Here is an 85,778-nt window from a genome sequence, read left to right on the forward strand (position 1 = left end):
CTCGCCGAGGTGTTCGGTATCCTGGCCCGGCACAAGATTTCGGTGGACCTGATTTCCACCTCCGAGATCAGCGTCTCCCTGACCCTCGACTCGGGCGCCGAGCTGCTGACCCAGGAAGTCCAGGACGAACTGGCCCGCCACTGCCACCTCAAGGTGGAGAAGGGACTGGCGCTGGTGGCGCTCATCGGCAACCGGATGAGCGAGTCCGGCGGCACCGCCACCCGCGTCTTCCAGGCCTTGGCCGACGTCAATATCCGCATGATCTGCTACGGTGCCAGCCCCCACAACTTCTGTTTCCTGGTGGCCGAGGACGTGGCCGGCCAGGTTATCGCCGACCTGCACCGGGAACTGCTGCCGGCATAAACGGCAAGCCGCGATGTGCCGACAAAAAGCAGTGCTGCGTTTCGCAGCACTGCTTTTTTCTTTGATGGACCACGCACACGCACCGCCGGCCAGGCGGCCCGGCACGGTTTCAGTTAAGCAGCCAGGCGGTCAGCAGGCCGACCAGCAGGGAGGCACCCATGACCCAGGCCACACGCCGGCCCAGGGCGGCCTCGCCCAGGGCCAGGGCCATGCCCGCCTTGACCAGGTTGTTGACCGAGGCGGCCAGCACTATGCCGAGCACGGCGGTGGCCGGCTCTATACCCGACAGGGACATCCGGGTCAGGGACAGGGTGATGGCATCCACGTCGGTCACTCCGGAGGCGATCGCCAGCAGCAAGATCCCCGCCTTGCCCAGGGCGTTTTTCAGCCATTCCCCCAGCAGCATAATCAGCAGGATAAGGCCGCCGAACAGCATGGCCGCCTTCAGGTCCAGCGGGTTCATGCTGAGCGCCGGCTGATCCACGCAGGTCAGGGTGCGGTGCCGGCGCCAAATCCAGGCGGCGGGGCCGTACAGCAGCAGTGTCATGACCACCACCGGCAGCCAGAGTCCGGCCAGCAGCACCGGGTTGATCAGGGCGCAGTACACCAGGATGCGCGGAAACATGGTGCCGCAGGCCAGCAGGATGCCGGCGGCCAGCATGGGCGACAGGACCGGCGACTGGCGCGACAGGCGGGCGTAATGCAGGGTCAGGGCGGTGGACGAGCTCAGCCCGGCAAACAGGCTGGTAAAAAAAATGCCCTTCTCGGTGCCGCCGACCCGGATGGCGAAGTAGCCGAGAAAGGAGACCGAGGCGATCAGCACCACCATCCACCAGATTTCGTAGGGGTTGATAGCGCCGCCCGGGCCCAGATCCCGGTTCGGCAGCAGGGGCAGCATCACCACCGAAATCAGCAGCAACTTGAGCCCGGCGTCCAGCTCGTGCTCCTGCAGCTTGTGGAGCAGGCCGTGGATCTCCTGCTTGTTGTCGAGAATAAAGGCGGTCATCACCGCCGCCGTGGCGGCGATGGCGGGATTTTCCAGCATGGCCAGGGCGCCAAAGCAAAAGGTCAGCACCAGCCCTATGCTGCCGGTAATGCTGTAATCCGTCTGATCCCGGCTGCGTGCCCGGTAGGCCACCAGGGTGATGGCCACTACGCCGAGCAGGCCGACCGCCAGCAGCCACTGGCCCGAATGGCGGCCGAGCAGCGCCACCAGGCCGCCCAGCAGGCCCACCAGGGTATGGGTGCGTACCCCGGCGATGCGCAGGCCGGCCCGGGTATCCCGGCTTTGCCAGCCACGCTGGATACCGATGAGGCTGCCGAGCAGCAGGGCGATTCCCAGCCGCACCAGGGTCTGGTGCCCTTCCCACAACTGTGCGGTCAACTCATTCATGGGATGGCGGCTGCCGTTGTTTCCAGTGGGCATAGCGGGCCAGGTCGGCCCGGGCCAGATCGAGCGCCAGCTTGATCACCAGGGCATCGTCCAGGTAACCGGCCAGGGGCAGGAAGTCGGGCACCACGTCCAGCGGCGACACAAAGTAGATCACCGCCCCGGTGATGGCGGCAATCACCTTCCAGGGCACCTGGCGGTAATCGCCCTTGCGATAATCGTTGAGCAGGCCGAGCATCAGCTTCAGCTCCTGCCACCACTCGCTCAGGGAGGCCGGCGGTCGCTCGCCGAACGCAGCCATTTTATGCTCGCCGCGGCGGGCGGCCTGCTCCAGCCCCGCCGGGTCCACCTGTTCCGCATCGGCCAGGAAACGCTCCCGCGCCGCCCGCCGTTGTTCATCCGTCAGCGCCATGCTCCCCTCCTTCGTTCATCCGCTACCCGCAATGCCGTAAAAGGCAGGCCGGGGGCCTTCACCAGCCGGGCCCCCAGTGACCAGGATGGACCAGGCTGGTTGGCGATACCGCATTTCATCATGACTCCTTGAGACCGGCACCGGCTCCCGCCACGGGCAGTTCGCCCCGGTCGAGCCGGGCGGCGGTGTCGTCGGTATATTTGAGCACCAGCACCAGCAGGGTGCCCAGCACCATCACGGCGCCCGCCAGCCAGAGCGCGTCCCGGTAGCCACCGGCGCCGGTCGCCAGCCAGCCGGTCAGGGCCGGCGCCCCTATCTGGGCAATGCCGTAGGCCAGGGTCAGCTTGCCCATCAGCCGGGCCGGATGGCCGGGATAGCAGCGCCCGGCCATGGTCAGCACCAGGCTGACGCAGCCGATGAAGGTGGCGCCGTACAGCGCCGCCCCCAGCAACGCCGGCAGCAGGCCGTCACTCAGGGCCGGCAGCACTATGCCGCCTATCTGCAGGGCAAAGGCCAGGGCCAGGGCGCCGAGGTAGCCGGTGCGCCGCGCCACCAGATCCCACAGCATGACCGCCGGCACGGCCGCCAGCCCCATCACCAGAAACACCCTGTGGCCCAGACCCTGCAGCCCCGGCATCTGGTCGACAATGGCCACGATAAAGGTGGCGCTGACCACATAACCGTAGCCGGCACAAAAATAGGCGGCCAGCATCATGCCCAGGAAAAAGCGCCCCGGCGGATTGTCGGCCAGGTGGCTGCCGCCGGCGGCCGGCGCCGGGGCCGGCATCCACCGCCAGGCGGGCAGGCCCAGCCCCAGCCCGAGCAGGGCCAGCCATCCCCACTGGTCGCGCCAGTCCAGGCCGAGTCCCAGCATGATCTCCGCCGCCAGGGCGGCAAAGACAATACCCAGACCAACCCCGGCAAAGTGGATACCGAGTTCGCCGCGCCGGCGGTGGCGCAACAGCCAGTTCATGATAAGTCCCGCCGCCAGCAGCATGGACGCCGCCGTGCTGAGCCCGGCCAAAAACCGCAGCAGGGCCCACAGCCACCACTGCTCGGTCAGCGCCATGGCTCCGGTGGACAACACCGCCAGCAGCAGGCCGGCCCGGTACAGGCGGAACTTGAGGGTCAGGCTGGTGAGGGAAGCAGCCACCAGGGCGCCACACAAATAGCCCAGGTAGTTGATCGCCGCCAGCCAGCCGCCACCCACCTCGTCCAGCGCCGTCTGCTGCTGCATCAGCGGCAGCAGGGGCGTATAGGCGAACCGGGCCACGCCCATGCACAGGATTTGGCTGAATACCCCGGCCAGCAGCACCCTGGCCCGGCCACCGGCCGGCATCACGGCTTGCCGCTCGCAAGGAAACCGAGCATCAGCGCCATCACCTCCCGTCCCTGGTGGGGCTGTTCCAGGGAGTCCACGGCCTGGCGGTAGTGCGCCTCGCCGAAGCGGGCCCGCCGCTGATCGAGCAGGAAGCGGGCATAATCGACGTTGAATTCCGGATGCCCCTGCACCCCCATCACCTTGTCGCCCAGGGTAAAGGCGGCGTTGGGGCAGAACGGGGATCCGGCCAGCCGCTCGGCATCGGGCGGCAGCGCCAGTACCTGATCCTGGTGGCTGACCAGCAGGCGGTAGTCGGGCAACGCCGGGCCGGGCCGCCGCCAGTGGTAGCCGTGGTTGCCGATACCCCAGCCAGCCGGGGCTCGCGCCACCCGGCCGCCGTGCATCAGCGCCAGCAACTGGTGGCCAAAGCATACCCCGGCCACCCTTTGCCCCCTCGCCAGCAACCCGGCCAGGCGTTCGCGCAGCCGGGCCAGCCAGGGGGCATCCCCAAAGGCATCGTGGCGGGCGCCGCTGATGATCCAGCCATCCAGGGCCATGTCCGGCGCCGGCAGCTCGCCGGCCGCCGCGTCGAACACCTCCAGCCGGGCGGCGGGCTCGACCTCGTGGATGCGTTCAAGAAACAGATCCGGGTAGTCCCCGCCCCGCCGGCGGAAATCCTCATCGGTATGATCGCACAGCAATAATCCGAGCTGCATCGGTCGGTTCTCCTTGTCACCGCTGCGGGCCTGGGCCTCGCAGCCAAACGGCGGGCCTGGCCTCAGGCCTCGGCCAACACCTCCACCAGGGGCCGGCAGTCCAGCCCGTGGGCCTCGGCCACCGCCGGATACACCACCTCGCCCCGGTGAACGTTCAGCCCCGCCGCCAGGTGCTCGTCCTCCTGCAGCGCCCGCCGCCAGCCCTTGTTGGCCAAAGCCTGCACAAAGGGCAGGGTGGCGTTGGTCAGGGCAAAGGTGGAAGTGCGCGCCACCGCGCCGGGCATATTGGCCACGCAGTAATGAATAATGCCGTCCACCTCGAAGGTCGGCTGCTGGTGGGTCGTGGCCCGGCTGGTTTCGAAGCAGCCGCCCTGATCGATGGCCACGTCCACCAGCACGGCACCCGCCGGCAACAGGGCGAGCATGTCGCGGGTCACCAGCCGGGGGGCCGAGGCGCCCGGCACCAGTACGGCGCCGATCACCAGGTCGGCCCGGGGCAGCTCGGCCTCGATGGCATCCCGGGTCGAATAGAGGCTTTTCAGGGCCGGGCCGTAGAGGGCGTCGAGTTCCTTCAGCCGGGGCAGGGACTTGTCGAACAGGGTCACGTCCGCCCCCATTCCCAGGGCCATGCGGGCGGCGTTGATGCCGACCACGCCACCGCCGAGGATCAGCACCCGTGCCGGGGCCACCCCGGGCACGCCGCCAAGCAGCACGCCCCGCCCGCCCTGGGCCTTCTCCAGACAATGGGCGCCGGCCTGCACCGCCATGCGCCCGGCCACCTCGCTCATGGGAGCCAGCAGCGGCAACCCGCCCTGGGCATCGGTCACCGTCTCGTAGGCGATGGCGGTGCAGCCGGAAGCCAGCAGGCCCTCGGTCTGGGGCAGGTCGGGCGCCAGGTGCAGGTAGGTGAACAACAGCTGGCCGGGCTTGAGAAGCCGGTATTCCTCCGCCTGGGGCTCCTTCACCTTGACGATCATCTCGGCCCGTTCAAACAGCTCGGCGGCCTCGGCCACCAGCTCGGCGCCGGCGGCGGCGTACTGTTCGTCGGTCAGGCCAATGGCGGCCCCGGCGCCCTGCTGGACCCGCACCCGGTGGCCGGCGGCGGTCAGCTCCTTGACCCCGCCCGGCGTCATGCCGACCCGGTATTCATGATTCTTGATTTCCTTGGGGACTGCTATATCCATATTCACCTCTGTGTGCATGCGGTTTTGTGGGGTAAAATGCGCCCCGGCAAGCCGACCGCCCTCCTCCCCGACGGGGAACCCGGGATCATCTTGCTCGCATCCTTTTCAAGATTCAATTGCAGCTAAGGAGAAATCGCCCAGATGGACATAGGCCAACGCCTCAAGGCCGTAAGGCAGCAGGCTAAACTGTCCCAGCGGGAGCTGGCCAAGCGTTCCGGCGTCACCAACGGCTTTATCTCCCAGGTCGAGAAAAACCAGGTTAGCCCCTCTATCGGCTCCCTCAAAAAGCTGCTCGACGGCCTGCCCATGTCGCTGGCCGAGTTTTTTGCCGACACTGAGGACAGCGGCCATCCCGTGGTGTACCGGGCCGACGTGCAGCCCGAACTCGGCTCGGGCAACATCAGCTACCGGCTGGTGGGCAGCGGCTTTGTGGGCCGCACCATCGGCATGATGCGTGAAACCATGGCGGTGGGCGCCGACACCGGCCCCGAGCCGCTCAGCCATGCCGGCCAGGAGTGCGGCGTGGTGATCCGGGGCCGACTGAGATTGTTCGTGGATCAGGAGCAATACGAGCTGGGCCCGGGCGACGGTTATTATTTCGACAGCACCCGGCCCCATCGCTTTGTCAGCATCGGTGAAGAGGCGCTGGAGATGATCTCCGCCAACACCCCGCCCTCGTTCTGAGCCTGGTTCAAAAGGTCGGCGGCGTGGCCGCCGACACCAGTTCGCAGCTTTCGCTGCCGAGGTTGCGAAAACGGTGGGGCTGGCGGGTATCGAAATAGTAGCCATCGCCCGCACGCAACAGGCAGCGCTGCCCACCCACGGTGACTTCAATTTCCCCGCTCAGCACCAGCCCCGCCTCCTCGGCCTCGTTGCTGAGCATCTCCGGCCCGGTATCGGCACCGGGTGGATAGCATTCCCGTTGCAGCGCCAGCCGGCGTCCGTGCAGGGGCCCCACCAGCCACATCTGTACCTCGCCGCTGTTCATGGACACCAGCTCTTCGCCACGAAAGAACACCGGCCTCAGCGGCGCCCGCTCCAGGCTGAAGAACTCCCCCATGGAGATGGGAAAGCCGTCCAGTACCCGCTTCAGGGTGGCCACCGAAGGATTGACCGCCTCCTGCTCGATCTGCGAGATCAGGCTGTTGTTGACCCCGGCGCGCTTGGCCAGCTCGCGCTGGGACAGGCCGTGGCGCTGGCGCAGCCACTTCAGTCGTTCCGCCAGTTCCATCACTTCCCTCCTCCCGTTCAGGCGGCCCGTGCCGCGGCCGCTTCCTGCGCCCGGCGCTGCTCGGCCCGGGCCATCAGCCACCAGCCGACAAAGGTCACCAGCGAGACAATCAGAATGATCAGGGTCGCCAGGGCGTTGATCTTGGGGCTGACCCCCAGGCGCACGCTGGAGAACACCACCATCGGCAGGGTGGTGGCGTTGGGCCCGGACACGAAGCTGGCGATCACCAGGTCGTCGAGGGACAGGGTAAAGGCCAGCAGCCAGCCGGCGATGATGGCCGGCGCGATGATCGGCAGGGTGATCACGAAGAACACCTTGAGCGGCCGGGCGCCCAGATCCAGGGCCGCCTCCTCCACCGAACGGTCCAGCTCGCGCAGCCGGGAGCTGACCACCACCGCCACATAGGCGGTGCAGAAGGTAACATGGGCAATCCAGATGGTGCCCATGCCCCGCTGGGCGGGCCAGCCGAACAAATCCCCCAGGGCCACGAACAGCAGCAACAGCGACAGGCCGGTGATCACCTCGGGCATCACCAGGGGTGCCGTGATCATAAAGGCAAAACCGTTCTCGCCGCGAAAGCGGCCGATGCGGGTCAGCACGAAGCCGGCCACGGTGCCCAGCACCACGGCGGCGGACGCGGCCAGAAAGGCGATGGTCAGGCTCAGGCCCACCGCCTGCATCATCATCTCGTCCCGGAACAGCTCGCCGTACCACTGGGTCGACCAGCCGGCCCACACCGTGACCAGGCGGGAACTGTTGAAGGAGTACACGATCAGGATCAGCATCGGCAGGTAAAGAAAACCGAAGCCGAGCAGCAGGATCAGGGGACGCAGCCGGGAGCGGCTGACGGGAATGCTGTTCATGGTTCAGCCCTCCATCTCTTTGCGCTGGTTGCGGTGAAACCACATGATGGGCACCATCAGCAGCAGCAGCATGATGCTGGCCACCGCCGCCGCTATCGGCCAGTCCCGGTTGTTGAAGAACTCCTGCCACAGCACCCGCCCGATCAGCAGGGTATCGGGGCCGCCGAGCAGTTCGGGGATGACAAACTCGCCCACCGCCGGGATAAACACCAGCATGGAGCCGGCAATGATGCCGCCCTTGATCAGGGGCACTATCACCGTCAGCAGGGTTTTCCAGGGCCGGGCACCCAGGTCCGCCGCCGCCTCCACCAGGGAATAGTCGAGCCGCATCAGGGCGGTATACAGGGGCAGCACCATAAACGGCAGGTAGGCGTAGACGATGCCGATATAGACGGCGGTGTTGGTGTTGAGGATCTGCAGGGGGCTGTCGATCACCCCCAGCCAGAGCAGCAGATTGTTGAGAAAGCCGTTGTTGCCGAGGATGCCCATCCAGGCGTAGACCCGGATCAGGAAGGACGTCCAGGACGGCAGTATCACCAGCATCAGCAGCACATTGCGGGTGGAAGGCCGCGAATGGACAATGGCCCAGGCCAGGGGAAAGCCGATCAGCAGGCACAGCAGGGTGGAGATGGCCGCCACCTTGAGCGACTGCAGGTAGGACTGGAGATAGAGGCTGTCGCTGAGCAGGAACAGATAATTGCTGAACGACAGCACTATGTTCAGTTGTTCGTTGGCATAGCTGATCACCTGGCTGTAGGGCGGTATCGCCAGGGCCGCCTGGGACAGGCTGATCTTGAATACGATAAGAAAGGGGATCAGGAAAAACAGCAGCAGCCAGGTATACGGCAGGGCGATAACCAGCCGCCGGCCGGCGCGCAGTCGGGCTCGGGTGTTCATGTTCAGCTCCCTAGATCAGCAGGACGGCGCAACTGTCCGCCTCCCAGCGCAAAAAGACGGTATCGCCCCAGGTGGGGGCCCCCTTGCGCTGGCGGTCCACATTGGGCAGGGTCGCCAGGATGCGCTTGCCCGAGGCCAGCCGCACATGATAGATGGACAGGCCGCCCAGGTAGGCTATCTCGTCCACCACGCCGGCCAGCCAGTTGGCCTCTTCCAGCGGTTGCACCAGGCTGAGGTGCATTTTTTCCGGGCGCACCGCTATCATCAGCGGCAGTCCCTCGGCGATGGACAGGCCGTGGTTAATCCGCAGCGGCTGCGCCAGATCCGGGCAACGCACCTCGGCGCTGTCGGTATCGTTGGCCGCCAGCACGCCGTCGAACACATTGACCGAGCCAATAAACTCGGCGCTGTAGCGGCAATTGGGATACTCGTACACATCCAGGGGATCGCCCACCTGCACCAGCCGGCCCTTGTTCATGATGGCGATGCGCCCGGCCATGGTCATGGCCTCTTCCTGGTCGTGGGTCACCATGACGCAGGTCACCCCCACCTTTTCGATGATGTTGACCAGTTCGAGCTGCATTTCTTCCCTGAGCTTCTTGTCGAGCGCCCCCATGGGCTCGTCCAGCAACAGCAGCTTGGGCCGCTTGGCCAGGCTGCGCGCCAGGGCCACCCGCTGGCGCTGGCCGCCGGAAAGCTGGTGGGGCTTGCGCCGGGCGTAATCCTCCATGTGCACCAGCCTGAGCATCTGCTCCACCCGTTCGGCGATCTCCGCCCGGGGCAGCCTGTCCTGCTTGAGGCCGAAGGCGATATTGGCCTCCACCGTCATATGGGGAAACAGGGCATAGGACTGGAACATCATATTGATGGGCCGCTCATAGGGCGGCACCTCGGCGATGTCGACGCCGTCGAGCAGGATCTCGCCCTTGCTCGGCTGCTCGAAGCCGGCCAGCATGCGCAGCAGGGTCGACTTGCCGCAACCCGAGGCCCCGAGCAGGGCGAAAATCTCGCCGCGCCGGATGCTGAGGCTGACGTCGTCCACCGCCGGCTGGCCGTCGAACAACTTGCTGATGCCGCGGATTTCGAGGAAGGGCCTGGCCTGCGCCGACGCGGCCTGGGTATCGTTTTCCGGCATGTTCACCTCCTTGCGAAACTAAGGCGGGGTGCCCGCGGGCACCCCGCAACCGTCAGCGACCGGTCTTGACCCGGGTCCAGGCCCGGGTGATCACCCGGTTGACGTTCTGGGGCAGTATCTTGGCGGTGTAGAGCTTGGCCGCCGCCTCCTCGGTGGGATAGATGCCGGTATCGTTCAGGATTTCCTCATCCACGAAGGCCTTGGCGGCGCTGTTGGCATTGGCGTAGGCCACATAGTTGGATACCCCGGCGATCACCTCGGGCTTCATCAGGTAGTCGATGAGCTTGTGGGCGTTGTCCGGGTGCTTGGCATCGCGGGGAATGGTCAGCATGTCGAACCACATCAGGGCACCTTCCTTGGGAATGCTGTAGGCCACATTGACCCCCTGATCCGCCTCGTCGGCCCGGTCCCGCGCCTGCAGGATGTCGCCGGACCAGCCCACCGCCACACAGATGTCGCCGTTGGCCAGATCGTTGATGTATTTGGAGGAATGGAAATAGGTGATATGGGGCCGCAGGCTCAGCATCAGCTCGGTGGCCGGACCGTTGTAGTCGGCGACCTCGGTACTGTTGGGATCCAGCCCCTGGTAATTGAGGGCGGCGGCGAAAATTTCGGTGGGGGCATCGAGGAAGGCGACCCCGCACTGGCTGAGTTTTTCCAGGTTTTCGGGTTTCATCACCAGGTCCCAGGAGTCCACCGGCGCCTCCGCCCCCAGCGCTTCCTTAACCTTGTCGACGTTGTAACCGATGCCGGTGGTACCCCACAGGTAGGGTACGCCGAACTTGTTGTCCGGATCCTTCTCCGCCAGCAAGGCCATGATCCTGGGATCCAGGTTGCCGTAATTGCCGAGCTTGGACTTGTCGAGTTCGAGGAAGGCACCCGCCTGGATTTGCCGGCCCATAAAGTCGCCGGTCGGCACCACCACGTCGAAACCGGTGTTGCCCGCCAGCAGCTTGGCCTCCAGCACCTCGTTGGAGTCGAACACGTCATAGGTGACCTGGATGCCGGTTTCCCGGGTAAAGTTGGCCAGGGTGTCTTCCGCGATATAGTCGGACCAGTTATAGAAGTTGACCTGGGCCGGCTCCTGGGCCTGGGCGCTCAGCGCCAGCCCCACGCCGCTGGCCAGCAGGCCCAGCCGAAAACCCTGTTGCAGTTTGTTCGCCATGGTGTTTCTCCGTCCTTGTCAGTGATTCAGTGTCTGGTAAGTCAAATCCAGCGCCCGGCGGGCCTTGTCGACCAGCTCGTCAATCTCGGCCCGGCTGATCACCAGGGGGGGCGAGATAATCATGGTATCGCCCACCGCCCGCATCACCAGTCCCAGGCCGAAGCAGTGTTCACGGCAGATCACGCCCGCCCCCCGCTCGCCCGGGAAGCGCCGGTTGTCGCTTTTGTCGGCCACCAGCTCCAGCGCCGCCACCAGGCCCAGGCCCCGGGTTTCGCCGACCAGGGGGTGGTCGGCCAGGCTGGCCCAGCGCTGCTGCAGGTAGGGACCCGTATCAGTGTGGACTCGTTCGACTATTTTTTCATCCCGCATCACCGCTATGTTGGCCAGGGCCACGGCGCAGGCCACCGGGTGGCCGGAATAGGTGAAGCCGTGGAAAAACTCGCCGCCGTCAATCAGGCCGCCGGCCACCCTTGGCCCCACCGCCACCGCCCCCAGGGGCATATAGCCCGAGGTAATGCCCTTGGCCATGCACATCAGGTCGGGCTCAAGCCCGTAGTGTTCGCAGGCAAACCAGTGCCCGGTGCGGCCGAAGCCGCAAATCACCTCGTCCACCACCAGCAGGATGTCGTACTGCCGGCAGATGCGCTGGATTTCGGGCCAGTAGCTGTCGGGCGGGATAATAACGCCGCCCGCGCCCTGGATGGGCTCGGCGATAAAGGCCGCCACCCGCTCGGGCCCCAGTTCCAGGATTTTGCGCTCAAGCTGGCGGGCCCGCTCCAGTCCGAAGGCGTGCGGATCCTGGCCCTGGCCTTCACCGAAATGGTAGGGCTGGTCGATGTGCACTATGTCGGGCAGCGGCAACCCGCCCTGGGCGTGCATCGGCTTCATGCCCCCCAGCGACGCGCCGGCCAGGGTGGAACCGTGGTAGGCATTGTGCCGGCTGATGATCACCTTGCGCTCGGGCCGGCCTTGGACGGCCCAGTAGTGGCGTACCATGCGCACCACGGTGTCGTTGCATTCCGACCCCGAGCCGGTGAAAAACACATGCTGCATGTCGCCGGGCAAAAGCCCGGCCAGGGTGGCCGCAAGCTCGGTGGCCCTGGGATGGGTGGTCTGGAAAAAGAGGTTGTAATAGGGCAGCTGGCGCAACTGGCGCTCGGCGGCCTGGATAAGTTCTTCCCGGCCATAGCCCAGGTTGACGCACCACAGCCCGGCCATGCCGTCGAGGATGCGGTTGCCGTCGGCGTCCCACAGATAGACCCCCTCGCCCCGGTCGATCACCCGGGCGCCCTTGCGGTGCAGCGCCTGGCTGTCGGTGAAGGGATGCAGATGATGGGCCGCGTCCAGCTGTTGCAGCCGACTTCCTTGTTGCTCTGGCATAACAGACTCCGTTGTTTGACTTACACGTTCAGCAGCAGGAACTCCCGCTCCCAGGCGCTGATCACCGTAAAGAAGGCCTCGTATTCCTTGCGTTTGACGGAAATAAAGGCGTTGACGAAACGCGGACCCAGGATCTGGCACAGCTCGTCGCATTGTTCCAGCTCGAGCAGGGCCTCCTCCAGGCTGCGCGCCAGGCCGAAGGGCATGTTATAGGCGCTGCCCTTGACCTGCTCGGTGGGCTTGAGCTGTTGCATCATGCCCAGGTAGCCGCAGGCCAGGCTGGCCGCCAGGGCCAGGTAGGGGTTGGCATCGGCGCCGGCAAAGCGGTTTTCGATACGCCGGTCGGCCAGCCCCGAGCGCGGCACCCGCAGGCCCACGGTGCGGTTGTCCTCGCCCCAGGCCATATTGCGCGGCGCCGAGTCGCCAAAGGCCAGCCGGCGGTAGGAATTGACGTTGGGCGCAAACAGCGCCACGGCGCTCGGGATATAACGCTGCATGCCGCCGATATAGTGCAAAAACCGCTCGCTGTGGCTGCCGTCCGGGTTGGCGAACAGGTTGTTGCCCTCGGCATCCACCAGGCTCTGGTGGATATGCATGGCGCTGCCCGGTTCGTTTTTCATCGGCTTGGCCATAAAGGTGGCGTACACATTGTGGCGCATCGCCGCCTCGCGCATGGTGCGCTTGAACAGGAACACCTGGTCCGCCAGGTCCAGGGCATCGCCATGGATGAAGTTGACCTCCATCTGGGCCGCGCCGGACTCGTGGATCAGGGTGTCCACCTCCAGCTCCTGGGCTTCGCAGTAGTCGTACATGTCCTCGAAAATGGGGTCGAATTCGTTGACCGCGTCGATGCTGAACGACTGGCGCGCCGTTTCGGGCCGGCCGTTGCGGCCGATGGGCGGCTCCAGCGGATAGTCCCAGTCCTCGTTTTTCTTGACCAGGAAGAACTCCAGCTCCGGCGCCACCACCGGCCGCCAGCCCTGCTCCTCGTAGAGCTTGAGCACCCGGCGCAGCACGCTGCGCGGGGCTATGTCCACCGGCTGGCCGGCGGCGTCGAAACAGTCGTGGATCACCTGGGCGGTGGGCTCGCTGGCCCAGGGCACCAGCCGCGGGGTATTGATGTCCGCGTGCAGCTCCATGTCCCGCTCGGTCCAGTCGATATTGTCGTCTTCCGGCCAGTCGCCGTTGACCGTCTGCAGGAAGATGTTCTCCGGCAGCCGCATGCCGCCTTCCTTCAGGAACTTGCTCGCCGGCAGTATCTTGCCGCGGGCGTTGCCGGTGAAATCCGGCAGCAGGCATTCCACTTCGGTGATGGCGTGTTGCTGCATCCACAGCCGCAGCCATTCCATATCACGCTTTTCGGGATCTTGAACACTCATAACCCAGGCTCATGGTTTGGAACACAATCGCTAGCATAGTCCATACTTGCGTAAAAATATGCTAGACATAGGAATTGATTAATCGCAAAGGAAAAGTCTGCCGGCGCAAATGTAAACGGGATCGAGATCGAATTTAACAAAATTATCCATATATTAAACACACAATTTCATGCTTACCTGACAGGGTAACGGTCGGTTCGCTCGTTTAAGGAAGAACTTATGCACAAGCCTCAGGGTGCCCGCCACCCCCATCAACCCAAAACCCCCTGGAGTGACTACCAGTCCGTCGACCTCATGCTGTGCGACATCAACGGTGTGCTCAGGGGCAAGCGTATCCAGACCAGCGCCCTGGAAAAGGCGCTGCGCGACGGCATCAGCCTGCCCGCCTCGGTATTCGCCCTCGATATCACCGGCCAGACGGTGGAGGAAACCGGGCTCGGCTTCGCCCAGGGCGACAGCGATCGCATCTGCCGGCTGCTGCCCCACACCCTGGCCCCGGTGCCCTGGCACAAAACCCCTTCCGGCCAGATCCTGATGACCATGGAAGAAAGCGACGGCAGCCCCTTCTTCGCCGATCCGCGCCATGTGCTGCAAAAGGTGACCCAGCGCCTGCTCGACAAGGGCCTGCGGCCCTGCGTGGCGGTGGAGCTGGAGTTCTACCTGGTGGATCAGAAGGAAGGCCCGGACGGCCTGCCCCAGCCGCCCATACTGCCGGGCACCGACGAACGCATGCACGACACCCAGGTCTATTCCCTGGACGACCTCGACAGCTGGGAAGACTTTCTGGTGCGGGTGGCGGAAGTATGCGAAATGCAGCAGATCCCCGCCGACAACGCGGTGGCGGAATACGCCCCGGGCCAGTTTGAAATCAACCTCACCCACCAGCACGATGCCGTCGCCGCCTGCGACCAGGCGATACTGCTCAAGCGGGCGATCAAGGCCATCGCCATCAAGGAAGGCATGTATGCCACCTTTATGGCCAAGCCCTATAACGGCCAGGCCGGATCGGGCATGCACATCCACGTCAGCCTGCTCGACGAGGCCGGCAACAATGTCTTTGCCGAGGATCACGAGCTGCTGCGCCAGGCCATTGCCGGCAACCTCAGCATGCTGCCCGAGTGCATGGCGCTGTTCGCCCCCAACGCCAACTCCTACCGCCGGCTGCAGCCGCACATGTATGTGCCGCTGCACGCCAGCTGGGGCTTCGACAACCGCACCGTGGCCCTGCGCATCCCCTCCGGCGACAAGGGCAGCACCCGGCTCGAGCATCGGGTGGCCGGCGCCGACGCCAACCCCTATCTGGTGGTCGCCGCCATTCTCGCCGCCATCGACCACGGCATCAGCGAGCAACTGCGTCCCCCCGCCCCCATCCAGGGCGACGCCAACAAGCTCGACTTGCAACTGCTGCCCTACCGCTGGCAGGATGCCCTCGATCGCTTCGCCCAGTCGCACCGGCTGTCCCAGTACCTGGGCAAGGATTTTCACCGTGCCTACCTGATCAACAAACGCCACGAGCTGGCCGAGTTCGACCAGCACGTCACCCCGCTGGAATACCAGTGGTATCAACATCTGGTTTAGCCATTTGGAGCCTTTATGCAACAGCACGCCGATTCCTACTATGCCGCCTCGGCCAACCTGGCCCTGAGCTATCCGCCGCTGGAAGAGTCTCTGGAGGTGGATGTCTGCATCGTCGGCGCCGGCATTACCGGCGCCTCGGCGGCGCTGGCCCTGGCCGAGCGCGGCTACAAGGTGGCGGTGCTGGAAGGCAGGCTGGCGGGCTGGGGCGCCTCGGGGCGCAGCGGCGGCCAGATGATCTTCGGCTACGCCTGCGATCAGGCCAAGCTCACCCGGCTGGTGGGGATGGAGGCAAGCCGGGCCCTGTGGGACATCTCCCTCGAGGCCATGACGCTGATGCGCCGGCGCATCCGGGAACACGCCATCGACTGCGATCTGGCCGACGGCCATCTGCACGCCGCGGTAAAACCGCGCCACATGACCGAGCTGGAAGGCTGGGCCCGGGAGTTGCGCCGGGACTTTGGCTACGAGCCGCTCGAGCTGTGGAGCCGGGAGCGGGTGCGCGGCCAACTGGCCAGCGATGCCTACCTGGGCGGCCTCTATGACCCCAACAGCGGCCATGTGCACCCGCTCAACTACACCCTGGGATTGGTCAGGGCCGCGGCCGGGGCCGGCGCGCGCTTTTTCGAACACAGCCCGGTCACCCGCGTCGAGCGGGGCGCCACCCCGGTGGCCCATACCCCCAGGGGAAAGGTACGCTGCCGGCACCTGCTGCTGTGCGGCAATGCCTACCTCGAGGGCATAGTCCCCGAGATAGAGCGCAAAATCATGCCGGTGGGCACCTATATCACCGCCACCGAGCCGCTCGGTGAAACGCGCGCCCGGGAGCTTATCCGCAACAACATGGCGGTGGCCGATATCAACTTCGTGCTCGACTATTTCCGCCTGAGCGCCGACCACCGGCTGCTGTTCGGCGGCCGGGTCAGCTACTCCCGGCTGGATCCCCTCAACCTGGCGGACGCCATGGGCAAGCGGCTGCGCCAGGTCTTTCCCCAGTTGCAGGGCGTGAAGCAGCAATACACCTGGGGCGGCTATGTGGGCATCACCATGAACCGGGCGCCCCACTTCGGCCGCCTCGACGGCAATGTCTATTTCGCCCAGGGCTTTTCCGGCCACGGCATCGCCCTCACCGGCATGGCCGGCACCCTGATGGCCGAGGCCATCGCCGGCTCGGCCGAGCGCTTCGATCTGTTCGGGCGCATCCCCCACCCGGATTTTCCCGGCGGCCGGCTGCTGCGCACCCCGGCCCTGGTGCTGGCCATGGCCTGGTACCGGCTGCGGGATTTGTTGTAAAAAACACCGGAATATGCTCCAGTGAAAGCAGAAACAGGGAGGCGGCTAATGGAGCAACTGGAGTTTTTTGATGTCCCCAGCCCCTGCATCGGCGTCTGCCAGGCCAACAACAAAGGCTACTGCAAGGGCTGCTTTCGCAGCCGGGAAGAGCGCTTCAACTGGCTGGCGTTCACCCCGGCCCAGCGTCGCGACGTCATCCGCCTGTGCCAGGACCGCAAGCGCCGGGTGCTGGCCGCCGCCCGCAAAAAACAACTGGAGCTAGAGCTCGAACAACAGAATATTCCGCCTCAGGATACGCTGCCGTTGTAATAGCTCTGCTCGCTTCATCCCCGCACGTTATTCACTCTCCTCTATTTATATCCCCTGGCTCTAAGCTGAGGGCACCAGCTCCAGTTCGGTGATCCGGCGTCGGAACAGGCTGACCAGGCGCTCCGCTCCCAAGTTTAGCGGTACTCCCCTGAGGGTAAGCAAGCCCAGCGCGTGAGCCGGAAATCTGGGCAGAGAATCAAAACAGGACAGTCCGCAACCGGACAGCGGATCCTCAAAAAATACCCGCGGGCCAAAGCCCACCAGATCGGTACGGCGGATCAACTCCACCATCAGCAAGGGCGAATCACAATGCACAATGCGCTGTGACAGCGACCCTCCCTGTGTATCGAGCCAGCTCACCAGCTGCTGGGCCGAACTCCCGGTGGTCAGGTTCAGCACCCAGCGGGCATCCACCATCTGTGACCAGTCGGTAGCGGCCAGTAACGGATGCCCTTCCCGCGCCACCGGCTCGGAAAAGATACGCGTCAGGGGCTCGAAGGCGATCTCGTAGGGCAGCTGTTCCGGCTCGGCCACGGCAATGGCAAAGTCTAGGTGTCCTTCCAGCAGGCCGGGCAATACCGTGGTCAGCATGCCTTCCACAAACTTCAGACTGACATCCGGAAATTCCCGCTCAAACTCGTTCAATACCGTTGGCAAGGCCGTCGAGGCAACGGCCGTGGTCACGGCAGCGGTAACCTTGAGCCCGGCGCCCCCCCGCAACCAGCGAATTTCATTGCGCGCCCTGTCCAGGGTAGACAAGGCCAGGCGTGCCCGGCTCAGCAACGTCTTGCCGGCGGGCGTAAATTCAACCCCGCGATAACTGCGGATAAGCAACTGGGTACCCAGATCGCCCTCCAGCTCCCGCAGCGCCTTGGTCAGGGCGCTCTGGCTCAGGTTAAGTGCCCTGGCTGCACCACGAATGGAGCCTTCTTCGGCCACTTTTACCAGAGCCCTTAGCTGATGATCTTTCATATCACATGATTACCAAAAGTTGTCACCAGGCAAAAATTACTGCCTTTTTTCTATCACCAACGGCTGACATTATTGCGAGCCATAGATGAAATATTGTGTCAGCCGGTGAGTATTATGACAATGAATGCGAATGATAAAGCAGCCCTCGAGCGGATGAAGGCCTGGCGCCACCAAATCCATCAGCACCCGGAGCTGGGTTTTGAAGAGTTCTCCACCAGCCGGCTGGTCGCGGCACAACTGCGGGAATGGGGCTATGAAGTGCATACCGGCATTGCCATCACTGGTGTCGTCGGAATACTGCGCTGGGGCGATGAGCCCGGCCTTCGCCTGGGCCTGCGCGCCGACATGGATGCCTTGCCCATTCAAGAGGCCACCGGCTTGCCCTGGGCCAGCCAGGTCGATGGCAAGATGCATGCCTGCGGTCATGACGGCCACACCGCCATTCTGCTGGGTGTGGCCGAAACCATGGCCCGCCGCCAGCGGGAACAAGGGCTGTCCGGCAGCGGTACCCTGACCCTGATTTTCCAACCGGCCGAGGAGCTGGGCGGCGGCGGCGGCGCCCAACGCATGCTCGAAGAAGGCCTGTTCGAGCGCTTTCCCTGCGATGCGCTTTTTGCCCTGCATAACTTTCCCGGTGTGCCCGTGGGCAAGCTCTGCTTTCGCGAAGGCGCCTTTATGGCCTCGTCAGATACCGCCAGACTGACCTTCGTCGGCAAGGGCGGTCACGGCGCCCTGCCCCAGCTGTCCCGGGATCCCACCCTGCCGGCGGCGGCCACCGTACTGGCCCTGCAAAGCATTGTTGGCCGCAATGTGGATCCCAGTCTGGTCTCGGTGATCAGCGTTGGCCGCATGCAGGCGGGCACCTCTGCCAACGTGATCCCCAACACCGCCGAGCTGGAGCTCACCATTCGCACCTTGGATCCCGGGGTGCGCGACACCCTAGAACGCCGTATTCGCACCCTGGCCCGGTCCCAGGCCGAAGCCTTCGACTGCCAGTGCAACATAGACTACCAGCGCGGCTACCCGGTGCTGATGAATGATCCGGCCATGACTCGCCTCGCGGTCGAGACCGCCCGGGAACAGTTCGGCAACGACCATGTCGAGGCACCCACCGCCCCCCTGACCGGCAGTGAAGACTGCGCCTACTTTCTGGAGCAGGTGCCCGGCTGTTACTTCCTGGTCGGTAATGGCGACAACGGCCACCAGGCCGGCGCCCGGCTGGGGCCCTGCAGCCTGCATAACCCCCATTACGACTTTAACGACGACTGTATGGAAACCGCCGCCACCTTTCTGGTGAAGCTGATCTCCCGTTATTTCGATCAGTCGGTACAGCCCTGACAATGGCGTTCAATTGCCAATGCCCTTCATTTTCAAGGAGAGACACATGAACCAGCCCCATCCCCGTGCCGGGAGCGATAACAAGGAGAGAGACATGAACCAGCCCCACCCCCGTGCCGGGAGCGATAAGAAGCAACGCAAGTGGTTTAACGAGTTTCCCGATCCCATGGTGTTAATCTTCATGGTGCTGGTCGCGGTATACCTGCTGACCTTTATCATTCCCGCTGGCGAGTTCGCCCGCGAGCTCGTGGACGGCAGAAACCGGGTGATTCCCGACTCCTTCCAGTTGCTGGCGGAAACGGCTCCGCTACATTTCTTCGATCTGTTCCTGGCCATTCCCCAGGGCATGATCAATGCCTCCCCGTTTCTGTTTATTGTGTTTATCGCCGGCGGCCTCTTTCATGTGCTGCAAAGCACGGGCGCGCTGGAAAACATGGTCGGCGTGGCCGCCAACAAGGTTGGTGCTGGCAACAGCCTGCGGAGCCGCAACCTGATCATCGTGCTGGGTACCTTTATCTATGGCTTCTTCGGGGTGGCCGTGGGTGGCGAAAACAATATCGCCCTGGTGCCGCTGGGTGTGCTGGTGGCGGCGGCCATTGGCTGCTCCCGATTGGTGGGGGTTACCATGGCCGTTGGCGGCATCGGTATCGGTTTTGCCCTGTCGCCGATCAACCCCTACACCGTGGGTGTGGCCCAGAGCATTGGCGAACTGCCACTGTTCTCAGGCTGGAGCCTGCGTCTGCTGATGGTACTGACGTCACTGGCCTTGCTGTCAGCCTATCTCTGCCTGCGCGTGGTCAAAATGGAGTTCCATGACGACCAACCGGCCGAAATGAGCAAACCGCTGCATGAATACCGGCTGTCACGCCAGGATCTGACGATTCTCGGTATTTTTTTGATCGGCCTGGCCATCCTGGTGACAGGCGTGTTCACCCGCGGCTGGTACATCAAGGAAATTACCGCCATCTTCCTGATGATGGCAATCGTGATCGGCTTTGCATCGGGCATGACTGCCAACCAACTGGTCAAGCGCATGATGGAAGGCGCGGCCTCGGTCACCTCCGGCGCCCTGGTGATTGGCCTGGCGGCCTCGATCCCGGTAATTTTGCAGGATGCCCACGTGATTGACACCATCGTCAAATCCCTGAGCGCCATCCTTGAGGGAACCCCTGTGGCTGTGGCCGCCGTGCTGACCAGCATCATTCAGGGCATCATAAATCTGTTTATTCCCAGCGGCTCGGCCCAAGCACTGATCACCATGCCGATACTGATCCCGGTGGCTGATCTGATCGGCATGAGCCGCCAGTTGATGGTCACAGCGTTCCAGATCGGCGATGGCCTGACCAACCTGTTTATTCCCACCGCGGGCGGCATTCTGGCCATGCTCGCGCTGGGGCGAGTGTCCTACGCTCAATGGCTGCCTGTCATTGTGCCCATCATGGTGCCCATCTACGTACTCTGCTGGGTCATGATGGTGGCCGCCGCCTACCTGGGCTACTGAGCAACCAGCCGGGCCGGGTTAGTCCCGGCCCAGCCATGTATTAAGCCGGCCGGCAATCAACCCGGCCGGCTTTTCTTCCATATGCAGGTGATGGCCGCCGGCAAGCACCTCAAGCTCCAATCCGGGGATCAACTCAAGCCAAGGCGCTACCCGATCCAGGCCAATGCCCTGCGTTGCCATCATCAGCCACACCGGCATGCTCAGCCGGCGCACAAAGGCGGTGATCTGCGCCTCGCACAGCCGCACCACAGAGGGCAGCACCAGTGCGCCATCGTGGCGCCACAGCCAGCCTTCAGCGGTTTGCTCCATGCCCCGGGCCAGCAACAGCCGGGCCGCTTCCCGGCTGACCGGCCAGCGGCTGTTCATGCGTGCCGTCACCGCGCTTTCAAAATCCGGATAGCAGCGTGGGCCACGGCGACGCTGGCGTTTGGCCTTTTCCAGAGCGGCGGCCAGCTGTTCCGGCAGGGTATCGGCGGCATAATCGTGAGGAACCAGACCGTCCAGCAAAAATAGCCGGCTGACCCGCTCGGGAAAGGCGCCGGCGAACAGGGTGGCCACGCTGGCCCCCATGGAATGGCCCAGCAATGCCACCTGTTTCAGCTCAAGGGCGTCCAGCAGGGCCAGCACATCGGCCACATTGTCCCAGATGTAATAGGGCTGGCCCGGCGCCTGGTGATCGGAATGGCCATGGCCGGCCAGATCCGGGGCAATCAGCCGCACACCGGGCAACCGCTGCGCCAGGGGGGTAAAGCTGGCCGCGTTGTCCAGCCAGCCGTGCAGCGCCACCAGGGGGATGCCATTCGGGTCGCCCCACTCCACCACCGCCAGCCGGCGGCCATGCACATCAATATGGAATTCTCTGGGTTTATTCATGCCAGGATTCGGGGTACTTGTAGCCTTCAAAGCGTTTGCTGGCATAGTCCTTGAACGCCTCGCTGTTATAGGCCTCAATCACGTCCTGCACAAAGGCCTTGTCCTTGTCTTCGCTGCGCACCACCACCCAGTTGATAAAATCGTAACTGCGCTCCAGAAAGAGACCTTCGCTGAACGGAATGCCACTGGAGGCGGCGTAGTTGCCGTTGATCACCGAGAAGTCCACATCCTGGCGCGAACGCGGCAACTGTGCCGCCTCCAGCGGCACCAGCCGGATGCCCTTGGGGTTTTCCGCCACATCGAACTCGCTGGCCCGCAGGGGATCTATGCCGCTCTTAAGCTTGATCCAGCCCATGTCTTCCAGCATCAGCAAGGCCCGGGCCTGGTTGGTGGGATCGTTGGGGATGGCGACGGTACTGCCCCTGGCCAGCTGCTCCAGGGCATCCAGCCGGCCGGAATAGAGTCCCATGGGTCCGGTGGGCACCTGGGTGATGGGGCTCAGCTCCAGTCCCCTGTCCTTGCTGAAGGTCTCGAGGTAGGGACGGTGCTGGAAGCAGTTCACATCCAGCGCGCCTTCCGCCAGCGCCAGGTTGGGCATGACATAATCGGTGAATTCCACCAGTTTCACGCTGTAACCCAGGGCTTCCAGCTGGGGTTTGATCGATTCGGTCACCATGTCGGCGAAATCGCCGACCGTGGTGCCGATGACGATCTCCTTTTGCTGCTGGTCCACCGCCAGCAGCGGAAACGAACACAATGACAATGCCAGCCATGGCAGGGCGCGGGAAATACGGGACATAAGCACTCCTTGTTGAATCGAATAACGCCCTCTATGGACGTTTAGACGTCCATATTATTCAAGGGGATTCAAACAGGCAATGGATTTCTCGGCTTACACGCCCCGTTCGTTGTTCCAGATGATCACGTGCAACTGGGGCAGCACCCGGGCCTCAAACCAGCCATCGGCGGTGACTCTGTCCACCAGCCAGCGCAACCGGGCGTTGAGGGCGTCGAGGTCGGTTGCCCGCTCCGGCTCGTCGGGGGTGGCCGGCGCCGGGTTGCAGGGCTGCAGGGTCAGCGGCAGTTGCGGATAGCGGGCGGCAAAATCCCGCGCCCACTGGTAGTCGGCTTCGTCGGCAATCACCAGCTTGAGGGTGACCTGGGTGTGGGCGCCGGCGGCGGCCAGACAGGCGTCGAACCGGTGCTGGCTGAAGGCCATGCCGGCGGACGGCGGCTTGGGGCTCAGGGTCAGGTGATCCAGCTCGGTAAACCAGTCCTGCACCTTGCTCCCTTGAGTTTCAATGGCAAAGGTGTAGCCCTTGGCGTGGCCGAGGGTCAGCAACTCGCCCAGGGGTTGCAGCGCCGGGTTGCCGCCGGAAAGGGTTACCAGCAGTGGCCGGCCTCCGCTCAGGCGCTCGACCTCGGCCATGATGGCTTCGGCGCTCATGGGCGCCCAATCGGCCTTGAAGCGGGGCTCTACCGCATACAGGGTGTCGCACCAACTGCAGCGAAAATCACAGCCGCCGGTGCGCACAAACACGGTGGGCACCCCGGTGAGCGCCCCTTCCCCCTGAATGGTGGGACCGAAGATTTCGCTGATGGCGATCATGGCCGGTATTCCGCCCAGGTTTTGGGGGTTTCCGACACCGCCACCGCGCTCACTTCGGGCCAGCGCTCGCAGGCCCAGTCATACAAATGACGAGCCAGGCGCTCGGCGGTGGTACATTCGTCGCCCAGCACCTCGTTGAGATGGCGGTGATCGAGCTTGTCGTCGATATAGTCCTTGAACGCCTTGAGTTCGAGGTAGTCGCGCACGAAGCCGTACTGATCCAGGGTTTCGCTTTGCAGCTCGATCACCACCACATAGTTGTGACCGTGCAGCCGGGCGCAGGGGTGCCAATCGGGCATTTGCTTGAGCTGGTGCGAGGCGGAGAAATGAAACTCTTTTTTAATGGTATACATTACTTCGCCCTCGCTACCGCATCGCGCCAGAACTGATCGTCCTGATAGGGCGTGGGATCCGCCAGGCCGGCCAGGGCCATGGCTTCGATGCGCTCCACGCAGGTGCCGCAACGGCCGCAGTGAATGTCACCGCCTTCGTAGCAGGACCAGGTCTCGGCCACCGGCACATTGAAGCGTGCCGCGTCCCGGGCAATCTCGGTCTTGTCGGCATTCACATAGGGCGCCAACAGCGCCACCTCGGCCACGCCGTCCAGCGCTTTGGCCTGCATGTCACCAAACAGGCGAATAAAGTCGGGGCGACAGTCGGGATAAATAAAGTGATCGCCACCGTGTACCGCCAGTGCGACGGTATCCAGGCCGCGGGCGGCGGCCACGCCAAAGGCGATGGTGAGCATGATGGCGTTGCGGTTGGGCACCACGGTAACCTTCATGTTTTCTTCGCTGTAGTGGCCGTGGGGCACGTCGATGTCATCGGTCAGGGCCGAGCCGGAGAGCTGACGGCCGATATGGCCGATGTCCATCACCAGGTGGGGCACACCGAGGCGCTCGGCACACAGGCGGGCGGCGTCGATTTCTTTTTTGTGGCGCTGACCGTAGTCAAAGGTCAGCAGGGCGCCGAGGGCATTGTCCGCCGCCAGCCGGTAAGCGAGCGTGACGGAGTCAAATCCGCCGGAGCAGATCAGCAGTGCTTTCATAGATTGTGTCCTTGTTTTGTCCGGGTAGGCTGCGACCGGGTAAAAAGCGATGGGCATTTTAACGCTGTGGGTGGGAAGCGCAAACAAAAAGGGCGCCGAGGCGCCCTTTGGGTATGATTCTGATCCCTCTGTCCATTCCGCAAGGGGTCGGCCAAAGGGCCAACTTCACGACACGCTTCAAGTTCATCCCTGTAACGCTCGGCAGATGCCATCCATGGCATTTGATCGGTCGTGAAGCCGTTCCCTTTAACCTCCCCCTCGAAGGCTGGCGTAACCAGAGCCTCAGTGCTTAACGTGCTCGGCCAGGTACAGCCAGGTGTCGATCACCGTGTCCGGGTTGAGGGACACGGAGTCGATGCCCTGCTCCACCAGCCAGGCGGCGAAGTCGGCGTGATCCGAGGGCCCCTGGCCGCAGATGCCCACGTACTTGCCGGCCTTGCGCGCCGCCTGGATGGCCATGGACAGCAGCGCCTTCACCGCCTCGTCCCGCTCGTCGAAGGAGCCGGCCACCAGGCCCGAGTCCCGATCCAGGCCCAGGGTAAGCTGGGTCATGTCGTTGGAGCCGATGGAGAAGCCGTCGAAGTAGGCCAGGAACTTGTCCGCCAGCAGGGCGTTGGAGGGCAGTTCGCACATCATGATCACCTTGAGCCCGTTCTCGCCGCGTTTCAAGCCGTTCTCGGCCAGGATGTCGATGACCGAGGCCGCCTCGGACAGGGTGCGCACGAAGGGGATCATGATCTCGACGTTGGTCAGACCCATGTCGCCCCGTACCCGCTTCATCGCCTCGCACTCCATGGCGAAGCAGTCGCGGAAGTCCTCGGAGATGTAGCGGGAGGCGCCGCGGAAGCCCAGCATGGGGTTTTCCTCGTCCGGCTCGTAGGCATCACCGCCCAGCAGGTTGGCGTACTCGTTGGACTTGAAGTCGGACAACCGTACGATAACCCGCTCCGGCCAGAAGGCGGCGGCCAGGGTCGAGATGCCTTCGGCCAGCTTGGCCACGAAGAACTCGCGCGGGCTGTCGTAGCCGGCAATCATCTCGTCGATCTTGAGCTTGAGCTCGGGGCTCTGGCGGTCGTACTCCAGCAGCGCCTTGGGATGCACGCCGATCATGCGGTTGATGATAAATTCGAGCCGGGCCAAGCCCACGCCCGCGTTGGGCAACTGGGCGAAGTCGAAGGCCCGGTCCGGGTTGCCCACGTTCATCATCACCTTCACCGGCGACAGGGGCATGGAGCCCACCTCCGAGGTGGCCACCTTGAACTCGAGCCGGCCGTCGTAGATAAAGCCGGTGTCGCCCTCGGCGCAGGAAACCGTCACTTCCTGGCCGTCCCGGATGCGGCTGGTGGCGTCGCCACAGCCCACCACGGCGGGAATGCCCAGCTCACGGGCGATGATGGCGGCGTGACAGGTACGGCCGCCCCGGTTGGTGACGATGGCCGCGGCCCGCTTCATGATCGGCTCCCAGTCCGGGTCGGTCATGTCGGTCACCAGCACGTCGCCGGCCTTGATCTCGTCCATCTGCTCGATGCTGTCGATGACCTTGGCCACCCCGGCACCGATCTTGTGGCCGATGGCCCGGCCCTCGGCCACCACCTGGCCCTTTTCATTGAGGGCGAAACGCTCCAGCACATTGGCGTCCTGGCGGCTGCGCACGGTTTCCGGGCGCGCCTGGACGATATAGAGCTGGCCGTCGACCCCGTCCTTGGCCCACTCGATGTCCATCGGGCGGCCGTAGTGCTGCTCGATGATCAGCGCCTGCTTGGCCAGCTCCATCACTTCCTCGTTGGTCAGCGAGAACTGGCGGCGCTCTGCCTTGCTGGTTTCCCTGATATCGACCTGCTTGCCGTGTTCCTCGGCGTTGGCGTAGATCATCTTCTGCAGCTTGGAGCCCAGGGTCTTGCGCACCACCGCCGGCCGGCCGGCCTTGAGGGTCGGTTTGTGCACGTAGAATTCGTCCGGGTTGACCGCTCCCTGCACCACCATCTCGCCCAGGCCCCAGGCGGAGGTGACGAACACCACCTGATCGAAGCCGGACTCGGTGTCCAGGGTGAACATCACGCCGGAAGCGGCGATGTCGGAGCGCACCATGCGCTGGATGCCGGCGGACAGGGCCACGCCGCGGTGGTCGTAGCCCTGGTGCACCCGGTAGGAAATGGCGCGGTCGTTGAACAGGGAGGCGAACACGTGCTTGATGGCCACCATCACCGCGTCCAGGCCGCGCACGTTGAGGAAGGTTTCCTGCTGGCCGGCGAAGGAGGCGTCGGGCATGTCCTCGGCGGTGGCGGAGGAGCGCACCGCAAAGGAGGCTTCATTGCCGGCCTGGCCGGCCAGCTCGGCGTAGGCCTGCTGGATGGCGGCTTCCAGCGCCGGCTGGAAGGGGGTGTCGATCACCCACTGGCGGATGCTGCGCCCCGCCTCGCCCAGGGCGGCGATGTTGTCCACGTCCAGCTGGTCCAGCAGGTCGTGAATGCGGGCGTTGAGCCCGCTTTGCTCCAGAAATTCGTTAAAGGCAAAGGCGGTGGTGGCAAAGCCGCCGGGCACCGACACGCCGGCGCCGGCCAGCTGGCTTATCATCTCGCCCAGGGAGGCATTCTTGCCGCCAACCCGATCCACGTCATGCATGCCGAGTTGTTGGTACCAAATCACGTATTCCTGCACTGCCACGTCTCCAAAAGTAGTTTTCGGGGTTTCCGTATTTCACCTAGTATCCGTGTGGATAAGCGGGCCCTTATAATTTTATTGGGATAGTGGGCCCACACACCGAATGATTCTACAATGGCGCCAAAAAGCAGGTAAACGTTTTACCTGGTACAAATGTTAAAAGTGAGATCTGGAGGCCCTGTGCACACGGTTTTTTATGTTTCCGATGGGACGGCGATCACAGCCGAAGTGTTCGGCCATGCGGTGCTGAGCCAGTTTCCCCTGCCCTTCGAGCAGTTCACCATCCCCTTCGTGGAAGACGAGGACAAGGCGCGGGCAGTGCAGGCCAGGATCAACGAGGCCTACCACCAGAGCGGCAAGCAGCCGCTGGTGTTCCATACCATAGTGGACGACCGTCTCAGGCACATCATCACCGCCAGCGACGCCATGTGCTACGACTTTCTCAACACCTTCGTGGCGCCCATCGAGCAGCAACTGGGGGTCAGGGCCGAGCCGCGCACCCACCGCACCCACGGCATGGAAAACAAGCAGCACTACGACGCCCGTATCGACGCGGTAAACTATGCCCTGGACAACGACGACGGGGTCAACACCAAGGAATACGACGAGGCCGACATCATACTGGTGGGCGTGTCCCGCTGCGGCAAGACCCCCACCAGCCTGTACCTGGCGCTGCAGTTCGGCATCCGGGTGGCCAATTACCCCTTTATCGACCAGGACATGGCCCGCCTGATCCTGCCCCCCGCGCTCAAGGCCAACCGCCACAAGCTGTTCGGGCTGACCATAGACGTCAACCGGCTGCAGGAGATCCGCCAGCGGCGCCGGGCCGACAGCCGCTATGCTGACATCGAGCAGTGCCGCTACGAACTCGGCCAGGTGGAAAAGCTGTTCCGCATGGAAGCCATCCCCTTTATCGATACCACCTATCACTCGGTGGAAGAGATTTCGGTCAAGATCCTGGAGCGAACCGGCATCCGCCGGCGTATTTACTGATCCCGCCCTTCCCGTGCTGTTTCCGGCACGGGCCCGCCCCAAACCCGGTACAATCCGGACACTTCCTGGTGACAGTACTCACACAAACTCTGCGATAAGCCGCACATCACTGCGTACAAATTTGAACAATATATTGATCTGATGTTTACAAAAATGTATACATTAGACCCGATGTTTAACCGGTACTTTTGACCCGACCAAGCCGTGCGAACATGAAATCCCGGTCCAGCGGATCGGACACTGTGGTGTGGCCTCCTTGCCGGATAATCCCAACAATAAAAGGCAGGACGGCGGCTGCAACTCACTTGAGCAATACCCAGGGACTTATCGCAATGAAACACAGCCAAAGCAAGTCGGTATTCGATTACTACGGCAAGCCGTCTTTCGGCAAGGCGCTGCCGCTCTCGTTCCAGCACATTCTGGCCATGATCATGGGGGCCGTGACCCCGCCGCTGATCGTGGCCGGCGTGGCCGGGGCCAACGCCCAGGAAACCATGATGCTGGTGCAGATAGCCCTGCTGTTTTCGGGCTTGTCCACCCTGCTGCAGCTTTACCCGGTCGGCCGTTTCGGCGCCGGCCTGCCCACCATCTTCGGGGTCGGCTTCGCCTATGTGCCGAGCCTGATCGCCATCGGTGCCGTCTACGGCATTCCCGGCATTCTGGGCGCGCAAATCGCCGGCGGCATCGCCATGATAGTGGTGGGCGTCTTCATCCGGCAGATCCGCCACCTGTTCCCGCCCGTGGTGGCCGGCACCGTGGTGCTGGTGATCGGCCTGTCCCTCTACGACATCGCCATCAAATACATGGCCGGCAGCGGCAACGTGGCCGCCGATGGCTTCGGCAGCGGCCAGAACTGGCTGGTGGGCCTGACCACCCTGGCGGTGGTGCTGTGCTGTTCCCAGTTCGCCCGGGGCTACCTGCGCCTGGCCGCCATCATCGTCGGCATCCTGGTGGGCTACGTCATGGCGTTTTTCTTTGGCATGGTCGACTTTACCAGCCTGCGCGAGGCGCCCTGGGTGATGATCCCGACCCCCTTCGCCATGGGCATTGAATTCCACGCCTCCGCCGTGATTTCCATGGTGGTGATCTGCATCGTCAACTCGGTACAGACCATAGGCGATCTGTCCGCCACCACGGTCGGCGGCATGAACCGGGAAATGGAAGACAGGGAACTGTCCGGCGGCCTGCTCGGCAACGGCCTGTGCACCCTGGTGGGCGCCGTGTTCGGCGGCCTGCCCACCGCCTCCTTCAGCCAGAACGTGGGCATTGTCGCCATGACCAAGGTGATCAGCCGCTATGTGCTGGGCATTGCCGCCGTTTTCCTGGTGATCGCCGGCCTGCTGCCCAAGTTTGGGGCCGTCATGACCACCATCCCCTACCCGGTGCTGGGCGGCGCCACCATTATCGTGTTCGGCATGATCACCATGACCGGCATCCAGCTCTTGGTGAAGGACGAGCTGTCGTCCCGCAACATCACCATAGTGGCGCTGTCGGTGGCCCTGGCCATGGGCCTCAATGCCGTGCCCGAGGCCATCGCCGCCCTGCCCGACACCGCCCGTATGCTGATTGGCTCGCCGGTCATCGTGGCCGCCAGCATGGCCTTTATCCTGAACATGGCCCTGCCCCGCAAATCCCTGCAGGACGAGGCCCGCGAGCGCGAGCAGATTGAGCGCGAGATGAACGGTGACGAAGCGCCCGCCACCCCTTATCAGAACCGGCAGATAAAGGCTGAAGCCGGAAACTGAAAGGGTCAGCCCAGAGGCAGGGATCTTCCCCCCGAATAGCAAAAAGCCGGTCAATGACCGGCTTTCCGTTTTATTGACGGCCGGCCCATTCCGTAACCGCCGGCCAAAAGACCCGCCCTGCCGATACCGCCCTATCCCTTCACGCCGCCGGCGGTCAGACCGCCCACCAGCCAGCGCTGGGCCAGCAAAAACACTACCGTGATGGGAATGGCAGAGAGCACGGCGGCGGCGGCGAAGTCGCCCCACAGATAGTTCTGGGGATAGAGGTACTGCTGCATGCCCACCGCCAGGGTGTAGTTCTCGACATTGCGCAGCAGCAGCGACGCCACCGGCACCTCGGTGATGGCGGCGATAAAGGAAAGGATGAACACCACCGCCAGAATGGGCACCGACAGCGGCAGCAGCACCAGCCGGAACGCCTGCCAGGGGGTGGCGCCGTCCAGGGCCGCCGCCTCCTCCAGGGAGCGGTCTATGGTCTCGAAATAGCCCTTGATGGTCCACACGTGCAGGGCGATGCCACCCAGATAGGCGAAGATCACCCCGCCGTGGGTATTGAGCCCGAGAAAGGGAACATAAAGCCCGATACGGTCGAACAGGGCATAAAGGGCCACCAGCGACAGCACCGCCGGGAACATCTGGAAGATCAGCATGCCCTTGAGCAAGCTTTCCTTGCCGCGAAAACGCAGCCGGGCAAAGGCGTAGGCGCAGGTGGTGGACAGGGCCACGATGCCGAGCGCCGAGATCACGGCGATCTTCACCGAGTTCCACAGCCACAGCAGCACCGGAAAGGGCGGCGGCGTGACGGTACCGTCCGCATGGGTGACGGCGATGCCGAGCGCCAGCTTCCAGTGTTCCAGCGAGGGATTGCTGGGAATAAGCTCGCCGGTGGCGTAGTTGCCGCTGCGAAAGGAAATGGCCACCACCACCAGCAGCGGGAACATGATGAGGGCACAGAAGGCGATGAGCCCAGCGTGGGCGGCCCATACCCGGTAACGCATCGATTTTGGTCTGACCATAGCCATGGTGTTGCTCCTTGGGTTATTTCTCGCTCAGTTCCAGCTTGCTGGCCTTGATATTGAGCACGGCCAGGGCCCCCACCAGCAGGAAGATCAGGGTGGCGATGGCGGCGGCCAGGCCGAAGTCCTGGGTGCCCGAGCCCTCGAAGGCGATGCGGTAGGTGTAGCTCACCAGCAGGTCGGTATAGCCCGCGGGGGTGGTGGTGCCTATCATGTCCGGGCGCCCGTTGGTGAGCAGCTGGATCAGGACGAAGTTGTTGAAATTGAAGGCGAAGCTGGCAATCAACAGCGGCGTGAGCGGTTTCAGCAGCAGCGGCAGAGTAATGCGCAGGAAGTTGTCCAGCGGGCCGGCGCCGTCCATGGCCGAGGCTTCGTACAAATCCTCGGGAATGGCCTTCAGCAGCCCCATGCACAATATCATCATGTAGGGATAGCCCAACCAGGTGTTGACCATGACCAGCATGGCCCTGGCCAGCAGGGGATCGGTGAACCAGTCGGGACTGATGCCGAACAGACCCGAGAGCAGCATGTTGATTTCGCCGAAGCTCTGGTTGAACAGGCCCTTGAAGATCAGGATGGAGATAAAGGCCGGCACCGCATAGGGCAGGATCAGCAGCAGCCGGTAGGTGCCCTTGCCCCGGAGCGGCTCCCATTGCACCAGGCAGGCCAGCACCATGCCCACCGCCAGGGTGAAAAACACGGTCAGCCCGGAAAACAGCACCGTCCAGATGAAGATGGAGATAAAGGGCACCTGGATGCCCTTGTCCTGGAGCACCCGGAGGAAGTTGTCCCAGCCGATCACCACGGTAAAGCCGGGGCTGACCGGCTCGCCCACGAAGTGGCCCCCCTCGTCGATGGGCTGGTAAAAACCGGTGTCGAAATTGGGCGCCAGCCGCTCTCCGCTGCGCCGGTTGAGCAGCACCAGCTCGCCTTCCGGCACATAGACGGGCTCGCTCGCGGCAAAGCGGCGCAGCGAACTCATGGTGAGCCGCTCACCGTTTGGCAGGACCACCGCCAGGGCGGACAGCGCGGCCCGGTGCTGGGTGATCACCCGGATAGGCGCCGCCTCGCCGGCCGGCGCCTCGTGGGCCGGGCTCGCGCCCAGGGGCGCCGGCGGCGGCGCCGCCAGAGTGAAAGCGTCGCTCAGGTAGGCGTCGCCGCTGTCGTCGTCGGTCAGCCACAGCCGCCATTGGCCCTCGTCCGTTTCGTACAGGGCAAAACCCAGATCCCTGCCGCTCTGAAAGCGCTGTTGTTGCAGCACCTGCTGCACCCGCTCGAGGCTGAGCTGGTTCTTGCCGCTGTAGTTGGTAAAGGCGATGCCGATGGTGCACAGCAGCGGAAACAGCACGAACAGGCCCATGCCCGCCAGCCCCGGGTAGACATAGCGCCAGGCATAGCTGCGCCGGTTGGCGAAGAGGTAGAGGCCGCTGCCCACCAGCACCAGGGTCAGCATGGCAAACAGCATCTCCCCCTGGGCGTACATCAGTATCACCAACCAGGCATTGACAAGGCCGACGCCAACGATGCACAGCCACTTCAGCCAGGCGAGCAGGGGCGGCCAGGCGGGAGATTTGAGAGGTAGGGTGGTCGTCTCTGATAACTGCATGATAACGCTCTGTCGATATGGTTGGGCGGGGCCACGACGCAAGTTGCCAGCGCCGGTATTGCCCGCCACCGGTGTGGCCGGTGGCGGGTTTTTCCTTACTTGGTGATCCGGGCGGCGGCGTCGTCGAGCGCGGCCTTCACGTCCTGTCGGCCGCTGATGGCGTTCAGGATGGCGCTGCGCTCGGCATACCAGAAGCCAGCCATTTCCGGGATGTTGGGCATGATTTCACCCTTCATGGCGTTGTCCATGGTGGCGCCGATACGGGGGTCGCTGGACAGCGCTTTCTGGTAGGAACGCAGGGCCACGGCACCCAGCGGCTTGTCGCGGTTGACCTTGTCCAGCCCCTCGTCGGTCAGCAGGTAGTTTTCCAGGAACTCCACCGCCAGTTCCTTGTTGGGGCTGGCGGCGTTGATGCCGGCGCTGAGGATGCCGGTAAACGGCTTGGAGGGGTTGCCGTTGAGGGTGGGCAGGGTGGTCACGCCGTAGTTGATGCCGGCCTTGTCGATATTGGCCCAGGCCCAGGGACCGTTGATGGTCATGGCGGTTTCGCCCTGGTTGAAGGCCGCCTCGGCGATGGCGTAGTCCACATCGGCGGAAATATGCTTGTTGTTGACTAGATCCACCAGCGTCTGCAGGCCACGCAGGGCGCCTGCGTTGTTCACGCCCACGTCCCTGGGATCGTAGCCTTCGCCGTTGAAGCGGAAGGCGTAACCGCCGTCGGCGGCGATCATCGGCCAGGTGAAGTAGGGCTCCTGCAGGTTCCACATGATGGCGGACTTGCCCCTGGCCCGCAGCTGGGTGTCGAGGGCCGGGATTTCCTCCCAACTGGCGGGGGGCTCGGCCAGCAGATCCTTGTTATAGATAAGCGACAGGGCCTCCACCGCCACCGGATAACCGATGAACTTGCCGTCGAACTTCACCGCGTCCCAGGTAAAGTCGTGCAGCTTGTTGCGGAAGGCCTGGCTGGGGTTGATCTCGGCCAGCAGGCCGGCCTGGGCATAGCCGCCGAAGCGGTCGTGGGCCCAGAAGATGATGTCGGGGCCGTCGCCGGAGGCGGCGACCTGCGGATACTTCTCTTCCAGCTTGTCCGGGTGCTCCACCCGTACCGGCACGCCGGTTTCCTGCTCGAACCACTGCCCCACCTCGGCCAGGCCATTGTAGCCCTTGTCACCGTTGATCCAGATCAGCAGCCGGCCTTCCTCGATAGCGGCCAGAGCGGAGGATGACATCATCAGGCCGGCCAAGACACCGAGGGCGACCTTACCCATTGCTTTTTCCATAGTTCCTATCCTTATCCGTGACGGGAGTTGCAAGAGCGAAAACCGTCGCATCACGGGCGGACATGACGGATTCCGGTTATCCGCATCTTCCGCCGCGAGGACGGTACCGGCATCCTCCCCCCCGCTACGCCCCCGCCCGGAAAAAGGTGAGCCGGCTCACAGCTTCCGCCGGTTATGTGACTCACCGCACAGTCGGGAGTGCCGTTATCGTTAAGCGGATCACAAAAAACGCAGCCCCCCCCTGCCCCGACCCCGACTTCCTCCCCCGGCCTGGGGGCCTCCTCCTCCCCGCTCCTCCCCCCGCAATATTTCCGTTGGTGGAGGATTTCAGCCCGCCGGCCGGCGGGCATGATGAGGCCAACGACAACCACCCCTTCGAGCCGAGCCATGTCCGACACCCGCCCCTCCAGCCTGCCCCGGAACGCGACCCTGTATCGCGTGGACAGCGCCCATTTTTTCGATGGCGATGGCGACGGCCAGGGCGATCTGGCCGGGGTATTGCGGCAACTGGACTATTTCGGCCGTTTGGGTGTGGACGGCCTGGTGCTGAGCCGGGACGATCGGCATGGCATCCCGGAGGTGCAGTGGCAGGCGTTTGCGATCCGGCTACGACAGGCCGGGCTGTCGCTCTGGCTGGCGGAAAACCGGCACTTTCGCGCCTGGCCGGAGGGCGAGGTCCTGCCCCTGTGCACCCTGGTCGATCACGGCCCCATCGGGCTGACCCACTGGCTGGAAAAGCGGGCACAGGGCGGGCAGGCAGTCTGGGCCACCGGTGGCCCGGATCTGACCCGGGTGGTCAGCCGCTGCGGCGGCGGCGATCTCAAAGTGGCCCTGCCCTACCTGGCTCTGCTGGCCTGCCTGCCCGGCCCCATCGGCCTGTGGCAGGGCGAAGAGCTGGGCCTGCCCCACGCCGCCGAACCGGGCGACACCAGGGGTAACCGCAGCCCCCTGCCCTGGGTCGAATACCCGGAGCAAAGTCCGGTCGCGCAGCAACCCATGCAGCGCCGGGTTGCCACCGAGCACAGGGCCATGGCCGTCAGCCGCCAGGAGCAGGAACCCGAGTCCCCCCTCAACCAGTGCCGCCGCCTGCTGCAATGGCGCCGCCGGCAGCCGCTGGTGGCCAACGGCCGGATCGCCGCCACCGGCCTGCACGACGGCCTGCTGTGGGTGCAACTGGCGGGCGCGCAGCCGTCACTGACCGTGGTCCTCAACCTGCTGCCCTATCGCCAGCAGCACCGGCTGGCCCCGCTCCCGAACGGCTGGCAAACGGAGCTGATCCTCGGCCAGGCCGAACTGAGCGACGACCATCAATTGAACCTTGGCGGTTTCGCCGCCGCCATCGTCACGCCCAAGGTACAGGAGTAATTCATGGCCAATGTCAGCCTGCACAAGGTGTGCAAGTCATATGGAGACGTCCATATCTCCAGGGATATCGACCTGGACATCCGCGACGGTGAATTTGTGGTGTTTGTCGGCCCCTCCGGCTGCGGCAAGTCCACCCTGCTGCGCATGATCGCCGGGCTGGAAGATATCACCTCGGGGGAACTGCAGATCGGTGAAACCCGCATGAACGAGGTGCAGCCCTCGGAGCGGGGCGTGGGCATGGTATTCCAGTCCTACGCCCTCTACCCGCACCTGTCGGTGGCCGACAACATGTCGTTCGGACTCAAGCTGGCCGGTACGCCCAAGGCAGAAATCCGGCAACGGGTCAACCACGCCGCCGAGATCCTGCAACTGGCCCACTTGCTGGAGCGCCGCCCCAAGGAACTGTCCGGCGGCCAGCGCCAGCGGGTGGCCATCGGCCGCACCCTGGTGGCGGAACCCCGGGTGTTCCTGCTCGACGAGCCGCTGTCCAACCTGGACGCCGGCCTGCGGGTGCAGATGCGCATTGAAATCGCCCGCCTGCACAAGCGGCTCAAGAGCACCATGATCTACGTCACCCACGATCAGGTAGAAGCCATGACCCTGGCCGACAAGATAGTGGTGCTGGACGCAGGCCGGGTGGCCCAGGTGGGCAGGCCGCTCGAACTCTACCACTACCCCGCCAACCGCTTCGTCGCCGGCTTTATCGGCTCGCCCAAGATGAACTTCCTGCCGGTGAAGGTGACCGCCGCCGAGGCCGGGCGAGTGGAGATAAGTACCAACGACACCCGCTTCTGGATCCCGGTGGACGGTCGCGCCGTGCAGGAGGGCGCCAATATGTCGCTCGGCATCCGTCCCGAACACCTGCTGCCCGCCGAACAGGCATCGGTCCGCCTTAGCGGCGAAGTACAGGTGGTGGAGCAACTGGGCAACGAAACCCAGATGCACGTCCGCATCCCCGCCCTCAAATGCAACCTGATTTACCGGCACAACGACGTGCAACTGGTGGAGGAAGGTCAATTGCTGGAGATAGGCATTGCGCCCGAGCGCTGCCACCTGTTCCACGAAGACGGCCGGGCCTGTCGCCGGCTGCACGTCGAGCCGGGCGTCTGACCGGGCACCGATACAACCGACCTTTTTAATCAAGCAAGGCCGACCAGGGAATGGTCCCTGCACCAGGCCAACAAGGAGAACTCAAATGAACAAATGGCGTTTACTTCCCGTTGCATCCGCCGTGGCGGCGGTCATGGCCGGCCAGGCCATGGCGGTGGAATTCCACGGCTACGCCCGTTCCGGTATCGGATGGACCAGCGGCGGCGGTGATCAAGAGTGCTTCGCCGCCACCGGTGCCGCTGCCAAGTACCGCCTCGGCAACGAGTGCGAAACCTACGCCGAACTGAAGCTGGGCCAGGAATTGTGGGCCGAGGGTGGCAAGAGCTTCTACTTCGACACCAACCTGGCCTACGCCATTTCTCAGCAGAACGACTGGGAACAGGTCGAGCCTGCCTTCCGAGAGGTCAACGTCCAGGCCCGCAACGTCTTCGACGCCCTGCCGGGCGCCACCCTGTGGGCGGGCAAGCGCTTCTATCAGCGTCATGACGTGCACATGCTCGATTTCTACTACTGGGATATCTCCGGCCCCGGCGCCGGCCTGGAAAACGTCGACCTCGGCTTCGGCAAGCTGTCGCTGGCGGTCACCCGCAACACCGAGGAAGGCGGCGCCGCCGGCTTCGGGAGCGATGACAATGCCTACAACAACGTCTTCGATATCCGCCTGGCCGGCCTGCAGACCAACCAAGACGGCAACCTGGAACTGGGCCTGGACTACGGTCGCGCCGGCACCAAACACGATGCCTCTCTGCATCCGGACGCCACCAAGGACGGCTACATGCTTACCGCCCAGCACACACAGGGCAACTTCTTCGGCGGCTTCAACAAGTTCGTGGCGCAATACGCCACCGATTCCATGACCTCCTGGAATTCAGGCCACTCACAAGGTGCCAGCACCAGCAACCACGGCAACATGCTACGCCTGATCAACCACGGTGTGGTACAGCCCGCCAGCGACTGGGAGCTGATGTACGTGGCCCTGTACCAGGATATCGATCTGGACAACAACAACGGCAGCACTTGGTACTCGGCGGGCGTGCGCCCCATGTACAAGTGGAGCAACACCATGAGCACCCTGCTCGAACTGGGCTATGACAACGTCAAGGACCAGGCCAGCGGCAAGCGCAACGATCAGATGAAATACACCCTGGCCCAGCAGTGGCAGGCCGGCGACAGCATCTGGGCCCGCCCGGCCATCCGCCTGTTCGCCACCTACGCCGACTGGAACGACAAGTGGGGGGACCGCGCCGGCACCTCGGAGGCGAACGACGGCGAAGTGACCTTCGGCGTGCAGATGGAAGCCTGGTGGTAAACCCCTTGGAGTGCGGGCGGCTCGTCCGCGCTCCCGGATTTTTTCGATCATAGGGCACCACTACAGATAGGAGGCATCATGAACAAAACGCTAGTCGCCTTGTGCCTGTTCGGCGCCGTGCTGGCCGCCCGGCCCGTGGCGGCGGCCGAGGCACCGCAGGACTTGCCGACCATCGGTCAGCAGCAGCTTGCCGCCCTGCAATGGCAGCCACTGAACCCACCGGTCACCGAAACCCTCGTGCTCGATGACGCCGGCCCCCGGCTCGACACCGGACTGGGCGAAGGGCCGGTCGCGGCCTTCACCCTGCCCGCCGACCGGGGCACCCTGGAGCTCACCCTGCACAGCCTGGTGAACGAGCACAATCAGGTCTTCGCCCCCAATGTGCTGGTGCTGGATGAACAGCTGCGGCCCGCCGCCTTCTATCCCGCCGACGCCTTTCCCTTCGCCTCCGGCCGGCTGCTGCTGGACAACCGGCTGGCAGGCAGCATCAGGTTGACGCCCATGCCGGGGCAACAACGGATCCATATACTGGTGTTCACCCGGAGCGAAGACCTGGCCCGACATACCATGATGCCCCACCCGGCCAAGGTGCATGCCCAGGCCATCGGCAACCAGCCGCCGGCCATCCCGGATGTGCGGGTGTCCCATCAGCCCCAGGGCAAGCTGCAACTGAAGGTGGCGGCCGAGCAGAAGCAGGGTGCCGTGGTCATAGGTCCGCAGCCTCTGGCGGCAACAGCAGCCAGTCCGGCCGCAGCACCCCAGCCCGAAACCGAGGCCTACTTTACCCAGGCCATCCGCGCCGCCGCCGGCCAGGGGGACATCGACAAGGCCCTGCGCCTGATGGAAGAAGCCGAGCGGCTGGGCGTCAATTCCGCCCGCCGCACCTTTGTGGAGGCGGTGAAGTAGCCGTCCTGCCTACTGACTTTCCTTGTGTTTGGGTGTGCACTGCACACCCTTTTTTCATCCATGCCGGCAGCACCACCCGCCCCAGGCACAAAAACTGTGATCGGACACGGTTAAATGGGGGCTGCGGTTGTGCTCGTTACCGCCCCGGGTAGGATGTGGGTAGAATATTCCGACCGAGCAACAGGGGAACCGAAGACCTCGCCATGCTGATCCCGTCCAAACTGAACCGGCCGTCACGGCTGCATCACACCCTGCTACGCCCGCGGCTGCTGACCCTGCTGAGCCAGGCCGAGCATTATCCGCTGATCCTGCTGCATTGCCCGGCCGGCTACGGCAAAACCACCCTGGCGGCCCAGTGGACCGACGATCACGAGCATCTGGGCTGGTATTCCCTGGACGAAAGCGACAACGATCCCCAGCGCTTCGGCCACTACCTGATCGCCGCCCTGGCCCGGGCCACCGGTCAGGCCTGCCCCAAGACCCTGGCCATGGCGGAGAAGCGCCAGTTCAGCAAGCTCAACACCCTGTTCGGGCAGCTGTTCGAGGAGCTGGCCGGCTGGCACACCCCCACCCTGCTGGTGCTGGACGACTATCACCTGCTCCGGGAGGAGCTGATCCACGACGGATTGCGCTTTTTCCTGCGCCATATGCCCGAGTCCTTCAGCCTGCTGGTGGTCTCCCGCACCCAGCCGCCGCTCGGCATCGCCAATCTGCGGGTACGGGGCCAGCTGTTCGAAATAGACAGCAGGCAGTTAGCCTTCAACCACCAGGAAACCGGCCAGTTTTTCCGGCAGCGGCTGGCCACCCCCCTGGCCGAAGCCGATTCGGCCCGGTTGTGCGACGATGTCGAAGGCTGGCCTACCGCCCTGCAACTGATCGCCCTCTCTTCCAGCCAGGGCCATCTCAAGCCCCAGCAGTCGGCCCAGCGCCTGGCCGGGCTTAACCAGGCGCATCTGCGGGATTACCTGGAGGAAGAAGTGCTGGACAGGGTGGATCCGGCCACCCGCGATTTCCTGCTGCGCTGCTCGATGCTGCGCTCGCTCAACGCCGCCCTGGCCAACCGGCTGACGGGGCGGGAAGACGGCCAACTGCTGCTGGAGAATCTGGAACGCCAGGGCCTCTTCACCCAGCGGCTGGATGCGGAAGGGGTCTGGTTTCGCTTTCACCCCTTGTTCACCCAGTTTCTGTCCCACCAACGGGAGCGGGAGCAGCCGGGCCAGGGCCTGCAACTGCACGGCCTGGCGGCCCGCGCCTGGCTGGAGCAGGCGTTTCCGGTGGAGGCGCTCTACCATTGCCTGGCCGCCAATGATCCCGCCCTCTTGCAACAGCTGCTGCTGGAGCACGGCTGGCCGCTGTTCCACAGCGGTGAACTGCAGCTGCTGGAGCACAGCCTCGACCAGTTGCCCGAAAGCCGGCTGCTGCTTTCCTCCAGTCTGGTGCTGCTGCGCGCCTGGCTGGCCCAGAGCCAGCATCGCTATCCCGAGGTGGAACTGCAGCTCGGCCGCGCCGAACAGGCGATGGCGGCCGAAGGGCTGATCCTGGCGCCCGGGGACAGGGCCGAATTCCAGGCACTGCGCGCCCAGGTAGCCATCAACGCCGGCCAGCCCCACCAGGCCCTGGCCCTGGCGGAAGAAGCCCTCGCCCAGTTGCCGGCCGATCGCAGCCACAGCCGGGTGGTGGCCACCACCGTCACCGGCGAGGTCTATCACTGCCTGGGACAGCTGACCCGGGCCCTGCCGGTCATGCAGCAATGCGAGGCCATGGCCCGCCGCTACGGCATCTACCACCAGGCCCTGTGGGCCATGCTGCAACAGAGCGAGATACTACTGGCCCAGGGCTACCTGCAGGCCGCCTTCGAAATACAGGACAGGGCCTTCGAACTGGTGCAGGAGCAGCACCTGGGCCAGGTGCCGCTGCATGAGTTTCTGCTGTATCTGCGCTCCCGGGTGCTGTGGAGCTGGCATCGCCTGGACGAGTCCGAAAGCGCCGCCCGCCGGGGGCTGGAAGTGCTGGAGGATCTCTCGCCCCAGCAGCAGCTCAAATGCAGGACCATGCTGGTGAAGATTTCCCTGGTGCGCGGCGACGTGGACAATGCCCGGGTACACCTCCAGCACTGTGAACAACTGCTGCGGGGGGGACATTTCCACATGGACTGGGTGGCCAGCGTGGATCAGACCCGGCTGCTGCTGTGGCAACTGGTGGGCGACGAGGCCGCCACCCGCCATTGGCTGGCCGAGGCCCAGGCCCCGGAAGGCGACACCAACCACTTCCAGCAAGCCCAGTGGCGCAACCTGGCCCGGGCCCATATGCTGGCCGGCAATCCCGACGCCGCTCTGGAATTGCTGCAACAGCGCAACGACACCGCCCGCCGGCTACAGTTGGTGAGCGATCTCAACCGCAACCTTATCCTGCAGGCCCACCTGCACCTGCGCCGGCACGAAACTGATGAAGCGCGCCAGTGCCTGCTGGAAGCCCTGACCCTGGCCAACCGCACCGGTTTCATCAGCCACTTTATCCTGGAGGGGGAAGCGCTGGGCCAGTTGCTGCGCCAACTGGCCGCCCAGGCCGCGCTGGACGACATGACCCGGCACCGGGCCCAACGGCTGCTGAAGGAGCTGAGCCAGCACCAGCACCGGCACCGGTCTGCCCACTTCGACGAGGCCTTCGTGGAAAAACTGCTGACCCACCCCCAGGTGCCCGAACTGGTGCGCACCAGCCCGCTGACCCAGCGGGAATGGCAGGTGCTGGGACTTATCTACGCCGGTTACAACAACGAACAGATCGCCGCCGAGCTGGACGTGGCCGCCACCACCATCAAGACCCATATCCGCAACCTCTACCAGAAGCTCGGCATCAACCACCGCCAGGAGGCGATAGCCCAGGCCAAGAGCCTGCTGGAACTGATGGGATACTGAGCACCGGGCCGTTGTCAGCCGTCTGAAGCCGATCAACGACCGACTGTCTCTTTATCCGAGGAGACCGGAGCACCGGTCTGCGTTTTTCTTACTTCAGCTTCCACAGGGTCATTTCCGCCAGGCTATGCTGGAACTTGCGACGGGTTTCACGGATCACGAAGGGAATGTCTTCCTGGCCCACCAGCTCGAAACGCCCGCCCAGTAACGCCTTAAGACCGTCCAGGGTGGTGAAGTTCTCGCCGTTGACCTTGATGCCTCCCAGCCACTTGGCCTTGGGGGTGTAGTCCTCCAGCCAGGTGTAAGGCGAGGTCAGCACCAGGCAGCCACCGGGGTTGAGCCGCTCATGCACCTGGCCGAGGAACAGGCTGGGATCGTAGAGCCGGTCAATCAGGTTGCCGCAGAAGATCAGATCGTAGCCGCCGAAACGGGCTTTCAGGTTGCAGGCATCGCCCTGCACGAACTCCACCTTGTGGGCCACCTCGGCGTAGCCCAGGGCGTGCAGGCTGGTCTCTTTAAATTCCACCAGTTCGCCCTCGGTGGGAATGGCGAAGCGGGTCTGGCCGCTTTCCTTCAACTGGAAGCCGTGCTGGATAAAGCGGGCGGAAAAGTCGATGCCATCCACCGCCCCGAAGTGCAGCGCCAGCTCGAAGCTGGCCCGGCCCACCGAGCAGCCCAGATCCAGCGCCCTGCCCTTGTCGAGCCCGGGCAGACGCGCCAGCAGGGTGCGCACACAGGCCACCGGGTAGTTGGCCACGCCGAAATATTCGGATCCGTAGTGGAACTCCAGGTACTGGGTCACCAAATCGTCGGTTTCATAGCTATTCACGGGTTCCACAGGCACCTCTGCATGGTCTGATTCAATGTAACGGAAGCCTGCATGCTGGAAAAAATGCCGGCGAAAGGCATAGCGGGAATAACGGGTGGCCTCGTTGCCGGTCGAAATCCAGGAGCCGCCCTTGATCAGGTTGTGGCGGTTATCGAAGGTGGGGGTGGAAAAGTCGTCGTAGAGCGGATGCACCTCGAAGCCGGGGAAGCCGTCGATGGGGGTTTCGGTCCACTGCCAGACGTTGCCGACAAGATCGTGGATGCCGTCCACCTCGAAACGGTCCACCGGGCAGGACGAGGCATAATGCTCCAGGTTGATGTTGCCCGGCGCCCGCGCCCAGTCCGGCTGATCCTGACTCAGCCGGCTGCGCAACAGGGTCCACTCGGCCTCGGTAGGCAGCCGCACATGGGTGCCGGTTTGGGCCGCCTTCCAGTTGCAGAAGGCCTTGGCTTCCAGGTAGTTGACCTCCACCGGCCAGTTCAGCGGCAAAGGCACTTCCTGCAGCAGGTTGCGCTGGTAGTACTCGCCCTGGCGCTCGAGCCAGAAGCGGGGCATGGTGGCCCGGCTGAAGGCGAGCCACCGGCGGCCCTCCTCGGTCCAGTATTCGGGGCTTTGGTAGCCGCCGTCCTGCACAAAGCGCAGATATTCGTCGTTGGATACCAGGTAGCGGGACACCCGGAACGGCTGCACCGTCACCGTCTTGCTGCCGTACTCGTTGTCCCAGCCGTAGCTGGCGGCCGTGGCCGGCTTGCCCAGGGTGAGGGTGTCGCCGGCCACCGCCAGCAGGACGTTTTCCGGCGCCGGGCCCGCTTCGGCGCAGGCCGCAGACCAGACCGGATGGGGCCGCAGCCAGTCGAGGGGCAGCATGCGCAAGATCACCGAGGAGGTTTCCAGGTGGATACGCTCGTGCTCTATGCCCATCAGCACTATCCAGGCCGGGGAGTCGGGGGTGATCGGCAGGCTGAGCGGCATCTCGCCGATAAAGGCATCCACCTGCTCCCGCACCCGCCGGCGGTAATCCCGGGTGTGCGCCACCGAGGGCCAGTCGTAGTGGGCGTCGTTCAGATCGTCCCAGGACATCTCGTCCACGCCGATGGCGAACATCGACTCCAGCCGCTCGTCCACCCGCCGGTCCAGGTACTTGCCCAGCACCAGTTTGTTGATAAAAAACACCGCCGTATGGCCGAAATAGAAGATAAGCGGATGGCGCAGCGGCTCCGGCCGCAGGTAATAGGCTTCGTCGCCGGCGATGCAGTCGAACAGGGACTCGTAAAGGTTGAAGGTCTGGTGAAAGTAGGCCCGGATTTCTTCCCGTTTGTGCTCTACCGAGTCCCCGGTGAGCAAGAGGGTTCTGGTGACTACCTCTGCAAGTTGTTCCATGGAAAGCTTCCTGACTGCTTGTTTTTGCTTTAAGTTACCCCGTTGCCCGGACAATGAGAAGCAAAACCCCGACTGCCTGTCTCATTCCTCCCATTGGGTGAGGGGTGCCATGGGAGCTCCGTTGGGCTTGGCCGGCCCGCCACCGGACACCGGTGGCTGAACCCAGAAGCGAAGGCTGTGCGCCGCCACCAGGTGAGATCCGCCTTCGTCCGACAGCTCGATATCCGGCCTGGCACTGTCCAGTGCCAGACGCCAGGGGGTACGACCGGGCAGACGATGATACTCGGCCCGGTCACCGCGATTGAGTTGCCACAGCACCGAGCCCAGGCTGGGTTCGGAAATCAGCAGTTGCAGGCTGCGCAGCCCCGGCTCTCGCCGCTCCACTTCTTCCATGGCTTCACCGTCTGGACGCAGCCAGTGCATATCCGGATAGGAGGTCTGGGGAGCATAACTCATGCGTTGCTGCAGCGGGATGATCCACTGCCGGCGCAAGGCGGCCAGCCGGGAGATGAAGGCGCGCTGCCGCCCCTTGGGATCCGCCCTCCAGTCGAGCCAGCCGACGACATTATCCTGATCGTAGGCATTGTCATTGCCATGCTGGCTGTGCGAGGCCAGATCCGCCCCCAGCAGATGCGGCACACCAAACGACAGCAGCAGGCAGGCCAGCAGGTTGCGCTGCAGCCGGAGAGGATCGACATCGTCCCTGTCGGCCCGGACCTGGTCTTCCTGTCCACCGGGGCCCTCCCCACCCCGGCCTCGCCCATCATAACCAACCAGATCCACCAGGGTGAGACCGTCATGGCTGCAGATGTAGTTCACGGGCAGGTGTGCCGGCCAGCGTTGCTCGCTGAACCGATCGCGCGACCCCGTCAGACAGCTGGCAAGCTCCGCCGGCGCGGTGTCATCCCCGCGCCAAAAGCCGACTATGCCGTCGCGGAAACGGTCGTTGCACTCGGCGAATTCGTCGGGAAACCGGCCCCGTTGGCGGCCATGGGGCCCCCTGTCCCAGGGCTCGGCGATCAGCTTGCAACGCTGCAGTACCGGATCCTGCGCCAGCGCACAGAAAAAGGGAGAGGATTTATTGAAGTGCTTCCCTTCCCGTCCCAGATTGGTGGCCTGCCCAACGCGAAAGCCGTCAACCCGATACTCCTCCACCCAGAACCGCAGGCAGTCCATCACCTGACGCAGGGCGGCGGGGTGGCGCAGATCCACGGTATTGCCACAGCCGCTGTAGTTGCCGAGCCGGCCATCGGGATCTCGCAGGTAATAGTCGGGACAGAGGTGTTTCCAGTGCCATACAGGCCCCTCATCTCCTCCTTCGGCGGTATGATTCAGCACCAGATCCAGGATCACCTCGATGCCGGCACGATGCAACTCACGCACCAGGGTCTTGAATTCCACCACCGGATCCAGCCGGGCGTAACGCCGACTGGGGGCGAAGGGCGCCAGAGGATTGTAGCCCCAGTAATTGGTCAGACCGAGCGGCGGCAGGTGGGGCTCGTCCCGCCATTCCGCCACCGGCATCAGTTGCACCACTGTGACACCGGCTTCCTTTAACTGTCTTATCACCTCGGGGTGATGCAGGCCGGCGTAGCGGCCCTGCTCCTCGATCGGCACCGCCGGATGACGACGCGTGAAACCCTTGACGTGCAGCTCCGCAATCACCGCCTCGTGCCAATCGTGCCGGGGCGGTACGACCCCCTGCCAGTCGAAGTCGGCGTCATAGGGATGGGCGAAAAAGGGCAATTCCGACAGTAGGGTGGCATAGGGGTCGAGCAGGTAGCGGGGCCGGCTGCCGCGCCCGCTCTGGTAACTGTATCGCCAGTACCGATCCACTCCGGACACGAACAGATGGCGAACGCCCTTGTGACAGCCGGTCAGCGGCAGGCAGAAACGCTGCTTCCCCGGGCTTTCCAGCAGTAGCAGCAGACTGGGATCCTCCGGGGCGTAAATGGCAAAATTCACCCCCTCCTCGCTGCAGCGGGCACCGAGGGGAAAGGACAAACCTTGGTGGCAGGACAGTAACGGGGGCATAGGCTCTCCTTGGCCTGGAAACACGACAATCAGCGTGCCTGGCGCAGCCACAAGGAAAGGATGTTGGCTGCAGAAGGGTGACGCTGCATAAAATGCCCCGCTGCCGGACGGCAGCGGGGCAGCGACGGGGATCGCCTGGATGACGCCGAGGCGGCTAGCCCTTGACCCCGCCGTCGGACAGCCCGGACACCAGGTAACGCTGGGCCAGCAGGAACATCAGGGTGATCGGCAGCCCCGACAGTATGGCGGCGGCGGCGAAGTCGCCCCACAGGTACTTGTGATCCACCAGGTACTGGCGCGCACCCACCGCCAGGGTCATCTGCTCGGTCTTGCGCAGCAGTACCGAGGCCAGGGGGTAATCGGTGACGGTGCCGATAAAGGCCAGCACGAACACCACCGCCAGTATGGGCACCGCCAGCGGCAGGAACACATGGCGGAAGGTCTGCCAGGGGGTGGCACCGTCGATCTGGGTGGCCTTGTCCAGGGCCGGATCGATGGCGTCGAAGTAGCCCTTGATGATCCAGATGTTCATGGTCACCCCGCTCAGATAGCAGAGGATCAGCGACCAGTGGCTGTCGATACCGAGGATGGGCGTCACCTTGCCCAGGGCGTCGAAGATGGCGTAGAGCGCCACCACCGCCAGGGCGCTGGGAAACATCTGGATCAGCAGCAACGAGTCCAGCAGGCCGCCCTTGCCGCGGAACTTCATCCGCGAGAAGGAATAGGCGGCGATGGTGGACACCGCCAGCACCCCCAGGGAGGCGATGGTGCCGACCTTGACCGAGTTCCACAGCCACAGCAGCACCGGAAAGGGCGGCGTCACCAGGGTGCCGTCGGCCCGCTGGTAATCCAGCCCCAGGGCCAGCGCCCAGTGTTCCAGGGTGGGCTGTTCGGGAAAGATGCTGCCGGTGGCGAAATTGCCCTCCCGGAAGGAGATGGACAGTATCATCACGAACGGAAACAGGATCAGCAGCAGGAAAATCCACAGGAAGCCGTGGGCCAGGATTTTACGAAGCAGCAGGTTACGCGGATATTCGACGATCATGTTATTTCCCCTTGGCGGCCACGGCACGGCGCAGTGCCACGAAGTTGGCATAGGCCATGGCCCCGACGATGAAGAAGATCAGGGTGGCGATGGCGCCGGCCAGGCCGAAGTTCTGGCCCGAGTCCATAAAGCTGATGCGATAGGTGAAGGACGCCAGCAGGTCGGTGGAGCCGGCCGGGATCAGGGTGCCCGGAATGTCCGGCAGGCCCCGGGTGAGCAGCAGGATCAGCACCAGGTTGTTGAAGTTGAAGGCGAAGGCCGAGATCAGCATGGGCGCGAAGGGCGGCAAAATCTGCGGCAGGGTGATGGAGAAGAAGCTGCGCACCGGGCTGGCTCCTTCCAGGGCCGCGGCCTTGGCGTGATCGCCGGGCACCGACTGCAGGTAACCCATGGCCAGCAGCATCATGTAGGGATAGCCCAGCCAGGTGTTGACGATAATGGTCATGGCGCGGGCCAGGGTCGGATTGGTGAACCACTCGGGCCGGATGCCGAACACCGCCTCCAGGATCATGTTGATTTCGCCGAAGTTCTGGTTGAACAGGCCGCGGAACACCAGGATGGAAATAAAGCCCGGCACCGCATAGGGCAAAATCAGCAGGATGCGGTACAGGCCGCGAAAGCGCAGGTGCTCCCACTGCAGTATCACCGCCAGCAGCACCCCTACCCCGAAGGTGAACAGCACCGACAGCAGGGCGAAGGCGACCGTCCAGATAAAGATTTCCAGCATGGGGCCGCGGATGCCCTCGGAGAACAGGATGTGCTTGAAGTTGTCCAGGCCCACGTTGACCCGCCAGCCGGGGGCCACCTGGTTGCCCGCTTCGTCCCGGTAGAAGCCCACCGAGTGATCCGCCACCAGTATGCCGCCGTCGAGCCGGTTGCGCAGCCGGCCGTCCTCGAGTTCTTCGAACACGGGCTGGACATGGGCCATGGTGCGGATGCCGGAGGTGGTCAGGCTCTGGCCGTCGGGCAGCAACGCGGTGATGGCGCCCAGCTCACCGCGCAGGCGCACCATGTCGCGGGCCGGCAGGAAGGCTTCGGCCGGCGCCGCCAGTTCCCCGCTTGCCTGCATCGGCAGCTGCTGGGGCTGGCCATCGGCGACGAAGGGGTCGCTTATCAGATCGCCGTCGGCACCACGCAGCACCAGCCGGTAACCGCCCTCGACGGGCAACAGGAAGAAGGGGCGCTCGCTGCTCTTGTCCACCGTCACCTGGGACAGGTGAATGTCGTTGACCCGGTGGAAAGACAGAAGGTTGCTGGCGCTGTAGTTGGTGAAGCCGACGTAGCTGGTGTAGATCACCGGAAAGGCGATGAACAGCCCCACCGTCACCACCGCCGGAAACACGAAGCGGGCGGTGTAGAAACGCCGGTTGCCGTAGATCAGGGCAAAGCCCACCAGCACCGCCATCACCAATACCGCGAACAGCGGCTCGCCGGCCAGGTACAGGCTCCATACCGCGTACAGCAGTGCCAGTGACACCACCCCGAGCACACTCAATTTGACCATATTGGCCAGGGACAACCGCGACGGTTTCTCAACCCCCATCACCGGTTCCGCACAGACCGTCGGCGAACTCATGCCAGCCTCCAAAAATACATTGTGATCGTTGCTACAGGCTGCCGGCACCCAAGGTGCCGGCATGGCCATTATTTCGCCAGCATCCGGGTGGCGGCGTCATCCAGCGCCTTCTCCACCGTCTGCTGGCCGCCGGTGATGTTCTGCAGCGCCGGGTTCATCGCCGCCCAGAACTTGCCGGTTTCGGGAATGCCGGGCATGGGCACGCCCTGGGCCGCGATCTGCTGGGTGGCCGCCACGTTCGGATCCCGGGACAACACTTGTGAGTAGGCCTTGTGCGCCACCGCACCCAGGGCCACCGCCTCGTTCAGCCCGGCCAGGCCGGCTTCGGTCAGCAGGTAGTTCTCGATGAATTCCACCGCCAGATCCTTGTTCGGGCTGGCGGCGTTGATGCCGGCGGAGATCACCCCGATAAAGGATCTGGGCGACTGGCCCTCTATGGTGGGCAGGGGCGCCACGCCGAAGTTGATGCCGGTGGCCTTGAGGTTGTCCCAGGCCCAGGGGCCGTTGATCATCATGGCCAGCTCCCCCTTGTTGAAGGCGGTGTCCATCACGTTGTAATCGGCCCCGACCGGCATCACTTTTTCGTCGATCAGCCGCTTGATCATCCTGGCGCCCTTGACCGCGCCCTCGTTGTTGACGCCCACGTCGCGCGCATCGTAGACCCCGCCTTCCTGCTTGAACACATAGCCGCCGTTGGCCATCAGCAGCGGCATGGAGAAGTAGGCATTGTTGTAGTCCCACATGATGGCCTTGACGCCGTCGGCCAGCTTGAGATCGAAAATCTGCTCGAAGGAGCTCGGCGGCTCGGGCAACAGATCCTTGTTGTAGATAAGGCCCACCGCCTCAATGGAGATGGGGTAACCCCAGATGCGGCCGTCGAGGGTCAGGGCGTCCCAGCTGAAGTCGAACATCCGCTCCCTGATCTCCTGGCTCGGCTCCACCGGCGTGAGCAGGCCGCCGGCGCCCCATTCGCCGAAGCGGTCGTGGGCCCAGAGGATGATATCCGGTCCCTGGCCGTTGGCGGCGGACTGCTGGAACTTGTCGGTCACCGGCTCGGGATGTTCCACCACCACCTCGATACCCAGCTCGTCGGTGAACTGCTGAGCCACCGCGACCACGCCCCTGTTGGTGCTGCCGCTCCAGATCACCAGCTTGTCCTGTTCAAAGGCCAGCGCCGAGCTGGACATCACCCCGGCAATCAGACCGGCCAGCAAATTGATCTTAAACTTCATCATGGTTGTACCTTCCTATCATGTTTTATCCAGACTCCTGCCTGGCGGACCGATGACAATGCGCGCCAGCCTCTGGGGGGAGAAACGGCGGACGATCGAATTTAAAGCGCTTTCAACCATAGATGCAAGGCAGAACCATCAGCATGCCACCATAGTGTGATCTGACGCAATATTTCAAGAGAACAACAACCGGACCCTTAAAAATGAAACATAAATCACACAAAAAGCCCAATATGCGTTATTAATTTTCAAAAAAGAAAACTGAAAACAACAAAATTAAGGACTCATGCTCTCTCCCTCCCGAAAAAATGAGGCGCGCGTCACAAGTCATGGATCTGGCGGTTGCTTCCACGCCCGGTTAAGTTAATTTCAAAGCGTTTTAAATTTTAAGGAAGCAAGGTGCCCTGGCGACAATTCCGCTGCCGGAGTCACGCGGCGGGCGTCCTCATAATGGAGCAACAGATGGTGAACACAGCAACCCAACAGGAGCAGGCCCACAAGGTACTGTCGATCAATGCCCTGATTAAAAGTTATGGCGGAACCGACATCCTCAAGTCTGTCTCGGTGGACATGAGAGAAGGAGACTTCCTGGTGCTGGTCGGCCCTTCGGGCTGCGGCAAATCCACCCTGCTCAACTGCATTGCCGGACTGGAAGAGGTGACCGGCGGCCAGATCCTGATCGACGGTCGCGACGTGACCCGGGTACCGCCCCGGGACAGGGACATCGCCATGGTGTTCCAGTCCTACGCTCTCTACCCCACCATGACGGTGGCCGAGAACATCGCCTTCGGCATGAAGATCCGCAAGGTTCCGAAAGAAGAGCAGCAGCGCAAGACCCAGGAGGTGGCGCGCCTGCTGCAAATCGATCACCTGCTCGACCGCAAGCCCTCGCAGCTCAGTGGCGGCCAGCGCCAGCGGGTGGCCATGGGCCGTGCCCTGGTGCGGGAGCCGGTGCTGTTCCTGTTCGACGAACCCCTGTCCAACCTGGACGCCAAGCTCAGGGTGGAAATGCGCGCCGAAATCCATCACCTGCACAAGCAGACCAATGCCTCCATCGTCTATGTGACCCACGATCAAATCGAGGCCATGACCCTGGGCAGCAAGATAGTGGTGCTGCGCGACGGCCATATTCAGCAGGTGGGCAGCCCGCAGCAGATCTACGACAAGCCGGCCAACATGTTCGTGGCCAACTTTATGGGCACCCCGCCGATGAACCTGTTCCCCGCCCGGGTCGAGCTCGGCGATGCCGGCGCCATCCTCAGCGTGGCCGGGCCGGATCAGGGCTTTACCCTGGTGGACAAGCAGGCCGGCGACCGGCTCCGCCCCTACCGGGGCAAGTCGGTGGTGGTGGGCCTGCGCCCCGAGGCGCTGCACCTGTACCGTGAAGGACAGCATGAACACGCCATCCGCCTGCCGGTGCGCAACGTCGAGTCGTCCGGGTCCGATACCTTCGTGCTGCTCCAGGCCGGAGAGCACAGGATCAGCGCCCGACTCGGCGGACGGACCCGGGTCACGGAAGGCGAACCGCTGGCGCTGGCCGCCGACATGGACCACGTCTGCTATTTCGATCCCGACACCGAACTACTGATCAAGTAACCTGAATCAACGAGGATTATTATGTCCGGGCAACCCCTTGACCCCATTAGCCGCCATTGGTGGAAAGAAGCCGTGGCCTACCAGATCTACCCGCGCAGTTTTATGGACTCCAATGGCGACGGTATTGGCGATCTGAACGGCATCATCATCAAGCTGGACTACCTGCAGGAGCTGGGCGTGGACGTGATCTGGCTCTGCCCCATGTATCCCTCGCCCAACGACGACAACGGCTACGACATCAGCGACTTTCAGGGCATCATGGCCGAATTCGGCACCATGGCCGACTTCGACCGGCTGCTGGCCGAGGTGCATGCCCGCGGCATGAAGCTCATCCTCGACCTGGTGCTCAACCACAGCAGCGACGAACACCCCTGGTTTATCGAGTCCCGCTCCTCCAAAGACAATCCCAGGCGCGACTGGTACATCTGGCGCGACGGCAAGCACGGTGCCGAGCCCAACAACTGGGAAAGCATCTTCAAGGGCTCGGCCTGGGAATACGACCAGGGCACGGAGCAGTACTTCCTGCATCTCTTTTCCCGCAAGCAGCCGGATCTGAACTGGGAAAACGCCGAGATGCGCCAGGCCCTCTACGCCATGGTGCGCTGGTGGCTGGACAAGGGCATCGACGGCTTTCGCCTCGACGCCATCAGCCATATCAAGAAGGAAGAAGGCCTGAGCGATGCTCCCCACCACGGCGGCCAGCCCTATGCGGCCGCCTGGGACAAGATGATGAACGTCGAGGGCGTCATCGAGCACCTGGACGAACTGTGCCGGGAGACCTTCAACCACTACGACATCATGACGGTGGGCGAGGCCAACGGCGTCTCGCCGGCGCAGGCCGAAGACTGGATAGGCGAACAGCATCGGCGGCTGAACATGATCTTCGCCTTCGACCATGTAGCATTGTGGGCGGAAGATGGCGAGACGGGCCTGGAGCTGGGCCGGCTCAAGCAGGCCTTCGGCCGCTGGCAAACGGGGGTGGCAGGCTTCGGCTGGAACGCCCTCTTCGTGGAAAACCACGACGTGCCCCGTATCGTCTCCAAATGGGGCGATAGCGAGCGTTACTGGCAGCAGAGCGCCACCGCCATCGCCAGCCTCTATTTCCTGATGCAGGGCACCCCCTTTATCTACCAGGGCCAGGAAATCGGCATGACCAACACCCGCTTCGAGGGGATTGACGATTTCGACTGTGTCGGCAGCCGCAACCAGTATGCCCAGCTGAAACAGCAGGGCATGGACGAGGGCCATATTATCCAGACCCTGGCGCGCGGCTCGCGGGACAATGCCCGCACCCCCATGCAGTGGGACGCCGGCCCCGGGGCGGGCTTTACCAGGGGTACCCCCTGGTTCAAGGTAAACCCCAATGCCGAGACCATCAACGTGGCCGCCCAGCAAGGCGACCCGGACTCGGTGCTCGGCTTTTACCGCCGGCTTATCCGCCTGCGCAAGGCCGAGCCGGTGCTGGTGTACGGCCGCTACCGGCTGGAGCTGGAATCCGACCCCCAGGTGTACGCCTACAGCCGCCTGCTCGACGGCCAGCACTGGCTGGTGCTGGTCAACCTGAGCGATCGCCCGGCAGAGCGGCGGCAGCTGCCCTGGCCGCTGCGCCATGAGCGGCTGGCCCTGGCCAACTACCCGGTTGAGCCGCACCCGGCCGGCGACACCCTGGATCTGCGTCCCTTTGAAGCCCGGGTGTACCGGCTGAACGACTGATATCCCTCCCCTTAATACTGCCGGCATGGGGCCCCATGCCGGCCTCCCTCCCGATATTGCCGCCGCTATGCCTGTTCGGCCAAACCGCCGTCCGATAAGGATCCAATTTATTCGACCAAGCCCCGGCGCCGTTGGCGAAATGGTGGAGCGCAGGCGGCCCGCCTGCTTTCCCGCGCAGCGGGAACCCTCGGACTGGCCTACTACACCACAGGTTTAAAGAGGCTCGAGGCAGAACAGGCATCGCGGGTTGGGCTGTGCCTTCGCCCACCTCGGTGCCACCCTCATGCGGGCGGGCCGCCCGCGCCCCAGATGCAGACACGCCAACACATCCCCGGGGGCTTCGCCGCACCATCCCTTGCGCGGAGGGTCTACTTAGCGGAACCTGTAGCGGAACCCGGCCGCTGCCGGTAGTGATCTACTATGCGGAACAGCTAGTTAGGACCGAATGTATTCGGCCTGGCCGGTGACGACACCGCAAAGAAGCAGTGGTGCTGCGCCATTGAAAAAGGGCGCCTCGGCGCCCTTTCCGGTTACTCTGCCGCCGGCTCCAGCAGCGGCAGGTAATATTCTCGCCCGCCCGGATCCCGGGCCCGCCACAGGGTCAGCTGGTAGTCGCCGTCTTGCGCGAAGTGGTAACGCAGGTTGCCCGGGTTGCCGCCCGCGCTCAGGCCGGTGGCGGTGAGCGGCGCGCCCAGGTTGAGCAGGCCCCAGCTGGCGTCGGCGAACTTGAACTCGCTCACCCCGGCCCGGGCCCGGATTGTGCCGGCATAGGTGCCCGGGGCCACCGCCGCCAGCGGGCTCAGCCCCCAGTCGTTGGCACCGCCCCGGAAGTGCAGCTCGGCGGCCAGGGGCTCCGCCACCCGCTCGAGCAGGGGCCTGGACTCGTCCTCCAGCGGGAGCGTCGCCACCAGTCCGCCCGCGTCGTCTTCCCGGCTCGCCGCTATCACCCGTTCCCGCTCCAGCAGCAGCGGCTGCTCCAGCACGGTAGCGCCCCCTTCCCGATCCAGGCGGGCGAACACCAGGGTACGGCGGGCGGCCTCGCCCCAGTCGAAGGCAGCCTGGAAGCCGGGGGTGGCGGCATCGGCGTCCCTCAGCAGGGTCATGCCGCCGGCCTCGTCGTAGAGCAGCAGCTCGGGCAGATCGTGGGGATTGGCATAGCTCAGCTCGAGCCGGGGCGAACGGCCGTCCAGGATGAAGGACACCTCGGCCTGGCGCGGCGGCGCCACCAGGTTGCTCAGGCTGGCGCGCAGGGTCACCTCGGTGCCCTCGGCCAGGGCGCCAGTGTCCCAGTAGAGGCGGTACGGGGCGTTGTTGTCCACCGCCAGGGTCTCGAAGTCGCCGCCGTCGAGGCTGGCCTCGAACCGCACCTGGTACTGGGGCAGCGCCTGCCCGGCCAGGGCCCCGGCCGTGACCTCCAGCTCCAGCAGGCCCGAGGTACGGGCCCCCGGCGCCACTCCGCTCAGCACCGGCTCCGCCACCGGCGAAGGGGCTATGCCCTCGGCCTTCAGGATGGCGAACTGCAACGGCGCCAGGGTCAGCTGCAGTTCGCCCTGGTGCTCCCGGGGCGCAGCCTCGCCCGTTATCGGCCGGTAGTGGCCGGCCGCCGGCAGGGTCAGGCTCAGGGCCTCGTCGGCCAGGTTGAAGGCCAGCAGGTATTCCACCCCCTCGGCCAGATCCACCCGCGAGAAGGTCAGCACCCTGTCGCTGTCGTCGCTGTTGGGGCGGGCCAGCTGGATGCCGCGGCGCAGCACCGGATGCTCCCGGTACAGGGCGCTCAGGCCGGCGATATCCCGGTACAGGGGATGAGAGGGGTCGAAGTTGTCGTCGGCGGTGGTGGCAGTGGTGCCGATCAGCCGGCCGGCATTGTAGCTGGCCACCCGGGAGGGGAACATGTTCTGGCGGGCATCCTTGTCGCCGCCCTCGCCGGTAAAGCCCTGCTCGTCCCCGTAGTAGATCACCGGCACGCCCCGGCTGAAGAACAGCAGGGCGTTGGCCAGGCGGTAGCGGGCCAGCAGCTTGGCGTCGTCCGGCTCGCCGCCCGCCTGCAGGAAGTGGCCGAAGCGGCCGATATCGTGGTTGCCGAGGAAGTTCAGCAACTGGTTGGCGGAGCCGCCGGCATGGTTGTAGCGGTCATCCTGCTCGAACAGGGCCGCCAGGGCAGAGGCGCCGCCCTGGCCGGCCAGCGCGGCGGCGGCAGCGGCCTGAAAGCCGAAGTCGAGCACGGTGGGGATACCGGCGCTGCGGGTGTAGAAACTGAGCTCGCGCGGATCGCTGCTGAACACCTCGCCGAACATGGTGAAGTGCTCAATGCCGGCGCTGTCGCGGGCATGGTCCAGCACCGCCGGGGCGAAGGCCCGCCAGAAGTCGGCATCCACGTGCTTGACGGTATCGAGGCGGAAACCGTCGGGCCGCCATTCGTCGATAAGCCCGGTGAAGATGTCTATCATCCCGGCCACCACTTCGGGGTTGCCGGTATCCAGATCGTCCAGCCCGAAAAAATCGCCGTAAAGGCTGTCCTCGCCGGAAAAGCTGGAGTCGCCCTGGTTGTGGTAGAAGCGGGGCTCATTGAGCCAGGCCGGCGCCTTGGCGTTTTCCTCTCCCGCCGGAATAAAGGGGGTGTAGCCTTCCCCGGCCGCCACCCGCTCCCGGGAGCGGTACTCGCAGCCATTCAGCCCGGGCAGGTAGGCGCCGTTTTCCTGGTGGCATTCGCGGTATTTGATCACATCGGCGGTGTGGTTGACGATGATGTCGAAGAATATCTTGATGCCGCGCTCATGGGCGGCGGCGATAAAATCCTTCATTTCCTCGTTGCTGCCGAAATGGGGATCCAGGCGGGTGAAGTCCAGGGTCCAGTAGCCGTGGTAACCGGCCGAGTCGCCCTGCACCGCCTTGTTCTTCAGGATGGGCGTCAGCCAGATGGCGGTGATCCCCAGCCCCTCCAGGTAGTCGAGCTTCTGCTGCAGGCCGGCGATGTCGCCGCCGTGGAACATGCCCTTGTCGGCGGGATCATGGCCGCCAAAGGCGTGGGGGTCGTTGGGATCGCCCTGGTTGTTGTCCGGGTTGCCGTCATGGAAGCGATCCGGCAGCACGAAGTAGAACACCTCGTCCTCGATGTCGTGGCGCGGGCTGTCGAACAGGGTGCGGGGCTGGGAGTCCGCCAGGGCGGGCGTGGCCAGGATGGCGCCCAGGGCCATGGCCAGTACGGTACGATTCATCTGCAAGTCCCTATGGATGATGGAAGTGCCGGCCTTGGAAGCCGGAGGAAAGACAGGTATATACCCACGACAAAATTAAAGCGCTTTAATTTCTTGTGCAAGACAGCCGCAATTTCCGATGCAAAATCTGTGACTCATCCCGCCTTTTGGTTGATCAATCCCGGTGAAATGGCGATATTGTGCTGTTTTTACCGGGCCGGCAACGGCATACTTAATTGAAACGCTTACAATATGAGGAGAGCAGCGGTGGTGACGTTAAAGGATCTGGCTGAGCATCTGGGACTGTCGCAGGCGACGGTGAGCCGGGCCCTGAACGGCTATCCCGAGGTCAATGAAAAGACCCGCCGTCGGGTACTCGAGGCGTCCAAGCAGCTCAACTATCTGCCCAACCTGGGTGCCCGCAAGCTGGCTACCGGCAAGTCCGGCATGGTGGGCATAGTGCTCAAGTCCTGCGACGAGCTGGTGCAGGCCCCGGAATACGTGCGGATGATCGCCCAGATCAGCCGCCACCTGGGCGATGCGGGCTACGATCTGCTGATCAACTCGGCCCGCCAGGGCAACGCGCTGGACTCGTTCAAGCGCTTCGTGGCCGGCCGGGCGGTGGACGGCCTGATCCTCAACACACCGGAAGTGGATGATGAACGGGTCGCCTTCCTGCAGGAGCAGGGCTTTCCCTTCGTGATGCACGGGCGTACCGCCGGCGAGGTCAGCTATCCCTACTACGATATCGATAACTACGATGCCCTGGTGCAGGCGAGCCGCTTCCTGCTCGATCTTGGCCACCGGCGCATCGCCCTGCTGACCGGACCGGCCCGGCAGGCTTTCGCCCTGGAACGGGTCCGCGCCTTCCGCGATACCCTCGCCCAGGAGGGACTGGCGGCGGAACTCATCGCCTTCGACGACAGCAGCGAAGAGGCCGGCTACCATCATGCCCGTTTGTGGCTCGGTGGCGAGGCCCCTACCGCCATCATCTGCGCTTCGGCTCCCCAGGCCCAGGGGGTCTATCGGGCCGCCGGGGAACTGGGTATTACCATCGGCAGGGAGCTGTCGGTGATCGCCCACGACGACGTGGTGTCCTTGCCGCGTACCGAGCATTTCGATCCGCCACTCACGGTGACCCGCTCCTCTTTTATGGATGCCTGCCAGCCCCTGGCCGAGATGATGGTAGCCCTGCTCGACGGCGCCGAACCCCGCTCGCTGCAGCAGGTGGCGCCGGTGGAGTTGATCGTGCGCCGCTCCTGCGGGCCCTGTCCCCGCCCCTGAGTCCGGCACCGGCGCGGCAGCGCGCCGATCGGGCTTAGTCCCGGTTGCCGAACAGCCGCCGGGTCAGTCCTTTCAGCCTCCCCCGCTCCTTGCCCTGTTCGAGCCGGCCGGCCTCGACCAGGGCCTGGTACAGGGCCTGGCTGTTGTCCGGCCCCACCACCAGCTGGTAGGCCTTGTGCTGTCCGAGCACGCTCCCTTCGATCACCGCCACCACCGGCGCCAACCGCTCGATACGCTCCTTGTCGAAGCGGGTTTCATCATGGAGATCCACCCGCAGCCGGGTGGCGCAGTGGGAAAGCCGGGCCAGGTTATCGGCCCCGCCCAGGGCGGCGAGCAGTTCGGTGACGACGCTGTGATGGTTCATGGCAGTTACCTCGATAGGTCGTGAAGATAAAAATTAAAGCGCTTTAAGTTAATATTCTATCCGATGTCGACGAGGGTACAAGCGGTGTGTGGAAAATTCATGCCGGGCCGGTGTCTACACCCGGCCCGAGGGTATCAGGAAGCGGTGGCGTCGAGACGGAACCCCAACTGCTGGCGCAGATAGGCCCCCGCCCCCAGCAGCCCCGGATGCGGATGGGTAATGAGGAAAACGGGAATGGCGGCCAGGTAGCCGCTGAAGCGGCCCTTGTCCTCGAACGCCGCCCGGAAGCCGGAGTCGCGGAAAAAGTCGAGGAAGCGCGGCACTATGCCGCCGGCGAGATAGACGCCGCCGAAGGTGCCCAGGTTCAGCGCCAGGTTGCCACCGAAGCGTCCCATCAGCTCACAGAACAGGGCCAGGGTCCGCTGACACAGCGCGCAGTCGCCGCCGAGGGCGCGCTCGGTGATCTGCCCGGGCGCCAGCGCCTCGGGCGCCCGGCCCGCCAGCTCGGCCAGGGCCTGGTAAAGGTTGACCAGGCCCTGGCCGGAGAGTAGCCGTTCCGCCGACACATGGGCCCAGCGCCGGCGCAGTACCCGCAGCAGCGCCTCTTCTTCGGCGTTGCCCGGAGCCAGGTCGACGTGTCCGCCCTCGCCGGGCAGGCTGAGCCAGGTATCGCCGCAGGGCACCAGGTGGGCCACCCCCAGGCCGGTGCCGGCGCCGTACACCGCCACCGGGTGGCCGGGCCGGATCTCCCCGCCCCCGATCTGGCAGCGGTCTTCCGGCGCCAGCGCCGGTATCGCCATGGACACGGCGGTAAAGTCGTTGATCACCTCGAGCCGCGCCAGCCCCAGGCCGGCCTGCATGGCCGCGATGGAAAAGCGCCAGCTGTGGTTGGTCATCACCACCTGGTCCCCCTGCACCGGGCAGGCGATGGCGATGCAGGCCTCGGCCACCGTCACCCCCTGCTCGGCCAGATACTGCCGGATCACCGGCTCCAGGCCGGGGGAATCGGCAGTGGGATAGCTGCGGATGGCGGACAGGACGCCCGTGGCCCGCTCACAGAGGGCCAGGCGGGCATTGGTGCCGCCCACGTCGCCCACCAGGATATATTGGCTCATCGTCGTTACTCGCTTGATTAAAGGAAGTGGTTTGGCGGGCCGGCCCCGCTCGGACTGGGGCCAGCATAAAAAGGGTAATGCCACAAATGAAATCGATTTTATTGCTGGCAATATAGGTTTTCTCTATGTCGCAAGGCAGAAATCTTCCCCCAGAGCGGGCGATGCCTTGCGGCATAAAAATTCCGTTTACGCCGCCGGCCTTTGTGCTATAACCAGAGGCCGTTTTTTCGCACTCATACAGGAAGTATCATGTCTCAATTCGACAACGTTACCGTGATCAAGAAGGCCAATGTCTACGACGGCGGCAAGGTGACCAGCCGGGTGGTCAAATTCGCCGACGGCAGCCGCAAGACCCTCGGCATCATGCTGCCAGGCGAGTACACCTTCGACACTGCCGCCGCCGAGCTGATGGAAATCCTCGACGGCGAGCTGGAGGTCCAGCTGCCGGGCAGCGACGACTGGCAGGCCATCAAGGGCGGCGAGTCCTTCAATGTACCCGCCAACGCCATCTTCAAGCTCAAGGTCCACAGCCTGGTGGACTACTGCTGCTCCTACTTCGATTAAGCCCGATCCCGGGGCCTTGGTCCCGGGACTCGTCTGTGCCGCGAAGGCCATATAGTTTAAAAATCAAGCTAAAGTGGCAGTGCTACCCTGCCACTTTAGCCGGTAGGAAAGCACCGCCGTTTGCAGATGTGCGCCTTGCTGGTAGAGCGCAGGCGGCCCGCCTGCATTCCCGCGCAGTGGGAAACCTCGGACTGGCCTACCACACCACAGCTTTAAAAAGGCTTGATGCAGAACAGGCATCACGGGTTGGGCTGTGCCTTCGCCCACCTCGGTGCCACTATTCATGCGGGCGGGCCGCCCGCGCCCCAAGAATCCTCCCTGCCTAAGTTTTAAACTGCTCGGTGCTCTAGGCTTCCTCCGTCTCCGCTCGATATTCCTCGCGCAGTTGCTGCCAATATTGCCGGTCTTCCTCGGTGATCGGTCTGATGATCCGGCAGGGGTTGCCGGCGGCCACCACGTCGTCGGGGATGTCTTTGGTCACCACCGAGCCCGAACCTATCACCACCCGGTTGCCGATACGCACCCCCGGGTTGATCACCGTGTTGCCGCCCACCCAGACGTCGTCGCCGATGCTCACCGGGCGGCCACACTCGAGCTCGGCGCGTACCCCGGCGTCAATGGGATGGCTGGCGGTGTAAACGCAAACCCGGGGCCCAAACAGCACCCGCTCGCCGATGCGGACGCGGCACACGTCGAGGATGATGCAGTCGAAGTTGGCGTAGAAACCCTCGCCGACCTGGATGTTGCCGCCGTAGTCACAGCGAAAGGGCGGCTCTATGTAGAGCCGCTCGCCGGTGGCGGCGAACAGCTCCTTCAGCAGCGCCAGCCGCTCCTCCTGCTGCTCTTCGGTGGTGGCGTTGAACAGCCGGGTCAGCCGCCGCGAACGATGGCAATCGGCCTTGAGCTCCGGCCCTTGGGCCACATAGAGTTTTCCCGCCAGCATGCGTGCCTTTTGGTTCATTTTTCCTCCGGATTCGATTTGAATTTCAATTGGTCATGATACGCCAGGGGCGGACCGGATGCCCGCCCCATGACGCTCAGTCCAGCCGGTATACCCGGGCCTCGAAGGGGCGCAGGGTCTCCTCCGTTTCCGTGGCCGGCGGATAGTTGGCCAGTTGCGGCGTCAGGCCCCGTACCGGTGCTTCCAGGGCGCCGAACGCCGCCGGCTCGCCGCTCAGGTTGACCAGCACCAGCCAGCGATCCTCTCCCAGGGTACGGCTATAGGCGTAGACCTGCGGATGCTCCGCCAGCAACAGTTGGTAACGGCCGTAGATCAGCGCCGGAGAGTCCTTGCGCAGGCGGATAAGCCGGCGGTAAAAGCCGAGCACCGAGTCCGGGTCGCCTTGCTGGGCGGCCACGTTGATGGTATCAAAGTTGGGATTGACCTTGAGCCAGGGCTGGCCGGTGGTAAAGCCCGCCTGGGGGCCGGCGTCCCACTGCATGGGCGTGCGCGAGTTGTCCCGCCCGGTGCGGGACAGCAGCGCCAGTATGTCGGATTCGGCCCAGCCCTGGCGCTGCAGTTCGGCATACTGATTTTTGGCGGCCACGTCGTTGAAATCGTCGATGCTATCGAAAACCGTGTTGGTCATGCCGATTTCCTGGCCCTGGTAGATAAAGGGCGTGCCCTGCATCAGGAAGTACATGGCGGCGATGGCGGTGGCGCTTTCCCGCCAGTAGCCCCGGGTATCCCCCCACTTGGAGACGATGCGCGGGATATCGTGGTTCTCCACGTAGAGCGCGTTCCAGCCCCGGCCCTCCAACACGGTCTGCCAACGGCTGAAAATGGTCTTGAGGGCATTGACGTCCAGCGGCTCGCTGTTGCTGCTTTCCCACAGCTTGACGTGCTCAAACTGGAAGATCATATTGAGCCGCCCGTTCTCCTCGCCCAGCCACTCGAGGGCTTGCTCCGCCGACACCCCGTTGGCCTCGCCCACCGTCATGATGTCGTAATGGCGAAAGGTGTTGCGGCACATGTCATCCACATAGTCGAGCAGGCCTTCAACGTTGAGGTGGCCGTCGAAGGAAGGCACGCAGCGCAGCCCTTGCGGGTTGGGCAGATCGGGCAGCCCCGGCACTTTCTTCATGTGGCTGATGGCGTCGATGCGAAAGCCGTCGATGCCCTTGTCCAGCCACCAGCGCATCATGTCGTACACCGCGTCGCGTACCTCGGGGTTTTCCCAGTTCAGATCCGGCTGGCGGCTCGAGAACAGGTGCAGGAAATACTGGCCGGTCTGTTCGTCGCGCCGCCAGGCCGGCCCCTTGAAGATGCTCTCCCAGTTGTTGGGCTCGGCGCCGTTTTTGCCGTCGCGCCACACATACCAGTCGCGCTTGGGATTGTCTTTGGAGGAGCGGGACTCGATAAACCAGGGGTGCTCGTCGCTGGTATGGTTGACCACCAGGTCGAGGATGAGTTTCATGCCCCGGTCATGCACCTCGGCCAGCAGCCGGTCGAAGTCGGCCAGGGTGCCGAATTCGTCCATGATGTCCTGGTAGTCGCTGATGTCGTAGCCGTTGTCGTCGTTGGGCGACTTGTACATGGGGCAGAGCCAGATTACGTCCACCCCCAGCTCTTTCAGGTAGTCCAGCTTGATGATGATGCCGTTCAGATCGCCGATACCGTCGCCGTTGGCGTCCATAAAGCTGCGCGGGTAGATCTGGTAGGCAACGGCTTCTTTCCACCAGCTGCGCTGCAGCCGGCCGCTTGTTGTGGTAGTCATGGCATTGTCCTTGTAATCAGGGGCGGCACCGCGCCGCCGGGATAGAAAATCGGTCTGTGTTGAGCCTTGATGGAGTGCGAACGCTCGGCCAAAGGGCACTACCCAGCCGACACGCTGTGAATACCTCCCTGTACGCTCTCTGTTTCATCCCTGAAACAGAAGGTCGGCTGAGCAGCACCCTTTGTCCTCCTCCATGCACCGGTGGCGCTGCTGGCAACACCAGCAGACGGCGGCGAGGCTTGAAAGAGGCAACAGGGATCGCCTCAGCCGGCCGCCTCGTCCAGCAGCACCATAAAGGCCTCATAGGGCTGCAGCTCCAGCTCGCCGCGCCAGTGGTCGCGGGGGGCGTAGTTGCTGATCAGCACCTCTCCCGGCTGCTGCTGCAGTCCGGCGGGCAGGGTCAGGCTGGCGCGGCCGGCGAAGAAGTTGCACAGCACCAGCAGCAGTTGGTCGCCGAGCCGGCGCTGGTAGGCGAACACCCGCGGGTGCTCGCTCAGCAGCGGCTGGTAGTCGCCGTACACCAGCACCGGATGGGCCTTGCGCAGGCGGATCAGCCGCTGGTAGTGGTAGAAGACGGAGTCCGGATCGTCCAGGGCGGCGGCCACGTTGATCCGGTCGTGGTTGGGGTTGACCTCGATCCAGGGCGTGCCCCGGGTAAAGCCGGCGTTGGCCTCGCCGCTCCACTGCATGGGGGTGCGGGCGTTGTCCCGGCCGTTGGCATGAATGCCGGCCAGCATCTGCTCATGGGGCACGCCGGCGGCGGTGCGCTCCCGGTACAGGTTGAGGCTCTCGATGTCCCGGTACTGGTCGATGCACTCGAAGCGCACATTGGTCATGCCGATCTCCTCGCCCTGGTAGACATAGGGCGTACCCTTGAGGCCGTGCAGGACGGTGGCCAGCATCTTGGCGGACTCGACCCGGTAGCGCCCCGGGTCGCCGAACTTGGACACCGCCCGGGGCAGGTCGTGGTTGTTCCAGAACAGGGAGTTCCAGCCGCTGTCGGCCAGGCCCAGTTGCCACTTGTCGGTGATGGCCTTGAACGCCGCCAGGCAGAAGGGCCGGCTGCGCCACTTGCCTTCGTCGTCGTCCCAGGTCTGGGTGATGTGCTCGAACTGGAACACCATGGACAGCTCTTCCCGCGCCGGCTCCGAGTAGAGCCTTGCTATCTCGGGGGTGGCGCTCCAGGTTTCGCCCACGGTGAGCAGGTCGCGCCCGCCGAAGGTGGCCCTGTTCATCTCCTGCAGCAGCGGGTGCAGGCGGGCGCCGTTGGTCATGATCTGGGCGTCCACCTCCTTGCCGATAAGATCGATCACGTCCATGCGAAAGCCGCCGATGCCCTTGTCCAGCCACCAGTTCATCATCTTGTACACCTCGGCCTGCACCCGGGGGTTTTCCCAGTTCAGATCCGGCTGCTTGCGCGAGAACTGGTGGAAGTAGTACTCGCCGGTCGCCGCGTCGTATTCCCAGCCGCTGCCGCCGAAGTAGGAGCGGAAGTCGTTGGGCGGGCCGCCGTCCGCCGCCGGTTGGCGCCAGATGTAGAAGTCCCGGTAGGGGTTGTCGGTGGAGCGGCGCGCCTCGATAAACCAGGGGTGCTCGTCGCTGGTGTGGTTGACCACCAGATCCATCAGGATGCGGATATCGCGCTTGCCCGCCTCGGCGATCAACTGCTCCATCTCGGCCAGGGTGCCGAACTCGGGGGCGATGTCCTGATAGTCGGAAATATCGTAGCCGTTGTCGTCCATCGGCGAACTGAACACCGGCGACAGCCAGATGACGTTGACGCCGAGCCGCTGCAGGTAGTCGAGCCGCTGGATGATGCCCGCCAGATCGCCGATGCCGTCGCCGTTGGCGTCCATAAAGCTGCGCGGGTAGATCTGGTAGACCACGGCGTCGTGCCACCATTTTTTGTCTGTTGCTGGGTTCATGTGCGGTTCCGTCTCAAAAAGTAAAAGCAATCAATGCTGGGCGCTGGGCAGCAGGCGGCGGAAGGCCCGGCCCTCGCGGTCGAACAGGTAGCAGCAGGCCGCCGGCAGGCGGATGCCGACCAGGGCGCCCGCCGCTATGGGCGAACGCTCGGCGTTGCGCACCACCCAGGGCTCGCCGGCGTTGCCGTTGTCGAGGTAGAGGTAGGTCTCGTTGCCCATGTGCTCGACGAACATCACCTCCCCCTGGTACTCGCACTCGGCTTGCTCGCCCCATTGGACGTGCTCGGGGCGGATACCGAGGTTGACGCTCTGGCCTTCGGCCTCGGCCGGGGTGGCGATGGGCAGCAGCAGTTCCTTGCCGTTGTCGAGCTCGACCAGGCTCTGCTCGGCCCCGGCACGCTTGAGGATGGCGGGGATCAGGTTCATCTTGGGCGAGCCGATGAACTGGGCCACGAATTCGTTGGCCGGGTGGTCGTAGAGCTCGAGCGGGGTGCCCACCTGCTCGATGTTGCCCTTGTTCAGCACCACGATGCGGTCGGCCAGGGTCATGGCCTCTACCTGGTCGTGGGTCACGTAGATGATGGTGGAGCCCAGCCGCTGGTGCAGGGTGGCGATTTCCATGCGCATCTGCACCCGCAGCGAGGCGTCCAGGTTGGACAGCGGCTCGTCGAACAGGAACAGCTTGGGCTTGCGCTCCAAGAGGTGCTCAAGCTGCAGGATACGGGCCGAGTCGCGCACCTTTTGGTCTATCTCCTGCTTGGGGTGCCCGGCCAGCTCCAGAGCAAAGGCCATGTTCTGGTACACGCTCATGTGCGGGTAGAGGGCGTAGGACTGGAACACCATGCCGATGCCGCGCTCGGCGGGGGTGTCGTCGTTGACGTACTGGCCGTCGATATACATGCTGCCGCCGCTTATCTCCTCCAGCCCCGCTATCATCCTGAGCAGGGTGGACTTGCCGCAGCCCGAGGGCCCGACGAACACCACGAACTCGCCGCTGTTGATCTGCAAGTCCAGCGACTTGATCACCTCGGCCGCCTTGCCGTAGCGTTTTTCCAGTGTTAATTGCGCCATGTTGTTACATCCTGTTTTTGAGACGGCCATCGGTATCTCACCGGGATTACGCTGTCGTCATGACCGCGCAGGCACCCAATACCGTCGACCCAAGGTTTTTGCCCGGTGTAGCATGAAGCTCTCTAAAAGTCGGCCAAAGGGCCCACTCCGCCGGCACGCCGTAAACCCATCCCTGGGGGCTCCGCCGCGCCCTCCCTGGCGCGGAGGGCCGGCGGAGCGGTTCCCTTTGTCCGCCAATCCGGTATCCGTGTTGCCTGTTTAAGCCAGTCTGAAGATTCATCATCAAGCCAAGGCGGGAAACCCCGCCCCTGCCTTACTTGAGGTAATCCAGATAGGGCCGCTGGCGGTCGATCATCAGGTCGACCATTTCCGGGATACGGCGGCACTTGTCGTTGACCGAATCCACCAAGAGCGCCTGGATCACCAGATCCCGCGAGCCCTGCAGCACCGCCTCGGCGGTAAGGTCGTGCACCGCCACCTGGTTGCAGAGCAGCCCCGCCACCCCGGCCGGCATGTCCAGCCGGATGCCGTGCACGCCCTTGCGGTCGATGATGGCCGGCACTTCCACCGCCATGAACTCGGGCAACTGGCGGATAAAGCCCCGGTTGGGGATGTTGACCGCCCCTTCCTCGTAGCCGGCGTCGGTGAGCATGCCTTCCATGATCGGCACCACCCGCTCCTTGAGCTTGAGCTCGATCACCGGCTCCACCTGGCCCAGGTAGTTGCGGTAGAAGGTGTAGAAGTCGAGGATGCCGCGGTGGTCGCTCACCTCATGGGCCCAGCGGATGTACTCGCCGAAGTGGCTGTCGCCGGTGATGGGCAGGTGGTGGAACTTCTCGAGAATTTCCCGGAACAGGGTGCGATCCGCCCAGGGGTAGGCGCTGTCGGCGCCGCCCAGGGCATCGCGCTCGGTGCTGCCCTCGGTGTCCACCAGCTTGCCGTGGGTGCGGGTGTATTCCAGGATGTCGCTGTAGCCCGGCAGTTTTTCGAAATAGCCCGGCGCCTTGGCGCGGATGTCGGCGTAGGCGTCCTTGCCGCTGTCCCGGTAGCTGGCCTCGAGCAGCACGCTGAAGTGGTTGAGGCCGCCGGCGCGCAGTACCAGGTTGCTGAAGGGGGTGTCCAGCATTTCCGGCAGGTAGCGCTCCAGGGAGGCGATTTCGTGGCACATGCCGACGAAGTTGAGCCCGGGAAAGCGGCGGTGCACCGTGGTGCAGATCCGGCTCATGGGGTTGGAGTAGTTGAAGGTCCAGGCATCGGGGCAGATGTCGGCGATATCGGCGCAGATCTCCAGGATCGGCGGTATGATGCGCAGGGAGTGGAACAGGCCGCCGGGACCGCCGTTCTCGCCGTAGACCTGCGGTATGCCGTACTGCAGCGGGATCTGCCAGTCCTGATCCCAAAGCGCGAAGCGGTCGCCCACCTCGATGGAGATGATCACGAAGTCGGCGCCCCGGAGCGCGGCCTTGCGGTCCACGGTGGCGCTGAGGGTGAAGGGCAGGTCCCGGGCGGCGAGAAAGTCGCGGGCGGTCTGCTCGGTGACCGCCAGGGCGCGGGGGTTGATGTCGTGCAGCACGATTTCGCTGCCGGCCAGGGTGGCGCTCTGGAAGATGTCCCCCAGGGTGCCGTAGCCGAACTGGGCGCTGCCGGCGCCGATCAGGACGATTTTGGTAGCCATTCGTTTTCTCCTTGTTCAGACACTGTTGTTAAGTGGATCAACCCTTGACCGCACCGCTGGTCAGGCCGCTGACGATGCGTTTCTGGAAAATCAGTACCAGCACGATGATCGGCAGCGTCACCACCACCGAGGCGGCCATGATGCTGCCCCAGGGCAGTTCGTACTGGGAGGCGCCCTGGAACATGCCGATGGCCACCGGCACGGTGCGCTTGCCGCTCGAGATCACGAAGGTGAGCGCGAACATGAACTCGTTCCAGGCGCCGATAAAGGCCAGCAGGCCGGTGGTGACCAGCGAGGGCCCCATGATGGGCGCGAAGATGCGGGTGATGATCACCCAGGCGTTGGCGCCGTCGACCCGGGCCGCCTCGTACAGGTCCTTGGGGATCAGCTGCAGCGCGGCCAGCAGCATCAGCGCCATAAAGGGGGTGGTCTTCCACACGTCCGCCATCACCACCGCCCACATCGACAGCGACGGGCTGGCTATCCAGGCCAGGGGCTGGTCGATCAGGCCGACGCGCAGCAGCAGATCGTTCACCACCCCGAACTGGTCGTGGAACATCCAGCCCCACATCTTGGCGGTGACGATGGTGGGGATGGCCCAAGGCACCAGTATGGCGGTGCGCACCAGGCCCTGGCCGCGGAAGGTCTGGTTCATCAGCAGCGCCAGCAGCATGCCCAGCACCAGTTCGAGCGACACCGACACCCCGGTGAACCAGAGGGTGTTGCCCACCGCCTGCCACCACAGGGGATCGGCCAGCACGCCGTAGGCGCCGCTGTCGGTCAGCTCCAGGTAGTTGGCCAGGCCGACGAAGTTGTATTCGTGCGGCGCGTCCAGGGCGGCATCGGTCAGGCTGTAGAACAGGGTGCGCAACAGCGGCCAGCCGGCCACCGCCGCCAGCAATATCATCGCCGGGGCGACCAACACCCAGGCGACGCGGGCGCGCCGCTGCTGGTGGTTGAGCTTGCGCCGCCCCGCCAGGCCGGGCGCCTTTGCCGTCGCCTTGGCGCGCTGCGCCGGGGTCAGGGTCTTGGTGTAGTGATCCATGGATTACTCCGTGTCATTCAGATCGGCAGGGGAAAGAAAGGCCGCCCGCAATGGGCGGCCAAGGGCACGGACCTAGCGCCAATCTTTCCCCTTGATGCGCTCCAGCCGGCTCTGCAGATCCGCCACCGCCTGTTCGCCGCTGCTGCGCCCGCTCAGCACGTTGTAGGTGGCGTTGTAGATGGCGTTGGACACCCGGGCGTACTGGCCCCTGGTCTGGGTGGCCGGGCGCGGCCGGGCATTGGCGAAGATGTCCCTGAATTCGGCGAGGTAGGGCGCCATGGCCAGCACCTCCGGATCCTCGTACAGCGCCACGCGCGAAGGGGCGACCCCGACCAGTTGCAGCGCCTTCTTCTGGGCCTCGGCGTCGCTCACGATTTTCAGCAAAGCCACCGCCGCCTCGGGGTTCTTGCTGTAGGCGCTTACCGACCACTGCCAGCCGCCCAGGGCGGCCACCGACTCGCCGCCGGCCCCGCTCGGCAGCGGCATCATCCCCACCTTGCCCTTGACCGGGCTGTTGTCGGCCTGGGCCAGCACATAGGCGTAGGGCCAGTTGCGCATAAACAGGGCGCCACCGTTCTGGAACACGGCGCAGGCCTCTTCCTCCATGTAGCCGAGGGCGCCCTGGGGCGCGATGGTGCCGACCCAGCCGGCGGCCATGTCCAGGGCCCGGGCGGCGCGGGCATTGTCGATGGTGACCTGGCCGTCGCCGTCCACGAAGTCGCCGCCGCCATGGGAGGCCACCCATTCCAGGGCGTTGCAGGTCAGGCCCTCGTAGGATTTGCCCTGGAACACCAGGCCCCAGAAGTTGCGCTGGCCGGCGGCCCGCTCCCCTTCCTGGATGCGGGTGGCGATGCGGGTCAGCTCCTCCCAGCTGGCGGGCGGCTGCTCGCCGTATTTTTCCAGCAGATCCTGGCGGTAATAGAGGGCGCCGGCGTCGAGGAAGGCCGGCACCGCCTTGACCCGGCCGTTGACGATGTTGTTCTGCCAGGCCCCGGGGAAGAAGTCGGCTTCGAGCTCCGCCACCTGCTCGGTCAGATCCAGGGTATGGCGGTCGAGCAGGCCCACCCAAACTGTATCGGCCAGGAACAGATCCACGGCGTCGGCGTCGCGGGCGGCGAACAGCTGCTGGAACAGGCCCAGTTTCTCGTCGGAGGAGGGAGGAAACTCGATAGATTCCAGGGTGTGGCCGGTCTGCGTCTCGAAGCGATCCTTCACATAGTCGCAAAACTCCTTGCCGGCGCCGGTGGGGGCGCATTCCATGCGCAGGGTATCGGCCTTGGCCACATTCAGGGATGGGCCACCAGGGCCGCCACCATGCTGAGCGTACGTACTTTCATCTTGACCTCTCGTCTTCCTGATTGGAGGGATAAGGGATGGCGTTAACCATCCGTTAACTTTAGCTGTGTCCATCCTAGGGGAAACGAAGGAATAAAAAGAAATGCTTTATTTCACACACAATATAGAAAGTATCTATATCTCAAACCACCCGGGTGATCCGTTTCACAGTTCTGGCCCCCTGCCGTCCACGGCCAGGTGCGGATCTGTGATCGCACCGCAAAAAATCCTGCCCCTGGTCTTGGTCCCTGCCCCGACGCCGGACATCATCATTACCCGAAGCTATGTTTTTAAAGCGCTTTGGCTCGAAACGTTGACAAAAATGGCCAGACTTTTAAGCTCTGCGATAGAAAACTTCTATAGAACAGACAAGGACGTATCATGGACAAGCTGTTGCGCCAGTTTATCGAGGTAGCCACCTTCAAGAACGTCAGCCATGCGGCCAACCGGCTGTGCCTGAGCCAGCCGACCCTGACCCACAACATGAAGAAGCTGGAAGACAACCTGGGGGTACAGCTGCTGGTGCGCAGCTCGAGCGGCGTGACCCTCACCGAATACGGCGAGTTGCTGCTGGAGCAGGCGCGGATGATGCAGCGCATCTACGACAACACCCTGATCCGGATGGATCTGCTCAAGGAGCGCCAGGAGCGCAGCCTGAAGATAGGCAGCGGGCACGCCTGGTGGCACATGTTCCTGCGGGAAACCTTCGAGGCCCACCGCCACCAGTACCCCACCGCCAATGTCCATATCGATCTGGGCAACCACCTGCGGCTGATGGATTTATTGCTGAGCGGCGATATCGACCTCTTTATCGGCCATGAAATCCAGGGGCTCAACCCCAAGGCCGGGGTCAGCTTCCTGCCGCTGCTGAGTTCGACCGATACCTGCTATGCGCGCACCGGCCATCCGCTGCGCAGGCGTACCGTCGGCCAGGAAGAGCTGTTGGCCTACCCCCACGTCGAACTCACCCCCGACGAACCCCGTTACCAGCATGTGATGGAGGACATGCAGGCCAAGCGCCGGGAGCGGCTGCAACTGCACATGACCGAGCGGGTGGTCTATTCCACCAACTCCGTCGCCACCGCCGTGGACATGCTGGCCGCCACCAACGGCATCATGGTGTTCCCCAGTTGCATGCAGGACTACTTCGCCCGCTTCGAGGTGCTCCCGCTCAGGCTGAAAGAGCCCCTGCGCAAGGGCATAGTGGGCATTTACCTGATGCGGGAAAAAGGGGAAGACCCGCACATCACCCAGGTGATCGAGCTGATGCGCCGGCATATGGAGCAAAACCGCCATCTGCTGGAATAATGAGGGGCCATTCCGGCCCCTTGGCTTATTTGTCTTCGGCCACCAACCGCTCCAGGCCGCCTGCCACCACCAGTTGCTGATAGAGCGGCCTGGCCTTGCCCGGCCCCAGCACCAGCTGGTGCTCGCCGGCGGCCCCCGCTTGTCGACAACCGCCGGCTCTATTTCAGCTACAGCCAGCCCGGCCGGGGCGGCGCCGGTACGGCGGTGGCAAGGGCGCGGCTCGAAGGAGACCGGCTGCTGGATCTGGAGGTGCTGTTCGAGCAGCACCCCAGGACCTCGGGGGGCGGTCATTTCGGCTCCCGCCTGGTGTTCGACCGCGACGGCTACCTGTTCATCACCACCGGCGATCGCTTCCACTCCCGCAAACAGGCCCAGCAACTCGACAGCCACCTGGGCAAGATCCTCCGCCTGCACGACGACGGCCGGGTACCCGCCGACAACCCCTTCGTCGGCCAGGCCGGCGCCCTGCCCGAGATCTGGAGCTACGGTCACCGCAATGTGCAGGGCGCCGCCCTCCACCCCGGCACCGGCGTGCTCTGGACCCAGGAGCACGGTCCCCGGGGCGGTGACGAGGTCAACATTATCAAGAAAGGTGCCAATTACGGCTGGCCCCTGGCGACCTTCGGCGAGGAATACGGCGGCGGCCGCATCGGTCCCCCTTCCCTGCCCGGTATGGAAGATCCGGTCTGGGTCTGGGTGCCCTCCATCGCCCCTTCCGGCATGATGTTCTATACCGGCGACCTGTTCCCCCAATGGCGGAACCAGCTGTTCCTGGGCGCCCTGGCCGGACAGCGGCTGGTACGGCTGGAGCTGGACGGCGACGAGGTGGTACAGGAGCACCACCTGCTGCGTGGCCAGGCCCGGCTGCGTACCGTCACCCAGGCCGCCGACGGCGGCATCTACCTGCTCACCGACGAACCCAACGGCAAGCTGCTGAAGCTGGTGCCGGCACAATAGGCTGATTTCTCGATTGAATTGCGTTACCCTTTAAAAGTTGTACTTAGTTTTTATTATTTTTGTGAACAATAAAGGGATGCAATATGAGTCAGAAAACATGGAACATCTACCTGTCCGGCGAGATCCACACCGACTGGCGCGAGCGCATCATAGAGGGTGCCAGGGCCAGGGACCTGGCGGTGACGTTCAGCTCGGCGGTCACCGATCACGATGCCAGCGACCTGGTGGGCGTGAACATCCTGGGCAGCGAGGAAGATCCCTTCTGGCGGGACCGCAAGGCCTCCGGCATCAACAGCATCCGCACCGCCACCCACATCAAAAACGCCGATCTGGTGGTGGTGCGCTTCGGACCCAAGTACAAGCAGTGGAACGCCGCCTTCGACGCCGGTTTTGCCGTCGCCCTGGGCAAACCCATCATCACCCTGCACGATGCCGAGCACGACCACGCCCTGAAGGAAGTGGACGAAGCGGCCAAGGCCACCTGCCGCCATCCGGAACAGGTGGTGGATATCCTGGCCTACCTGCTGTCCTGAAGCCGGCGCGTCACCGCACCGGGCGGTGACGCGCACTCAGTTCCATTTAACAACAACGCCCGGGGCAAGCCTTGGGATTTGGTATGCCGGTTTCTGTCGGTGTTTGCCCGTTGGGCCGGGATGGCGCAGGGGGTTCTGTTTTACACTGCGAAGGTGTACCCATGCAGGATGTAAAACATGAAAAACGGGATCATCGCGCTGCTGCTGGGCCTTAGCTCGCTGTCCTGGGCCGCGGCGCCGGTATGGATAGACGTGCGCAGCACCGAGGAATACCGGCAGGAACACCTGCCCGACGCCGTGCTCATTCCCCATACCCGCATCGCCCGGGGCGTTACCGAGCTCTACCCGGATAGGGACACTCCCCTCAACCTCTACTGCCGCAGCGGCCACCGCTCGCGCCTGGCCCGGGAAGCGCTGCAGGCGCTGGGCTATCGCAATGTGACCGACCACGGCCCCCTGGACTCACTCAAGGCCGCAGGCCTGGAAACCCGCCGCTCGGACGGCCTCTAGCCCGGGCTCAGGGCTTGTCCAGCTCGTGTTCGCGCAGGCCCACCCTGAGCACCCGGTCGCCGTCCACGTCCGCCACCGTCCACACCATGTCGTAGCGAATGAAATGATCCCCCACCACGGGATGGCCGCTGGAGTGCGCCAGCATAAAATCCCCCAGGCTCAGCTGGGCCTCGCTCTCGTCCACGTCCACCCCGTACATCAGGGCCACGTCCTGCATGCGGGCCTCGGCGTCCAAGATAAAGTCGCCGAAGAAGGCCCGCGCCTTCTCCCGTGCCGCATCCAGATCGCCACCGAACATGTTGTTCAGGGTTTTCAGGTGGTTGCTGCGGCCAATCACGCACAGGGTATCGTTCAGCGCCAGTCGGGTACTGCCCGAGGCCGGCAGCAGGTTTTCACCCCGGAATACCGCCGCCACCCGGCAGTGGGGCGGAAAGGTGAGCTGGCGTACCACCAGGCCATCGAGGGATTCGCTGTCCACCTGGTAGAGGAACATCTCGAAGTCGTCCTCCTGGAAAATGCCCAGCATGGAGCGGCGCTTGGGCGCCGGCTCGGGCGGCACTTCCACGTCCAGCAGCCGCGCCATTTGCGGCAGGGTCGAGCCCTGCACCAGCAGCGAAATCAGCACCACGAAAAAGGCCACGTTAAACAGCACATCCCCCTCGGGGATCCCCGCCATCAGCGGGAAGATGGCCAGAACGATGGGCACGGCGCCGCGCAGCCCCACCCAGGAGATAAAGCCGAGCTCGCGCACATTGAAACGGAAAAAGGGCAGCAGCGAGGCCAGCACCGCCAGCGGCCGGGCAATAAAGATAAGCGCCAGGGCAATCAGGCTGGCGGGGATGACCATGGCCCACATGTCGGCGGGCGAAATCAGCAGCCCCAGCACCAGGAACAATCCGATCTGGCTGAGCCAGGCCAGGCCATCGAATACCGGCAAGATGGCTTCCATATGGCGCAGCCGGGCATTGCCCAGCACCAGGCCGGCCAGGTAGACCGCCAGAAAGCCGCTGCCCGCCAGGGAGGCGGTAAGCGAAAACAGCACCAGCCCGAACCCGGTCACCAGTATGGGATACAGGCCGGCGGCCAGCTCCACCCGCTTGATCAACTGCACCAGCACAACGCCGCCCAGCAGGCCGGCCAGGGCCCCCACCCCGAACTGGGTCAGCAGGAACAGCAGGGCATCGCCGGTGCCGTCCATTTCGCCGGTGATCAGCGCAATCAGGGTCAGGGTCAGGAAAATGGCCATGGGATCGTTGGTGCCCGACTCGATTTCGAGCGAGGCCCCCACCCGCTGGTTGAGGTGCATGCCCTTGCCGCCCAGCAGCGAAAACACCGCCGCCGCGTCGGTGGAGCCCACTATGGCGCCCAGCAGCAGGCCGTGCAGCCAGCTCAGTTCAAGGATATAGACGGCGATAAGACCGGTAACGCCGCTGGTGATCACCACGCCCAGGGTGGCCAGGCTCAGGGCCGGTCGCAGGCCCACGCGAAAGGTTTCCATGCGGGTTCGCATGCCGCCGTCCAGCAGGATCACCGCCAGTGCCAGGTTGCCTACCGTGTAGGCCAGGGAATAACTCTCGAACTGGATGCCGCCCGGCCCGCTTTCGCCGGCCAGCATGCCGATAACCAGGAAAATCAACAGAATGGGAATGCCCGAGCGGGCCGACAACAAGGTGGCGAGCACACTCAGGCAGAGCAGGGCCCCGGTGAGCAAAAACAGGTGTTCGATATTGGTCAACAAAGATCTTCCGGCAGGGTATTGGGTGGCCTATTTATACCACATTCGCCCCCTCAGGATAAAAGTGAATTTTTAATTGAAAATAAAAAATACTTATTCACTTTCAATCCCATACCAGGGTGGCGCCCGCTCAGTAATCGAATCCCGGCTGGGCCTTGATGCCGGCCTCGAAGGCGTGCTTGACCGGCTGCACTTCGCTCACCGTGTCCGCCAGCTCGATAAGGGCCCGGTGGCAGGCGCGGCCGGTGATCACCACGTGCTGGTGGGCGGGACGGTTTCTCAGGGCGGTCAGCACCCGCTCCAGCTCCAGGTAGTGGTAGCTGACCATATAGGTCAGTTCGTCCAGCAGCACCAGATCGATGGCCGGGTCGGCCAGCAGCCGCTCGGCGTCGGCCCAGGTCTGCTCGGCGGCGGCCATGTCCTGCTCCTTGTTCTGGGTTTCCCAGGTGAAGCCGGTGCGCATCACGAAAAAGGGCACCCCCGCCGGCTCCAGCAGGTTGCGCTCGCCGCACTCCCAGGCTCCCTTGATAAACTGCACCACCGCCGCCCGCTTGCCGTGGCCCACCGCCCGCGCCACGGTGCCGAAGCCGGCGGTGCTCTTGCCCTTGCCGTTGCCGGTCAGCACCAGCAGCACGCCCCGCTCCTCGGTGGCGGCGGCTATTTTGGCGTCCACCTTTTCCTTCAGCCGCTGCTGGCGCTCCCGGTGGCGTTGGGCCTTGGTCTGCTCGCGGTCGTCTTGTTCACTCATGTCATTATCCTTGTTGTATCGAAGCCAGTAGCAGCTCCAGGTTGAGGTGTTGTTCCAGGGTATCCGCCAGCCGCTCCAGGCTCTGCTCGCGCAGGGCGTCCCGGTCCGGGGCCTGCCGGCCGCTCTGGATGCCGGCCCAGGCCAGCAGCCGATCGCAGGCCTCAGGGTGGTCGAACAGGCCGTGCAGATAGGTGCCGAGCACCTGGCCATCGTCCGACAGCAGGCCGTCCGCCGCCGTCTCGCCCCCGGCGCGGACCAGCTCGAAGGGCCGCTCGCCCGGCGCCAGCAGCCGGCTTTCGCCGCAGTGGATTTCATAGCCCCGCAGCGGGGCCCGGCCGCCCGCCAGTTGCAGGGTGCCGGTAACGTTGCGCAGCTGTTTGTGATCTTTTAGCTCGGTATCCAGCGGCAGATAACCCAGGCCCCGGCTTTCGCCGGCCTCGCCTTCGAAACCCAGCGGATCCCTTATCCGCTGGCCCAGCATCTGGTAGCCGCCGCAGATGCCGAGCACCTTGCCGCCGTAGCGCAGGTGGCGCGCCAGGGCCTGGTCCCAGCCCTGGCGGCGCAGCCAGGCCAGATCGGCGCGCACCGCCTTGCTGCCGGGCAATATGATGAGATCCGCCGGCGGCAGCCGGCCGGGCGCCTCGCTGCTGTGCACCAGGGTCAGCTCCACCCCCGGATGCGCCCCCAGGGGCTCGAGGTCGGTGTGGTTGCTGATGCGCGGTGGCACCAGGGCCAGCACCCGCAGCGGCTCGGACTCAAGGCTTCGGCTGGCGGTGCGCATGATGGCGTCTTCGGCGTCCAGCCTGAGATCGGTGAGATAGGGCAGCACCCCCAGCACCGGCTTGCCGGTAAGCCGCTCCAGCATGGTCAGGCCATCCTGCAGCAGGCGGAGGTCGCCGCGAAAGCGGTTGATCACAAAGCCCTTGATGCGCCCCTGCTCGGATTCGCTCAGCAGCGCCAGGGTGCCCACCAGCTGGGCGAAGACCCCGCCCTTGTCGATGTCCGCCACCAGTATCACCGGGCAGTCCACCTCCTCGGCAAAACCCATGTTGGCGATATCGCCCTGGCGCAGGTTGATCTCCGCCGGGCTGCCCGCCCCTTCCACCAGCACCAGCTGGTGCTGGCCGCACAGCCGCCGGTAGGAATCGAGGATGGCGGCGAAGAGCCGCGCCTTGTTGTTGTTGAGGCTGTCGGGGCCGAACAGCTCGCTCGCTTCCACCGAAGACAGCGCCCGCCCCTGCAGTATCACCTGGGCGCGGGTGTCGCTCTCGGGCTTGAGCAGCAACGGGTTGAAGTCGATCTGCGGCGCCAGTAGACAGGCCGCCGCCTGCAGCGCCTGGGAGCGGCCGATTTCGCCGCCGTCGACGGTAACGGCGCTGTTCAGCGCCATGTTCTGGGGCTTGAACGGCGCCACCCTGATGCCGCGGCGGGCGAACAGCCGGCCCAGCCCCGCCACCAGGGTGGTCTTGCCGGCGTCCGAGGCGGTGCCCTGCACCATCAGGGTTAGGGCCCGGCCGTCCGGCCCGGGAGGTAAAGAAAAAGGGTCAGGCATAGGTCTTCCCTGGGTGATAACAGTCACTGGCACCTTTAGGACCAGGCCCTGTGGCGGTAACGCCGGCCCGGATTGTACCGGCGCCCGGGGCGGGCTGACAAACCCGGCGCACGGTCGGGCTGTCATGCAACAGTCACAAAAATGTCGCATTGTAATAAAACAGTCATATTCCCTCGGCATAGTGCCGCCCATCAACGCCGACGAGGATGCCTGATGACCCCCGAATCCACCGCTCTTCCCCAGCCCGCCGCCCTGTCCCTGCCGCGCTGGCTGTCCTGGCTGCTGGTTGCCCTGCTGGTCTATGTGTTGCTGGCCGCCGTGGGCGCCATCGGCGATGGCTTCAAGGCCGCCACCGGCAGCAACGCCAAGGAATTGTTCGCCTTTGCCTCCAATCCGGTTATCGCCCTGATCATCGGGGTGGTGGCCACGGCGCTGATCCAGAGCTCCAGCACCGTCACCTCCATCATTGTCGGCATGGTCGCCGGCGGCCTGCCCGTGGCCATCGCCATTCCCATGGTGATGGGCGCCAATATCGGCACCTCCCTGACCAGCACCCTGGTGAGCCTGGGCCACATCCGCAATGGCGAGGAATTCCGCCGTGCCTTTTCCGCCGCCACCATCCACGACAGCTTCAATATCCTGGCGGTGGCCATATTGCTGCCCCTGGAGCTGCTGTTCCGCCCCCTGGCCACCAGCTCCGAGTGGCTCGCCGGCCTGCTGGTGAGCGATGCCAGCGTCAGCATGAGCAACCTCAACTTTATGAAAACCCTGCTGGCGCCGGCGGGCGAGGTGCTGGGCGCCGCCACCGGCTGGCTGCCGGGGGTCTGGTCCGGCGTGGCGCTGATCCTGCTCGGCATCGGCCTTATCCTGATGGTGGTCACCCAGATTGGCCGCATCCTGCGCACCCTGCTGGTGGGCCGGGCCATGAGCATACTGCACGCCGCCGTAGGCCGGGGCCCGGCGTCCGGCATGGCCTCGGGCACCCTGATCACCGTGCTGGTGCAGTCCTCCTCCACCACCACCTCGCTGATCGTGCCCCTGGCCGGCACCGGTGTGTTCTCTCTCAAGCAGGTATACGCCTTTACCCTGGGCAGCAACGTGGGCACCACCATCACCGCCCTGCTGGCCGCCACCGCCATTACCGGCGCCTCCGCCCTGGTGGCGCTGCAGATTGCCCTGGTGCACCTGCTGTTCAACCTGTTCGCCATCGTGCTGATCTACATGCTGCCCTTCCTACGCCAGCTGCCGGTGCGCATGGCCGAAACCCTGGCCATCCTGGCCCAGCGCAACAAGGGCTATGTGGTGGCCTATATCGGCGGCGTCTTCTTCGCCCTGCCGCTGGCCATGGTGGGCGTCAGCCAGCTGTTCTGAGCGGCGCCCGCCGGGCATAGCGCTGGGCCAGCACGGCGCACACCATCAGCTGGATCTGGTGGAACAGCATCAGCGGCAACAGCATGGGGCCCAGCATGGAGCCCGCAAACAGCACCTTGGCCATGGGCACGCCCGTGGCCATGCTTTTTTTGGAGCCGCCAAACACAATGGTGATTTGATCCGCCCGGCCAAAGCCCAGCCGCCGCCCCAGCCAGGCGGTCAGCCCCAGCACCAGGGCCAGCAGCAGGGCGCAGGCCAGCGTCAGCCGCGCCAGCTGTCCCGGCGACACTGTGCCCCACAACCCCTCCACCACCGAGGCGCTGAAGGCGGTATACACCACCAGCAGGATGGAGCCCTGATCCACCCGGGACAACAGGGCCCGGTGGCGATCGACCCAGGCGCCGATCCGGGGCCGCAACAGGTGGCCCGCCACAAAGGGCAGCAGCAGTTGCAGGCTGATGGCGCCGATGGCCTCCAGGGTCGAGCCGGCGGCGGCGTCCGCCTGTACCTGCAGCAGCAGCCCCACCAGCAGCGGCGTCAGCAGTATGCCGATCAGGCTGGATGCCGAGGCGCTGCACACCGCCGCCGGCACATTGCCTCCCGCCAGGGAGGTAAAGGCGATGGCCGACTGCACCGTGCCCGGCAGCACGCACAAAAACAGCACGCCCAGGTAGAGCGGCTCGCCCAGCAGCGGCAGCAGCAGCGGCCTGAGCGTCAGCCCCAGCAGCGGAAACAGCACAAAAGTGCAGCCGAACACCAGCAGGTGCAGCCGCCAGTGGGTGACGCCGTCGATAATGGCCCGGCGCGACAGTTTGGCGCCGTGCATAAAAAACAGCAGGGCGATGGCCGCGGTGGTCAGGCCCTCGAAGAACAGGGCGCCAAGTCCCCGGGCCGGCAGCAGGCTGGCGGCGGCCACCACCGCCAGCAGGGTCAGGGTGAAGTTGTCGAACAGTAAACGCAGATAGCCAAGCATGTCCTTATCCCGGTTGAGTCTGGAAGCGGTCTACTATAGCCTGAAGGACAACCAGACTTTGTCGGCAAAAAGAGATGGATTGTCGCCCAACGGACATACCCCCGGACCCGCTGCAGGCCCTGGCCCGGCTGCGCCGCCTGCCCCGCCCCGTGCTGGGCCAGGCCCTGTCCCTGCCCAACCAGGCCATCGACCGGCCCCACCGCCATCCCTGGATACAGCTTTCCTACGCCGAATGCGGCGTGATCACGGTGGACACGGCCGGGGCCCGTTACCTGGCGCCGCCCAGCCGGGCGGTGTGGATACCGCCGGGACTGACCCATGCGGTGCAGATTGCGCCCGGCACCCGTATCCGCAGCCTCTATATCGAGGCCGATGCCCTGCCGGCACGGGCCTGCCAGGTGGTCGAGATCAGCCCCCTGCTGCGGGAGCTGATCCTGGCCTTCGGCGGTTTGGCGGTGGAATACGACGAGACCGGCGCCGAAGGCCGGCTGGTGCGGGTATTGCTCGACCAATTGGCCGGGGCGTCCGCCTGCGACCTGGTGCTGCCCTGGCCCCGGGATCCCCGGCTGCAGCCCCTGTGCCGGCAACTGGCGGCACAGCCCGACTGCCCCCTGCCGCTCGGGCATTTCAGCGCCCGCCTGGGGTTGGGCGAAAAAACCCTGAGCCGCGCCTTTCTGGCCGACACCGGCATGAGCTTTCGCCAGTGGCGCCAGCGCTGCCGGCTGCTGGCCGCCCTGCCCCTGCTGGAGCGGGGCGAACGCATCACCGACGTGGCCCTGGCCTGCGGTTATGACAGCCTGTCCGCCTTTATCGCCGCCTTCCGGGCATGGCTCGGCCACACTCCCGGGGAACATGTGCGGGCGCGGCGCTAGAGCGGCAGCGCCGTACTGTACTTGATCTGCTCCATGGCGAAGCTGGAGGTGATATCCGACAGCCCCTCGGTGCTGGTGATCAGCTTCTTGTAGAAGCGGTCGTAGGCATTGATGTCGGCCACCACCACCCGCAGCATATAGTCCCAGTCGCCGGACATGCGATAAAACTCCACCACCTCCTCGAAGGCGGTCACCGTCTCGGCAAAGCTGGCCAGCCAGCGGCTGTCGTGGCGCTGGGTCTTGATCTGCACGAACACCGACAGCCCGAGTCCCAGCCGCTCGCCGTCGAGCAGCGCCACCCGGGCGCGGATATAGCCCTCCTCCTCCAACCGCTTGACCCGCTTCCAGCAGGGCGTGGTGGACAGATTCACCGCCTCCGCCAGATCCTTCAGCGCCAGGGTGGCGTCCTGCTGCAACAGGGCCAGGATGTGCCTGTCGAAACTATCCATCCTAATAAACCTTCAATATGGAGAAAAATTTTCTAAAAAATACCACTCACAGCGGAAAGGTGGAAAATTTATTCCCTGAAGGCGGGGATATAATTTCTTCCTACCACCACCGGGACCCCGACCATGAACCACTGGATCCGCACCGCCCTGCGCACCCTTTCCAGCGACCAGCTGCGCACCTCAGACACCCACCTCTACCGGCTGGATATCCCCGGCCTGGCGGGCATCGACATCTATCTCAAGGACGAGAGCACCCACCCCACCGGCAGCCTCAAGCACCGGCTGGCCCGCTCCCTGTTCCTGCACGCCATCTGCAGCGGCAACATCCGCGAGGGGACGCCTGTGGTGGAGGCCTCCTCCGGCAGCACGGCGGTGTCGGAGGCCTACTTCGCCAAGCTGTTGGGGCTGCCCTTCACTGCCGTGATGCCTCGCCACACCACCCGCAGCAAAATCGCCCAGGTGGAGCGCCTCGGCGGGCGCTGCCATTTTGTGGAGCACGCAGGCGAGGTCTATGCCGAAGCCGAGCGGCTGGCGCGGGAGAGCGGCGGCCACTACATGGACCAGTTCACCTACGCCGAGCGGGCCACCGACTGGCGCGGCAACAACAACATCGCCGAGAGCATCTTCCGGCAAATGGCGGAGGAGCCCCACCCGGTGCCCAGGGCCATCGTGATGAGCGCCGGCACCGGCGGCACCTCCGCCACCCTGGGCCGCTATATCCGCTACCTGGGGCTGGACACCAGGCTGGTGGTGGTGGACCCGGAGCATTCGGTGTTCTACGACAGCTACCAGAACGGCGACCCCGGCCTCACCAGCCGGGCCGGCGGCCGCATCGAGGGCATAGGCCGGCCGCGGGTGGAGGCCTCCTTTCTGCCCGAGGTGATCGACGAGATGATCAAGGTGCCCGACGCCGCCAGCATCGCCACCATCCACTGGCTGGAACAGATCCTCGGCCGCAAGGCCGGCGGCTCCACCGGCACCAACCTGTGGGGCGCGCTGCAGCTGGCCCGGCGCATGCAGGAGGCGGGCGAGCAGGGTTCCCTCGTCACCCTGATGTGCGACGGCGGCGAGCGCTACCTCGACACCTACTACCATCCGGACTGGGTGGCGGAGCATATCGGCGATATCGCCCCCTACCGGCAACAGCTGGCGGAACTGGGTTAGGCAAAGACCCTGGTCGAGTGACGTCGACCTGCCGCAGGCTTATCGATATTCGCCGAACGCCCTGGAGCGCAGGCGGCCCGCCCGCGCCCCAATTTCTTTACCTTCCTCCCTTAGCTTCACGACTCACGGCGAGCCCCCAGCACCAGCATGCAGGGGGTGAGCAGCAGGGTCAGCAGGGTGGCAAAGCTCAGGCCGCCGGCAATGGCGCTGGACAGCTGGGTCCACCACTGGGTGGAGGGCGCCCCCAGCCCCAGGCTGGGGGTCAGCAGATCCACGTTCACCCCCAGCACCATGGGCATCAGCCCCAGTACCGTGGTGACGGCGGTGAGCAGCACCGGGCGCAGGCGCAGGCAGCCGGTTTCCAGCGCCGCCTCAACCGGCGCCATGCCCTCGGCCCGCAGCTGGTTGTAGGTGTCGATCAGCACGATATTGTTGTTCACCACTATGCCCGCCAGGGCGATGATGCCCATGCCCACCATGACGATGCCGAAGGACTGACCGTTAAGCAAAAGCCCCATCAGCACCCCGGCGGTGGAAAAGACGATGGCCGACAGCACCAGGGCGGTCTGGTACAGGCTGTTGAACTGGGTCACCAGGATCAGCGTCATCAGCAGCAGGGCCACGCCGAACGCGGTGGTGAGAAACTGCCCCGCCTCGCGCTGATCCGCGTCCTCTCCGGCCACCCGCAGGCCAACGCCCTCGGGCAGTTCGACCCCGCTGTTGCGCAACGCCGCCAGCCGCTCGTCCAGGCGGAACCCTTCGGCAATGTCGGCCTGCAGGGTGATGGTGCGCCGCCCGTCCACCCGGTTGAGGGTGCCGATGTTGGGCGCCGGGCTCAGGGTCACGAAATGGCTGAGCGGCACCTGGCCGCGTGCCGTGTGCAGGGTCAGCAGCGATAGCTGATCGAAGGAACGAAAGCGCTCGGGCAGACGCACCCGGATGTCCACCTCGTCGCTGGCGTCCTCGGGGCGATAACTGGCGAGCTTCAGGCCATTGGTCACCAGTTGCACCGCATTGCCCACGCTCAGCACGTCGGCGCCCAGGCGGGCGGCGGCTTCCCTGTCCACCTCCAGCCGCCACTCAATGCCCGGCAGGGAGCGGTTGTCCTCGATGTCGACAAAGCCCCCCAGGGCCGCCATGGCAGCGCGCAGGCGCTCGGTGGCCAGCGCCAGGGCACCCTCGTCGCCGCCCCACAGTTGCAGCTCTACCGGCTTGCCGCCGGTCGGGCCCATCTGCTGTTCGCGAAACTCCAGCACCACGCCGGGAATGTCCCGGGTCAGCCCGGCCATGGTGTCCTTGATGGCGCCGGCCGGGCGGCGCCGGTGCCAGTCGGTGAACTGGAACTGCAACACCCCGATGACATCGTTGCCGAGCTGGTTGTCGGGCATGGCGAAGCTGCGGGCATAGAGCGCCTTCACCTCGCTCAGCCCGAGCAGGCGCCGCTCCACCTCGCGCAAGATGGCGTCCTTCTCGTATACCGACAGATCGCCCCGGGCGCGCACCTGCAACTGGGCGCTGTCGGGCTCGATGGCGGGGAAAAACTCCACCCCGTGGTTAAAGCGGGCATAGCCGGCATAGATAAGTCCAATCAGCACCAGGGTCGCGGCCAGGGTCAGTCCGGGCCGGCGCAGCAGCCGGCCGAGCACGGCCCGGTACAACGCCAGGCCGGGCACCGTCACCGGCGCGTTGTAGCGGGGCCGGTGGCGGCTCACCGCCCCCATGGTGGGCAGGAAAATCAGCGCCATCGCCAGCGAGGCCAGCAGGCAGATAATGACGGTGGCGGGCAGGTATTTCATGAACTCCCCCACCACCCCGGGCCAGAACAACAGCGGCACAAACACCACCAGGGTGGTGGCGGTGGAGGCGATCACCGGCCAGCTCATGCGGTGGGCGGCATTGACCCAGGCCTGGGCCGGGGTCTGGCCGTCGTGCAGGTGGCGGTCGGCCAGCTCCGACACCACGATGGCGCCGTCCACCAGCATGCCGGCCACCAGGATCAGCGCGAACAGCACTATGATGTTCATGGTGAAGCCGATGACCCAGATCAGCATGATACCGGCCAGAAACGCCCCCGGTATGGTCAGCCCCACCATCACCGCCGAGCGCGGCCCCATGGTGGCCAGGATCAGCACCAGCACCAGCACCACGGCGGTGAGCACATTGTTGAGCAGATCCGACAGCATGGTTTCTATCTGGGTCGACTGATCCATGATGTAGTTGATGGCCACCCCTTCCGGCAGTTGCCCGGCGGCCTGCTCCAGCAGCGCCTTGACCTGGGCAATGGTATTGATGATGTTGGCCCCGGCGCGCTTGCTTACCTCCAGCACCACCCCGGGCTCGCCGTTGATGCGGGCGAAGCCGGCGGGATCCTTGAAGGTACGGCGGATGCTGGCCACGTCGCCGAAGGTAACCACCCGGTCGCCGTCCACCTTGATGGGCAGCCCGAGCACATCGTCCAGGCTCTCGATCACCCCCGGCACCTTCACCGCCAGCCGGCCGGCGCCGGTATCCAGGCTGCCGGCGGCCACCAGCCGGTTGTTGCGCGACACCAGGTTGAACAGCTGGCTGTAGTCGATGCCGTAGCTGTCGAGCACCTGGGGATCGACCACTATCTCCAGCAAATCCTCCCGATCGCCGCCGATATCCACTTCCAGCACCTCGGGAATGCCCTCTATCTCCTCCTTCAGCCGGCGGGCGATCACCACCAGCTCCGCCTCGGACAGGGGGCCCGACAGGGCCACCGACAGCACCGGGAACAGCGCCACGTTGATTTCGTGCACCACCGGTTCGTCCGCCTCTTCCGGCAATTTGCTGCGCGCCGAATCCACCTTTTCGCGCACATCCTGCAACGCCTGCCTGGGATCGAAGCCGGCGTCGAACTCCAGCATCACGGAGGCGTGGCCCTCGCTGGCGGTGGAAGTCATTTTCTTGACCCCCTCCAAGGTCCGCAGCTCCTGCTCCATGGGCCGCACCAGGAGGCGCTCGCCGTCTTCGGGACTGATCCCCTCCAGCGCCATGGACACATACATCATGGGAATGGTGACGTCCGGGTTGGCCTCCTTGGGAATGGCCTGGTAGGCACCGTAACCGCCGACAAGCAGCAGCACAAAGGCCAGCAGGGTGGCCCGGCCGCGATCCACCGCCGCCTGGATAATGGCCCTCATGGCGCTGCTTCCCGTTCGGCCACCGCAACCCGCTCACCCAGTTCGGCAAAACCGCCTCCCCGGGTCACCACCCGTACCCGTTCCGGCAGGCCGCCAACCCAGGCGGTGTCGGGAGTAATGCTGAACAGCCGGACCGGCAAAAAACGCAGGCGCTGGTCTTCGTCCACCACCCGCACGCCCGGTCGGCCGTCCTCATCCAGCGACAGCAGGGCCGGCGACAACCGGTGGGCCCGCTGCTCGGGCAGGCGGATATCGAGCCCGGCGCTGGCGCCCGCCACCCGCCATCCGTCGGGATTGGCAAGCCGGGCCTCCAGGGCATAACTGCGGGTGGCGGCGTCGGCGGCCTGGGCCACAAACCCCAGTTCGCCCGACAGCTCCCGGCCGTCCAGCAGCACGGCGCTCACCGGCAGGCCCGGCGCCAGACCCGCCACCTGCTGCTGGGGCACATCGGCCTGCAGGGTGAGGTAGGCGGTATCCACCAGGGTCAGCAGGCTGTCGCCCGGTTGCACCACATCGCCCAACTCCAGGGGCAGGCGGTCCACGCTGCCGGCAAAGGGCGCCGGCACCCGGCTGTGCTCCAGTTCGAGCCGGATAGCGGCGAGGGCGGCCTCGGCCTGGGTCAGCGCCGCCCGGCGGGCGAGATAATCGGTTTCGGCGGTCAGGTTGTTGCGCCGCAGCCGCTCTGCCGCAGTCAGCTCGGCCTGGCGCAGGGCCAGATCCGCCTCGGCCCGGGCCAGCCGGGCCTGGCGATCATCCGGGCTGATGCCGAGCAGGGCCTCGCCCTCGGCCACCCGCTGGCCGAGTTCGGGCAGGCGGGTCACCGTGCCCGTGATCCGGGCCCTGACCTCCAGCCGGCGCCAGGGCTGCAACTGGCCCTGCAACCTCAGCCTGGGCCGGTAGGGTTCGGCCACCAGTTCGGTCACCTCCAGCCGCCATTCGGCAGCGGAAGGCCCAACGCCGGGCTCGGCTGCGGGCGCCTCGCCGGCGGCCTGGTACAGTTCGCCCCGCCACAGCCAGAACAGGGCCACCAGCACCGCCAGCAGCACCCAGCCCAGCCCCTTGTGGCGGCCCAGCCATTGCGTTATGTCGCCCATTGCCATCAAAGCCCGTCCGTACGAATAGAGTGGATACTCAGCATAACAACTTCGCCCGGGCCGCAACAGCGGGGCATACGCAGGATGGGATCGCCGCCGTGCCACACAGGGCGGGCAGCATATCGAGTAGGGTGAGGCGTTACCGCCTCATCCCTCTCACAGAACCGTACATACGGGCCACGTATACGGCTCATGCCATTAACTTACCCCGAACTCGGGGACAGTGATGCCGGTTTTGACCTTCGCAAGATCTATCAACTTCAGGTCATTGTGCAGGTAGGTGTTGGGCAGGGCCAGACTGGCCAGTGGAGAGGCCGCATTGCGCCAGCTTTGCATCCGGATGTGCCGGAACGGGGGTTGGTAACCCAGTTGTTTCAGCCTCCGATGCAGCCGGCCCGGCTTTTTCCACTGCTTGAGCTGGATGCAGCGCAGTCGCCGTCTTAACCAACTCATTACCTGCTTCAGCACCCGCGCGCAGTTTGCCACCCGAAAGTAGCTGACAAAGCCCCGCAGCACTGGGTTCAGCTCGCGGATGATCGCCGCAAGCCCAATGCCCCGGTTTCGTTTTGTCAGCGCTTTCAGCTTCTGCTTGAGTTTCACCACCTTCTTGTCCTGGATACGGGTGTAGTTCGTGTGGATCACCACACCCAGGAACTTCACCCCCTCATCACTGTGGACGATGTGGGTCTTGGTGGCGTTAACCGTCAGCTTCAGCTCACCTTCCAGGTAGCTCTGGGCCACCCGTAACGCATTCTCCGCGCCCGCTCGTGAGCCGCACAGGATCAGGATGTCGTCCG

The 85,778-nt window shown here is 64.5% G+C and carries 70 protein-coding genes (1 of these 70 cut by a window edge); 25 read left to right on the forward strand and 45 right to left on the reverse strand.

Annotated features, from left to right (window positions below; translation table 11 throughout):
• Positions 1 to 363, forward strand: the end of a protein-coding gene (gene lysC / locus C7I36_RS00985) for a lysine-sensitive aspartokinase 3 (RefSeq protein WP_106451880.1). The gene continues 975 nt to the left of window position 1, outside the view; the window shows 363 of its 1,338 coding nt (coding positions 976-1,338); the start codon falls outside the window, past its left edge; its stop codon occupies positions 361 to 363.
• A 109-nt stretch (positions 364 to 472) separates the two neighbouring features.
• Here the strand turns inward: lysC and C7I36_RS00990 are convergent, their stop codons facing one another.
• The 5 genes from C7I36_RS00990 to ald form a co-directional block, all read right to left on the reverse strand.
• Positions 473 to 1,756, reverse strand: a complete 1,284-nt coding sequence (locus C7I36_RS00990; protein ID WP_106451881.1) for an MgtC/SapB family protein — start codon at positions 1,754 to 1,756, stop codon at positions 473 to 475.
• Positions 1,749 to 2,165, reverse strand: coding sequence for a YkvA family protein (locus tag C7I36_RS00995; protein ID WP_106451882.1), 417 nt, complete (start codon positions 2,163 to 2,165; stop codon positions 1,749 to 1,751). The genes C7I36_RS00990 and C7I36_RS00995 overlap by 8 nt, the downstream gene beginning before the upstream one ends.
• Before the next feature lie 118 nt (positions 2,166 to 2,283).
• Positions 2,284 to 3,504: a YbfB/YjiJ family MFS transporter gene (locus tag C7I36_RS01000; protein ID WP_106451883.1), complete on the reverse strand. Its 1,221-nt coding sequence runs from the start codon at positions 3,502 to 3,504 to the stop codon at positions 2,284 to 2,286.
• On the reverse strand, positions 3,504 to 4,202 hold the full coding sequence (locus C7I36_RS01005) for a glutamine amidotransferase-related protein (RefSeq protein WP_106451884.1): 699 nt from the start codon (positions 4,200 to 4,202) through the stop codon (positions 3,504 to 3,506). Before C7I36_RS01005 ends, C7I36_RS01000 begins: the two co-directional genes overlap by 1 nt.
• Before the next feature lie 62 nt (positions 4,203 to 4,264).
• Entirely contained in the window at positions 4,265 to 5,386 is a 1,122-nt protein-coding gene (gene ald / locus C7I36_RS01010; RefSeq protein ID WP_106451885.1) for an alanine dehydrogenase, read from the reverse strand.
• A 141-nt stretch (positions 5,387 to 5,527) separates the two neighbouring features.
• On the opposite strand from ald, the gene C7I36_RS01015 reads away from it, so the two are divergent.
• Entirely contained in the window at positions 5,528 to 6,070 is a 543-nt protein-coding gene (locus tag C7I36_RS01015; RefSeq protein WP_106451886.1) for a cupin domain-containing protein, read from the forward strand.
• A gap of 7 nt (positions 6,071 to 6,077) precedes the next feature.
• Here C7I36_RS01015 and C7I36_RS01020 read toward each other — a convergent pair whose 3' ends face one another.
• The 7 genes from C7I36_RS01020 to C7I36_RS01050 are packed head-to-tail and all read right to left on the reverse strand — an operon-like array spanning position 6,078 to position 13,436.
• Positions 6,078 to 6,617, reverse strand: a complete 540-nt coding sequence (locus tag C7I36_RS01020) for a cupin domain-containing protein (protein ID WP_106451887.1) — start codon at positions 6,615 to 6,617, stop codon at positions 6,078 to 6,080.
• Between the two features lie 17 nt (positions 6,618 to 6,634).
• Positions 6,635 to 7,480, reverse strand: a complete 846-nt coding sequence (gene potI, locus C7I36_RS01025; RefSeq protein ID WP_106451888.1) for a putrescine ABC transporter permease PotI — start codon at positions 7,478 to 7,480, stop codon at positions 6,635 to 6,637.
• 3 nt (positions 7,481 to 7,483) lie between these two features.
• Entirely contained in the window at positions 7,484 to 8,377 is an 894-nt protein-coding gene (gene potH, locus C7I36_RS01030) for a putrescine ABC transporter permease PotH (protein WP_106451889.1), read from the reverse strand.
• A gap of 10 nt (positions 8,378 to 8,387) precedes the next feature.
• Positions 8,388 to 9,512, reverse strand: coding sequence for a putrescine ABC transporter ATP-binding subunit PotG (gene potG / locus C7I36_RS01035; RefSeq protein WP_106451890.1), 1,125 nt, complete (start codon positions 9,510 to 9,512; stop codon positions 8,388 to 8,390).
• A 52-nt stretch (positions 9,513 to 9,564) separates the two neighbouring features.
• Entirely contained in the window at positions 9,565 to 10,677 is a 1,113-nt protein-coding gene (locus C7I36_RS01040; RefSeq protein WP_106451891.1) for an extracellular solute-binding protein, read from the reverse strand.
• An 18-nt stretch (positions 10,678 to 10,695) separates the two neighbouring features.
• Complete coding sequence (locus C7I36_RS01045) at positions 10,696 to 12,057, reverse strand: aspartate aminotransferase family protein (RefSeq protein ID WP_106451892.1); 1,362 nt, start codon at positions 12,055 to 12,057, stop codon at positions 10,696 to 10,698.
• A gap of 20 nt (positions 12,058 to 12,077) precedes the next feature.
• Positions 12,078 to 13,436: a glutamine synthetase family protein gene (locus C7I36_RS01050; protein WP_425445024.1), complete on the reverse strand. Its 1,359-nt coding sequence runs from the start codon at positions 13,434 to 13,436 to the stop codon at positions 12,078 to 12,080.
• Between the two features lie 219 nt (positions 13,437 to 13,655).
• On the opposite strand from C7I36_RS01050, the gene C7I36_RS01055 reads away from it, so the two are divergent.
• Genes C7I36_RS01055 through C7I36_RS01065 form a run of 3 tightly spaced genes read left to right on the forward strand, consistent with a single transcriptional unit; the run spans position 13,656 to position 16,613 of the window.
• Positions 13,656 to 15,014: a glutamine synthetase family protein gene (locus tag C7I36_RS01055; RefSeq protein ID WP_106451893.1), complete on the forward strand. Its 1,359-nt coding sequence runs from the start codon at positions 13,656 to 13,658 to the stop codon at positions 15,012 to 15,014.
• Positions 15,015 to 15,029: 15 nt separating this feature from the next.
• Positions 15,030 to 16,304, forward strand: a complete 1,275-nt coding sequence (locus C7I36_RS01060) for an NAD(P)/FAD-dependent oxidoreductase (RefSeq protein WP_106451894.1) — start codon at positions 15,030 to 15,032, stop codon at positions 16,302 to 16,304.
• Between the two features lie 48 nt (positions 16,305 to 16,352).
• On the forward strand, positions 16,353 to 16,613 hold the full coding sequence (locus C7I36_RS01065) for a DUF1289 domain-containing protein (protein ID WP_106451895.1): 261 nt from the start codon (positions 16,353 to 16,355) through the stop codon (positions 16,611 to 16,613).
• Between the two features lie 60 nt (positions 16,614 to 16,673).
• On the opposite strand, the gene C7I36_RS01070 is transcribed toward C7I36_RS01065, so the two are convergent.
• A complete protein-coding gene (locus C7I36_RS01070) occupies positions 16,674 to 17,585 on the reverse strand; it encodes a LysR substrate-binding domain-containing protein (RefSeq protein WP_106451896.1) in 912 nt (303 codons plus the stop codon).
• Between the two features lie 114 nt (positions 17,586 to 17,699).
• Between C7I36_RS01070 and C7I36_RS01075 the strand changes: the two genes are divergently transcribed.
• Both C7I36_RS01075 and C7I36_RS01080 read left to right on the forward strand, forming a co-directional pair.
• Positions 17,700 to 18,923, forward strand: a complete 1,224-nt coding sequence (locus tag C7I36_RS01075; protein ID WP_219899571.1) for a M20 aminoacylase family protein — start codon at positions 17,700 to 17,702, stop codon at positions 18,921 to 18,923.
• A 94-nt stretch (positions 18,924 to 19,017) separates the two neighbouring features.
• Positions 19,018 to 20,424 carry a YfcC family protein gene (locus C7I36_RS01080; protein WP_106451957.1) on the forward strand — a complete coding sequence of 469 codons (1,407 nt, stop codon included), beginning with the start codon at positions 19,018 to 19,020 and terminating at the stop codon, positions 20,422 to 20,424.
• 18 nt (positions 20,425 to 20,442) lie between these two features.
• Here the strand turns inward: C7I36_RS01080 and C7I36_RS01085 are convergent, their stop codons facing one another.
• From C7I36_RS01085 to ppsA, 6 genes are all read right to left on the reverse strand, one after another.
• Positions 20,443 to 21,297, reverse strand: coding sequence for an alpha/beta fold hydrolase (locus tag C7I36_RS01085; protein WP_106451898.1), 855 nt, complete (start codon positions 21,295 to 21,297; stop codon positions 20,443 to 20,445).
• Positions 21,290 to 22,096: a MetQ/NlpA family ABC transporter substrate-binding protein gene (locus C7I36_RS01090; RefSeq protein ID WP_106451899.1), complete on the reverse strand. Its 807-nt coding sequence runs from the start codon at positions 22,094 to 22,096 to the stop codon at positions 21,290 to 21,292. Before C7I36_RS01090 ends, C7I36_RS01085 begins: the two co-directional genes overlap by 8 nt.
• A gap of 93 nt (positions 22,097 to 22,189) precedes the next feature.
• On the reverse strand, positions 22,190 to 22,906 hold the full coding sequence (queE, locus tag C7I36_RS01095) for a 7-carboxy-7-deazaguanine synthase QueE (protein ID WP_106451900.1): 717 nt from the start codon (positions 22,904 to 22,906) through the stop codon (positions 22,190 to 22,192).
• A complete protein-coding gene (queD, locus tag C7I36_RS01100) occupies positions 22,903 to 23,259 on the reverse strand; it encodes a 6-carboxytetrahydropterin synthase QueD (protein WP_106451901.1) in 357 nt (118 codons plus the stop codon). The genes queE and queD overlap by 4 nt, the downstream gene beginning before the upstream one ends.
• Positions 23,259 to 23,954: a 7-cyano-7-deazaguanine synthase QueC gene (queC, locus tag C7I36_RS01105; protein WP_106451902.1), complete on the reverse strand. Its 696-nt coding sequence runs from the start codon at positions 23,952 to 23,954 to the stop codon at positions 23,259 to 23,261. Before queC ends, queD begins: the two co-directional genes overlap by 1 nt.
• A gap of 282 nt (positions 23,955 to 24,236) precedes the next feature.
• On the reverse strand, positions 24,237 to 26,612 hold the full coding sequence (gene ppsA, locus C7I36_RS01115; RefSeq protein ID WP_106451904.1) for a phosphoenolpyruvate synthase: 2,376 nt from the start codon (positions 26,610 to 26,612) through the stop codon (positions 24,237 to 24,239).
• Positions 26,613 to 26,795: 183 nt separating this feature from the next.
• Here ppsA and ppsR point away from each other — a divergent pair, with 183 nt between their 5' ends.
• On the forward strand, positions 26,796 to 27,608 hold the full coding sequence (gene ppsR / locus C7I36_RS01120; RefSeq protein ID WP_106451905.1) for a posphoenolpyruvate synthetase regulatory kinase/phosphorylase PpsR: 813 nt from the start codon (positions 26,796 to 26,798) through the stop codon (positions 27,606 to 27,608).
• Between the two features lie 332 nt (positions 27,609 to 27,940).
• Entirely contained in the window at positions 27,941 to 29,353 is a 1,413-nt protein-coding gene (locus C7I36_RS01125) for a uracil-xanthine permease family protein (protein ID WP_106451906.1), read from the forward strand.
• Positions 29,354 to 29,484: 131 nt separating this feature from the next.
• Here the strand turns inward: C7I36_RS01125 and malG (C7I36_RS01130) are convergent, their stop codons facing one another.
• The 3 genes from malG (C7I36_RS01130) to malE (C7I36_RS01140) form a co-directional block, all read right to left on the reverse strand.
• On the reverse strand, positions 29,485 to 30,375 hold the full coding sequence (malG, locus tag C7I36_RS01130) for a maltose ABC transporter permease MalG (protein WP_096779288.1): 891 nt from the start codon (positions 30,373 to 30,375) through the stop codon (positions 29,485 to 29,487).
• Positions 30,376 to 30,391: 16 nt separating this feature from the next.
• The gene (gene malF / locus C7I36_RS01135; RefSeq protein ID WP_106451907.1) at positions 30,392 to 31,975 is read right to left on the reverse strand and encodes a maltose ABC transporter permease MalF; all 1,584 of its coding nucleotides are present in this window, start codon (positions 31,973 to 31,975) and stop codon (positions 30,392 to 30,394) included.
• A gap of 95 nt (positions 31,976 to 32,070) precedes the next feature.
• Complete coding sequence (gene malE / locus C7I36_RS01140) at positions 32,071 to 33,255, reverse strand: maltose/maltodextrin ABC transporter substrate-binding protein MalE (protein WP_096779290.1); 1,185 nt, start codon at positions 33,253 to 33,255, stop codon at positions 32,071 to 32,073.
• A gap of 387 nt (positions 33,256 to 33,642) precedes the next feature.
• Between malE (C7I36_RS01140) and C7I36_RS01150 the strand changes: the two genes are divergently transcribed.
• From C7I36_RS01150 to malT, 5 genes are all read left to right on the forward strand, one after another.
• On the forward strand, positions 33,643 to 34,620 hold the full coding sequence (locus C7I36_RS01150) for an alpha-amylase family protein (RefSeq protein WP_106451909.1): 978 nt from the start codon (positions 33,643 to 33,645) through the stop codon (positions 34,618 to 34,620).
• A gap of 3 nt (positions 34,621 to 34,623) precedes the next feature.
• Positions 34,624 to 35,730: a maltose/maltodextrin ABC transporter ATP-binding protein MalK gene (gene malK / locus C7I36_RS01155; protein ID WP_106451910.1), complete on the forward strand. Its 1,107-nt coding sequence runs from the start codon at positions 34,624 to 34,626 to the stop codon at positions 35,728 to 35,730.
• A gap of 85 nt (positions 35,731 to 35,815) precedes the next feature.
• On the forward strand, positions 35,816 to 37,039 hold the full coding sequence (locus C7I36_RS01160) for a maltoporin (protein WP_106451911.1): 1,224 nt from the start codon (positions 35,816 to 35,818) through the stop codon (positions 37,037 to 37,039).
• A 78-nt stretch (positions 37,040 to 37,117) separates the two neighbouring features.
• Positions 37,118 to 37,945: a maltose operon protein MalM gene (gene malM / locus C7I36_RS01165; protein WP_106451912.1), complete on the forward strand. Its 828-nt coding sequence runs from the start codon at positions 37,118 to 37,120 to the stop codon at positions 37,943 to 37,945.
• A gap of 203 nt (positions 37,946 to 38,148) precedes the next feature.
• Positions 38,149 to 40,860, forward strand: a complete 2,712-nt coding sequence (gene malT, locus C7I36_RS01170) for an HTH-type transcriptional regulator MalT (RefSeq protein ID WP_106451913.1) — start codon at positions 38,149 to 38,151, stop codon at positions 40,858 to 40,860.
• 88 nt (positions 40,861 to 40,948) lie between these two features.
• Here malT and ovoA read toward each other — a convergent pair whose 3' ends face one another.
• The 5 genes from ovoA to malE (C7I36_RS01195) all read right to left on the reverse strand — a co-directional run bounded on the left by ovoA (position 40,949) and on the right by malE (C7I36_RS01195) (position 48,956).
• Positions 40,949 to 43,066 (reverse strand): 5-histidylcysteine sulfoxide synthase, encoded by a 2,118-nt coding sequence (ovoA, locus tag C7I36_RS01175; RefSeq protein ID WP_106451914.1) that lies wholly within the window; start codon positions 43,064 to 43,066, stop codon positions 40,949 to 40,951.
• Between the two features lie 81 nt (positions 43,067 to 43,147).
• Positions 43,148 to 45,100, reverse strand: coding sequence for an alpha-amylase family glycosyl hydrolase (locus tag C7I36_RS01180; protein WP_106451915.1), 1,953 nt, complete (start codon positions 45,098 to 45,100; stop codon positions 43,148 to 43,150).
• A gap of 154 nt (positions 45,101 to 45,254) precedes the next feature.
• On the reverse strand, positions 45,255 to 46,145 hold the full coding sequence (gene malG / locus C7I36_RS01185) for a maltose ABC transporter permease MalG (protein ID WP_106451916.1): 891 nt from the start codon (positions 46,143 to 46,145) through the stop codon (positions 45,255 to 45,257).
• Position 46,146: 1 nt separating this feature from the next.
• Complete coding sequence (gene malF / locus C7I36_RS01190) at positions 46,147 to 47,721, reverse strand: maltose ABC transporter permease MalF (protein WP_106451917.1); 1,575 nt, start codon at positions 47,719 to 47,721, stop codon at positions 46,147 to 46,149.
• Positions 47,722 to 47,789: 68 nt separating this feature from the next.
• On the reverse strand, positions 47,790 to 48,956 hold the full coding sequence (malE, locus tag C7I36_RS01195) for a maltose/maltodextrin ABC transporter substrate-binding protein MalE (RefSeq protein WP_106451918.1): 1,167 nt from the start codon (positions 48,954 to 48,956) through the stop codon (positions 47,790 to 47,792).
• Positions 48,957 to 49,415: 459 nt separating this feature from the next.
• Between malE (C7I36_RS01195) and C7I36_RS01200 the strand changes: the two genes are divergently transcribed.
• Both C7I36_RS01200 and C7I36_RS01205 read left to right on the forward strand, forming a co-directional pair.
• Positions 49,416 to 50,549 carry an ABC transporter ATP-binding protein gene (locus C7I36_RS01200; RefSeq protein ID WP_106451919.1) on the forward strand — a complete coding sequence of 378 codons (1,134 nt, stop codon included), beginning with the start codon at positions 49,416 to 49,418 and terminating at the stop codon, positions 50,547 to 50,549.
• A 21-nt stretch (positions 50,550 to 50,570) separates the two neighbouring features.
• Entirely contained in the window at positions 50,571 to 52,262 is a 1,692-nt protein-coding gene (locus C7I36_RS01205) for an alpha-glucosidase (RefSeq protein WP_106451920.1), read from the forward strand.
• 530 nt (positions 52,263 to 52,792) lie between these two features.
• Here the strand turns inward: C7I36_RS01205 and C7I36_RS01210 are convergent.
• Positions 52,793 to 55,477 (reverse strand): alpha-amylase family glycosyl hydrolase, encoded by a 2,685-nt coding sequence (locus C7I36_RS01210; protein ID WP_106451921.1) that lies wholly within the window; start codon positions 55,475 to 55,477, stop codon positions 52,793 to 52,795.
• Between the two features lie 246 nt (positions 55,478 to 55,723).
• Here C7I36_RS01210 and C7I36_RS01215 point away from each other — a divergent pair, with 246 nt between their 5' ends.
• A complete protein-coding gene (locus tag C7I36_RS01215) occupies positions 55,724 to 56,740 on the forward strand; it encodes a LacI family DNA-binding transcriptional regulator (protein ID WP_181256261.1) in 1,017 nt (338 codons plus the stop codon).
• 34 nt (positions 56,741 to 56,774) lie between these two features.
• Here the strand turns inward: C7I36_RS01215 and C7I36_RS01220 are convergent, their stop codons facing one another.
• Complete coding sequence (locus C7I36_RS01220; protein ID WP_094040177.1) at positions 56,775 to 57,104, reverse strand: PTS glucose/sucrose transporter subunit IIB; 330 nt, start codon at positions 57,102 to 57,104, stop codon at positions 56,775 to 56,777.
• A 134-nt stretch (positions 57,105 to 57,238) separates the two neighbouring features.
• Positions 57,239 to 58,219: a glucokinase gene (gene glk, locus C7I36_RS01225; protein WP_106451923.1), complete on the reverse strand. Its 981-nt coding sequence runs from the start codon at positions 58,217 to 58,219 to the stop codon at positions 57,239 to 57,241.
• Positions 58,220 to 58,468: 249 nt separating this feature from the next.
• Here glk and ppnP point away from each other — a divergent pair, with 249 nt between their 5' ends.
• On the forward strand, positions 58,469 to 58,783 hold the full coding sequence (gene ppnP / locus C7I36_RS01230; protein ID WP_094039994.1) for a pyrimidine/purine nucleoside phosphorylase: 315 nt from the start codon (positions 58,469 to 58,471) through the stop codon (positions 58,781 to 58,783).
• Between the two features lie 346 nt (positions 58,784 to 59,129).
• Here ppnP and C7I36_RS01235 read toward each other — a convergent pair whose 3' ends face one another.
• From C7I36_RS01235 to C7I36_RS01265, 7 genes are all read right to left on the reverse strand, one after another.
• Entirely contained in the window at positions 59,130 to 59,744 is a 615-nt protein-coding gene (locus C7I36_RS01235) for a sugar O-acetyltransferase (RefSeq protein WP_106451924.1), read from the reverse strand.
• A gap of 76 nt (positions 59,745 to 59,820) precedes the next feature.
• A complete protein-coding gene (locus C7I36_RS01240) occupies positions 59,821 to 61,500 on the reverse strand; it encodes a glycoside hydrolase family 13 protein (RefSeq protein WP_106451925.1) in 1,680 nt (559 codons plus the stop codon).
• Between the two features lie 263 nt (positions 61,501 to 61,763).
• Complete coding sequence (locus tag C7I36_RS01245) at positions 61,764 to 63,425, reverse strand: glycoside hydrolase family 13 protein (RefSeq protein WP_106451926.1); 1,662 nt, start codon at positions 63,423 to 63,425, stop codon at positions 61,764 to 61,766.
• A gap of 30 nt (positions 63,426 to 63,455) precedes the next feature.
• On the reverse strand, positions 63,456 to 64,496 hold the full coding sequence (locus tag C7I36_RS01250) for an ABC transporter ATP-binding protein (protein ID WP_106451927.1): 1,041 nt from the start codon (positions 64,494 to 64,496) through the stop codon (positions 63,456 to 63,458).
• 313 nt (positions 64,497 to 64,809) lie between these two features.
• Positions 64,810 to 66,171 carry a family 4 glycosyl hydrolase gene (locus tag C7I36_RS01255; protein WP_106451928.1) on the reverse strand — a complete coding sequence of 454 codons (1,362 nt, stop codon included), beginning with the start codon at positions 66,169 to 66,171 and terminating at the stop codon, positions 64,810 to 64,812.
• A 37-nt stretch (positions 66,172 to 66,208) separates the two neighbouring features.
• Positions 66,209 to 67,216, reverse strand: coding sequence for a carbohydrate ABC transporter permease (locus C7I36_RS01260; RefSeq protein WP_106451929.1), 1,008 nt, complete (start codon positions 67,214 to 67,216; stop codon positions 66,209 to 66,211).
• Positions 67,217 to 67,288: 72 nt separating this feature from the next.
• The gene (locus C7I36_RS01265; RefSeq protein ID WP_219899572.1) at positions 67,289 to 68,500 is read right to left on the reverse strand and encodes an ABC transporter substrate-binding protein; all 1,212 of its coding nucleotides are present in this window, start codon (positions 68,498 to 68,500) and stop codon (positions 67,289 to 67,291) included.
• Positions 68,501 to 68,932: 432 nt separating this feature from the next.
• Here C7I36_RS01265 and C7I36_RS01270 point away from each other — a divergent pair, with 432 nt between their 5' ends.
• From C7I36_RS01270 to C7I36_RS01285, 4 genes are all read left to right on the forward strand, one after another.
• On the forward strand, positions 68,933 to 69,859 hold the full coding sequence (locus C7I36_RS01270) for a LysR family transcriptional regulator (protein WP_106451931.1): 927 nt from the start codon (positions 68,933 to 68,935) through the stop codon (positions 69,857 to 69,859).
• A gap of 60 nt (positions 69,860 to 69,919) precedes the next feature.
• Positions 69,920 to 70,816: a PQQ-dependent sugar dehydrogenase gene (locus C7I36_RS01275; protein WP_342749467.1), complete on the forward strand. Its 897-nt coding sequence runs from the start codon at positions 69,920 to 69,922 to the stop codon at positions 70,814 to 70,816.
• An 83-nt stretch (positions 70,817 to 70,899) separates the two neighbouring features.
• Positions 70,900 to 71,349 (forward strand): YtoQ family protein, encoded by a 450-nt coding sequence (locus C7I36_RS01280; protein WP_106451933.1) that lies wholly within the window; start codon positions 70,900 to 70,902, stop codon positions 71,347 to 71,349.
• A 177-nt stretch (positions 71,350 to 71,526) separates the two neighbouring features.
• Entirely contained in the window at positions 71,527 to 71,859 is a 333-nt protein-coding gene (locus C7I36_RS01285) for a rhodanese-like domain-containing protein (protein ID WP_106451934.1), read from the forward strand.
• Between the two features lie 7 nt (positions 71,860 to 71,866).
• Here the strand turns inward: C7I36_RS01285 and C7I36_RS01290 are convergent, their stop codons facing one another.
• From C7I36_RS01290 to C7I36_RS01300, 3 genes are all read right to left on the reverse strand, one after another.
• Positions 71,867 to 73,594: a potassium/proton antiporter gene (locus C7I36_RS01290; RefSeq protein WP_106451935.1), complete on the reverse strand. Its 1,728-nt coding sequence runs from the start codon at positions 73,592 to 73,594 to the stop codon at positions 71,867 to 71,869.
• 130 nt (positions 73,595 to 73,724) lie between these two features.
• Positions 73,725 to 74,342: a cob(I)yrinic acid a,c-diamide adenosyltransferase gene (gene cobO, locus C7I36_RS01295; protein WP_106451936.1), complete on the reverse strand. Its 618-nt coding sequence runs from the start codon at positions 74,340 to 74,342 to the stop codon at positions 73,725 to 73,727.
• Positions 74,343 to 74,346: 4 nt separating this feature from the next.
• On the reverse strand, positions 74,347 to 75,894 hold the full coding sequence (locus C7I36_RS01300; protein ID WP_245879987.1) for a cobyric acid synthase: 1,548 nt from the start codon (positions 75,892 to 75,894) through the stop codon (positions 74,347 to 74,349).
• A 213-nt stretch (positions 75,895 to 76,107) separates the two neighbouring features.
• Here C7I36_RS01300 and C7I36_RS01305 point away from each other — a divergent pair, with 213 nt between their 5' ends.
• Positions 76,108 to 77,265 (forward strand): Na/Pi symporter, encoded by a 1,158-nt coding sequence (locus C7I36_RS01305; protein ID WP_106451938.1) that lies wholly within the window; start codon positions 76,108 to 76,110, stop codon positions 77,263 to 77,265.
• On the opposite strand, the gene C7I36_RS01310 is transcribed toward C7I36_RS01305, so the two are convergent.
• A complete protein-coding gene (locus C7I36_RS01310; protein WP_106451939.1) occupies positions 77,249 to 78,238 on the reverse strand; it encodes a bile acid:sodium symporter family protein in 990 nt (329 codons plus the stop codon). The two genes, C7I36_RS01305 and C7I36_RS01310, sit on opposite strands and share 17 nt — an antisense overlap.
• A gap of 74 nt (positions 78,239 to 78,312) precedes the next feature.
• Between C7I36_RS01310 and C7I36_RS01315 the strand changes: the two genes are divergently transcribed.
• Positions 78,313 to 79,110 carry an AraC family transcriptional regulator gene (locus C7I36_RS01315; RefSeq protein WP_106451940.1) on the forward strand — a complete coding sequence of 266 codons (798 nt, stop codon included), beginning with the start codon at positions 78,313 to 78,315 and terminating at the stop codon, positions 79,108 to 79,110.
• On the opposite strand, the gene C7I36_RS01320 is transcribed toward C7I36_RS01315, so the two are convergent.
• Positions 79,107 to 79,559, reverse strand: coding sequence for an Lrp/AsnC family transcriptional regulator (locus tag C7I36_RS01320; RefSeq protein ID WP_106451941.1), 453 nt, complete (start codon positions 79,557 to 79,559; stop codon positions 79,107 to 79,109). The two genes, C7I36_RS01315 and C7I36_RS01320, sit on opposite strands and share 4 nt — an antisense overlap.
• A 123-nt stretch (positions 79,560 to 79,682) precedes the next feature.
• On the opposite strand from C7I36_RS01320, the gene C7I36_RS01325 reads away from it, so the two are divergent.
• Entirely contained in the window at positions 79,683 to 80,723 is a 1,041-nt protein-coding gene (locus C7I36_RS01325) for a PLP-dependent cysteine synthase family protein (RefSeq protein ID WP_106451942.1), read from the forward strand.
• 116 nt (positions 80,724 to 80,839) lie between these two features.
• On the opposite strand, the gene C7I36_RS01330 is transcribed toward C7I36_RS01325, so the two are convergent.
• From C7I36_RS01330 to C7I36_RS01340, 3 genes are all read right to left on the reverse strand, one after another.
• Positions 80,840 to 83,887, reverse strand: coding sequence for an efflux RND transporter permease subunit (locus C7I36_RS01330; RefSeq protein ID WP_106451943.1), 3,048 nt, complete (start codon positions 83,885 to 83,887; stop codon positions 80,840 to 80,842).
• Positions 83,884 to 84,987: an efflux RND transporter periplasmic adaptor subunit gene (locus C7I36_RS01335; protein ID WP_106451944.1), complete on the reverse strand. Its 1,104-nt coding sequence runs from the start codon at positions 84,985 to 84,987 to the stop codon at positions 83,884 to 83,886. The genes C7I36_RS01330 and C7I36_RS01335 overlap by 4 nt, the downstream gene beginning before the upstream one ends.
• Positions 84,988 to 85,179: 192 nt before the next feature.
• Positions 85,180 to 85,778 (reverse strand): group II intron maturase-specific domain-containing protein (locus C7I36_RS01340; RefSeq protein ID WP_281258108.1); only part of this gene is annotated, 599 nt, incomplete at its 5' end.

It is taken from the genome of Zobellella taiwanensis (assembly GCF_003012795.1).
GTDB lineage: Bacteria > Pseudomonadota > Gammaproteobacteria > Enterobacterales > Aeromonadaceae > Oceanimonas > Oceanimonas taiwanensis.

Bases quoted from the DNA above. Each gene is read 5' to 3' on its own strand.
- C7I36_RS00990 (WP_106451881.1), bottom strand. From the start codon at position 1,756: ATGAATGAGTTGACCGCACAGTTGTGGGAAGGGCACCAGACCCTGGTG.
- C7I36_RS00995 (WP_106451882.1), bottom strand. From the start codon at position 2,165: ATGGCGCTGACGGATGAACAACGGCGGGCGGCGCGGGAGCGTTTCCTG.
- C7I36_RS01000 (WP_106451883.1), bottom strand. From the start codon at position 3,504: ATGCCGGCCGGTGGCCGGGCCAGGGTGCTGCTGGCCGGGGTATTCAGC.
- C7I36_RS01005 (WP_106451884.1), bottom strand. From the start codon at position 4,202: ATGCAGCTCGGATTATTGCTGTGCGATCATACCGATGAGGATTTCCGC.
- ald (WP_106451885.1), bottom strand. From the start codon at position 5,386: ATGGATATAGCAGTCCCCAAGGAAATCAAGAATCATGAATACCGGGTC.
- C7I36_RS01015 (WP_106451886.1), top strand. From the start codon at position 5,528: ATGGACATAGGCCAACGCCTCAAGGCCGTAAGGCAGCAGGCTAAACTG.
- C7I36_RS01020 (WP_106451887.1), bottom strand. From the start codon at position 6,617: ATGGAACTGGCGGAACGACTGAAGTGGCTGCGCCAGCGCCACGGCCTG.
- potI (WP_106451888.1), bottom strand. From the start codon at position 7,480: ATGAACAGCATTCCCGTCAGCCGCTCCCGGCTGCGTCCCCTGATCCTG.
- potH (WP_106451889.1), bottom strand. From the start codon at position 8,377: ATGAACACCCGAGCCCGACTGCGCGCCGGCCGGCGGCTGGTTATCGCC.
- potG (WP_106451890.1), bottom strand. From the start codon at position 9,512: ATGCCGGAAAACGATACCCAGGCCGCGTCGGCGCAGGCCAGGCCCTTC.
- C7I36_RS01040 (WP_106451891.1), bottom strand. From the start codon at position 10,677: ATGGCGAACAAACTGCAACAGGGTTTTCGGCTGGGCCTGCTGGCCAGC.
- C7I36_RS01045 (WP_106451892.1), bottom strand. From the start codon at position 12,057: ATGCCAGAGCAACAAGGAAGTCGGCTGCAACAGCTGGACGCGGCCCAT.
- C7I36_RS01050 (WP_425445024.1), bottom strand. From the start codon at position 13,436: ATGAGTGTTCAAGATCCCGAAAAGCGTGATATGGAATGGCTGCGGCTG.
- C7I36_RS01055 (WP_106451893.1), top strand. From the start codon at position 13,656: ATGCACAAGCCTCAGGGTGCCCGCCACCCCCATCAACCCAAAACCCCC.
- C7I36_RS01060 (WP_106451894.1), top strand. From the start codon at position 15,030: ATGCAACAGCACGCCGATTCCTACTATGCCGCCTCGGCCAACCTGGCC.
- C7I36_RS01065 (WP_106451895.1), top strand. From the start codon at position 16,353: ATGGAGCAACTGGAGTTTTTTGATGTCCCCAGCCCCTGCATCGGCGTC.
- C7I36_RS01070 (WP_106451896.1), bottom strand. From the start codon at position 17,585: ATGAAAGATCATCAGCTAAGGGCTCTGGTAAAAGTGGCCGAAGAAGGC.
- C7I36_RS01075 (WP_219899571.1), top strand. From the start codon at position 17,700: ATGACAATGAATGCGAATGATAAAGCAGCCCTCGAGCGGATGAAGGCC.
- C7I36_RS01080 (WP_106451957.1), top strand. From the start codon at position 19,018: ATGAACCAGCCCCACCCCCGTGCCGGGAGCGATAAGAAGCAACGCAAG.
- C7I36_RS01085 (WP_106451898.1), bottom strand. From the start codon at position 21,297: ATGAATAAACCCAGAGAATTCCATATTGATGTGCATGGCCGCCGGCTG.
- C7I36_RS01090 (WP_106451899.1), bottom strand. From the start codon at position 22,096: ATGTCCCGTATTTCCCGCGCCCTGCCATGGCTGGCATTGTCATTGTGT.
- queE (WP_106451900.1), bottom strand. From the start codon at position 22,906: ATGATCGCCATCAGCGAAATCTTCGGTCCCACCATTCAGGGGGAAGGG.
- queD (WP_106451901.1), bottom strand. From the start codon at position 23,259: ATGTATACCATTAAAAAAGAGTTTCATTTCTCCGCCTCGCACCAGCTC.
- queC (WP_106451902.1), bottom strand. From the start codon at position 23,954: ATGAAAGCACTGCTGATCTGCTCCGGCGGATTTGACTCCGTCACGCTC.
- C7I36_RS01125 (WP_106451906.1), top strand. From the start codon at position 27,941: ATGAAACACAGCCAAAGCAAGTCGGTATTCGATTACTACGGCAAGCCG.
- malG (WP_096779288.1), bottom strand. From the start codon at position 30,375: ATGGCTATGGTCAGACCAAAATCGATGCGTTACCGGGTATGGGCCGCC.
- malF (WP_106451907.1), bottom strand. From the start codon at position 31,975: ATGCAGTTATCAGAGACGACCACCCTACCTCTCAAATCTCCCGCCTGG.
- malE (WP_096779290.1), bottom strand. From the start codon at position 33,255: ATGGAAAAAGCAATGGGTAAGGTCGCCCTCGGTGTCTTGGCCGGCCTG.
- C7I36_RS01150 (WP_106451909.1), top strand. From the start codon at position 33,643: ATGTCCGACACCCGCCCCTCCAGCCTGCCCCGGAACGCGACCCTGTAT.
- malK (WP_106451910.1), top strand. From the start codon at position 34,624: ATGGCCAATGTCAGCCTGCACAAGGTGTGCAAGTCATATGGAGACGTC.
- C7I36_RS01160 (WP_106451911.1), top strand. From the start codon at position 35,816: ATGAACAAATGGCGTTTACTTCCCGTTGCATCCGCCGTGGCGGCGGTC.
- malM (WP_106451912.1), top strand. From the start codon at position 37,118: ATGAACAAAACGCTAGTCGCCTTGTGCCTGTTCGGCGCCGTGCTGGCC.
- malT (WP_106451913.1), top strand. From the start codon at position 38,149: ATGCTGATCCCGTCCAAACTGAACCGGCCGTCACGGCTGCATCACACC.
- ovoA (WP_106451914.1), bottom strand. From the start codon at position 43,066: ATGGAACAACTTGCAGAGGTAGTCACCAGAACCCTCTTGCTCACCGGG.
- C7I36_RS01180 (WP_106451915.1), bottom strand. From the start codon at position 45,100: ATGCCCCCGTTACTGTCCTGCCACCAAGGTTTGTCCTTTCCCCTCGGT.
- malG (WP_106451916.1), bottom strand. From the start codon at position 46,145: ATGATCGTCGAATATCCGCGTAACCTGCTGCTTCGTAAAATCCTGGCC.
- malF (WP_106451917.1), bottom strand. From the start codon at position 47,721: ATGAGTTCGCCGACGGTCTGTGCGGAACCGGTGATGGGGGTTGAGAAA.
- malE (WP_106451918.1), bottom strand. From the start codon at position 48,956: ATGATGAAGTTTAAGATCAATTTGCTGGCCGGTCTGATTGCCGGGGTG.
- C7I36_RS01200 (WP_106451919.1), top strand. From the start codon at position 49,416: ATGGTGAACACAGCAACCCAACAGGAGCAGGCCCACAAGGTACTGTCG.
- C7I36_RS01205 (WP_106451920.1), top strand. From the start codon at position 50,571: ATGTCCGGGCAACCCCTTGACCCCATTAGCCGCCATTGGTGGAAAGAA.
- C7I36_RS01210 (WP_106451921.1), bottom strand. From the start codon at position 55,477: ATGAATCGTACCGTACTGGCCATGGCCCTGGGCGCCATCCTGGCCACG.
- C7I36_RS01220 (WP_094040177.1), bottom strand. From the start codon at position 57,104: ATGAACCATCACAGCGTCGTCACCGAACTGCTCGCCGCCCTGGGCGGG.
- glk (WP_106451923.1), bottom strand. From the start codon at position 58,219: ATGAGCCAATATATCCTGGTGGGCGACGTGGGCGGCACCAATGCCCGC.
- ppnP (WP_094039994.1), top strand. From the start codon at position 58,469: ATGTCTCAATTCGACAACGTTACCGTGATCAAGAAGGCCAATGTCTAC.
- C7I36_RS01235 (WP_106451924.1), bottom strand. From the start codon at position 59,744: ATGAACCAAAAGGCACGCATGCTGGCGGGAAAACTCTATGTGGCCCAA.
- C7I36_RS01240 (WP_106451925.1), bottom strand. From the start codon at position 61,500: ATGACTACCACAACAAGCGGCCGGCTGCAGCGCAGCTGGTGGAAAGAA.
- C7I36_RS01245 (WP_106451926.1), bottom strand. From the start codon at position 63,425: ATGAACCCAGCAACAGACAAAAAATGGTGGCACGACGCCGTGGTCTAC.
- C7I36_RS01250 (WP_106451927.1), bottom strand. From the start codon at position 64,496: ATGGCGCAATTAACACTGGAAAAACGCTACGGCAAGGCGGCCGAGGTG.
- C7I36_RS01255 (WP_106451928.1), bottom strand. From the start codon at position 66,171: ATGGCTACCAAAATCGTCCTGATCGGCGCCGGCAGCGCCCAGTTCGGC.
- C7I36_RS01260 (WP_106451929.1), bottom strand. From the start codon at position 67,216: ATGGATCACTACACCAAGACCCTGACCCCGGCGCAGCGCGCCAAGGCG.
- C7I36_RS01270 (WP_106451931.1), top strand. From the start codon at position 68,933: ATGGACAAGCTGTTGCGCCAGTTTATCGAGGTAGCCACCTTCAAGAAC.
- C7I36_RS01280 (WP_106451933.1), top strand. From the start codon at position 70,900: ATGAGTCAGAAAACATGGAACATCTACCTGTCCGGCGAGATCCACACC.
- C7I36_RS01285 (WP_106451934.1), top strand. From the start codon at position 71,527: ATGAAAAACGGGATCATCGCGCTGCTGCTGGGCCTTAGCTCGCTGTCC.
- cobO (WP_106451936.1), bottom strand. From the start codon at position 74,342: ATGAGTGAACAAGACGACCGCGAGCAGACCAAGGCCCAACGCCACCGG.
- C7I36_RS01300 (WP_245879987.1), bottom strand. From the start codon at position 75,894: ATGCCTGACCCTTTTTCTTTACCTCCCGGGCCGGACGGCCGGGCCCTA.
- C7I36_RS01305 (WP_106451938.1), top strand. From the start codon at position 76,108: ATGACCCCCGAATCCACCGCTCTTCCCCAGCCCGCCGCCCTGTCCCTG.
- C7I36_RS01310 (WP_106451939.1), bottom strand. From the start codon at position 78,238: ATGCTTGGCTATCTGCGTTTACTGTTCGACAACTTCACCCTGACCCTG.
- C7I36_RS01315 (WP_106451940.1), top strand. From the start codon at position 78,313: ATGGATTGTCGCCCAACGGACATACCCCCGGACCCGCTGCAGGCCCTG.
- C7I36_RS01320 (WP_106451941.1), bottom strand. From the start codon at position 79,559: ATGGATAGTTTCGACAGGCACATCCTGGCCCTGTTGCAGCAGGACGCC.
- C7I36_RS01325 (WP_106451942.1), top strand. From the start codon at position 79,683: ATGAACCACTGGATCCGCACCGCCCTGCGCACCCTTTCCAGCGACCAG.
- C7I36_RS01330 (WP_106451943.1), bottom strand. From the start codon at position 83,887: ATGAGGGCCATTATCCAGGCGGCGGTGGATCGCGGCCGGGCCACCCTG.
- C7I36_RS01335 (WP_106451944.1), bottom strand. From the start codon at position 84,987: ATGGCAATGGGCGACATAACGCAATGGCTGGGCCGCCACAAGGGGCTG.